Raw genomic sequence first — 110753 nt, 5'->3', positions numbered from 1 at the left:
GTTGCCAAGGCGCTTGAAAGCCGGCCCGATGTGCGGGTGGTCTTCATGTCGGGCTATACCGAAGGCGCGTTTGGCGATGCTGGGCCGGAGATCAGACATTCGACCTTCCTGCCCAAGCCTTTTTCACTGACACAATTGACCGAGGCGGTGTTTCAGTACCTCAACTAACGCGCCTGCTGATGCAGACGAAACTCGGCGGCATGAGCCTTGCGGAATGTATCCAAGGTCTGGTCAGACAGTATCAGTTCCCGCTTGGGCGATACATTTTCGCGGGTCAGATCGATCCGGGCGTTCAGTCGATCTTGAAGGAAGTCCAGAATCTCGTCCTGGTGTTCGTAGCGAAAGATATGCGAAGCACCGGCGCCATTGCTGCGGGTCCGGAAGAATTCAGTTTGGCTGCCGACATCGGCGAACGCGGGACGGGGCGATTGCATATAGGCTTGGACAAACTTGTCGAAAGACATGCCGTCGGTCGAATGCGGGTGGCCCGTCAATTCGGTGCGCGTCCTGTACTGGTACCAGCTGCCCAGCCAATCGACGGGTTCGCGCACGATGGCCATGATTTCCATTTCAGTGTCGTACATCTTGCGGAAAATGTTCTGGAAGAAACGGTCATAGCGACGCACCGGCGCATGTTTTAGATCCGGTGGACCCGACACCACGATATCCGCCCGGTCCCGCAACGCGACCTGATAGGCGGTGCTTCCGGTTTTGGGCAGGGACAAAAGCGCAAGGCGTTCCTTGAAGAAGATCAGCATTTCATGTCTTTCCTGCGCCGAAGGCTGTCGTGCCACATGATTGTCCGCCCCGGCAGCCAAGGTCAATTGCTTCCGCACAAAATCGCCAGCCTGCGCAAGCAAAGTTTCATTGAAAAGACAGAGCCTTGGGCATGATTGAGAAGTTTCTAGGTCTGAGTAAACGACTTTTTAACCTCTTCATCGAATGGTAAGGAATGAAAGTTTTTGTTGAAATGTTCTCTTTTTGATCTCATAAGGAACAAGAGGCGAACAAAGCAGCGATTGCCGCCCGGTGATGGGTGTGACAAAAGGGAAGGCGACAGGACAATGGCGGATCTTCTGACAATGAACGACAAGAAAAACCCCGACAAGCAAAAGGCGCTGGACAGCGCGTTGGCGCAGATCGAGCGGCAGTTCGGCAAGGGCTCGATCATGAAACTGGGCGATGGTGCCCGGCAGGAGATCGAAGCCAGTTCGACCGGGTCACTTGGGCTGGATATCGCTCTTGGCATCGGCGGACTTCCGATGGGTCGGATTGTCGAAATCTACGGCCCGGAAAGCTCGGGCAAGACGACCCTGACCCTGCATTGTATCGCAGAGCAGCAGAAACGCGGCGGCGTCTGTGCATTCGTCGATGCGGAACATGCGCTGGACCCGCAATACGCCCGCAAGCTGGGGGTGGATCTGGATGAACTGCTGATCTCGCAGCCCGACACGGGTGAGCAGGCGCTGGAAATCACCGATACGCTGGTGCGTTCCGGGGCGGTCAACATGGTCGTGGTGGACTCGGTGGCGGCGCTGACGCCGAAATCCGAGCTGGAAGGCGACATGGGCGACAGCAACGTGGGTGTGCAGGCCCGGCTGATGAGCCAGGCGATGCGCAAACTGACAGGGTCGATCGCCCGCAGCAACTGCATGGTGATTTTCATCAACCAGATCCGCATGAAGATCGGCGTCATGTTTGGAAGCCCGGAAACTACGACCGGGGGCAACGCCCTGAAATTCTACAGCTCGGTCCGTCTGGACATCCGCCGGATCGGCGCGATCAAAGACCGCGATGAGGTGGTCGGCAACCAGACCCGCGTGAAGGTGGTCAAGAACAAAGTGGCCCCGCCGTTCAAGCAGGTGGAATTCGACATCATGTATGGTGAGGGCATCAGCAAGATGGGCGAACTGCTGGATCTTGGCGTCAAAGCCGGAGTGGTCGAAAAGTCCGGCTCGTGGTTCAGCTATGGGGATGAGCGGATCGGGCAGGGGCGTGAAAACGCCAAGCAATACCTGCGGGACAACAGTCGGGTTGCGCTGGAAATCGAGGATAAGATCCGTGCCGCGCACGGGCTTGATTTCGACATGCCGCCTGCGGCGGATGAGGATGATATCCTCGAAGCCTGATCGGAAGATCAGAGAGAACACTGGCAAGGTGAGCCCTCGGGTTCACCTTGTTTCGTTTGCACTGCAGCAATCCTGTGGACTATCGGCGGGCAGGGGGCTAAACCGTCGCGATAGATCATGAATGCGCGCTGAGAGAGCCCAATGCCCACGCTGAACGATATCCGCTCAACCTTTCTGAACTACTTTGCCAAACAAGGGCACGAAGTGGTCGCGTCGAGCCCGCTTGTGCCGCGCAACGACCCGACGCTGATGTTCGTTAACTCGGGCATGGTGCAGTTCAAGAACCTGTTCACCGGCCTTGAGACACGCGACTACACACGTGCCACCACGGCGCAGAAATGCGTGCGCGCCGGCGGCAAGCACAACGACCTGGACAATGTCGGTTACACGGCCCGCCACCACACGTTCTTCGAGATGCTGGGCAACTTCTCGTTCGGAGACTATTTCAAATCGGAAGCGATTCCGTTCGCTTGGGAGTTGATCACCAAGGAGTTCGGGATCGACAAGAATCGTCTGCTGACGACCGTCTATCATACCGATGACGAGGCGTTCGAGATATGGAAGAAAGTCGGCGTTCCCGAAGACCGGATCATCCGCATCGCCACCAGCGACAATTTCTGGCAGATGGGCCCGACCGGCCCCTGCGGCCCCTGTACCGAGATCTTCTATGATCACGGCGACCACATCTGGGGCGGACCTCCGGGATCGGCCGAGGAAGACGGTGACCGGTTCATCGAGATCTGGAATATCGTTTTCATGCAGAACGAGCAGTTCGAAGACGGCTCGATGCGTGAACTGGACATGCAGTCGATCGATACCGGCATGGGTCTGGAACGGATCGGCGCGTTGCTGCAGGGCAGCCATGACAACTATGACACCGACCTTTTCAAGACACTGATCGAGGCCTCGGCCGAAGTCACGCATGTGGGCCCCTATGGCGATCAGAATGTGCACCATCGGGTAATTGCCGACCACTTGCGGTCGACCTCTTTCCTGATTGCTGACGGGGTCATGCCCTCGAATGATGGTCGCGGATATGTCCTGCGCCGGATCATGCGCCGGGCCATGCGCCATGCGCATCTTCTGGGCGCCAAGGATCCGGTCATGCACAAGCTTGTTCCGACACTGGTTCAATTGATGGGCGCGCAGTATTCCGAGCTGGGTCGTGCTCAGGCTCTGATCGAAGAGACGTTGTTGTTGGAGGAAACCCGGTTCAAGCAGACGCTGGACCGCGGCCTCAAACTGCTGGATGACGAAGTGGCGGGCCTGCCGGACGGGGCGCCACTGCCCGGGGATGCCGCCTTCAAGCTGTATGACACCTATGGGTTCCCGCTTGACCTGACCCAGGATGCCCTGCGCGAAAAAGGTCGGACGGTTGATACCGACGGATTCGACACCGCCATGGCCGAGCAGAAGGCGAAGGCGCGCGCCGCCTGGGCTGGTTCGGGTGAGGCTGCAGATCAGGCAGTCTGGTTCGACATACTGGACGCAAGCGGTGCGACCGATTTCCTGGGCTACGAAACAGAAGTGGCTGAGGGTCAGGTTGTGGCCCTGGTGGTCGACGGTGACCTTGTAGACCGTATCGAGCAGGGCGGATCCGGCTGGGTGGTCGTAAATCAGACACCCTTTTACGGCGAGGCGGGTGGCCAAGTTGGCGATTCCGGCAGCATCCGCCGTCTTGAAGATCGCACCCAGAGCGCGACGGTCGAAGACACCCGGAAGTTCGCGGATGGCAAGGTCTATGCACACAAGATCGTCGTGGACAGCGGTGCGATCGCCAAAGGTGATGCCGTCGAGCTCGAAGTCGATCACGCCCGGCGCTCGGCCATCCGAGCGAACCACTCGGCGACCCACCTACTGCACGAAGCGCTGCGAGAAACGCTTGGCGATCATGTTGCACAGCGCGGATCGTTGAATGCTGCCGACCGTCTGCGGTTTGATTTCAGCCACGCCAAAGCGCTGACACAGGCTGAGTTGCAGACCGTGGAACGCGAGGTGAATGAGTTCATTCGTCAGAACTCGACGGTCGAAACCCGTATCATGACCCCGGACGATGCCCGCGCCTTGGGGGCACAGGCGTTGTTCGGTGAGAAATACGGCGACGAAGTCCGGGTCGTCTCGATGGGCAAGGCCCAGACCGGCAAGGGCCACGACGGCCAAACCTGGTCGATCGAACTGTGTGGCGGTACGCATGTGCGCCAGACAGGAGATATCGGGACCTTTGTCATTCTGGGTGACAGTGCAAGCAGCGCGGGCGTGCGGCGGATCGAGGCTCTGACCGGGGACTCTGCATTGCGGTACTTGACCGAGCAGGATCGGCGGCTTGGCCAGATTGCTGCCGAGTTGAAGGCGCAGCCGGATGATGTCGTCGATCGCATCAAAGCTCTGCTGGACGAGCGCAAGTCGTTGCAGAACGAAGTGGCGCAACTGCGCCGCGATCTGGCGATGGCCGGTGGAGCCGGTCAAGGCGGCGGCGCGGAAGCCAAAGAGATCAACGGCGTCAAGTTCCTGGCACAGGCTCTGAATGGTGTGTCGGGCAAGGATCTGCCGGCCCTCATTGATGAGCACAAAGCGCGGCTGGGATCGGGCGCCGTTCTTCTGATCGCCGACACGGGCGGCAAGGCTGCAGTTGCTGCCGGTGTCACAAGCGACCTGACGCAGTCGATATCGGCCGTCGATCTGGTCAAGGCCGCCGTGCAGGAACTGGGCGGCAAGGGCGGCGGCGGGCGTCCCGACATGGCGCAGGGCGGTGGTCGCGATGCCGCCAACGCCGCGGCGGCCATCAAGGCCGCGGAAGAGGTTTTGGGAGGATAACATGCCAGCACTCTGGATTGCACATGTCACGGTTACTGATGCCGAAGCTTATGGCAAATACGCCGAGCTTGCCGGCCCGGCCATTTCCAAACATGGGGGCACGTTCATTGCCCGTGCAGGACGCTATGTCCAACTGGAAGGCAAAGAGCGGCCCCGCAATGTCGTGGCGAAGTTCCCGTCGGTTGAAGCCGCCGTCGCCTGTTACAACTCGGCTGAATACCAAGAAGCCCTGAGCCACGCCCGGGGCGCAAGCGAGCGCGAATTGCTGGTCGTCGAAACGACCGAGTGAGAATCAACCGGATCCGGTCTTGGATTGGCTCCGGAACCCGCTTTGGGTGACGCAACGTCAGCCAAAGTTGCGACGCCGATCCTGTAATTGGGCCGATAGTGTTCCGGTGATCACGTCCCGCAACAAAATTTCCCTCATACTTTCAATGGGTTGAGCTTTTTTGTGGCGGCGAAACTATGACGTTCTACCTCTAATTGTGTCAGGCTTCGCCATTTTCTTGCGCGGAAAAGGTCATATTGAGTTACGAATTTCCGCCGTTTTTTGCCGACAACCTGACCGAGGATTGCCAGAGCCAGTCTGTTAACGGATAGTTTCCAAAAGCAGAATATGGTCCTCAGAAGCGGCAGTCAGTCGAACGTATGGGATCGAGGGACAGGCATGAAACGGGTTTTGGACAGGCTCAACACAGTGGCAAGTCGCGCGGCCAGCAAGGCCACATTGGCTCTGGGTGTGTTGGGAGTGATCGGCGGTGCCGTTCTTGCGACAGGACAAGCCAGCGCTTCAGAGACAGCTTTCATTTCGGGGTTTTCGGCTTCGCCACCGCCGTCGGGCGCACGGACCTTGTGCCGCCAGTATGCTTGGGCTTGTGCGAACAAGAAGTCGGTTTCGCTGCCCAGCCATCAGGAATTGCGACTGGTCAAGCAAATCAATGCCCAGGTCAATGCGACAACGCGTGAGGTCACGGACCAAGTGCAGTACAAGACGCGGGAGCGTTGGGCCCTGCCAACATCGCGCGGCGGTGATTGCGAGGATTTTGCGCTGCTGAAAAAGCGTGACCTGATCAAGGCTGGAATTGATCCCAACAAGCTTTTGCTGGCGACCGTTTTGGACACCCGCCGCGGCCCTCACGCGGTTCTGGTTTACCGCTCCAATCAAGGTGATCTCGTGCTGGACAACCTGACCAATCGGATCAAACCCTGGTCGGCCACACGCTATTTGTTCCTGCGGATGCAGGACCCGAAACAGCCCCAGCGTTGGGTTGGGATCTACGGGCGAAGCTAAGAAGCAACAGCGAATTTGAGTTTCTTGAAGGCTCCAGCAAAAAAGGGCGATGAATTCATCGCCCTTTGTCATTTGTATGCCAGACTGCCACTCAAACGTGGCATCACGACCAAAGGCGGTTAGTCCTCGTCGTTGTTGGCGTTGTTGCCCTGACCAGGGCTTGCGCCTTCCGATCCATTTCCACCGCCATTATTGCCGTTAACGCCGCCGCCGTTACCGTTGCCGCCGCCGTTACCGTTGCCGCCGCCGTTACCGTTGCCGCCGCCGTTACCGTTGCCGCCGCTTGAGCTGCCACCGTCGCCGCCGCCCGAGCCGCCATCACCCGAGCCGCCGCCGTCACCGCCGTCGCCACCGCCCGAGCCGCCATCACCCGAGCCGCCGCCGTCACCGCCGTCGCCACCGCCCGAGCCGCCATCGCCGGAGCCGCCGCCGTCACCGCCGTCGCCACCGCCCGAGCCGCCATCGCCGGAGCCGCCGCTGGAGCTACCGCCGCTTGAGCTGCCACCACCATCGCCGGACCCACCGCTGGAGCTACCGCCGCTTGAGCTGCCACCGCCATCGCCGGACCCGCCGCTGGAGCTGCCTCCGCTGGAGCTTCCACCATCGCCAGAACCGCCGCTGGAGCTGCCTCCGCTGGAGCTTCCACCATCGCCAGAACCGCCGCTGGAGCTGCCTCCGCTGGAGCTTCCACCATCGCCAGAACCGCCGCTGGAGCTGCCGCCGCTGGAGCTGCCACCGCCGTCGCCGGACCCACCACTGGAGCTGCCGCCGCTTGAGCTACCACCGCTGGCGCTACCACCGCTGGAGCTGCCACCACTGGAGCTACCGCCTGAACCTCCCGGAGGTGCCGCCGGTGGAGGATTGCCACCACTGGAACCGCCTCCACTGGAGCTGCCACCGCTGGAGCTACCGCCGCTGGAGCTACCACCGCCTGAGCTCCCGCTCTGTTCCGAAGGGCCGTCGCCGGATCTTTGATCAACCGTACCAATCGACGCGGTCGGGAAATCCGTCAGTACGGCCGCAAAGGCAGGACAGGTCTGCAAAGTGCGGGCAAGAATGTCTTCGAAATCGGCACGACGCTGGATGTAACGCAGCATCCGTGCATCCACGACCGTACAGGCACACAGGGTTTCTGTGGAAACCGACTGCCGGGCTGTCTGGATCGTACACTTGTCCGCGGCGACAACAGGTCCACCGGACATCAGAGGCAATGAAGCTGAAGCAAATACTATTGTCAGTAGACGGGATTTGATGCGCATATCGCGCCTCCTTAAACTCGTTAAACTCATCACCGAACAACCTGGCGATGACACACTTTGAACACAAATACACCCCTATCACGTCGCATTTTCAAGGGCAACACCGCGATAGCGATGCGGAATTAACTCATCTTATGGACGAAATTGCAGGTAAAACAAAAGGGAAGCCATGAACCATTCATGGCTTCCCTGAGAAAACACCGTTTCAGATGGACGCAAAAATGTCACATTCGCGCCATTGTTTCCGACCCGTTCAAAATCGAACGGACCGAAGTCAGGCTGACTTGGCCATGCGCTTGCGTTCGTGCGGGTCAAGGAACCGCTTTCGCAGTCGGATCGCGTTCGGAGTTACTTCGACCAGCTCATCGTCGTCGATGTAGGCGATGGCCTCCTCCAGCGAGAACTGGACATGCGGTGTCAGGCGAACGGCATCGTCCGAGCCGCTGGCCCGCACGTTGGTCAGCTTCTTGCCCTTCAGCGGGTTCACCTCAAGGTCATTGTCCCGCGAATGTTCGCCGATAATCATGCCCTGATACACATCGGTCTGGGGGCCGACGAACATCCGCCCACGCTCTTCTAGGTTCCACAGCGCGTATGCGACGGCCTGGCCGTTCTCCATCGAGATCAGAACGCCGGCGCGCCGCCCGGGGATCGGGCCCTTGTGCGGTGCCCAGCCGTGGAACACGCGGTTCAGAACGCCGGTGCCGCGGGTGTCTGTCAGGAATTCACCGTGATAGCCGATCAGGCCACGCGACGGGACATGCGCAATGATGCGGGTTTTGCCAACACCGGCGGGGCGCATCTCAACCAACTCGCCCTTGCGCGCGCCTGTCACCTTTTCGATGACTGCGCCCGAGAATTCGTCATCCACGTCGATGGTGACTTCCTCGATGGGCTCCAGGCGTTGGCCGTCTTCCTCGCGGAACAGAACCTGCGGGCGCGAGATGCTGAGCTCGAACCCTTCGCGACGCATGTTCTCGATCAGAACGCCCATCTGCAATTCACCGCGGCCCGCAACCTCGAAGGCTTCGCCACCGGGGGTGTCCGTGATCTGGATCGCCACGTTCGATTCGGCCTCTTTCATCAGGCGGTCACGAATGACGCGCGACTGGACCTTCTTGCCGTCACGCCCCGCCAGCGGCGAGTCGTTGATACCGAAGGTGACGGTGATAGTCGGCGGGTCGATCGGCTGGGCGGGCAGGGCCTCATCCACCTGGGGCGCCACCAGAGAATCCGCAACGGTGGCCTTGCTCATGCCTGCGATGGTTACGATGTCGCCCGCTTCGGCAACGTCGATCGGTTGCTGGCTGAGACCACGGAAGGCCAGGATCTTGGTGGCCCGGAAATTCTCGATCAGCTTGCCGTCACGGCTGAGCGCTTTGAGGCTGTCACCCGCTTTGAGCGTGCCGCTTTCGACGCGGCCGGTCAGGATGCGACCGATGAACGGGTCGCTGCCCAGAGTGGTCGCCAACATGCGGAAGGGTTCATCCTTGCGCTCAGCTTGTTTGGGGGCGGGAACGTGGTCGACTACTAGATCGAACAGGGCGGACAGGTCCTTGCGTGGGCCGTCCAGTTCCATATCGGCCCAGCCGGACCGCCCCGAGGCGTACATGGCAGGGAAATCCAGCTGGTCGTCGTCGGCGCCGAGGTTGGCGAACAGGTCAAAGCATTCGTCCAGCGCGCGGTCGGGCTCGGCATCGGGCTTGTCGACCTTGTTCAGCACCACGATTGGACGCAGACCCAGTGCCAGCGCCTTCGATGTCACGAATTTCGTCTGGGGCATCGGGCCTTCGGCGGCATCGACCAGAAGCACAACACCGTCGACCATGCTGAGGATACGCTCGACCTCGCCGCCGAAATCGGCGTGGCCGGGGGTGTCAACGATGTTGATGCGCGTGCCTTTCCACTCGACACTGGTGGCCTTGGCCAGAATGGTGATGCCGCGTTCACGTTCGAGATCGTTGCTGTCCATGGCACGCTCGGCCACGGCCTGGTTTTCCCGGAATGCACCGGATTGTTTCAGAAGCTCGTCCACCAGGGTCGTTTTACCGTGGTCCACGTGAGCGATGATTGCGATGTTGCGCATGTCCATGAGGTCAGCCTTTGAACGGGAAGTTGCCGCGCGCATAACGCGGCGCGGCACAAGTTACCAGCCCTAACGCGCGATCAGTGGCCCGCAGTTTGCGAAAAGAGGTGGATGACCAGAATGCCGCCCAGAATCATCGCAAGGCCCAGAACCGCGGGCCAGTCCAGCCGTTGGCCGAAAACCACAAAGCCGATCAGCGCAATCAGAGCGATGCCAAGCCCGGACCAGATCGCATAAACGATGCCGACGGGCATTACCTTCAGCGTCAGCGCCATCAGGTAGAAGGCAAAGCCATAGCCCACCACCACCAGCACCGAGGGCCAGAACCGGGTAAATTGCTGGCTGGCCTGCAATGCGGTCGTTCCGATTGTCTCGGCAATAACGGCGAGAAGGAGGATCAGGTAGGCGTGGGGCATGGTTCTTCAACCCTTGATGCATCTGCTGGGACGTTGAGCACAGAATTCAGAAACGGCGCAAGGAAATTCAGGCAGCCGCCCCTTTCGTTGGTTCACCTAGGGTCAGGTAAACCCGACTATGGCAAGGCCGGAAAGCGTGTAAACTACTCCACGTTTTCGATTACTTTTTTAACGAGTGTGTTTCATGACGACATTTGCAAAAACGGTCGTGTTTGCTTCGGCAATAATCGTGGCGATTGGGTGGCTTGCTGACGGGGGGTCCGTCGATACTGACGCAGCCAAATTGGTTGATAGGTCAAGCGCAACAACAGTTTGAACGCTACGAATGAAACGAAAAAGGAGCCCGCGGGCTCCTTTTTTGTGCGCCTATTGCTTTTCGATCGCCTTCACCTTGGATCGGTGATCCGACAGCCTCTTGATCAGGAATTGCCGCGCCTTGCGCTCGGCCAACCGGACGCGGATTTCGGTGAGGAAGGCCTCCTCAAGCGATTGGGAGGCTGCGCCAAGCACGTCACCTACTTCGACGTAGAACCGATCTTGGCCGGTTTCGTCCATGACCTTCATCGTATCCTCGGCCAGTTTCGCCGCGAGAATGGTGATGGTGTCGGACATCAGCGCGTGTTCTCGGTCAGGCGGCGTTTGACGTAGTCGGTCACGTTGGTCATCAGCGTATCCATGTGCTCACCCTGGAAGAAGTGGTCGGCTCCTTCAACCTCGGTATGGGTGATGGTGATACCCTTCTGTTCGTGCAGCTTTCCGACCAGTGCGGTGGTGTCCGCCGGCGGTGCCACCCGGTCAGCCGTTCCGTTGATGATCAGCCCGGACGAGGGGCAGGGGGCAAGGAACGAAAAATCATACATGTTCGCGGGCGGCGACACGCTGATGAAGCCGGTGATCTCGGGGCGACGCATCAGCAACTGCATGCCGATCCAGGCTCCGAACGAAAAGCCTGCGACCCAGCAGTGTTTCGAGTTGTTGTTCATCGACTGCAGATAGTCCAGCGCCGATGCCGCGTCGCTAAGCTCTCCGACGCCCTGGTCATACTCGCCCTGACTACGGCCGACGCCCCGGAAATTGAAGCGCAGGACCGTAAAGCCCATGTTGTAGAACGCGTAGTGCAGGTTGTAGACGACCTTGTTGTTCATGGTCCCGCCGAACTGGGGGTGCGGGTGCAGCACGATGGCGATCGGTGCGTCTTTTTCCTTTTGGGGGTGGTAACGGCCTTCCAGTCGGCCTTCAGGTCCGGGAAAAATCACCTCGGGCATGTGTGCGGTTGTCCTGTCTTTTTCTCGCGGGCGCCGGGATATACTTGACGGTTATCGTCAGGCACCTTAGAACGGTTCTAATTGAGTATCGCAGCGTGAACACGCTGTCAGTCGGAGATACGCACTGACCGCGGCGACGTCAATGTTTTCACGCGGTTCAAGCCACGAGGATCGAAGAATGAAGCTGTCAACCAAGGGCCGTTACGCGATGGTGGCGTTGGCGGACATCGCGCTTCAACCCGCCGACACGCTGGTGACCCTGGGAGAGATTTCCGAGCGTCAGGACATTTCGCTGCCCTATCTGGAGCAGCTGTTCGTCAAGCTGCGCCGTGCCGATCTGGTTGCATCCGTGCGCGGGCCGGGCGGCGGCTATCGTTTGGCGCGGCCGGCGTCGGAGATCCGCGTGGTCGAGATTCTGTCAGCCGTGGATGAAACAGTTGATGCCATGCACAAGGGGGCCGGGGCGTCGGGGGGATCCTCGGGCAGCCGGGCGCAGTCGCTGACCAACCGCCTGTGGGAAAGTCTCAGCGCGCATGTCTACGTATTCCTGCACCAGACACGCTTGTCCGATGTGATCCAGAACGACCTTGCGCCGTGTCCGGCGGTGCCGGGGCTGTTCTCGGTCGTGGATGATTGACCGGTGAGTGGATTGGGAATCTCGAGGGGCGTGGCCGTGGATGAAAAGGTGAGTCCATGAGACGTGTTTACCTGGATCACAACGCCACGACCCGGCTGCGCCCCGAGGCGCGCGACGCGATGATCGCGGCGATGGAGGTCTGCGGGAACCCCTCCTCGGTCCATGCTGAGGGGCGAGCGGCCAAGGCTGTCATCGAAAAGGCGCGTGCGCAGATGGCCGCGGCCTTTGGGGCGGATGGGGCCGATATCGTGTTCACATCCGGGTCGACCGAAGGCGCGGCGCTGGCCTTGGAAGGGCGCGACCTGCATGGCGCGGCGATCGAACATGATGCCGTAAGGGCCTGGACTGTCGAGGATTTGCCGGTTTCCAGCCAAGGCGTTGTTACGGTTGCCGATCCGGCTCGGTCCACGTTGCAGCTCGCCAATTCTGAGACCGGACTCATTCAGGCCTTGCCCAAGGGTCTGGCCGTCACCGATGCCACGCAAGCGTTCGGGAAATTGCCGATCGCCTTCAACTGGTTGGACGTGCAGATGGCGTTGGTCTCGGCGCACAAGCTGGGCGGGCCAAAGGGTGCGGGCGCCGTGGTGATGAAACGCGGCACCGATCTGGAGGCCCGGATTAAGGGCGGTGGCCAGGAAATGGGGCGCCGGTCGGGAACGGAAAATGTCATTGGAATAGCGGGGTTCGGCGCTGCGGCTGAAGCAGCGGCGCGGGATCTAGCAAACGGAGTTTGGGAAAAGGTTGCAGAACTTAGAAATATTCTAGAAAAGGCCCTTGAGGCTGGTTCTAAATCTACTATTTTTGTCGGGAAAGATCAGGATCGGTTGCCCAACACCCTGTGCTTTGCGACGCCCGGCTGGAAGGGCGAAACGCAGGTGATGCAGATGGATCTGTCGGGCTTTGCGATCAGCGCCGGTTCGGCCTGCTCCAGCGGCAAGGTGAGGGCAAGCGCGGTACTGACCGCGATGGGATATGACGAGGCCACGGCGGCCAGCGCGGTACGCGTTTCGCTGGGCCCCGAGACGAGTGAAGAAGACGTGCTGCGTTTCGCCGAGACGTGGCTGGAAAAAGAGAAAAAGCATCGCGCGCGGGCCGCGTGATCTGACGGAGGGTGGAACATGGCCGCTTTGGACCAGACCCAGGTAAAAGAAGGTGTCGATCAGGAAACCGTTGACGCGGTGCGCGAGGTCGGAACCTACAAATACGGGTGGGATACCGATATCGAGATGGAGTACGCGCCCAAGGGCGTGAACCCCGATATCGTCAAGCTGATATCGGAAAAGAACGAAGAGCCCGAGTGGATGACCGAATGGCGCCTGAAGGCCTTTGAGCGTTGGACCCAGATGGAAGAGCCAAAATGGGCCATGGTCCACTATCCTGAAATTGATTTTCAGGACCAGTATTACTATGCCCGGCCCAAGTCGATGGAGACCAAGCCCAAGTCGCTGGACGAGGTCGATCCGAAACTGCTGGCCACTTACGAGAAGCTCGGTATCCCGCTGAAAGAACAGATGATTCTGGCCGGCGTGGAAGGTGCCGAGGATGCCCCGGCCGAGGGCCGCAAGGTCGCGGTGGATGCGGTGTTCGACTCGGTTTCGGTTGGCACGACCTTCCAAGCCGAGCTGAAGAAGGCCGGCGTCATCTTCTGCTCGATCTCCGAGGCGATCAAGGAACACCCTGAACTGGTCAAGAAATACCTGGGCTCGGTGGTGCCGGTGTCGGACAATTTCTACGCCACGCTGAACTCGGCCGTATTCTCGGACGGCTCGTTCGTCTATGTGCCGCCCGGCGTACGCTGCCCAATGGAGCTGAGCACCTATTTCCGCATCAACGCTGAAAACACCGGCCAGTTCGAACGCACTCTGATCATCGCCGACAAGGGCTCGTACGTGTCCTATCTGGAAGGCTGCACCGCGCCGCAGCGTGATACCGCGCAGCTGCACGCCGCAGTGGTCGAGATCATCGTCGAAGAAGACGCCGAGGTGAAATACTCGACCGTCCAGAACTGGTTCCCGGGTGACGAGAACGGCAAGGGCGGCATCTACAACTTCGTGACCAAGCGTGCCGATTGTCGGGGTGACCGGTCCAAGGTGATGTGGACGCAGGTCGAGACCGGCAGTGCCGTAACGTGGAAATACCCGTCCTGCATCCTGCGGGGTGATGACAGCCAAGGTGAGTTTTACTCGATCGCTATTACTAACAACATGCAGCAGGCCGATACCGGCACCAAGATGATACATTTGGGCAAGAACACCAAGTCGCGCATCGTGTCCAAGGGCATCAGCGCGGGCAAGGCCCAGAACACCTATCGCGGGCTGGTGTCGATGCACCCCAAGGCCAAGAACAGCCGCAACTATACCCAGTGCGACAGCCTGCTGATCGGCGACAAATGCGGGGCGCATACCGTTCCGTATATCGAGGTCAAGAACAACAGCAGCCGGGTCGAGCACGAGGCCACCACCTCGAAGGTCGATGACGATCAGCTGTTCTATTGCCGCCAGCGCGGCATGGACGAGGAAGAAGCCGTGGCGCTGGTGGTCAACGGTTTCTGCAAGGACGTGCTGCAGGCGCTGCCGATGGAGTTCGCCATGGAAGCCCAACAGCTGGTCGCGATCTCGCTGGAAGGCTCGGTCGGCTGATGGCCCGCTCGCCGCGCTTCCGCAGGGATGATGTCCTGACCGCTGCGTCTTATGCGCTGCCGGTGCTGGGCGGCCTGCTGGGCGTGGCCTATGTCAACGTCAACTACACCGATTTCATTAACCCGGTCTGGGCAATCGGCGGCGGGGCGGTCCTGGGATGGATCGCGGCGCGGCTGCTGCGCAGGATGCTGGGATAGGAACAGACCGGGGCCGGCGCGTCCCGAAGATACGCAAAAGGACAAAACATGCTGGAAATCAATAACCTGCACGTCAAACTTGAGGAAGAGGAAAAGCAGATCCTCAAGGGCGTGGACCTGACGGTCGAGGCCGGCAAGGTACACGCGATCATGGGGCCGAACGGCTCGGGCAAATCGACGCTCAGCTATGTGCTGTCGGGCCGTGACGGATACGAGGTCACCGAGGGTTCGGCGACTCTGGATGGCGCCGACCTGTTGGAGATGGAGCCGGAAGAGCGTGCCGCCGCCGGCGTGTTCCTCGCGTTCCAATACCCGGTCGAGATCCCGGGCGTGGGCAACATGACGTTCCTGCGCACTGCCGTGAACGCCCAGCGCAAGGCGCGCGGCGAGGAAGAACTCTCGGCTGCGGATTTCCTTAAACTGGTGCGCGAAAAGGCCAAGTCGCTAAAGATTGACGCCGACATGCTGAAACGCCCCGTGAACGTTGGTTTCTCGGGCGGTGAGAAGAAGCGCAACGAAATCCTGCAGATGGCCATGCTCGAGCCCAAGATGTGCATCCTGGACGAGACCGACTCGGGCCTGGACGTGGATGCGATGAAGCTGGTGGCCGAGGGCGTGAACGCGCTGCGCGACGAAGGCCGCGGGTTTCTGGTGATCACCCACTATCAGCGCCTGCTGGACCACATCAAACCCGACGTGGTGCACATCATGGCCGATGGCCGGATCGTCAAGACCGGCGGGCCTGAGCTTGCGCTGGAGGTCGAAAACAACGGTTACGCCGACATTCTTGCCGAGGTGAACTGATGGCCTTGCCCGATGTGAAACAATCCGCGACCGAGGCGCGGCTGGCCACGCTGCGCATGCCCGAAGCCGGCTGCACCCGCGAAGCGCGTGAGGCGGCCCTGGCCCGGCTGCGCGCTATGGGTCTGCCCGGGCGGCGCGACGAGTATTGGAAATACACGCGACCCGATACGCTGATCTCGCCCGAGGTTGCGGTGGCCGAGGTATTCCACACCGACGAGCCGATGGTCTTTGACGGGTTTGACCGCTTGAAGATCGTCTTCGTCGATGGCGTATTCAGCCCCGAGGACAGCGATGATCTGACGCTGGAAGGCGTGAGCATCGACCGGCTTGAGGATATCTGCTGCAAGGACATCCACTGGGCCAAGCAACTGTATGGCGTGCTGGAAGAAAGGGGCCAGACCCCGGTTCAGCGCCCGCTCGCGGCCTTGAACACCGCCTTTGCGCAGGACGGCGTGGCGATCCATGTGACCGGCAAACCGTCCAAGCCGATCAGCCTGATCTATCGCCACGACTCCGAGACCTCGGACGCGATCCTGCACCACGTGATCCGCGTGGAAAGTGGCGCCGAGGTGACAATTCTCGAGAATGGTCCGGCGGCCTCGCGGTTCAACAAATGCATCGAGATCGACATCGCCGATGGCGGCACGCTGCACCATGTCCGGGCGCAGGGCAGGGACCATCAGCGCCGCGCCGCGACGCATATGTTCACCCGGTTGGGCAAGGAATCCGTTTATAAATCCTTTACCCTGACCGTGAATGGTGTGCTGACGCGCAATGAACAGGTGGTCGAGCTGACCGGCGACGATGCGGTGGCGCATGTGGCCGGCGCTTGTGTGGGCGATGGCGACTTCCACCATGACGACACGGTGTTCATCACCCATGACGCGGTGAACTGCGAAAGCCGTCAGGTGTTCAAGAAGGTTCTGCGCAACGGCGCGACCGGCGTGTTCCAGGGCAAGATCCTGGTCAAGGAGGGCGCCCAGAAGACCGACGGTTACCAGATCAGCCAGTCTTTGCTGTTGGATGACGACAGTCAGTTTCTGGCCAAGCCCGAGCTTGAGATCTATGCCGATGACGTGGCCTGTTCGCACGGGTCGACCTCGGGTGCGATCGACGAGACCGCGATGTTCTATCTGCGTTCGCGCGGGGTTCCGGCCAAGGACGCGACCAACATGCTGACGCTGGCCTTTTTGGCAGAAGCCGTGGAAGAGATCGAAGACGAAGCGCTGGCCGAGGACATCGTCTCGCGGCTGGAAGGCTGGTTGGCGCGGCACAGCTGATGCCGGTGACCACCGATATCGTCGCCTCGTATCGCGGGCCCGGTCGGGTGGTGCGTCGGCTGCTGGACATGGGCCCGCGCGAAGACCGTGCGCTGGCCTTTGTCATGGCGTTCTGTGTGATTGGCTTTATCGCGCAGTTGCCGGGGCTATCGCGTCGGGCCCATCTTGAGGGGCTGGACCTGAACATGCTGATGGGTGGGGCTCTGCTGGGGTCGGTCTTCATTCTGCCGTTGCTGCTCTACGTCCTTGCCTGGGGAACTTATCTGATTGCTCGTATGTTCGGCGGTGCAACCACGTCCTATCAGGCGCGGCTTGCGCTGTTCTGGGCTCTCCTCGCCTCATCACCGCTGGTGTTGTTGAACGGGCTGGTGGCGGGTTTCATCGGTCCGGGTCCTGTCCAGACGCTGACCGGGGCCCTGTGGGTTGCGGTATTCGTCTGGTTCTGGTTTTCCGGGTTTTCTCAAACACGAAGGGCGCCGGCATGAACGCCGCATTTCTGGCACATCTGGCCGTTCTGACATTGGCAAATCCGGCCGAGGCGGCAAGGCGTCTGTTGGCCGGAGTACCCGGTCGGGATGTGCTTTGGACAGCGCTGGCACTGGTCGTTGTCCTGAACGCTTTGTCTCAATCACTGTCGACCCTTGTGTTTCCGGCGCTTGATCCATCTCTGGATATGGCGTTTGAACCGGTCGTGCAGTCGTTGGCGACTTCGGCCGGGGCCGTTCTCTTGGGCATCTTCGCGTTTCATTTTGTCGGCAGGATGCTTGGCGGCACCGGTAGCCTGGACGGCATGATGCTGCTGATGGTCTGGCTGCAATTCCTGCAGATTCTGGGCCAATTGATCATCTTCGTCATGGTGATGGTTGCGCCGACGATGTTCCTGATCCTCGTACTGGGGATGAGCCTGTACAGCCTCTACATCAGCCTGCATTTCATCAATCAGGCGCATCACTTCGACTCGCTGGGCAAATCCTTCGTGGTCATCCTCATCTCGGGATTGCTGGCGATACCTTTCGTCCTGTTGATGACTCCAAGTGGACCTGTTTAGGGAATTCGTTCATGTATGACGTCCAGAAAATCCGCGCCGATTTCCCGATCCTCTCGCGTGAGGTGAACGGGAAACCGTTGACGTATCTCGACAATGGGGCCTCGGCGCAGAAACCTCAGGTGGTGATAGATGCAGTCACCAATGCCTATGCGCACGAGTATTCGAACGTGCATCGCGGATTGCACTACCTGTCCAACCTGGCGACCGAAAAGTACGAATCCGTGCGCGGGACCGTCGCCCGGTTTTTGAATGTCGCGAATGAGGATGAGATCGTCCTGAATTCCGGGACGACCGAGGGGATCAACCTTGTCGCCTATGGGTGGGCCATGCCGCGGATGCACGCCGGTGACGAAATTGTTCTGAGCGTCATGGAGCATCATGCCAACATCGTACCCTGGCATTTTCTACGCGAACGCCAGGGCGTCGTTCTGAAATGGGTGGACGTGGATGCAAGTGGTGCGCTGGATCCGCAGGCCGTGATCGACGCCATCGGGCCCAAGACCAAACTGGTGGCGGTGACCCAGTGTTCCAACGTTCTGGGTACCGTGGTTGACGTGAAGGCGATCACCGAAGGCGCCCATGCCAAAGGCGTGCCTGTGCTGGTCGACGGAAGCCAGGGCGCGGTTCACATGCCGGTGGATCTGCAGGATATCGGGTGTGATTTCTATGCTATTACCGGACACAAGCTGTACGGCCCGTCGGGATCCGGCGCGATCTTTATCAAATCGGAACGCATGGCCGAGATGCGCCCCTTCATCGGAGGAGGCGATATGATCAAGGAAGTGTCGAAAGACAGGGTGATCTACAACGATCCGCCGATGAAATTCGAAGCCGGCACTCCGGGTATCGTCCAGACAATCGGCATGGGCGTTGCGCTGGACTACATGATGAGTTTGGGGATGGACAACATCGCGGCCCATGAGGCGGGCTTGCGCGACTATGCAATGCAGCGCCTGACCGGGCTGAACTGGCTGCAGGTTCAGGGGACGACGCCCGACAAGGCCGCTATCTTCAGCTTTACGCTGGACGGTGCGGGCCACGCACACGATGTATCCACCATTCTCGACAAGAAGGGCGTCGCCGTTCGGGCGGGGCACCATTGCGCCGGACCGTTGATGGATTATCTCGGGGTTACGGCCACCTGCCGCGCGAGTTTTGGTCTGTACAACACCACCGATGAGGTCGACACGCTGATCGATGCGCTGGAACTGGCGCACGAATTGTTTGCCTGATTGTTCGTCGCTAAACCGCGTTCCGACATGCAAAATCCAGTTGCACCCGGATCGGAACAAGGTTAGCTAACGGCCAACGCACCTGTAGCTCAGCTGGATAGAGCGCTGCCCTCCGAAGGCAGAGGCCAGAGGTTCGAATCCTCTCAGGTGCGCCACTTTCTGCCAGAGTTTCAAGGCGTAGCGCTTCTGTGCCTGTGTCCGTTATTGCCAGATGGGCGCTTCGCAGCAAAAAGCCCCGGGCAGTGATGCGCCGGGGCTTTTTGCGGGGTTGGTGAGTGGTAGTGTATTAGCCGCGCCAGGAGCGAACGTCGCCGCAGTCCATGTGCACGAAATTTGATCCATAGTATTGGCCGACACCGCCGGCACGGCACGAAATGGCTGCCTTGGCCATCTGTGAGACCGAGCGGGAGGCAAGCCGCAGATCCGCAGCCTGGCCTTTTACATGGAGAGAGTTCTTGGCGACACCGCGCGACCGGCGGCGCAGCATGGCGTTGGTCTGCGGAGAGCGGTAGCCCGACAACAGCATGTAGGGCTCGTTCACATCCAGAAGCTTGTGGGCCGCGGCCATGATGTCGATCGTGCGCAGATCCATGTCCTTTGACTGATCGGTGCGCCAATCACGCATGAAGTGGTTGATTTCCTTGACCGCGTCTTTGACGTATTTGCCATCGACCCAGTAGATCATATCCAAACGCTCGCCCGTACGACCCGAGTACATACGGATCCTGCGGATGTCTCCGCCCCCGCGAAGGAAGCCTGCTGCGTTTGAGTAGGTTGGTGCTGCAACAACTGCCGTTGCCGCGAATGCGCCCAATAGGGCACGCCGGGTCATCCCCGAGGTACTGCTCTTGGTCATAGCGTGTTTCGTCCCGTACAGTTCCTGCCTGCACACGATGTTACGTGCGCTTTCTTAATTCTTTCCCATCCCAGATGCGGATTTTATGCCACAGAGGGATTCTTGCGCCAAGTGATCTTTTGGTCTTGTGCTTTCTTACGGGGAATTTTCGGCGAAAATCTGCGCAAGTGACAAAAAATGTGGCGGACAGGCCTGAATCCCTTTCGTTTTTTTCCAGACGATGCAAACGCGCATCAGGGGGCCAGCGGTGTGATGTGCTGTTGGAAATGTGAGTGGACAATCCCCCGAGGCGTGAAACATAATTGTCGGGCGCCAAAACTAGTGTTCCAAGTTATTGAAAACCAAGGCTATCCCATGAATTCTGTCCGTCGGACCTGTACGATTTTTCTGTTTGCCGCAAGCATCGCCGTGTCGGCCACATCCGTTCAGGCGGCTCCGACCCAGGCTGAGAGTTTCGCGTTTCGGATGGCTGTCGCGGAAAGCGCAGGGACAACCCCGGAAATCGCGTCCTTTTACCGAGAGCAGGAGTTCGCGCCGATTTGGGTCGGTGCTACCTCTGGTCACGCGGCACGCCGATCGGCACTTATCAAAGCATTGTCCCATGCCCAGATGCATGGGCTTCCGGCCGAACGATATGACGTTGATGGCCTGATGGCGAAGATGCAGAGCGCTCGGTCAAACCGCGATCTCGGAGCGCTTGAGGCGGCGCTGAGCGAGGCGTTTGTCCGCTATGCGCAGGATATTCAGTCCGGGCTGCTGCGCCCGGCTCAGATCGACGCCGGCCTCGTGCGTGCGGTCGAACGGAAGCCGGCCTCGGAACATCTTGCGGCGATGATGAATTCCACCGACGGCTCTTATCTCGCGCAGCTTCCGCCGCAGTCCAGTCAGTACCGGGCGCTGCTCAAGCAGAAGATGGCGCTGCAGTCACTGAACGAACATGGTGAATGGGGGCCGACCGTTCCAACCGGAAAATACGAACGCGGCGATACAGGGCCGAGTGTACTAAAGCTGCGTAATCGTCTGGTTGCGATGGGGTTCCTCAAGCCCACGGCCAGCCCGGAATATGACGACTCTATGGTGGCCGCGGTGCAAGCCTTCCAACGCGCCCATGGACTTGAACCAGATGGTGTCGCCGGCCAGGGAACGATTGCCGAAATCAACCGTTCACCTTCTGATCGGCTCAAGGCGGTGATGGTTGCGATGGAACGTGAACGCTGGCTCCCTCGCGAGAGGGGTGCACGGCATGTACTGGTCAATCAGGCCGACTTTTCCGCGAAAATCGTCGACGATGGTCGGGTGACATTTGAAACCCGTGCGGTGATCGGCAAAAACACCAGCGATCGTCAAAGCCCCGAGTTTTCGGACGTGATGGAACACATGGTGATCAATCCCAGCTGGCATGTGCCGCGCTCGATCATCACCAAGGAATACCTGCCGAAGTTGCGAGCCAACCCCAATGCCGTACGGCATCTAGAGATCACCGATCGGCGTGGGCGACAGGTGAACCGCAATGCTGTGGACTTCAACCAGTTCACGGCTCGCAGCTTCCCGTTTGCGATGCGCCAGCCTCCGGGGCAGAGCAACGCTTTGGGGCTGGTCAAGTTCATGTTCCCCAACAAGTACAACATCTATCTGCACGACACCCCGCAGAAGAGCCTGTTCGCACGCGAAGTGCGCGCCTTCTCTCACGGGTGCATTCGTTTGGCGCAACCCTTTGATTTCGCATATGCTTTGCTGGCAAAACAGGAAGAGGACCCCAAGGCCTTTTTCCACAGGGTTCTGGGCACCGGGCGTGAAACCAAGGTTGACCTCAAGCAGCCGGTCCCGGTTCATCTGATTTACCGCACCGCATTCGTCGGGCCGAAGGGCGACGTGCAGTATCGGCGCGATGTCTATGGGCGGGATCAGAAGATTTGGGATGCCCTGCAAAAAGCAGGGGTGGCCCTGCCGAACGTTCAGGGGTAAGCACGGGGCGCAAATCCTGCGACAAGGAAGCCCGCGATGCAGTTCACCTTACAGCAAATCGCCGATGCTCTGGGGGCGCCGGCCGAGGGAAACACCAGCCTGACGATTCTGAGGGCGGCCGAGCCCAAGGATGCCGGTCCGACCGATTTGGCTATGGCGATGGCTCCGAAATACGCCGAGGCGCTGGCTGAGGGTCAGGCGCGTTGTGCTGTTCTGTGGGAAGGTGCCGACTGGCGCGCACTGGGTCTGGAGGGCGCCGTGTTTGTCGGCCGCCCCCGTATGGCAATGGCCGGAATTACCACGATGCTGGACCGGGGGCAGGGCGTCGCACCCGGGATCCATCCTTCGGCGGTCGTGGACCCGACGGCCGAGATCGCCGGAGATGTGTCCATCGGGCCTCTGGCCGTTGTCGGCCCCCGGACCCGCATCGGGTCCGGAACGGTGATCGGCGCCCAGTGCCACGTGGGTATGGATGTCGTGCTGGGCGAGAACTGCCTGTTGCGCGAAATGGTCAGCATCGGTGCGCGCGCCATGATTGGCGATCGCTTTATTGCGCAGCCCGGAGCGAGGATCGGCGGGGATGGGTTCAGCTTTGTCACGCCCGAGGTGTCCGGGGTGGAAAACGTGCGCAAGACCATGGGCGACGCCGGAGACGCCAAGGCGCAGAGCTGGTTGCGCATCCATTCGCTCGGTGCGGTCCAGATCGGCAATAATGTCGAGGTCGGCGCGAACTGCACCATCGACAACGGTACGATCCGCAACACCGTCATCGGAGACGGCTCCAAGTTGGACAATCTTGTTCATGTCGGGCACAACACCCAGGTCGGCAGAGACTGTCTACTGTGCGGCCAAACCGGAGTGTCCGGTTCGGTCGAGATCGGCAACAACGTGGTTTTGGGTGGCCAGACCGGAGTCGTCGACAATATTTTCATCGGTGACGGCGTGATCGCGGGCGGTGGAACCAAGATACTTTCGAATGTCCCGGCAGGTCGTGTGATCATGGGCTATCCGGGCGTGAAAATGGAAACGCACACCGAAATCTACAAGGCGCAGCGTCGGCTTCCACGCATGGCCCGTGACGTAGAGGCGCTTAAAAAGACGGTTTTCAAACCCTCGTCGAGCGACTAAATCAACCGCAACGCGACAATCAGGGGAACGACATGAGCATCAGCGACCGCGTCATCGCAATCATTGCAGAGCAGGCCGTGCTGGAGCCGTCCGACGTGACGCCCGAAAGCTCTCTTGAAGATCTCGGGATCGATAGCATGGGCCTCGTTGAAAGCATCTTTGCCATCGAGGAAGAATTCGACATCTCGATCCCCTTCAACGCCAACGAACCGACGGCAAGTGATTTCGACATTTCGAATGTTGCGGCGATCATTGCCGGGATCGAAAAGCTGGTCGCGGAAAAGGTTTGATCCGCGGTCATGAAACGGGTTGTCATCACCGGCGCTGGCACGATCAATTCGCTGGGCCATTCCGTGCCCGACACCCTTGAAGCGATGCGCGAAGGCCGTTGCGGCATTTCCGAGCTTGAATTTCGTGACGTCGACCGACTGAGCATCAAAATTGGTGGCCAGGTTCGCGGGTTCGAGGCAGAGGGCCGGTTCAATCGCCAGCAGATGGCGCTGTATGACCGTTTCACGCAATTCACTCTGACTGCGGCCAAAGAGGCGATCGACCAGTCGGGGCTGGAGTTCCACGGCGAATTGTCCGTTCGGTCGGGGGTCGTTCTGGGAACGGCCGGCGGTGGTGTTTCGACCTGGGATGACAACTACCGCTCGGTCTACGAAGACGGGAAGAACCGGGTCCATCCATTCGTCGTGCCGAAGCTGATGAACAACGCGGCGGCAAGCCACATTTCGATGGAGCACAACCTCAAAGGCCCCAGCTTCACCGTTTCGACGGCCTGTGCATCGTCCAACCACGCGATGGCGCTGGCGTTCCAGATGGTGCGCAGTGGCGCCGCCCCGGCGATGATTACCGGTGGGTCGGAATCCATGTTGTGTTTTGGCGGGGTCAAGGCCTGGGAAGGCCTTCGGGTTATGTCGAAGGACGCCTGCCGGCCGTTCAGCGCAAATCGCAATGGCATGGTTCAGGGCGAGGGCGCCGGTGTGTTCGTATTCGAGGAATACGAACATGCGCGTGCTCGCGGCGCTGAAATTCTGTGTGAGGTTGCGGGCTATGCGATGTCATCGGACGCGACGGATATCGTAATGCCCAGCAAGCAGGGCGCGGCCCGCGCCATGGCCGGGGCCTTGAAGGACGCCGGGCTGAACGCAAGTGACGTGGGCTATATCAACGCCCACGGCACCGGAACCGCCGCCAATGACAAGACCGAATGCGCAGCAGTCGCGGATGTGTTCGGACGCCATGCCGACGATCTGATGATCTCGTCGACCAAATCCATGCACGGCCACCTTATCGGCGGAACCGGCGCGGTTGAACTGTTGGCCTGTATCATGGCCGTCCGTGACGGCGTGATAGCGCCGACCATAGGGTACGAAGAACCCGACCCGGAATGCGCTTTGGACGTCGTACCAAACGAGGCGCGCGAGGCCGAGGTGAATGTGGCATTGAGCAACGCCTTTGCGTTTGGCGGTCTGAATGCGGTGCTGGCCCTCAAGAAGGTATGAAAAAAGCCGCCATCGGGGGATGGCGGCTTTGGTCATTCATCTTGGCGTGATCAGTTGGTGTTGACCTCCAGGCCGTCAAAGGCAGCGGTAAATCCGCTCAGCGACAGATCCATGTTGATAACCTGATCGGGCGCGCGTGCGGGCACCAGTGAAATGGTAGCCTTCGTTCCCGCTTTCATCGCGTCAATGTCGCCCTGCGTCAGACCCAGCTGCGCAACACAACCGACCGGAACACAGTGATGATAGTTGTACAGCTTGCGAGGTGCGCCATCGATCGAGATGGCCAGTTGTGCTTGCAGCAGAGTTTCCAGAGGAACAATGACGTTCGCCCAGGCCGCGGCGGCACCACCGGCGGGCAGCTTGCCAACGGTGATCTCGGCCAGAGGTTCATTCTGCGCACCGTTGAGAATCTGAACCATCGCACAGGGGTCATCGCCGGATTGCGCCTTGATGCAGGAGATCTCCCAGTCGCCTGACTTCTCGCGGACATATTGCTCGCCGACACGCGGGCCGCTTTGACCCAGATCCAGGTCGGAGCCGGTATCCGTGGTCTGACCGGCTTGGCTCTGCTCTTGAGTTTCAGTCGTGGCTTCCTGGGCGAACGCGCCTGAGCCCAGCAATGCAGCCGTTACCAGGGTGGCTGGAACAAGTTTGGTGATCATCAGTGCCTCATTGTGCTGATACAGCTTTTTCAAACGTCTCTAGCATTCCTGCTCGGCCATGTCAGTTGCAAAGCGCGCGCTGCACGCGGGATTGGACGGATTTTCGCCGACCCATCGGAGGCCACCTGAAGTGACGCCGAGAAGCCTTTGAGTACAAACGACAAAGGGAGCCGTACGTACGGCTCCCTTCAATCAATGTATCTCCCCGTCGGACTGGCCGACTTAGTTATGCCCGAACGTTACGAGAGGCGAACCCAGTGGTCAACTGCTAACAGCGAAATTTAATGTTTCCACAAGCAGAAACTTGGCAATTTCAAAAAAAGGGCTGTGCCCGAAAGCACAGCCAGTCGACAGGGAGGAAGTTTGCCCACCACACGAGGGAATTGCGAGGCGGGCAAAATCACTATCGCAGTCAAAGGTTAAGTTTGTATGGTGGTGCCGGGACGCTAAGTTTTGGGACGTATCAATATGACGGAAAACGTTTTTGTCGGCGGTGGCGGTGTTGAATACAAGCAGCCGCAGGGTTTGACGCTGAAATATGCAAACCGGCACGGTCTGATTGCCGGTGCAACGGGGACGGGCAAGACCGTGACCCTGCAAATCCTGGCAGAAGGGTTCTCGCAGCAGGGCGTTCCTGTTTTCCTGTCTGACGTCAAAGGTGACCTGTCCGGACTGGCGCGTCCCGGTAGCCCCGATCACAAGTTGCACCAGGCCTTCATGGACCGCGCCCAGCGCATCGGGTTTGCCGACTATTCCTATGCCGCGTGCCCAGTCACGTTCTGGGATCTGTTCGGTGAGCAGGGCCACCCTGTCCGGACAACGGTTACCGAGATGGGGCCGCTGTTGTTTTCCCGGCTTCTGGACCTGAGCGAAGCGCAGGAAGGTGTGCTGAACATCGCCTTCCGGGTTGCGGATGAAGAAGGGATGCCGCTGCTAGATCTCAAGGACCTGCAGGCTCTTCTGGTCTGGATTGGTGAAAACCGGTCGCAGCTGTCCTTGCGTTATGGAAATGTCTCGACCGCTTCGATCGGTGCCATACAGCGACGATTGCTGGTGTTGGAAAACCAAGGCGGCGCACGGCTGTTTGGTGAGCCCGCGCTCGAACTGTCGGATTTGATGCGCCTGGATGAAAACGGCCAAGGGATGGTCAACATCCTGGCTTCTGACAAGCTGATGGGCGCGCCCGGGCTGTATGCCACGTTCCTTTTGTGGCTGCTGAGCGAACTGTTTGAGGAACTTCCCGAAGTCGGCGATCCCGACAAGCCCAAGCTGGTCTTTTTCTTCGACGAAGCCCATCTGCTGTTCGACGATGCGCCCAAGGTTCTGGTGGACAAGGTCGAGCAGGTCGCGCGATTGATCCGATCCAAAGGCGTTGGGGTTTACTTCATTACTCAGAACCCGGCCGACATTCCCGAAGATATCCTCGGGCAGTTGGGCAATCGCGTCCAACATGCTTTGCGCGCCTTCACCGCGCGGGATCGCAAGAATTTGCGGCTGGCCGCGGAAACCTATCGGGAAAACCCGGCCTTCGACACGGAAACCGCGATCCGGGAGGTCGGAGTGGGCGAGGCGTTGGCCTCGATGCTCGAACGAAAGGGCGCCCCCGGTATGGTCGAGCGAACATTGATACGTCCGCCGGGTTCACAACTGGGCCCGATTACCGACGCCGAGCGCAAGGCTGTGATGGCGGCGTCTCCGATGGCCGGAAAGTACGAAACGCTTCTAGATCGCAAATCGGCATTCGAAATCCTGCAGGCGCGCGCGGCGAAGGCCGCGGCCGAGGCCGAGGAAGCCGAACCCGAGGAGCAAGACGACACCCGGTCGGTGTCCGAGCGGGAGTATTCGGCGGCGCGCAGATACAGCGGCAGCAGGGTAGGGCGATCGTCTGCGCGATCGGTCCGAAAGCAGGACAGCTTTGCCTCTGCCATGAGCGAGGCAGTCATCAAAGAGCTGAAGGGAACCACAGGACGCCGCATCGTTCGCGGCATCCTGGGCGGGCTGTTTCGCAACCGCTGAACATCATCGCTCTGCCAACCGAACCGGCGGGGCGTGCCGCATCAGCGCTTGAGGCGCCGCTGTCCTTCCTGCTGACAATAGGCGTCAGCTTCGGGAACCGACATCTTGGTGGCCGGGAAATCAATCGCGCGATCCCAGTCAACCCGATCCTGGCGGTACAGTTGGCAGGTCACGACGCCCTTTGGCGTCTGTACCTGGACGGGTGTGGTTTCCAGTTCACGTGGGCTCGGGATGCATCCGGCCACAACAGCCAGGACCGGAGCCATAAGGGCAATTTTCTTTGTGGAAGTCTTCATGGTGCAAAAACTTTTCTTCTGGGTCAGAGTTTACTCGTTACGAACGGCGCACCAGGTGAGTGGTCTTTCGAACAATATGCGCCGGTATGGTTCATAGAGTGTGAATGCGTCTATTGATTTTTCAAGCTGCAATCAAGAAACCGCGCCATTTGCATGGCGCGGCCTGACGGTTTCGTGATGAAAGATGTCTACTTTTCGGGGATCAGGCCCCTTGGGCTGAATCTAAGAACAATCAGCAGGATAAGCCCCATCGTGAACAGGCGCATATGTGCCGTGCTTTCGATCAGGTGGGCTTTCAGCGCGCTGCCGTCCGGCATGCTGGAAGTGATCAGGTTCATAAGCCAAAGACCGATGGGTTCGACCTCGACCCAAAGGAACCAGATCAGAAAGGCCCCCAGGACCGAGCCGAAATTGTTGCCGGAACCGCCGACGATCACCATCACCCAGACAAGGAAGGTGAACCGGAGCGGTTGGTAGGCGCTGGGTGTCAGTTGGCCGTCCAGCGTGGTCATCATCGCCCCGGCAATGCCACAGATGGCCGAGCCCAGAACGAAGATCTGCAGATGACGGCGGGTGACGTCCTTGCCCATGGCTTCGGCGGCGACCTCGTTGTCGCGGATCGCGCGCATCATGCGGCCCCACGGGCTTTTGAGAGCCATCTGAGCCATCCAGAGCAGGATGAGAAGCACGATCAGAAACAGGAAGGCATAACCCAGTTTCACCCACAGGGTCGAAGCGGTCACCGGGTCCAGCCCGAATGAGGCTGCACGTTCGACGAAGGTCGGGTCGCTCTGCAGGTCAATCTCATAGCCCACAATAGGTGAGGGGCGGGGGATGCCGTAGACGTTCTTTACCCCTCGAGCCAACCAGTCCTCGTTTTTCATGATCGCAATGATGATCTCGGCGATGCCCAGCGTGGCAATCGCAAGGTAGTCCGAGCGCAGACCCAAGGCCGTCTTGCCAATCAGCCAGGCAGCGCCCGCGGCCAACAGCCCACCCGCCGGCCACGCAAGCAGCACCGGAAGATTCAGCCCGCCGATATTTCCGGCAATGGCTGGGTCGATGGCTTCGACGGCAGCGATGCTCGGGTCGAACACCGCGCGATAGACGAAGAACCCGACGACGAGGATTGCGATGATCGCCAGCGTTCGTGCCCGGCCCTTGGGCATTTTTTGCGCGGCCATCACGGCTGCGACAACGGTCGCCGCCCCCAGCAGAAGCGCCAGCACGATCCCGTACCCGCCCGCGGACCAGGCTCCGGGTGTCGGAGGGGTAGAGACCAGCACAACCGCAAGTCCACCCAGCGCGACAAAACCCATGACGCCGACATTGAACAATCCGGCAAAGCCCCATTGCAGGTTCACACCGATCGCCATGATCGCGGAAATCAGACCCATGTTCAGGATCAAGATCGCCGTGTTCCAGCTTTGAACGAAACCGGTCAACAGGATCAGCCCGCCGACAATCACGAAAAGCAGGGTGTTTTTGACTGCTTCGTTCATACCGCTTTCCCCTTGAACAGACCCGTTGGCTTGAACAGAAGCACGATCAGCAGAATGACGAAGCTGACGGCGAATTTGTAATCGGTGGACAGGAACTGCACGAGGCCCGAAGGTTCGAGGCTTTCCGGAGCAAGGTAGGTCAGCACCTTCTTCCAGGCATAAGTGATCGTGACTTCGGAAAAGGCGATGATGAATCCGCCTGCGATCGCCCCAATCGGGTTGCCCAATCCGCCCACGATGGCAGAGGCAAAGATCGGCAGAAGCAGCTGGAAATAGACGAATGGCTTGAAGCTCTTGTCCAGCCCGTAGAGAACCCCGGCCGTCGTGGCTAGTGCCGCAACGATGATCCAGGTGATCATCACCACACGTTCCGGGTTGATGCCGGACAACAAGGCCAGATCCTCGTTGTCGGAATAAGCGCGCATCGACTTGCCGGTGCGGGTCTTGTTGAGGAACCAGAACAGCAAGGCTACGGCAACGACGGCGACGATCACGGTGATGCCCTGCGAGGTCTTGATCGCAAGCCCCTCATCCAGCCCGGTCATCTTTTTGAAATCCCGCGCAGAAATCAGGAACCGAGCCCCATCCGAGAACCGTTGGTCATCGGGGCCGATGATGAAACGCACCAGCCCATTCATGATGAACATCACACCCATGGATACGATCACCAGGATCACAGGTTTGGCTTTTTGCTCGCGATAGAAACGATAGACCAGCCTGTCGGTGATCAGCACCAGAAGGATGCACCCGAGGATCGCAAACGGAAGCGCTAGAAGCGCCGTCGGCAAGGGCCCGAACCCGATCCCTGCGGCCTGAAGACCCCAGGTGACCAGCACGGCGATCATTGCGCCGAAGGCCATCGTATCCCCGTGGGCAAAGTTGGAAAACCGCAGGATGCCGTAGATCAGGGTGACCCCCAGCGCCCCAAGTGCCAACTGGCTGCCATAGGCAACCGCGGGCACGATCACAAAGTTCGCAAGCGCAACAAGCGCATTCAGTAGGTCCATTATGTTCTTCTCACTGTCCGGGTGCGGCTTTATGGCATGACGCCGACGAAAGACACAACAATTTGGAGCATGATTTTTGCGGCTTTGTGCATGTTTTTATGCGGTTTGGCGGACATTGATCACACGCGCTCCAACCGTCTGCTGATCCCCGAAAGAAAAAGACCGCGTCACCATGTGGGACGCGGCCTGAAATCGCAGATGATTGCGGGGCTAGGCACCGGTTTCCGTGCATTGGCCGCGGTCATTCTGAAGGACCGGACGGCGAATGGACAGGTTGTAGGACAGATCCGGGCTTTTGACGAAGAAGGTCATGACATGCTGTTCGGTCGCCAGGATGAACGTCATGTTGTTCAGGCCAGGAAACACCTGAGCATCCCCGGTCGTGTCACCGAATTTGACCGATCCCTTTTGCTTGCCTTCAAGCCGCGTCAGCCGGTACTCGGTTCCATCAATATCCGATATGCACACAAATTCGCGTTGCTGAGCCACAGCGCCAGTTGCCAAGTGTGCGACCAGTGCGGCGATCATCCATTTCTTCATTTTGACTTCCAATTTCTGTGCCCCCAACTGGGGCGCGTTTCGGGGATTGGTGTGGTGGTTCGGGCGCAGCGATATTTTTGAAATTTGACCTGATTAAAGCAGCAGATTGGCATTCTGGGAAATTCCACAGGCTTTTTGAACCGGTGCGCTGCCAGGAAATAATTTATATTTTTCAGATGCCTAATAAGGGTTCTCAGGAAGAAGGGCATAGCTGAAAACACCGATTGCCATCTTCTGGCCTTCAATTTTGCGCAAAGCGATCAAGCAAAAGGGCCAGTCGAGAATCCCGACCGGCCCCATGAAAAAACCGATTTCTGAAAAGCGTCGGTTAGCCGCCCAAAAACGACTTGCGCACTTCCTCGTCCGCCAGCAGTTCCTTGCCGGTACCAGTGTATGCGTTTCGCCCCTGGACCAGCACATAACCCTTGTCCGCGATCTCAAGCGCCTGGCGGGCGTTCTGTTCCACCATCAGGATCGGAAGGCCGGTGCGCGACACTTCGATGATGCGGTCGAACAGCTCGTCCATCACGATCGGCGAAACGCCCGCGGTCGGTTCGTCCAGCATCAACACCTTCGGCTTGGTCATAAGCGCGCGGCCGACGGCCACTTGCTGGCGCTGTCCGCCCGAGAGCTCGCCCGCCGCCTGGTTGCGTTTGTCTCTCAGGATCGGGAACAGCTCGAACACCTGTTCCATCGTGTCCGAGAAATCATCCGTGCGAATGAACGCGCCCATTTCCAGATTTTCTTGAACCGTCATCGAGGTGAAAATGTTCTGCGTTTGGGGCACAAAGCCCATGCCCTTGATAACTCGGTCCTGTGGGCTGAGGTTGGTGATGTCCTCTCCATCCAACCGCACCGATCCGGCGCGCACGTCCAGCATGCCGAAAACGGCCTTCATCGCGGTGGATTTGCCAGCGCCGTTGGGGCCGACGATCACGGCGATTTCGCCCTTGTCCACGGCGATCGTGCAATCGTGCAGAATGTCGGGGCCTTTGCCGTACCCGCCGGTCATGGTGTCACCGATCAGGAATGGACCGCCCTCTACCCGGTGGGTCTTGCCGCTGACCCGATGGGCCGGCGTCATCGTGCCGATGCCATGCGTGTTGGTGATCGAGGCGTCCTTGTTGCCCTTGTCGTCCTGATAGGGGTTGTCGCTCATGCCCCGGCCTCCAACTGGTCTTTGTTCTTGAGCCCAGTGCCCAGATAGGCCTCGATGACATGCTCGTTGGCCTTGATCTCGTCCAGTGTGCCTTGCGCCAGAACCTTGCCCTCGGCCATGCAGATCACCGGATCGCAGATCTTGCCGATGAAATCCATGTCGTGTTCGATCACGACGAAGGTGTAGCCGCGTTCCTTGTTCAGACGCAGGATCGTATCGGCGATGGTCATGAGCAGGGTGCGATTCACGCCTGCGCCGACCTCGTCCAGGAACACGATCTTGGCGTCCACCATCATCGTGCGACCCAGTTCCAGCAGCTTTTTCTGGCCGCCCGAGACCTGACCCGCCTTGTGGTCGGCCAAATGTTCGATGGTCAGGAACTCCAGCACCTCGTCGGCCTTGGCGCGCAGCGCGCGCTCTTCATCCGCAATCCGCTTGCGGCCGAACCATGTGTTCCACAGCGATTCACCGGATTGGCCGCCGGGGACCATCATCAGGTTTTCGCGGCATGTCATCGACGAGAACTCGTGCGCAATCTGGAACGTGCGCAACAGCCCCTTGTGAAACAGATCATGGGGCGGCAGGCCGGTGATGTCTTCGCCGTCCATCCAGACCTTGCCGCTGGTCGGAGGCAGAACACCCGCGATCACATTGAAAAGAGTGGTTTTTCCGGCCCCGTTTGGACCGATCAGGCCGGTAATCGAGCCCTTTTCGATCTCCAGCGATGCCCCGTCCACCGCATGGAAACCGCCGAAATGCTTGTGCACGTCCTCGACGACGATCATGTGTTCCCCTGTCCGCGGCTTTCGCGGTTCTTCGTGTTGCCCCATCCCCAAGATAAGGTGGCGCCTTTTGTCATTGAAACAGCCCAGGCACAAGGCCCGGGCTGCTTGGTATCATGCGGTCAGCTGACGGATCAACGGAACTTGACGGTCTCGTTCTTGCCGTCTTTCACTTCGATCTCGCGGTAGGACCCAGCGCTTTCGCCCGGACCGATCAGTTCGACACCCGAAGCGCCGACATAGTCGATGTCCTGACCCGCGGCCAGCAGTTCCAGACCCTTGGCCAGTTCACCCGGATAGATCTTCTCGCCGGGGGCGTTGGCCACATCCAGGATCTTGCCACCGTACTGGGCCGGATCGGCCGACCCTGCGGCCTGCATGGCCAGCATGAACAGCGCGGCTGCGTCATAGCTTTCAGGCGAGTAGGGCGACGAGCCGTCAAAGCCCGCGGCTTCGGCCATGGCAAAATACTTTTCAGCGCCTTCACCGCCCGAACCGGCGATCTGACCAAACGAGCCGTCCAGATCGGGGCCGACATTCGCAGGCAGCGAGTCACCGATCATGCCGCCCGGCAGACCGAACGTGTCGAAAGCGCCGCTGTCCAGAGCGGACTGGATGATGCCCAGACCACCCTGATCCAGGTAACCGGCAACCACGAGGATGTCCCCACCCGCCGAGGCCAGTGCGCCGACTTCGGCCGAATAGTCCGCTTTGCCGTCTTCATGTGCTGCAACGATGGTCACTTCACCGCCCACGGCCTCGAACGACGACTGGATCGCGTCGGCCAGACCTTTGCCGTAGTCGTTGTTGGTATAGGTCAGAGCGATCGAGTTGATGCCGCGGTCTTTCAGAATGTCGGCCATAACCTGACCTTCGCGCGCATCCGACGGGGCGGTGCGGAAGAACAGCCCGTTGTCTTCCATCGTCGACAGACCGGGTGAGGTCGCTGACGGCGAGATCATGACCATGCCATTCGGAATAGCGACGTTCTGCAGGATTGCGCCAGTTACACCCGAGCAGTCGCCGCCGATGATGCCGGCGACGCCATCGGCGATCATGCGTTCGCCGTTCGAGGTGGCCAGGCCGTTGTCGATGCAGCCGGTATCGGCGCGCGACGGGGTGACGGTGGCGCCGCCCAGCAGCTTGCCGGATTCGGTCACTTCGGCCATCGCCAGTTCAGCGCCCGAACCCATTGCCGGGGCCAGTGATTCAATCGGCCCGGTAAATCCGAACAGAACGCCCAGTTTGACGTCTTCGGCCATTGCGGCACCGGCCAGCAATGCGGTTGCTGCAGTCGCAGTAAGCAGCTTTTTCATTAGGTTACTCCCTTGTTGGAACGTATTCGTTCTGAGCAAGACCCTAGGCAAGCTGTTCAGAAAAGAAAAGTCCAAACAGGAATGTGTCTTTTGGCTGAACAACTCTATTTGTTTTCTAGGGTTTGGTTCCCGGGCGGCTCATTCTGACCGGGATTGGAGCGATAGATATGATCAGGGTTTTCACGATTCTCATTCTGATGATTTGCGGCAGCGTCGCGTCGGGCGAGTCATTGAAGACATCCGCAGGCGAGGTCTCGGTCATGACCATGCTTGCCGGCCTCGATACGCCCTGGGCGATCGGCCTGCTGCCCGATGGCAGTTTTTTGGTTACCGAGCGCGACGGCCAGTTGCTTTTGGCACGTGACGGCAAGGCCACCAAGGTCCGGGGCGTTCCGAAAGTCGCGGCGCAGGGGCAGGGCGGTCTGCTGGACGTAACCATAGCCCGCGATTTTGACCGCACCAGAGAGGTGTTTCTCACATTCTCGAAGCCGCAGAGCGGCGGGGCCGGTACGGCGGTTGCCGTGGCGCGCCTGTCCGAGAACGGCAAGCGGCTGACCAACTTTAAGGTGATATTCGAAGCGGTTCCCGGCGGCTCGGGTGGCCGGCATTTCGGATCGCGCGTGGTCGAGGCGCAGGACGGGACGCTGTTCATCACTTTGGGGGATCGTGGCGACAGGCCGACCGCACAGGACCGCTCGAACCACATGGGGACGGTTATTCGGATCAACCGCGATGGCTCGATCCCGGCGGATAATCCGTTTGTCGCGCAAGAAGGCATCCGCCCCGAGATCTGGTCCTTTGGTCATCGCAATCCGCAAGGCGCTGATATTGATACGAGTGGCCGGTTGTGGGTCTCGGAACATGGCGCCAAGGGCGGGGACGAGGTGAACCTTGTGAAACCCGGCGCCAACTACGGTTGGCCGGTCATTTCCTACGGGACGCATTATTCCGGAGAGAAGATTGGCGAAGGCACCAGCAAAGACGGAATGGAACAGCCGCGCTTGTACTGGGACCCCTCCATCGCGCCGTCGGGCTTGATGGTCTATTCCGGCGGGATGTTTCCCGAATGGCGGGGTGACATCTTCGTGGGTTCGCTGAAATTCGACTATATCGCACGGCTGTCCGGCAACCCGTTGCGCGAGGTCGAGCAGATCAAAGGCCCCGAGACCGAACGGGTCCGTGACATCGTGCAGGCCCCAGACGGTGCGATCTGGTTCATCTCGGTCGGGCAGGGTGCGGTTTACAGGATTTCCCGTTCGTCCTAGGAGTGCAGCGATACACTTCTAAGAGGATTGACATGTTCCGCATTCTCGCAGCGATATTTTTGTCCCTTTCGACACTTCCCGCCGCGGCCGACGCGGTCTTTGCGACCTATGCCGATTACGAAGCCTTCGTCGACACCAAGATCAAGAACCGCGAGTTCTCGAACGTCATCAACCGGTTGAGCGGCGCCGACGAATACACGCCGCAGCAGATGCAAGTCCTGCAAGGGCAGCTGCGTGACCTTGTCCCGTACTACCTGACCAATGCCGACGTTGCCAAACGGGTCGAGCTTGAGAACGGGTTCGCGCAGGAAATGCGGATCTACTGGAACGACAAGAACAGCTATCTCTACTATTACGCTCTTTTGCATAAACGCCACGACGGCGTGCTAGTTCTGCAGTTCAGCATCAACACACGCGCCGAGCCCATTCTGGGCATGTTCTAGGCGTCAGACCGACAGCCGCCCGCTCTGGGTGCCACGCTCGCGATAGGGCGTGGTGTTGTAATGCGCGCGGTAGCATTTCGAGAAATGGCTGGGGCTGGCAAAGCCGCAAGCCAAGGCCACGTTGATCACGCTCATGTCGGTCTGCATCAGCAGGTTGCGCGCCTTGTGCAGCCGCAGTTCCATGTAATAGCGCTTGGGCGAACGGCTCAGATACCGACGGAACAGCCGCTCGAGCTGGCGGGTCGACATGCCAACATCCTTGGCCAGGATCGAGGGCGAAATCGGCTCCTCGATGTTCTTCTCCATCATCAGGATGACCTGGCTCAGCTTGGGGTGGCGCACACCGATCCGCGTGGGCGTCGACAGGCGCTGGGTGTCCTGATCGGTGCGGATAGAGGAATAGATCATCTGGTCGGCCACGGCGTTGGCCAACTCCTCACCGTAGTCATCGGCAATCAGCTTCAGCATCAGGTCGATTGACGAGGTGCCACCAGCCGTTGTCATCCGGTTGCCGTCGATCAGAAAGACGGATTTCGTCAGTTCGACATTTTCGAACTCTTCCGCAAAGCTGTCGGCGTTTTCCCAGTGGATGGTGGCGCGTTTGCCGTCCAGCAGGCCGGCCTTGGCAAGGGTATAGGCCGCCGTGCACAAGCCACCGATCTTCAGACCTTTGCGGGCCTCGCGGCGCAGCCAGTTCAGAACCTTTTTGGTGGTCGCCGCCTGAACATCGACGCCGCCACATACAAGGATCACCTCGTCCCGCTGCAGTTCGTCCAGATCGCGGTCAAGCTCGAACGTCGTCCCGGCCGAGCAGCTGACCACCTCTCCGCCTTCACCGGCCAGCGACCAGGTATAGATCTGCTGATCCGCCATCCGATTGGCAATCCGAAGGCTGTCCAGTGCCGAGGCAAAGGACAGCAACGAAAACTTGTCGAGCAACACGAATACGAAATTGAGCGGCTTGGCCGCGCGCTTGTCCACAGTGACAACTTGGCGTTGCTCTTGCATGGCGAACTGTCCTTGATTCGGCGGGCCGAGGCCCAAGGCCTGCGGCGAATTTGACCGACACCATGCTCAAAGCTTGTTTCCGACGTCAAGAGGCGCAAATCGGATATGGTCTCTGGTCTATGGATTTTGTATAGAGACCACCTGAATTACCTCAGCGGAGATCAAAGCTATGACCGAGTGGCAAAAAACGAACTGGCGCAGCAAGCCGCGGGTTCAGATGCCAGACTATACCGACGCGGCCGCGCTGGCCAAAGTCGAGGCCAAGCTTTCGCAGTATCCCCCGCTGGTTTTTGCGGGCGAGGCCCGGCGTCTGAAACAGCACTTGGGCGCGGCCGGCCGTGGCGAGGCCTTCCTGCTGCAGGGTGGGGACTGCGCCGAAAGCTTCGACCAGTTCAGCGCCGATGCGATCCGCGACACCTTCAAGGTGATGCTGCAGATGGCGATGGTTCTGACCTATGGTGCCAAGGTTCCGGTGGTCAAGGTGGGCCGTATGGCTGGCCAGTTCGCCAAGCCGCGCAGCGCGCCGACCGAAGTGATCGATGGTGTGGAACTGCCCAGCTACCGTGGTGACATCATCAACGAACTGGCCTTCACGCCCGAAGCACGTATCCCGAACCCGGAAAAGATGCTGCAGGCCTATACCCAGGCTGCAGCCACTCTGAACCTGCTGCGCGCGTTCTCGACCGGCGGTTTCGCGGACATGAGCCGTGTGCATTCCTGGACCTTGGGCTTTACCAACGAACAGGACGTGCAGAAATACTCCGAGATCGCCGACCGCATTCAGGACACGATCGACTTCATGGAGGCCGCCGGTATCACCGCGGATACCACCCATGAATTCTCGACCGTCGAGTTCTACACCAGCCACGAAGGACTGCTGTTGGAGTACGAAGAAGCGCTGACGCGACTGGATTCGACTTCGGGCAAATGGCTGGCCGGCTCGGGCCACATGATCTGGATCGGCGACCGCACCCGTCAGCCCGACGGCGCGCATGTCGAATTCTGCCGCGGCGTGCTGAACCCGATCGGTCTGAAATGCGGACCGACCACCACGGCCGAGGACCTCAAGGTTCTGATGTCCAAGCTGAACCCGGACAACGAAGAAGGCCGTCTGACCCTGATCGCGCGCTTCGGCGCGGGCAAGGCGGGCGAGCACCTGCCGCGCCTGATCAAGGCCGTCAAGGAAGAGGGTGCCAAGGTGACCTGGGTCTGCGACCCGATGCACGGCAACACGATCAAGTCGGCCACCGGCTACAAGACCCGGCCGTTCGAATCGGTCCTGCGCGAGGTGCGGGATTTCTTCGGCGTGCATCAGGCCGAGGGCACGATCCCCGGCGGCGTGCATTTCGAGATGACCGGTCTGGACGTGACCGAATGCACCGGCGGCGTCCGCGCGGTCAGCGAAGAGGACCTGTCGGACCGCTACCACACCGCCTGCGATCCGCGTTTGAACGCATCGCAGTCGCTGGAGCTGGCGTTCCTGGTGGCTGAAGAGCTGACCAACCTGCGCCGCGACCGAAAGGACCGCGCAGCAAGCTGAGGCATGTCGGATTGAAACGCAAACGGCGGGCCCTCGGGTCCGCCGTTCTGCTTTTTACTCGTCGCGAGAGAAGACCAGCCGCAGGTGTTTCGCCGGTCTCTGGAAATCGGCCTGATCCTCGGCAAAGCCCGCCTCGAAAAGCCGGCTGTTGTGGGCCTGATCCTGAATGTTCACCAGTGTGCGGATCCGAGTGTCCTCGATTCCGAACCGTCGCGGCGTAGCGCCTATCGTGCCATCGCTGACCATCACACCCAGCACCCGGCTGACATCCCCCAGATCGCTTCTGAGGGGCAACAGGATCATGTGGGCCTGCAGCCGCGTCCGGCCGAGCTTGCCTTTTGAAACAAGGCTGAACTCACCGATCGCCGGAGCGGCGAACACCTCTTCCAGGGCCTCTGACACCTGATCACGGGCGCTGGGATCAAAGAAGGCGGTCAGAGGCATTCCGCGCACCTCCATCCCCGCGATCTTGTTCAGATGGCTTCCCGCCAGTCGAAACCGAGCGAGGCCGGGCGCGATGCGTTCCAGAATGAATGTGTATTCCAGAATGTTTTCGAGGCCGCGTGGGTCGATCTGGGAACGCTTGGGAACGCCGTCGCCGCTCAGCAGCGCGGTCCAATACGCCTCGGCCTGACGGATGGGGGACAGACTGCGCCCACTGTCAAAGCGATCCATTGCGATGATCTTTCCAGCTTTCGACCCGGAACCATTCCAGAAGAAGGTTTTCATTACCATGCACCTCGTGTCGATTGGCGGCCATCCGGTCCGTGCGCCATGCAAAGCGATAGCGGCCGACCCATCCTTCGACTGACAGATTGACACGGGTTTATTCAATTTTGGACCAAATCTTTAAGGAATGGTTAACTTCTTGCGATGAATTGCACATCCGGCAAGGTCTTGCCCTATGGGGTACGATAGCTTTAGGTGCAGCAGAACAAGGCTGCGCAGCAGTGGGAAAGGGCAGGCATGATCAAATCCATGACCGGTTTTGCATCCGGAAAGGGCGCATTGGGGCCGCACAGCTGGAGCTGGGAACTGCGCAGTGTCAACGGCAAGGGTCTGGACATGCGGTTGCGGGTGCCGGACTGGCTGACGGGACTTGAGGCTGCGCTGCGCGCGGATATGTCCAAACAGATCAGCCGGGGCAACGTGACGCTGAGCCTGCGCGTCGCCCGCGAAGAAACCGCCGCCGAACTGAAGCTGAACGAAGGCGCAATGAGCGCCGCGCTGGATGCGTTGGCGCAGGCCGAGGAATTGGCGGTCACCAAGGGCGTCGCGCTTGCACCGTCAAAGGCCAGCGATCTGCTGATGCTCAAGGGTATGCTGGACGCGGCAGCCGAAGACGACGATCCCGCGCCGCTGGTCGAGGCGTTGAAATCCGAATTTGGCAGTCTGCTGGCCGAGTTTGTGACAATGCGCCGGGATGAGGGGCAAGCCCTGGCTTCCGTCCTGTCTGCCCAGTTGGATCAGATCCAGACCCTGACCGAGCAGGCCACCGAGCTGGCCGAGCGGCGCAAGGAAGCCATGGCCGACACTCTGCGCCAAAACCTTACGCGGGTCATCGAAAACAGCCAGGGCGCCGATCCCGACCGGGTGGCGCAGGAGTTGGCCCTGATCGCGGTCAAGGCGGACATCACCGAAGAACTGGACCGCCTGGCCGCGCATGTCGTAGCCGCGCGCACTCTGCTGGAGCAGGAGGCCCCGGTCGGCCGCAAGCTGGATTTCCTGATGCAGGAGTTCAACCGCGAGGCCAACACGCTGTGCTCCAAATCCCAGAATTCGGACCTGACAACGATCGGCCTGGAGTTGAAGGCGGTGATCGATCAGTTGAGAGAGCAGGTTCAAAATGTTGAATAAGCAAGGAAAAGTGTAATGGCGGATCGCCGCGGTCTACTCATCATCCTTTCGTCGCCCTCGGGTGCCGGAAAATCCACTTTGGCCCGTCGCCTGATGGAGTGGGACACCGATCTCGAGTTTTCGATCTCGGCCACTACCCGCGCCCCACGCCCGGGCGAGGAACATGGACGCGAATACTATTTTCTCAGCGAAGATGATTTCCGCCAGCAGGTGTCAAATGGGCAGATGCTGGAACATGCCCATGTGTTCGGCAATTTCTACGGCTCACCAGCTGGTCCAGTTCGCGAAGCGATCCAGAGCGGGCGGGACGTGCTGTTTGACGTGGACTGGCAGGGTGAAGTGCAGATCCGGAATTCCGAGCTGGGCAAACATGCTTTGTCCATTTTCATTCTACCGCCATCGATCAAAGAGCTGCGCCGCCGGCTTGAAACCCGTGGTCAGGACAGCGCCGACGTTATTTCCAAGCGCATGATGAAAAGCTGGGACGAAATCAGCCATTGGGGCTACTACGACTATGTGTTGATCAATGACGATCTGGCCGCAACCGAGGAAAAGCTGAAGACGATCGTCAGCGCCGAGCGGATGCGCCGTATTCAGCAGCCCCGGTTGCAGGATCAAGTCCGCGCCCTTCAATACGAATTCGAGAGCATGTCATGACCATTTACGCATTGGGACAGGACGTCCCGCAGATCCACGAAGACAGCTGGGTTGCACCGGACGCGAACCTGATCGGCAAAGTCGTCCTGGAGCGAGGTGCATCCGTCTGGTTCGGGTGCACCGTCCGTGCCGATCACGAAGAAATCCGCGTTGGCGAGGGCAGCAACGTGCAGGAGAACTGCGTGATGCATATCGACGCTGGTTTTCCTCTGACGATCGGAAAGAACTGCACCATCGGCCACAAAGTAATGCTGCATGGCTGCACCGTCGGTGACAACAGCCTGATTGGTATGGGAGCCATCGTCCTGAACGGCGCGAAGATCGGCCGGAACTGCCTGATCGGGGCAGGGGCCCTGATCACGGAAGGCAAGGAGATCCCCGACAACTCGCTGGTGATGGGAGCCCCTGGCAAGGTGGTCCGGCAACTGGACGAAGCGGCGGCCCGGCGGATCACGTTCAGCGCGCTCCACTATCAAGAGAACATGCGCAAGTTCCGGGAAACGCTGACGCCCGTTTCGCCCGTCGCATAGGTCCTGTGAACCGGTCATGAGCAACGAACTGCTTGCCGAAGTCGTCTCTGCTTTGCCGATGCCCGCATTGATGGTCGATCAGACCGAGCGGATCATCGCCTCGAACGCGGATGCGCGTGCGCTGTTGGGCCGAAACATCGACGGTCGCCATTTTGCGACGATCCTGCGACAGCCGCAGGTCATCGAAGCGATGGAGAAAAGCTTGCGGAGCAAGGGGCCGGCCAACAGCCGGCATCTGGCGAACGACGGCGCACAGGACACTGCGTTTCAGGTCCACTGTCGGTACATGCAGGGCGTTGGCGCGGTTTCCGGTGGCGCGGTTCTGGCAACGTTCATGGATGTGACCCACCTTGAACAGGCCAGCCAGATGCGCCGTGACTTCGTTGCCAATGTCAGCCACGAACTTCGTACCCCACTGACCGCTCTGATGGGCTTCATCGAGACTTTGCAAGGACCGGCGAAGGATGACGCGGCGGCCCGGGACAGATTCCTGAAGATCATGACAGCCGAGGCCAACCGGATGAACCGTCTGGTCGGTGACCTGCTGTCGTTGAATCGGGTCGAGAGCGAAGAGCGCGTTCGGCCAAGGCAGCAGATTGAACTGATCGAGCTGCTGCGCGTGACGCTCGAGACGTTGCGCCCCTTGGCGGATGACGCGGGCGTTTGCCTGTCTCTGAGCGCCCCGGATAACCCCGTTCGCCTTCCGGGCGACAATGACCAGCTGCGGCAGGTCTTCACCAACCTGATTGAAAACGCGATCAAATATGGCGGCAGCGGTGGCGGTGTCGATGTGCAAGTGACGGTTTCAGATCAGGATACCGCGATCCGGGGACCGGCCGCCCGGGTGAGGGTCATCGACAAGGGCCCTGGCATCGATCCGGTTCATCTGCCTCGACTTACCGAACGGTTTTACCGCGCCGACAGCCACCGCTCGCGCGAGTTGGGGGGGACGGGGCTGGGCCTGGCTATCGTCAAGCACATCATCAACCGCCACCGCGGTCGGTTGCGGGTGGAAAGTGATTTGGGAAAGGGCGCGGTGTTCACCGTCATTTTGCCCATGTAAGACTGGCGCGTGATAGGCTAGGAACGGTCAAGCCGAGTACTCGGACCAAAAAACGAAGGACCCGCCACCCGTGGATAGCGCATTGGAAACCGAAACCCTCAAGGTCTCAGCCAGGAACGTGAACGTGTTCTATGGTGACACGCACGCCATCAAGGACGTGAATGTAGAAATCCAGGACAAGACCGTTACGGCGTTCATCGGGCCCTCGGGGTGCGGCAAGTCTACCTTTTTGCGGTGTCTGAACCGGATGAACGACACCATCGACATCTGTCGGGTCGAGGGTGAAATCCGCCTGGATGGGGAAGACATCTATGACAAGCGGATCGACCCCGTGCAACTGCGCGCCAAGGTCGGCATGGTGTTTCAGAAACCCAACCCTTTTCCAAAGTCGATCTATGACAACATCGCATACGGCCCGCGCATTCATGGTCTGGCCAAGACCAAGGCCGAACTTGACGAGATCGTCGAGAAATCCCTACGCCGCGGCGCCATCTGGGACGAGGTGAAGGATCGCCTGGATGCCCCTGGTACTGGTTTGTCAGGAGGGCAACAACAGCGCCTGTGTATCGCACGCGCCATCGCCACGGCACCCGAAGTTCTGTTGATGGACGAGCCCTGTTCGGCACTGGACCCGATTGCCACCGCCCAGGTCGAAGAGCTGATCGATGAACTGCGTGAGAGGTTTTCGGTCGTGATCGTCACCCATTCGATGCAACAGGCCGCGCGCGTCAGCCAGAAAACGGCGTTTTTTCACTTGGGCAATCTTGTCGAGTTCGGTGATACCGCCCAAATCTTCACCAACCCCGAAGACCCGCGTACCGAAAGCTACATCACCGGCCGCATCGGCTGAGAACAGGTAAAAGACCATGAGCGAACAACATATTGCATCTGCCTTCGACCGCGATCTTGAGGCGGTTCAGGCCCACATCATGAAAATGGGTGGTCTGGTCGAAGCCGCGATTACAGGTGCGGCCCGTTCGCTGGAAACGCGGGACGAGGAGCTTGCGCAGCAGGTGCGGCAGGGCGACAAGGCGATTGATGCGCTTGAGGACCTGATCAATGAGGAAACCGCCCGGGTGATCGCTCTGCGGGCGCCCACCGCCGGCGACCTACGGTTGGTGCTGTCCGTTCTCAAGGTTTCGGCCAACCTGGAACGCATCGGCGATTACGCAAAGAACATCGCCAAGCGCACCACCATTTTGGTCGAGGCCAACCAGATCGGCGGCAGCACCGCCGCACTGCGCCGCATGGCGCGTGAGGTTGAGCGGATGCTGCGTGACGCATTGGACGCCTATATTCAAAGGGATGCTGAGCTGGCCCGTGACGTTATCGATCGGGACCAGGAGGTGGACCAGATGTACAACGGCCTGTTCCGCGAGTTGCTGACCTTCATGGCTGAAGACCCGCGCAACATCACGGCCTGCATGCATCTGCATTTCATCGCCAAGAACATCGAGCGGATGGGCGACCACGTCACTGCCATCGCCGAACAGGTGATCTATCTGGTGACCGGCGAACGGCCGACCGAAGCCCGCCCGAAAGCAGACAACACCTCGCAATCTCTGTAGGGGGTGGCCGGCATGCCAACGGGCCAGCCGACTATCCTGATTGTCGATGATGAGCCCGCACTGCGCGAGGTGCTGGCGTACAACATGCAGTCCGCCGGGTACGAAGTGGTTCAGGCGGCAAGCGGCGAAGAAGCCCTGGTGCTAGTTCAAGAGGTGGCGCCTGATCTGATTGTTCTTGACTGGATGATGCCCAATCTCAGCGGGATTGAGCTGTGTCGTCAGCTAAAGGCACGCCCGCAGACCCGCGCGATTCCGATTATCATGCTGTCGGCGCGGTCCGATGAGGTGGACAAGGTGCGCGGTTTGGAGACGGGGGCCGATGACTATGTGGCCAAACCATATTCGATGGCGGAGTTGATGGCGCGAATCCGAGCTCAACTGCGTCGGGTACGCCCGGCGGCGGCTGCGGAAACCCTGGAATATCACGACATCGTCGTGGACCTCGAAAGCCACAAGGCCAGTCGGGCGGGCAAGCCGCTCCGGATGGGGCCAACCGAATTCCGGCTGCTGTGCACCTTCATGGAGAAGCCGGGGCGCGTGTTCAGTCGCGATCAGCTATTGGACCGTGCCTGGGGGCGCGACGTCTATGTCGATTCCCGCACCGTGGATGTCCATATTGGTCGACTGCGCAAGGCGTTGACGGCGTTTGGCGGAGCCGACCCCCTTCGAACGGTTCGAGGTGCTGGATACGCGCTGGATTAGCCTATCTGGGCAGAGTTTCGTCGTTTTGGGCCTGCGACGCCAACCAGTGACGGAAGTGCCGAAGTGTCGGATCTTCGGACTTTGAGCTTGGCCAGACCAGATAATAGGCCCCCATGGTTTCAACCGGATCCTTGCAGGCTGCAACAAGTCTGCCGGTCGCCAGGTCTTGCTCGATCAGGTAGTTGGGCAGCAGGGCGACGCCCAGCCCATGCAGGGCGGCTTGATTGATGGTCGTGAATTGATCGTGCACCGTACCGGGCAGGGCGCCTGAATGCGGAACGCCCATTTGTTTGAACCAGTCTTGCCAAGCGCGCGGGCGGGTCTGGATGTGAAGCAGGGGCAGTTTCAGCAATTCGCGCGGATCGTCCGGCGCGCCTCCTGGCAGCAGCGAGGGGGCACATACCGGCAGAACCCTTTCCACTTTGAGCAGCAGGCGCTCGGTGCCGGGCCAATCCGGTTCCCCGAAATGTAACGCGGCATCAAAGGGTTCTGATGAGAAGTTGAACGGCCTCAGGCGCGTGGACATGTTGATCGTGATGTCAGGATGCAAACGGGCGAAATCCGGCAGCCGTGGAACCAGCCAACGCATTCCGAATGTCGGCAGGATTGCCAGATTTAGCGTTCCACCCACTGGCGCGACGTGCAGTTTCAGGGAGGCCTGCGCAATTTGGTTCAGACCTTGTCGTATTTCCGCGACATAGTCCTGCGCCACCGGCGTCAACGCCAATCGCTTCTTGTCACGCAGAATGAGCTGCACGCCCAGTTGGGTCTCGAGCGTCTGCAGTTGCCGGCTGACGGCGCTCTGGGTCAGCGCAAGCTCTTCCGCGGCGGCCGAGGCGGACCCCAGCCTGTCCAATGCTTCGAGCGCGCGAAGCGAAGAAATTGACGGAAAAAGTCGACGAGGCGTATCCATCTATGCGTTTTACTCATGAAAACTTGCAAATGTCTCGCTGTTTTTTGCGTAAATTGCAGGGTAGGGTGCGTATGAACTTCAGTTTGGAGCCAGAAGATGAACGCCCCCGACACCAAACCTGCATTGCGCGCAAAGGATGCGCCCGATCTTGGCCGCTTTACCTGGGACGATCCGTTCCGCCTGTCTGATCAACTGACCGAGGATGAACGCCTGATCGCCGACAGCGCTCGTGCGTATGCGCAGGAAAAGCTGCAACCTCGGGTAACTCAGGCGTTTCAGAACGAGGAAACCGATCCTGAAATCTTCCGCGAGATGGGCGAAATGGGCCTGCTGGGCACCACCATTCCCGAGGAATACGGCGGGATTGGAGCCGGTTACGTAACCTACGGTCTTGTCGCGCGCGAGGTCGAACGTGTGGATTCCGGCTATCGCTCGATGATGTCGGTGCAAAGCTCGCTGGTGATGTATCCGATCTATGCCTATGGCAGTGAAGAGCAGCGCCGGAAATACCTGCCGAAACTGGCCAGTGGTGAATGGATCGGTTGCTTTGGCCTGACCGAACCGGATGCGGGATCTGACCCGGCTGGTATGAAAACCCGGGCAGAAAAGATCGACGGCGGCTACCGTCTGACCGGCAGCAAGATGTGGATTTCAAACGCGCCAATCGCCGATGTGTTTGTTGTCTGGGCCAAGTCCGATGCGCATGACGGAAAGATCCGCGGCTTCGTACTTGAAAAAGGCGCCAAGGGTCTGAGCGCGCCCAAGATCCAAAACAAGCTTAGCCTGCGCGCGTCAATCACCGGCGAAATCGTGATGGATGGCGTGGAGGTCGACGACAGTGCGTTGTTGCCGCACGTCCAGGGCCTGAAGGGGCCGTTCGGATGCTTGAACCGAGCACGCTATGGCATCAGTTGGGGTGTCATGGGGGCCGCAGAATGCTGCTGGCACGCGGCGCGTCAGTATGGATTGGATCGCAAGCAGTTCAATCGTCCTTTGGCGCAGACACAGCTATTCCAGAAGAAGCTGGCGGACATGCAGACTGAAGTCGCCTTGGGTTTGCAGGCCAGCCTGACGGTCGGACGGCTGATGGACAAAGCCGAAGCCGCGCCTGAGATGATCTCAATCATCAAGCGGAACAATTGCGGCAAGGCGTTGGATATCGCGCGGATGGCGCGGGACATGCATGGTGGCAACGGGATCTCGTTGGAGTTCCAAGTCATTCGTCACATGGTCAACCTTGAGACCGTTAATACCTACGAGGGCACGCATGATGTTCATGCGTTGATCCTGGGGCGGGCGCAGACCGGGTTGCAAGCATTCTACTGATCCGCAACCCAAAGTGCGCGTAATCGGTATTATGTAATTAAAGTGCAAGACCTGGCACCGCTACGTTCGCGTTGGCGGTGCTATTTCAACCTGTTACGGTCCTGTGTGAAACCAAGACAGGATGCGCTGATGGACCTTCAAGGCAAAATCGTAGTTGTTACCGGTGCAGCCCACGGCATCGGCAAAGGTATGGCGACGCGCTTCGCTGCGGATGGCGCGCGTGTGATCTGTGCGGATATCGATGAAACCGGCGCCGAAGCCGTCGCCCAAGACATTGGCGGGCATTCGTTCAAATGCGATGTGGCCGACGAACACGAAATCCAGGCAATGATCGAAAGCGTTGAATCCAGCATCGGCCCCATTGATCTGTTCTGCGCCAACGCCGGCATCCTGACGCTTGGCGGTCTCGATGTTCCCGATGCGCATTGGGACAGGATCTGGAAGATCAACGTCATGTCTCATGTGTGGACGGCACGCCATCTGGTGCCGCGGATGATTGCGCGCGGCGGCGGCTACATATTGATCACGGCTTCCGCTGCGGGGCTGCTCAACCAGCCCGGAGCCGCGCCATACGGAGTCACCAAACATGCGGCGGTTGGTTTCGCGGAATGGCTGGCTTTGACCTATGCCGACAAAGGCATCCGGGTCTCGGTCTTGTGTCCTCAGGCCGTCCGATCGGAAATGACGAAAGGGTTTGAAGACTCAGTTGCCGCGATTGATGGCATGCTTGAACCCGAGGACGTGGCACAGGCTTGTGTCGAGGCCATTGGCGCCGAGACCTTTCTGGTTCTGCCGCATCCGCAGGTTCTGGACTACATGCGCTTGAAAACCGCCGATTACGACCGTTGGATTTCAGGAATGAATAAGTTGAATCAGCAGTTTGCAGGCGATACCTAGACTTTCTTTCGGGCGCGGCGCAGAAGGCCTTCCTGCGCGACGGAGGCGACCAAGGTACCGTCCTGCGCATAGATTGACCCGCGGTTGAAGCTGCGTCCCTGCCCCGTCCATGGCGACTCCATGGAATAGAGATGCCAATTCTGGAATTGAACCGGCGCATGAAACCAGATCGCGTGATCCAGGCTCGCGCCATTGATTTCGCCCGTGAACCAGCTCAACCCGTGCGGCCGCATGCCGGAACTCAGTAGCGCCATGTCCGAGGCATAGGCCAGCAACAGGTGTTGGGTCACGTGATCAGCCTGTTCCGCTGCTCCCATGCGGAACCACAGATGGTTTCGGTCGTCGCTTTTCTCGGGCTGGAATATGTCCAGGGGATCAATCTCGCGCACCTCGATCGGACGTTCGCGCAGCAATTCGGCGTGCAGCCTTTCGGGAACGCGGTTCAGATATTTCTGCCGCAATTCATCGCGGGACGGTTGCGTTTCGGGCGATGGGACATCAGGCATCGCGTGCTGATGGTCCCAGCCTTCATCCTGAATGTGGAACGAGGCCGACATGTTGAGGATCTGCTTGCCGTGCTGGATTGCCACCACGCGCCGTGTGGTGAACGATCCGCCATCCCGCGCGCGATCTACCTGATAGATAACCGGAATTTCCGGATCACCCGGACGGATGAAATAGGCATGCAGTGAATGGCAAAGGCGGTCTTCGACCGTTCGGTACGCGGCCGCCAGAGCCTGCGCAATGACCTGACCACCGAAGATCCGCGTGGGCGTTTCACCGCCGGACCCGGTGCCTCGGAACAAGTCTACCTCAAGGCGTTCAATGTCCAGCAAATCCAACAGGATGCGTTCGGCTTCGGTCATTCGACTCTCTCTGGTTCTGTTCGTGATCGGCCTAGCAGGCCCGCGCGGGTCATTCAATGAGGGCGGCGTGAACCAGGGCTTTGAGTTCCGAGCGTGACGGGTAAGAGCTGGAGGGCGATAGCTGCGTAAAGAAAACAGCCGACAGGTCGTTCTTTTGGTCGACCCAGAAAAAGGTCGACGCCATTCCGCCCCAACTGAAATCTCCAACCGATCCAGGGGTACGAGCACGGCCCGGGTCCAAAACCACAGCGCCGCCAAGCCCGAACCCCATGCCGTCCATCGGCTGTTCCGCAAAGCTTTGAGGACCCATGGACGCGATGTCGCCCGGCAAGTGGTTGCGCATCATGAAGTCCACCGTGCTCGGGCCCAGCAGTCGTTGATCACCCACTTTCCCTTTTGCGCGCAGCATCTCGGCGAAACGGGCAAAATCGTCGATCGTGCTGACCAGCCCTCCACCGCCGGAAAACAGCGTGGCCGCTTCGAATGGCGAGTTTCCGGCCTGATCCACCAATCGCAACGTTTCGCCGCCGGACCTGGCCGCGTTCAGGGCCATCGCGTCTCCCTCGAACGGTGTGTAGAGCGAGGCGAACCGGTCCCCTGCCCCTTTGGGAACCGAAAACCCGGTTTCGGCCATCCCAAGCGGCCCAAAGATCTCATCGGCAAAGAATTGGTCCAAACTCCTGCCGGACACGACTTCGACTACCCGTCCGATAACGTCGATGCCGACCGAATACTCCCAGCGGCTGCCGGGTTGAAATGCCAGCGGCAATGCAGCCACGGCCCGAACCTGATCGGCCAGTGGACCCTGGTCCGGTTTGAACATCAGGTCCTGAGCATCCATTGCGGCAGGCAGAACGCCCGGATTGAACGGATAGCTTAGCCCGCTGGTGTGGGTCAGCAATTGATGTAGGGTCGGCGGCGTCGAGTCTTCTGTTTGTTCAATGGATTGCGCGTCTTTCCGCAACACCTTCATTTCGGAGAATTCCGGCAGAAACTCGGATACCGGCGCCTCAAGGTGCATCAGACCTTGTTCTACCAAGATCATCAGCGCTGTCGTGGTCACCGGCTTGGTCATCGAGTAGATGCGAACCAAGGTCTCGCGGTCGAACGGCAAATCACTCTCGAGACTGCGCAATCCGCAATCGTGAAAGAAAACTTCGCGCCCGTGCTGCTTCAACAGAAAGGCGCACCCGGGGTATTTTCGTTCGTCCACATACCTTTGCATCCATGTCTGAATGCGGTTCAGCCTCGTCCGATCAAACTGCATTGGCCGAAATTTCCCCGTTTTTTCTTTCACCTGCGCGCAATCCTGCCGTCCTGTGGCAAAGAAAAACAGCCCTAAAAACACAGCCGGCGCAAACTGCCGGGCGGGCGATCTGCAAGTCTGCTCTCGGCCACGACCCGCGACACTGCTAGACTGACGGCGTTCTGGATTCGTGATTTGCAGCCGTTACCCCTGAATTCGCCACCGGCCGGAGGTGCCAGATGACGCAGAACGTGGAATTCGTATACGACTTTTGCAGCCCGAACGCTTACCTCGCTCATAAGGTTTTGCCAGATCTCGCCGCGCGCCACGGGGCCGAGATTCGCTTTGTGCCCGTTCTTCTGAGCACAGTTTTCAAGGCTACCAACAACCAGAGCCCATTTCGGGCGTTCTCGGAAAATCGGAAGAAATCGGCGTATCTGACCCATGACCTGCACCGCTTTGCGCGGCGGCGAGGCCTGAACTTTCATATGAGCCCCTATTTTCCGCTGAACACGAAATTCGCCATGCGTGGGGCGGTCGCAGCGATGGGAAAATCATGGGAAGACAGATATGTAGACGCCGTTTTTGATGCAATATGGGTGCACGGGCAGAAGATTGACGACCTGAATGTGTTGACCGACATCATTCAAGAACGTGACCTGCCCGTACGAAAAATCCGTGAGGCGATCACCGGCGATCTGGCAAAGCAGACTCTGAAAGATCAGACAAAAGCGGCCGTTCGCCGCGGAGTTTTCGGGGTGCCCTGCCTGTTTGTCGGGTCTGAGATGTTTTTTGGTAAGAACAGCCTGGCCAACGTAGAACTTGAACTCGAGGCGTTGCGCTGAGGTTTCATGGACGCATTCCCAATTTCCGGGCGGCATCTATCAGCTTGTGCGCGTGGTCTCTTTCAAGCTCTTCCGGGGTCACATAAAAGCTGGGCCCGCCGATATTCAATCCAAATACCCGCCCGTCGCTGGCGGTGGACACCGGAACGGAAATGGCATGGACGTCGTCCCGCCACAGAGAATATCCGGTACAATAACCTTGTGTATCGTATTCATCCAATGCGGTTTTTATCGAGTCGCGCAGGTGATTTTCGGGCAGGTTCAGATCGCGTCGAGCAGCGTCAATCGCCGTTTCCCTTTGGTCCTCGGTCATGCCAACCAGAATGGCCCGCCCCATGGCCGAGGAAAATAACGGCAGCCGGGATCCGACATGCATGGTAAGCGCCACGTTCTGCGTCGACCTGCTGACCGCGACATATACAACCTCGGCCCGATGCGCTTCGCCCAGGGCGGCCGTCAGGTACGGATTGGCTCCATCGCGCAATTCCCGCAGCACCTCGACGGCACGCTCGCATATGTCAGCCGCACCCAGAACTCCGAATCCCAGCCGCAGCACTCCGACACCAAGCCGATAAGAACCGCCTGCGTGATCCTGAACAAGGTAACCCAGTTGGCACAGCGTATGGGTCAACCGCGAGATCGTTGGCTTGGGCAGACCCGTGCGTTCCGCAAAATCCGTGTTGGTCAGGGCGGTTTCGCCGTGGCGAAAACACCGCAGCAGTTCAAGCCCCCGCGCCAGTGCAGTGACGAAGTTCCGATCCTTGCCAGTGTCGGCGCTTGATGATGTCTCGGATACCACGCCTGCCCCTCTATCCCAGCGCTGCAAGGCCATGTTTGGCGAACATGGGCACATAGGCTCCGAATGCGCGCGCCCGGGCCGGATCGGATGCATTTCCGTCCAAGGCGCGTTTGTAGACGCCTTGGAGAATTCCGGCCATGCGGAAAAAGTTGAACGCGAGATAGAAGCCGAAATTGTCGATGCCCGGTAGTCCGCGCCGCTGACAATATGAGGCGATGAACTGCTGATCGCTGGGCAGCCCAAGGCTGCTTCGGTCAACACCAGCCAGCCCCCGCCCCTCTTTGCCCGGCGGCATCTGCCATTGCATGATGACGGCCGCCAGATCGGCATAAGGATGGCCGATGGTGGACAGCTCCCAATCCAGGACCCCGATGCAGCGGGTTCCGTCCCGCTCGAACATCAGATTGTCGATGCGATAGTCGCCATGAACCAGCGTTCGTTGGCCATCATCCGCCGGGATCGAGCTTTCCAGCGCGTCGATCAGCGCATCCATGTCGGCAACCGTTTCGGTTTCCGAGGCGCGATACTGTTTGGTCCAGCGCGCGATCTGGCGTTCAAAGTAGTTGCCGGTCGGTCCGTAGTCGGACAGGCCCACGGCGTCGATGTCGACCATGTGCAATTCGGCCAGAACCCGGTTCATCTCATCCAGAACAGCGCTGCGGGTTTCGTTGGTTTCGCCCTTCATAGTCGGTTCCAGAAAATTCCGACCGTCCAGACGCTCCATGACATAGAAGGCAGAGCCGATAATGCTGTCATCCTCGCACAGCACGTACATGCGCGGCACCGGCACTTTGCTGTGCGCCAACGCGGTCTGAACACGGAATTCGCGGTCGACTGCGTGGGCAGATTTCAGCAGAACTCCGGGCGGTTTGCGCCGCAGAACATAGGATTTGCCAGGCGTGCGCAGTTCGTAGGTCGGGTTGGACTGACCCACCGTGAACTTCGTCGCCTCAAGCGGACCGGCATAGCCTTGCAGGTTGGCGCGCAGATAGGCATCTACGGCGACAAGGTCGAGGGTGTTCGGGTTATCGCTCATGCGATCGACCTCGCTTGATACTGGACCGGGTTTCACAGGGCATCGGCAAAGATGTTTCCTCCGGTCAGAACGTTGATACCACCCGAGACCGGGATCACGGCGCCGGTCACGTAACTGCCGCCGCGTCCGCTGAGGAACAGCATACAGCCCGCGATGTCCTCGTCGCGCCCGACACGGCCAAGCGGGACCGACTTGCCCACTTTCTCGCGTTTTTCCTCGTCAGCCGTGGCAAAGGCGGTCATGCGCGAAACGAACGGTCCCGGTGCCAGAGCATTCACAGTCACGCGGTAGGGCGACAGCTCCTTTGCCATGATCTTGGTCAGATGAATGACGGCCGCCTTGGACGCGGAATAGCTGTAGGCGCCATCACCCATCGGAACTTCTCCCATCACCGATGCGACGTTGATTACCCGTGCAGGATCATCGTCCGAGCCCGATTGCATCAGCAGAGGAAGCAGCTTCTGGGTCAGATGAAAGATGCCGGCGACATTCACGGACATGACTTTGTCCCAGGCGTCATAGGGAAACTGTCCCATAGGAGCGCCCCACGAAACGCCGGCATTGTTCATAAGAATATCAAGCCTTTGGGTGCGGTTGCTCACCTCTTCGACCAGTGCGTCAATGCCGTCCTCGCTGCTGACGTCACCGGCAAACCCTTCGGCGGTTCCGGACGCATCCAGCGCGTTCAGTTCGGCGGCCACAGCTTCGCAGGCTTCGCCCTTGCGCGAGGCGATCAGCACCCGCGCACCCGCGCGCAGCAGAGCCTCGGCTGCCATCCGACCAATCCCGGTCGCGCCGCCCGTGACCAGAGCAGTCTTGCCCGCTAGCGAAAATAAGTTCTCCGGTGTCATCAGCCTCTCCCCATAATTCGTTTTTATTGCGTCCTGAGTTCTAATTCAGGTCGGGTCAGTTTCACTGTGCAGAATTGCATTTCACATCTGCCTTGACAACATGGTGTCAGGACCCGACCTTCGGGCCAACAAATGGCGAGGATCGGAAAACGAAATGCAAGCATTACTCAGCGTCGCCCCGGGTGGTCCGGAAACACTGGCACTGACCACCCTGCCCGATCCAACGCCCAAAAAGGGTCAGGTGCTGATCCGGGTACGTGCGGCAGGCGTGAATTTTCCGGACACGCTGATCATCCGCGACTTGTACCAGATGAAGCCGCCGCGCCCCTTCGCGCCCGGAGGGGAAGTGTCAGGCGATGTGATCGCCGTTGGAGATGGTGTTTCCGATCTGAAGATCGGTGACCGCGTTCTGGCCCTGACAGGCCACGGAGGTTTCGCCGAACAGCTGTGCATTCCGGCCGCCAGCGCCGTTCCCATCCCGGAGTCCATGCCGTACGAGGATGCGGCTTGTTTCATCTTCACCTACGGAACGTCCTACCATGCGCTGAAAGATCGCGCCGGACTCAAGGCCAGTGAGACTCTGTTGGTGCTTGGGGCCGCTGGCGGTGTCGGCTCGGCCGCGGTTGAGTTGGGCAAAGCGATGGGCGCGCGTGTAATTGCCGCGGTGTCCACGGAAGACAAAGCTCAGTTCTGCAGGGATTTGGGCGCTGATGAAACGATCGTCTACTCCAAGGAGATGACGCGAGAGGCGCAAAAAGCGTTCTCGGCCGAAATCAAGAAGCTGGCGGGCGGTGATGGCGTTGACGTGGTCTATGATGCGGTTGGCGGCGACTACGCCGAGCCGGCATTGCGTGCGATGGCCTGGAAGGGGCGGTTTCTGGTCGTTGGATTTGCGGCCGGTATCCCCAACATCCCGTTGAATCTGCCTTTGCTCAAAGGCTGTGAGATCGTCGGCGTGTTCTGGGGCGCGTCCGTATTCCGCGATCCGGCCGGACATGCCGAAAACTTGCGGGAACTGTTTGCCATGTATCATGGCGGCAAGATCAAGCCGCGTATCAGCGCCCGCTTCTCCTTGCCCCGCGCCGCCGAAGCTTTGGAGATGTTGGGCGACCGGTCGGTTCTCGGCAAAGTTGTCGTGTCCATCGACTAGGAACGACCTTCACGGTCGTTTCACCGCCTGTCCCCAAGACCGGACCTGCGCCCGCTCGCCTCATGAGAGCAAAGCCGGTAGACGCGTTTTCAATTCGCGGCTATGAAACAGGTATGGGGACAGAAAAATAATGCGTAGTATTCTTGTATTGAACGGACCGAACCTGAACCTGTTGGGCACACGGCAGCCCGAGGTTTACGGTCATACCACCTTGAAGATGATCGAAGACTTGTGCGTTTCGCATGGCGCATCGATCGGGTTGCGTGTCGAGTGCGCTCAATCAAACCATGAAGGTGTGTTGATCGATGCCATCCACGCCGCGCGCGGGACCCATGACGGGATCGTTCTGAATGCCGGCGCGTATACCCACACGTCAATAGCATTGATGGATGCCATTTCGTCAGCTCAATTGCCGGTGGTCGAGGTTCACCTGTCCAATATCCACGCCCGCGAGGCATTTCGGCACAAGTCCTACATCTCGGCCGTCGCCATCGGGCAGATCTGCGGCTTTGGCGCTCAAAGCTATGTTCTGGCGCTGGAAGCGCTGGCCGCGCATCTTCAGGAGGGTGGCGGCGCATGATGACGCTCAAGGAATACCTCAACTTTCTGAGCTATGTGAAAACCCTCGAGGAGCTTTGGGCCGCGCACACCGAACAGATGGCCAAGTATGGTTTTGACCGCCTATTGTACGGACACACACAATACCGCACCCAAACGTCTTTGGGCGACCCTGAAGACTTCGTGATCCTGACCAATCACTGCAAGGAATACATGGATGGTTTCCTTCGGGATGGTCTGTATTTCCACGCGCCCATGCTGAAATGGGCGCTGGACCACGAAGGGGCCGCAAGCTGGAGCATGATCCGCGAGATGATGTCCAGCGGCACGATGACCAACGAAGAACGCAAGGTGTACGAGTTCAACCGCTCGAAAGGGATCACCGTCGGCTACACGATCAGTTTCACTTCGGTGTCCATGCGGTCCAAGGGGGCAATTTCGCTGGCCGCTCTGAACCGCAGCCAGGACGAGATGGACGAGATGTGGGCTGAGCATGGCGATGATATCCTGCTGATGAACAACATCGCCCATCTCAAGATCCTGACCCTGCCCTACAATCCCCCGAACCGCGCCTTGACCAAGCGGCAGCGCGAGGCTCTGGAATGGGTGGGTGACGGAAAAACGACCCAGGACATTGCCCTGCTGATGGGACTGACTTCGGCGACTGTTGAAAAACACCTCAGGCTGGCGCGCGAGGCTCTCTCTGTCGAGACGACTGCACAGGCGGTTTTGAAGGCTTCGCTGCAGAATCAGATGTTCGTCATGGAGGTCTGAATCCGCTGTCGCGCGACAGTTGACCTTAGGTAAGGAATACATGACTTCCTAAAACTGCGCAGAAATTGCACATTGACCCTGTTCCGTGAGTGGTGGCTTTAGCCAAGGAACATTTGGACGGATCTTTGTATTGCCAAGGCTCTCCGTTCGCTCTGACAAAGGGCGCTTATTCGTCCGCGTGCCGATGTCGGAAATTTTGGGGGGCCTCGACCATCCCCATCTTGCGGGGCCCTCCAATTACTCCTCTGATCAATCGGAAATTCGCCAAAAAAAACCGGTCGCGCGTCGCGCAACCGGTTTCGGGTGTTTTTGGATCAGCCCGGAAAACCCGGGCCGAACAGACGTCAGCCCTGAGCCGCTTTGGCGACTTCGGCAGCAAAGTCTTCTTTTTCGACCACGATGCCTTCGCCAACTTCCAGGCGAACAAAACCGGTGATGGTTGCGCCGGCTTCCTTGGCCGCTGCTTCCACGGTCAGGTCGGGGTTCACAACGAACTGCTGGCTCAGCAGGGTCGATTCCGCGACGAATTTCTTCATGCGGCCCTCGATCATCTTTTCGATGACCTGCTCGGGCTTGCCGGACTCGCGCGCGATGTCCATCTGGACCTGCTTTTCTTTTTCGACAACGGCCGGATCCAGGTCGGCTTCGGACAGAGCGGCCGGGTTCACGGCTGCGATGTGCATCGCGACTTGCTTGCCGATGGCTTCATCGCCGCCCGACAGAGCAACCAGAACACCGATCTTGCCCATGCCGTTGGTTGCGGCGTTGTGGACATACGAGACCACGGTGTCGCCCGACAGTTTCGCCATGCGGCGGACCGACATGTTTTCGCCGATGGTGGCGATCTTGTCGGTCAGCGTGTCGGCAACCGATTTGCCGCCCAGATCAGCAGCCAGCAGTTCCTCAACTGAGTCAACGCCCTGGGCTGCGTAGGTGATCTTGCCGACCATTTCCTGGAACTCGGCGTTCTTCGCGACAAAGTCGGTTTCCGAGTTCACTTCGACAGCAACACCGTTGCCACCTTCGACGTGAACGGCAACCAGGCCTTCTGCTGCGGTACGGCCGGATTTCTTTGCGGCCTTCGCCAGACCTTTGGTGCGCAGCCAGTCAACGGCCTCGTCCATGTTGCCGCCGGTTTCGGTCAGCGCTTTTTTCGCGTCCATCATGCCTGCGCCGGTCGAGTCGCGCAGTTCTTTCACCATTGCTGCAGTGATTGCCATCTCTTGGCTCTCCTCAATTCAAACGGAATTGGGGCAGGTCTACCCTGCCCCATATGTCATTTACGTGACGGGCAGCTTACGCTTCGGTCGACGCTTCGGCTTCTTCTGCAACGGCTTCTTCAACCGGTGCTTCTTCGAACTCGCCCAGGTCGACGCCGGCGGCGCCCAGCTGAGCCGTCATGCCGTCCAGTGCAGCGCGTGCGGCCAGGTCGCAATACAGTGCGATTGCACGGGCAGCATCGTCGTTGCCGGGGATGATGTAGTCCACACCATCCGGCGAGCAGTTGGTGTCGACGACGGCCACAACCGGGATACCCAGTTTGTTGGCTTCTGCGATGGCCAGTGCTTCTTTCTTGACGTCGATGACGAACAGCAGGTCAGGGACGCCGCCCATCTCGCGGATGCCGCCCAGCGAAGCCTGCAGCTTGGCCTGGTCACGCTCCATGCCCAGACGCTCTTTCTTGGTCAGGCCTTCAGCGCCCGATTCCATGGCTTCGTCGATCTGGTTCAGACGGTTGATCGACTGGGAAACGGTTTTCCAGTTGGTCAGCGTGCCGCCCAGCCAGCGGTGGTTCATGTAATACTGAGCCGATTTTTCAGCGGCTTCGGCGATTGGCTGTGCAGCCTGACGCTTGGTACCGACAAACAGAACGCGGCCACCTTTGGCGACGGTGTCACGTACCGCCTGCAGCGCCTGGTCTAGCATCGGAACGGTCTGGGTCAGGTCCATGATGTGGATGCCGTTGCGTGCGCCATAGATGAAAGGCGCCATGCGGGGGTTCCAACGCTGTGTCTGGTGACCAAAGTGAACGCCAGCTTCCAGCAGCTGACGCATGGTGAACTCGGGAAGAGCCATGCTATGTTTTCCTTTTCCGGTTTTCGCCTTGGCGGGGGTGAAAGAAGCGTTTGCTCCAACCGGCGGCCTTGATGAGGATGTCTCCCTCAAAACGACCAAACCCCGCCTGCGGATTTGAATGCCGCGCGTATACGGCAGGTTGACTGACGGTGCAAGGGGCTTTTGCCCCTATTTTTCTGGCCGCGCCAAGGCATGCCCGTGGCGAACGGCCTGCTCGCAATGCGCGGCCAAAGCCTTGCGGTTATCGAAGTCGCTGACCCGCGCCGGAGAATGATAGATCAATTCGACCCGCCCCTGCCGCCGCGCGCCCAGCGTCTTCAGAAGATGCGGGGCAAAATCCATGTCCCCCCACCAGCCATAGAACCGGTCCGGCTGCCCATCGGGCGCGTGGTAGACCACCGAGACCGGCTGAACATACATGAAATCACGCAGTTCATCTGCAAAGAATGCCGCAAAAAGCGTTGTTTTGAATGGCAAAACCCGTAGGCCGTCCGTCGATGTGCCCTCTGGGAAAAACAACAGCTTGTGCCCGGCCTTCAGACGGTCTTCGAACAATCTGGTCTGCTCGCGCGCTTGCTTGGGATTGCGTTCGATGAACACGGTTCCGGTGGCACGGGCCAGCCAACCGATGCCGGGCCAATTCGCCACCTCGGCCTTGGACACGAAGTATACACGCTTGCGGGCGTTGAGCGCGAAGATGTCCAGCCAAGACGTGTGGTTGGCCACGACGGCTCCGCGCTGCTGCATCAGCTCACCCGAGCTTGAAAATCCGATCCCAAGAATTCGAAACGCATTGCGACACACGAATTGGGCAATGAAGGGCGTTACTGGTCGAAGCAGGCCAAAGATGGGTCTTTCGACCAGGCGCACAAGCAACAGAACGATCAGACCACCGAACACCAGCACAGCCAGAGGAAGCCCCCGCAGGATCACCAAAATCCAACCCCACACGCCCAACTCAACCGGGTCCGGGTCGTCCGAGCTGTGCCAGACAGCACCGTTTGGCACGTCACGCTCCGCCATAGATGCGTCTCTGTCTTTCGTTCATCCGAGTGGTGTCGAGGATCAGGCAAACGTCGGTGGTGTTGAAGGCATGGTCGATGAATGCCCCCTCGCCCACAAACCCGCCCAATCGAAGATAGGCCTTGATCAAGGCCGGAACTTGCAACATCGCACTCCGTCGATCCAGCGCATCTTTCGGAACCAGGTTCATGTTCTGATAAACATCCGGCTGCGCACGCACCCGCAGTTCGGGTGGAGCCAGGTGGTTGTGATGCAGCATCGACATAGGCTGGGCAAGGTGCTTGACGTCAGTGCCGTGAAAACTGGCAACGCCGAACAGAACCTCGATCTCCCGTTCGGACACATATTTCGCGAGGCCATTCCACAAATGATACATTGCGGTTCCGCCGCGATAGTCCGGATGCAGGCAGGACCGGCCGAGTTCCAGCAATTTGCGGCCGCTGTTTTTCAGAACGGTAAGGTCGTATTCATCCTCAGAGTAGAACCGTCCGACTTCAGCTACGCGGTCACCCGGCAACAGGCGGTAGACTCCGACCACTTCTCCGGTGACGTCGTCATAGGCCAGCATGTGATCAAAATACGGGTCGAACTGGTCGCGTTCCAGGCCCTCTGCATGATCGACCATCTCTCCGCCACCGCCCAATTCACGCACGAAGACGTCATAACGCAGCCGCTGCGCCGCGCGCAGTTCCTCGTCGGTTTCGGCAAGTTTGACAGTGAATGAAGGGCCCGTATCCGGCATGTGGAATGGTCGTCGTCTTGTTGCGATCCCAGCGCTGATACCGCAGCTGCGCGGCGAATGGCAACACGAACCGGGTGGCGAGCCCCGTTAACCTTTCCTAAACCAGTTTCATGGATCAAGAACCGGCATCAAGGCGATGCGTGTTCCGTCAATCACCACTTTGCCCTGGTCGCGAAAGTTCACGGTGATCTTGCCCCCAATATTGGACTGGACCTGTCCAACGCCCCAGTCGGGGAAATCTGGGTGGCGGACAAACATGCCCGGTGCAAGAATGGCATTCAGATCTGTCATGCGGCGGCTCCGGGTCGGGCATGGGGGATACCACAGGAGGTACGCATGAGCGACACCAACGTCAACCTAGCCGAGTTGATCGGCTCTCGGATCTGCCACGATCTGATCAGCCCGATCGGCGCGATCACGAACGGTCTGGAACTGTTGGAGATGGTTGGCGGCACCCAGGGCCCCGAGATGGAACTGATCACCGGCAGCGTTGGCAGCGCCGGGGCGCGGATCCGGTTCTTTCGCGTGGCCTTTGGCGGGGCCAGCGATCAGCCGCAGGGCCGCAGCGAAGTGACGGACCTGCTGCGCGATGTCGAGCGTGCGGGCCGAGTCCGGGTGCATTGGAACGTCACCGAGGCGATGCCGCGCAATCAGATCAAACTGGCCTTTCTGGCCATCATGTGCTGCGAAAGCGCCATGCCCATGGGCGGCGAGGTCAAGATCGACAGCGTGGGCGACAAATGGACGGTCACGGGTACGGCCGACCGCATGAATGTCGATCCCGACCTGTGGAAAGGTCTCCCGACCGGCACATTCGCCAACAAGGTCACGCCGGCGCAGGTGCAATTCGCCCTGCTGCCGCAGACGGCGGCCGCTCAGGGCCGCCGGGTGTCGGCCGAGACGGGCGCGACCCGCGTGGTGCTGCGGTTTTGACGCAGCGCCTCAGGCGCGCGTCGTGCCGTTGCCGCGCACCAGGTATTTGAAGCTGGTCAGCTGCGCCGCCCCCACCGGGCCGCGCGCGTGCATCTTGCCCGTGGCGATCCCGATTTCGGCGCCCATTCCGAACTCACCTCCGTCGGCAAACTGGGTCGAGGCGTTGTGCATCAGGATCGCACTGTCGAGCCGTTCAAAGAAGCGGTCGGCGGCGGACTGATCCTCGGTCATGATGCAATCGGTGTGGTTCGATCCGTATTGCCGGATATGCGCGATTGCATCGTCGATATCGGCCACCGGTTTTGCGGCGATGATGCTGTCCAAAAACTCCTTGCCCCAATCGTCATCGCTGGCCGGTAAGGTGCCGTCGATGGCCAGCGCACCTGCGGCATGGACCTCGACGCCCGCGGCCAGCAGCGCGGCGATCACGTCGTGCCCCAGCGTTTCCGCGATATCCTGATGCACCAGCAGGCATTCGGCCGCCCCGCAGATGCCAGTGCGGCGGGTCTTGGCGTTCAGCACCACGTCCAGCGTTTTCTGCGGATCCGCAGCCTTGTCGATGTAGATGTGCACGATCCCTTCAAGATGAGCAAAGACCGGCACCCGCGCCTCGCGCTGGACCAGCCCGACCAGCCCCTTGCCGCCGCGCGGCACGATGACGTCGACATAGTCGGTCATAGTCAGCAATTCCTGCACCGCCGCCCGGTCACGGGTCGGGACCAACTGGATCGCATCCTCGGGCAGGTTTGCGGCCTTCAGCCCCTCGACCAGGCAGGCGTGGATCGCGGTCGAAGAATGAAAGCTTTCGGAACCGCCGCGCAGGATCACGGCATTGCCCGACTTGAGGCACAGCGCCCCGGCATCCGCGGTCACGTTCGGGCGGCTTTCATAGATCACGCCGATCACGCCCAGCGGGGTGCGTACGCGGCGGATGTTCAGCCCCGAGGGCATATCCCATTCGGCCAGAACCTCACCCATTGGATCGGTCTGTTCGGCCACGGTGCGCAACCCGTCGACCATGCCCTGAATGCGCGTCTCGTCCAGCATCAGACGGTCCATCATAGCCGGGCTCAGACCCTTTTCGTGGCCGTAGTCCAGGTCTTTCCTGTTGGCCTCGATGATCTGCGCAAGGTTCCTCCACACAGCGTCGGCGGCGGCGATCAACGCGGCGTGTTTGCGCTCGGCCGAGGCAAAGGCCAGATCCCGAGACGCATCCTTGGCGCGCTTGCCAAGATCGGCCATCAGGGCGGGAATGCTATCAAAGTCCTTCATGTCATCTGCCTTTCCGGTCGTCGGACCAGCCAAATCTATCAGTTTTCGCGGCTACAAAGCCAGATCGTCACGGTGGATCATCACCGCACGGCCGGGATAGCCGAGTGCGTCCTCGATCTCGGAGGATTTGCGCCCCTTGATGGTGTCGGCCTCGTGCGCGGTATAGCGGCTGAGGCCCAATCCCAAACGCCGGCCTTCGTGATCCTTGATGGCCACCGGGTCGCCCCGTCCGAAATCGCCCGTCACTTCGACGATGCCGGCCGGCAACAGGCTTTTGCCATTCTCCAGCGCTTGCGCTGCCCCTGCATCGACCGTGATCTCGCCCCGCGGCTTCATCGCCGAGATCCAGCGTTTGCGCGCCGCATGCGGGTCCAGCTTGGCCTTGAACCAGGTGCTGTTCGCGCCATTGTTCAGCAGTTTCAGCGGGTTCAAAGGCGATCCTTCCGTAATCGCCATGTCACAGCCCGCCGCCGTCGCCATCTGCGCGGCCATCAGCTTGGTCTTCATGCCGCCCTTGGACAGCCCCGAACCGGCGTCACCGGCCATCGCCTCGATCTCGGGCGTGATCGCGTCGATCACGTCAAACCGGGTGGCGGATGGGTCTTCGGCTGGATTGCCGGTGTAGAACCCATCGACATCGGACAGCAGGATCAACTGATCCGCACCGACGGTCACGGCGATCTGCGCGGCCAGTCGATCATTGTCGCCGTATCGGATTTCATCCGTGGCCACCGTGTCATTTTCGTTCACGATGGGCACGACACCCAGCCCCAGCAAAGTTTCCAGCGTCGCGCGTGAATTCAGGTACCGGCGGCGGTTCTCGCTGTCTTCAAGCGTCACCAGAACCTGCGCCGTGGTGATGTCGTGCGGGGCCAACGCCTCTTCATAGGCTCGGGCCAACCTGATCTGCCCGACGGCGGCGGCGGCCTGGGACTGCTCTAGCGAGAGCGCGGTTGCGGGCAGGCCAAGAACACCGCGCCCCAGCGCGATCGAACCGGACGAGACCAGAACCACATCGGCCCCCTGCCCCTTGAGCCACGCCACGTCCTGCGCCAGCGAATGCAACCAGTCCGAACGCAGCTTGCCGGTCGCACGATCGACCAGCAACGCCGAGCCGATCTTGACCACCAGGCGCTTTGCGTCGGTCAGGGCTGCCACGTCTCGCGCTCCTCGGTGGGTTTCTGGCGCAGGCGGTTTTCGTCGATCCGGGCGCGCAGGGCCCGCAGAACCTCGGTCACGCCTTGCCGTGCGACGCCCGACATGGTCATGACAGGGCCGCCCACGGCCTCTTCCAATTCGGCCTTGGCAAGCTCGAGCTGTTCTTCGTCCAACGCGTCAATCTTGTTCAGCACGGTGATCCGGGGCTTGTCAGCCAGCGCGCCGCCATAGGCCTCAAGCTCGTGGATGATGGTGTGATAATCCTGCGCGATGGTCTCGGACGTGCCGTCGACCAGATGCAGCAACACCGCGCAGCGTTCGACATGGCCCAGAAAACGGTCGCCGATGCCGCGGCCTTCATGAGCGCCTTCGATCAGGCCGGGAATGTCGGCCACCACGAATTCCACGTTGTCCACGCCGACGACGCCCAGATTGGGATGCAGCGTGGTAAACGGATAATCGGCGATCTTGGGCCGAGCGTTCGATGTTGCGGCCAGAAAGGTCGATTTGCCCGCATTCGGCAGGCCCAGCAGACCCACGTCGGCGATCAACTTCAGACGCAGCCAGATCGTGCGGTCCACGCCCGGCTGCCCCGGATTGGCCCGGCGCGGCGCCTGATTGGTGGCCGATTTGAAATGCAGGTTGCCGAAACCGCCATTGCCGCCCCGCGCCAGAAGGACACGTTGCCCCACCTCGGTCAGGTCGGCGATCACCGTCTCCTGATCCTCGTCCAGGATCTCGGTTCCGACGGGCACGCGCAGAATGATGTCGTCGCCATCCTTGCCGGTGCGCTGCTGGCCTCGGCCGGGCTGTCCGTTCTTGGCAAAGAAATGCTGCTGATAGCGGAAGTCGATCAGGGTGTTCAGCCCGTCCACGACCTCGGCCCAGACGGACCCGCCTTTGCCGCCGTCCCCGCCATCGGGGCCGCCGTATTCGATGTACTTTTCGCGTCGGAAGCTGACGCACCCGCTACCGCCGGCCCCGGACCGGATGTAGACCTTTGCAAGATCGAGAAATTTCATGTCAGTCCCCTACTGCAAAGGCCCCATCGGCCACAAGTCAGAGTTTTTTGCTGTACGTCCAGGTGGGCACATTTGCGTCGCGCGCCACCGAGAAGCTTTCGGCATCGCCAAGATACTGGAACCCGCAATGGGTCAGGACCCGCGCCGAGGCGGGATTGTCCTGAAACACGCTGGCAAACATCGTGGCGTTTTCCAACGGATTCGCCTGAACCAGCGTTTCCACCGCCAGCGAGGCGATGCCCGTGTTCCAATACAAGGGCGCGACCCAATAGCCCACTTCGGACTGATTGCGATCCAGCCGCTTGAGCGAGATCACCCCGATCAACTCGGGCCCGCCATCCTTGGTGGCGTCCATCGCCCAGACGTCCTCGTCCCGGTCCTCGGCCATGGCGCGGGTAACGAAAGCCTCGATCGAACCGGGCGGCAAAGGGTGTGGAATCGACGTGGTCATGCGCGCCACGCGCTCGTCCCCGGCGTAGTGCTCGATCAGGCCCATGTCCGACCGGCGCAGCGGGCGCAGGTCGAACCGCTCGGTTTCAATGACCGGCTGATTTATGATTGCCTCAAGTTTCATTGGTGTGTTCCTCCTCCGAACAACACGAAAAGTACGGATGCAACAGTCAGACCCGCGAGAGTCCACATCAGATATTTTTCCGCCGGCCGTCCCGCAACCACGCGGGCAATTCTATCGCCCGCAAAGGTCCAGATCGGGTGCAGGACCAACTGGCAGGTCAACAAAACGAGCGCGATCGTGAGCGTCGCACTCAGCACCGACGTCCCCGCCGCGACGAACCCTGTGAATCCCGCGATGATCATCGCCCACGCCTTGGGGTTTAGCGGATGTACCACCAACCCAGCCCAGAAACCCGGAACCGACTCGCCCGCGTCCTGATGGGACAGGCGCAGGTTGGCGATTTTCCACGCAAGCCAGCAAATATAGGCCGCGGAAGCATATTTCAGAACCGCAAACGCGGTGGGGGCCTGTTCCGCCAGTTGCAGAAGGCCAAAGCCCAACGGCCAGATGATCAGCTGCTTGCCCAGAATCACGCCTGCCACGAAGGGCAGTGCCGCGCGGAACCCATAGCGCGCACCCGTTCCCAACAGGACCATGTTAGCCGGTCCCGGCGTGCCGACCTGGCTGGCGGCAAAGATCAGGAAACTGGTGGTTGCAACGGGCATCGGGGCTTTCGATCAAATCTGCGTCAAAACGAGAAAGGGGACCGGCACTTTGTGCCGGTCCCCCATGAATTTTTCTTAAACCTTCTGGGTTTCGGCTTACTCTGCGGCCTCCGCCACTGGCAGGACCGAAATGAAGGTGCGGTTTTTCAGTCCCTTGTGGAACTTCACGGCGCCATCGACAGTTGCAAAGATGGTGTGATCCTTGCCCATGCCCACGCCTTCGCCCGGCCAGAACTTGGTGCCGCGCTGACGCACGATGATGTTGCCTGCAACGGCGGCTTGGCCACCATACAGTTTCACGCCAAGGCGACGACCCGCTGAGTCGCGGCCGTTACGGGAGGAACCGCCAGCTTTTTTATGTGCCATTCTCTCTCTCCTTAGCCTTTGGCCAGATCTTTGGCCTGCTCAACCCATTCGGGTTTCACTTTGACCGTCTCGATAGCAGCAATCTGCTCGTCCGACAAGGCGGCCAGAGCGGCAAAGCTTTCGATACCGGCTTCGGCCAGTTTCTTGGCGGCTGCGGGACCAACACCGGTGATCTTGGTCAGATCGTCAGCGGCAGCAGCAGCGGCCGGGGCTTCTGCCTTGGCAGCGGCTTTCTTGGCGGGTTTCGCTGCTTTCGCAACTTCACCTGCCGGAGCCGAACCGGTTGCGGCCTTGACGCCCGACTTGTCCGCGCCCGAGGGCAGGATGTCGGTGATCTTGACCAGGGTCAGCTTCTGACGGTGGCCAACGGTGCGCTTCGAGCTGTGCTTGCGGCGGCGCTTGACGAATTTGATGACCTTGTCACCTTTGATCTGTTCGATCACTTCCGCCTGAACGGCCGCACCATCGATGAACGGCGCGCCGACCACCGGGGCGTCGCCACCCAGCATCAGAACGTCGTTGAATTGGACTTTTTCACCTGCGTCGGCAGCTAGTTTTTCAACGCGGAGCACGTCGCCCGCCTGAACCTTGTACTGCTTGCCGCCAGTCTTGAGGACTGCAAACATGCGTCTTTCCTTTTTCTACCGCGTTCTGTGGTCCCCGTCAGACGGGTGTTGCGGCCAAGGCCACCTCGAACAGCGCGCCCTTTTAGGGCGGATGAACGACCGTCAGGGCGCACCCGTCAGGCCAACAATAACGATACCCGGCGCGGAGGTTCCGGCCGGGATGCGCGCTTATCTAAGGTTCACAGGGCAAAGTCAACAGCAAACCGGCCTAAAGATCCGACGCTTGCAGAACCTGCGCCACCGTCACGCCCAGCTGGTATGACAACTCGTTGAACATAGTGTCCAGACCAGCGAACAAGGCGTTGTTCAAGGCCTGCCCTGCCTCGGTACGTGAAAAGGCGATATTCTCGCGCAGCTGGGCCTCGCTGAGAGGTTGGTACGCAAACAGGAGGAACGAGTACAGCCACTCGCGGGTTTGTTGCTCGGACTGCGCACCCTGCGCCAGCAATTGGGCCAACATCTCCCCGTCGTCGCCCGTGATGCCCTGCCCATCCGCCAACCCACGGAAGAAATTGTAATCGGCCTGCAACGCTCCACGCACGTTCCGATCAACAAGGTCGTTGATCTCGACATACTCATCGATCAGGCGAAAATAGGCCGCATCACGATCGGCCTCCCGATAGGCGGTCATGGCCATCTCTTCGATGGCTTCGTCGGAAAACGTTCGGCGGGCCGAGTTTTCCAAAGACACAACGGCGCGGCCAAGGTCGCTTTCGAAAAACAGCGCGGCCTGCTCCAATTGCCCTTCGGACATACCGCCAGCCAGCGCATCATGAATCTTGGCCTGCATCCAGGCCTTGTCGTACAAATCTTCAACCTGGGCCTCGAAAAACGATCCGCCCTCACCGTCCAGCAGGCTTTTGTCCAGTTCGCGCCCCTGCGCGACACCCTCATCACGCAGAATCTGCATCACGTCGGACAAATGCATTGCCTTGGTCAGGCGGTCGACCTGATCGGCCGTGACCGCACTGGCCCAACCGGCCAAAACCAGCCACAGAGCCAGAAACAACTGCATCAGATGTCCTGAGCCGGACGCAGTTCGGCCATGCGCGCCGCCAGCACTTCAAACCGCATGGCCATGATTTCGTACTGGATGGCGTTCAACAGCTCGTAGACTTCCTGCATCAGCGGCTGTTCCAGCGCTTTGGTATAGGCGTCGACATCCGCGTCAGAGAAATCCTGATAGGTGTAGGCCGCGTTGGCCAAGGCGGACAGTTGCAATGACTGCCGCATCTCGGGTTCGTTCAGCTTCATCATCTGGCGCAGCCCGTCCGCGTCCAATTGCAGGTCGATCACTCCGGCGGCGCTGGCGGCCAGCAGGAACCGAAGCTGGATCTCCTGCAATGCCCGCAACGAGGTTTCGCTGGCATCGATGGCACTGTTCATTCGCTTCAGGCTTTCGATGCGGCTCGAACCGGACTTGACCAGATCGGATATGATCTCCTGCCCCTCAAGTTGCTTGGCTTCGTCATCCTCGACAAGGTGCGAGGCATTTTCCGCCTCGACAAGCCGTTGCCCCAGATCCGAAGCATAAAACTCGACCGCGTGGTTCAGGGCCTCGTCGCTCAGCGTCTGTTCGAGAATCGCAACCGCTGTTTCATGCATGTCATCGGTGTCGAACACCTCTTCCGTCAGACGCGTCCATTGCGAGCCAAAACCCTCGGGGTCGATCCCCAGCATCTGAGGCGCCGAGGCCGAGGCCAGTGCGATGCTTTCCAGCGCCACGTCAAAACCCGTCGTCGTCAGAAAAGCCTCGATCCGATCCCGACTGGCGGACAAGGCGGTCTGAGCCGTCAGAGCGAACGCGAACACGGGCAGGATGAGCAGAAGCGAAATGCGGTGCAGAAGATGTCTCATACATATCAGCCTAGGAGATTTCGTCGGACTGGCAATGGAAAATCCTCGGTTTGGCGAATTCGGGAATTTTCTGCTTGCACCCCTCGGCGATCACAACTAAATCCCCCCCTCACAGACCCCCGCGGAGAGGTGCCGGAGTGGTCGAACGGGGCGGTCTCGAAAACCGTTGTGGGTGCAAGCCCACCCAGGGTTCGAATCCCTGTCTCTCCGCCATAACTTCCCATTGACGCCCCCTTTCTTGTTCGCCTGATGGTTGCAACCGTGTATTTTCGCCGGTGGCGTGTTGTCGCCGCCGATAGTCTGATTGATCAGCGCCGAGTGGCCCAAACCCCGAACATGCGCCGAATTTTTGGGATTTCCCCTTTGATCTCAGGTAGTTTCTCCCCACATCAGCGGCACACATCCGAAAAGGAGACCCCAATGTCCCGCATTATCATCCTGATTATCATCGCCGGATTGGGTGCCGGCGCGTATTTCTACCTGAATCAGCCCGAGCCCACCCCGGCCGAGAAACTGCAATCTGCCGCCAAAGAAGCCGGCGAGGCCGTCGGCGAGGCCGCAACCGCAGCCCAGGAAGCCGCCAGCGAGGCGTTGTCGACGGCGACGCAACAAGCGGGTGACGCAGCCTCGGCCGCCGTCGAACAGGCCGGTGAAGCAGCTGAGCAAGCTGGTCAGACAGCCACGGATCTGGCTAACCAGGCCGGCGATGCTGCGACGGATCTGGCCAACGAGGCAGGCGATCAGGTTGCAGCCCTCACTGCCCAAGGGCAGGAGTTGCTGAATACCTGGGTTGACGAAGGCATGCTGTCGGCCGAGCAGTTCGACTATGACGCGATGGTTGAATCCGTGAAAAACAGCCAGCTGAGCCAGGAAATCCAGGACCAGGTGATCAAGATCCTCGATGGCATCAAGGAAGCGCCGGAAACGGCTGCGCTCAAGATCCAGGAACTGCGCAACCTGTTGACGCAATAAAATCATTCGACAAGGCCGGCAATTGTCCGGCCTTGTCACACCTGCACCGGCTTCCCAATTCCCCAACGTTAACCCTGTGGTCGATTGACGTGCCCGGTGCCATTTGTTTGGCTTGGCTCAACCAGTCGCATCAAGTCGGGACGACCTATTGTCGGCATCGGTGCGCCCTGCCCCGGGGCGCGCACTCGGATCGACCCGTTTGCTTGAAAATGTCGGAAACAAAGGAAAAAGAATGACTGACCTCCCCAAATCCATGTTTGCCGTGATCCAGAAATTTGACGGATACTCGGGTACCGCCACGGGCCCGGCGATCGAGGACGCCGCCGACTGGGTTGAGAATGCCGAGATCCCGGTGCCCACGCCTGGCCCTGGCCAGGTGCTGATCAAATTGCGCACCGCATCGGTGAACCCCTCAGACCTCCATTTCATCAAAGGTGAGTACGGTCAGCCGCGGGTCAAGGGTGCCCCGGCCGGTTTCGAAGGGTGCGGAGACGTCGTGGCCACCGGCGCGGGCGCGGAAGCGCTGAAGGGGCAAAGGGTCGCCTTCGTCGCCTCCGGGTCCGGCGCATGGGCCGAGTATGCCCTGACACAGGCGCAGATGTGCATTCCTTTGCGGCCCGAGATCTCGGACGATGACGGTGCTGCACAGATCGTCAATCCGCTGACCGCAATGGCAATGGTTGAGATCGCGCGGTCCGAAGGTGAGGCCTTTGTCGTTTCCGCGGCCACCAGCCAGTTGGGCAAGCTGATGTGCGGGCTGGGCCGAGACCTTGGCCTGAAGCCGATTGCGATGGTGCGGCGCCCTGAAACGGTCGAACTGCTCAAAAGCCACGGAGCGGCCGAGGTCATCGTAACCACCGAAGATGATGCCGTCTCCAAGTTTGCTTCCATCAGCGCGCAACTCAAGCCGCGGGTTTTTCTGGATGCGGTCTCGGATCAGCTGTCCGAGCAAGTATTCTACGCCATGCCCAACGGCGCGCGCTGGGTGTCTTATGGCAAACTCAGCAGCGAGCCTCCGAAGCTGACCCAGATGGGCCAGCTGATCTTTATGAGCAAACGGATCGAAGGCTTCTGGCTGACCAAATGGATGATGTCCACTCCGCCCGAAGAGCAGATGCGCGCGGTTGCCGAGGTGCAAGCCCGCTTTGCGGACGGACGGTGGAAAACGGATGTCTCGGCGCATGTCCCGCTGAACAAAATCGTTTCCGATCTGGCAGTTGCACTGAAAAAGAGTGACGGTAAGGTAATAATCACGCCATAGTAGAACAGGCGCCCCGGTGATTGGAGGAGATCCGGGGCGTCAGGACGCCGGGCAAACCGGCATGGGGAGGAGAATTTGGACAACGCACAGCTGCTGATCAGCGGGCTGGCGAATGGCTGTGTCTACGGCCTGATCGCGCTTGGCTTCGTTCTGATCTACAAGGCGACGGAGGCCGTGAACTTCGCCCAGGGCGATTTCATGATGCTGGGCGCCTTCGTCACCATCGGGCTGACCAACACCGAATACATGGGCCTGCCCTTCTGGCTGGCCCTGCCGATCTCGCTGGGGATCATGGGCGCGCTGGGGTATCTGCTGGACCGGCTGATCATCCGCCGCCTGTTCGGGGAAAGCCAGACCGCCGTGGTCATCCTGACCATCGCCCTGGGATTCGTGATCCGCTTTGTTGCCGGGCTGATCTGGGGCCATGAGCCGCAGACGCTGGAAAACCCGCTGGCCGGTAAGGAGGTCCGCTTTGGCGGGCTGGTTCTGGGGATGGAGGACGTGGCGGTCATCGTCGTGACCGTGCTGCTGACCTGGGGGCTCTATGTGTTCTTCAGCAAGACCAAGCTGGGGCTGGCGATGCAGGGCGCCTCGCAGAACCAGTTGGCGGCCTATTACATGGGGGTGCCGGTCAAGCGTGTTCAGGGTTTCATCTGGGGTCTGGCCGGCGTCGTGGCCGGGATCGCGGGCATCCTGTTCGCCGCCAAGGGTTCGGTCGATCCGACCACCGGGCTGCTGGGAATCAAGGCGTTTGCGGCCGCGGTCATCGGCGGGTTTGGCAGCCTGCCCGGAGCCTTGGCGGGCGGTCTGATCGTCGGCGTGATCGAACCCTTCGCCAGCCGCTACATCGCTGCGGGCTACAGCCAGATCGCGCCCTATGCGCTGTTGCTGGCGGTGCTGATCTTCCGTCCGCACGGCCTGTTCAGCCAGGTCCGGGTCAAGAAGGTCTGAGCGCATGAGGATCGTTTTCAAAACCGACTACATGCAGGACATCCGCCCGTGGAAGGACGGATACCAGTTGTCACTCTACCTGATCCTGGTGACGGTGGTCTTTGCCGCGCCGTGGTGGCTGGACGCGTTCTATCTGGGAGAGCTGACGAACGTTCTGATCTGGGCCATCGCCGGGCTGGGTCTGATGATCCTGACCGGGCATACCGGCCAGGCCAGCCTGGGCCACGCGGCGTTTCTGGCCTTTGGCTGCTATGCCAACGTGATCCTGATCGAGTCAGGCGTGCCGTTTCTGGTGGCCTTTCCGCTGGCCGGCATCCTGACCGGTATCGCCGGGGTCACGGTCGCCATCCCTGCCCTGCGGCTACACGGAATCTATCTGGCGATCTTCACCCTGGCCCTGTCGATCCTGATGGACGACCTCATCGTTCTTGCCGAACCAATCACCGGCGGCGTGGCGGGCAAATACATGGGCGGGGTCGAGATATTCGGCCATCTGGTCGATCGCTGGGGCACGCCCGAGCAGTTCTACTGGCTGGTTCTGGCCGTCACGGTTCTGGTCACGCTGGGCTATATCAACCTTCTGCGTACGCCGCTGGGGCGCAGCTTCATCGCGGTGCGCGACTCGGAAGTGTCCGCGCAGGCGATGGGCATCGACATCGCGCGCACCAAGACCGTGTCTTTCGCATTGTCCTGCGCCGTGACTGGATGGGCGGGGGCGCTGATGGGCCTGTATGCCGGGGCCTTCAACAACGAAACCTTCAGCGTTGTGATCTCGATCCAGCTGCTGATGATGATCGTGATCGGCGGACTGGGCTCGATCCACGGCGCGTTTCTGGGCGCCATCGTCATCGGGTTTCTGCCGCAGTTCCTGTCGATCGCCAAGGAATACGCAGCCGCCCTGTTCGGTGGCGGAACCGTCGCCATTCCGGGGCTTGAATTCGGCATCTTCGGCATGATCCTGATCGGGTTCATCCTGTTCGAGCCGATGGGCATCTACGGCCGATGGCTGAAAATCCGCACCTGGTTCGAGCTGTTCCCCTTCTACCGCAAGGACATGTTCAAGCGGCAGAAATCCTATCTCAAGACGGAGCGCCTGAGATGAGCCTGCTGGAATTCGAGAACGTCACCCTGAAATTCGGTGGCCTGACGGCGGTGAACGATCTGTCCTTTTCGGTCGAAGAAGGCGAGGTCTTTGCCATCGTCGGCCCGAACGGGGCGGGCAAATCCACGGTGTTCAACCTGATCTCGCGTTTCTACGACCCATACGCGGGCCAGATCCGGTTCGACGGGCACGATCTGCTTCAGGTCAAGCCCTCGGGTGTGGCCGCCTATGGAGTTGCGCGGACCTTCCAGAACATCGAGCTGTTCGAACATGCAACCGTGTTGCAGAACCTGCTGGTCGGGCGGCACCGCCACCGGCGGACCAATCTGCTGTCCGAGGTGTTCTTTACCCCCTCGGCCCGCCGGCAAGAGCTGGAGAACCGCGAGAAGGTCGAAGAGATCATCGATTTCCTCGATCTGCAGGCCTATCGAGACAAGATGATCGCCGGGCTTCCCTACGGCGTGCGCAAGGTTGTCGAGGTCGCGCGTGCGCTGGCCACCGACCCCAAGCTGCTGCTGCTGGATGAACCGGCCTCGGGGCTGTCGGTCGAGGAAACAACCGACATGCGCTGGTGGATCGACGACATCCGGCGGCAGATGGGGATCACGGTGCTGATGGTTGAACATGACATGGGGCTGGTCTCGGGCGTGTCCGACCGGGTGCTGGCTATGGCCGATGGGGCGAAACTGGCCCTTGGGACACCGGCGCAGGTGCAATCGCACCCCGCCGTCGTCGAAGCCTATCTGGGGAAAGCTTCATGAGCGCACCGATCCTGAGCATCCGCAACATCGAAAGCTTCTATGGCCCGATCATGGCGATCCGCGGCGTGTCGCTGGACGTGCGCCCGGGCCAGATCGTCTCGATCCTGGGCGCCAACGGGGCGGGCAAGACGACGCTGATGAAGACCGTTTCGGGTGTGATGGACCCGGAAAAGGGCACGATCACCTTCGACGGCGAGGAAATCCAGGGGCTGGAGCCGCACAAGATCGTCCAAAAGGGCATCGTGCATGTGCCCGAGGGGCGCGAGGTGTTCCCGCTGTTGACGGTGAACGAGAACCTCAGTCTGGGGGCCTATACCCTGCATGACAAGGCCCAGATCGAGCGCGACCGCGAGTTGGTGTTTTCCTACTTCCCGGTTCTGAAGGAACGCCGAAATCAAGAGGCCGGCACCCTGTCGGGCGGGCAGCAGCAGATGCTGGCCATCGGCCGCGGCCTGATGGCCAACCCGCGCATCATGCTGCTGGATGAACCCTCGCTGGGCCTGTCGCCGCTGCTGGTCCAAGAGATCTTCGGCATCCTCAAACGCCTGAATGACGAGCAGAACATGACCATGATGCTGGTCGAGCAGAACGCCAACGCCGCGCTGGAACTGGCCGATCATGGCTATGTCATGGAGGTCGGGCGTATCGTGATGGACGGCCCCGCCGACGTGTTGATGCGGTCCGAGGACATCCAGAACTTCTATCTGGGCGTGCAGGAGGAAGGCGCGCGGGAAAACCGCCGCTGGAAACGCAAGAAGACGTGGAGGTGAGCCGGATGAACATGACCACCCTGCCCCCGCAGACCACCATCAACGGCGTTCAGTTCAACGCCACCCCCGGCCAGCGCCCCGTGCGGGTCGATGGCTGCGTCACCATCCCCGAGCTGTTCCAGAAACGCTGCGCCGCCCTGAGCGACCGCACCGCGCATCGGGAAAAAGATCTGGGCATCTGGAAATCCTACTCCTGGGCCGACTACTGGCAGCACGCCAAGTGGATCGGGCTGGCGCTGCGCAAGCTGGGGCTGCAACGCGGCGAGGTCGTCTCGATCCTGTCCGAGGACCGCAAGGAATGGGCGTGGTTCGATCTGGGCATCCAATGCGTCGGCGGCATCGCCTCGGGCGTCTACACCACCGATTCCGCCAGCCAGTTGAAATATCTGGTCAATGACAGCGACAGCCGCTTTCTGATCGTCGAAGACGAAGAGCAGCTGGACAAATTCCTGGACATCGAAGACGAGGTGCCCGGCCTGTTGAAGGTCATCATCCTCGAGGACGAAGGCCTGCACGACCTGACCCATCCCCGCTGCATGATGATCGAAGATCTTTACGCCCTCGGCCGGGAGGCCGAGCGCGAAGAACCGGGCCGGTTCGAGGCGGAAATCGCGCTGGCCACGCCGCAGGACACGGCGCTGCTGATCTATACCTCGGGCACCACCGGCATGCCCAAAGGCGCGATGCTGAGCAACGAAAACATAATGGCCGCGATCGAATGCGGCGCACGCTGCCTGCCCGCGCTGGAAACCGACGAACAGCTTTGCTTTTTGCCGCTGTGCCATATCCTTGAACGCGACGTTTCGATCTATTTCCCGTTGGCTTCGAAATGCACGGTGAACTTCGCCGAAAGCCCCGAGACGGTCTTTGCCAACCTGCAGGAAGTGTCGCCCTCGACCTTCACCGCCGTTCCGCGCGTGTGGGAGAAGATCTATTCGCAGGTGCTGATCATGGCGCAAGAGGCCACCCCGGCCGGGCGTGCCGCCTTCGGCATGGCGCTGAAGGCCGGAATGAAACGGGCCGAATACATCTTGCAGGGCAAACCGGTGCCGCCGGCGGTGGCCGCGAATTTCTGGCTGTGGGACCGGCTGGTGCTGCGCAACCTGCGCCGGATGCTGGGCATGGACCGGCTGCGGCGCGGCGGGTCGGGCGCGGCCCCGATCTCGCCCGAGCTGCTGAAATGGTACTGGGCCATCGGCGTGCCGCTGGTCGAGGGCTTCGGCATGACCGAGACCTCGGGCATCGCCACGCTGAACACGCCCGAGGCCAACCACATCGGTACCATCGGCAAGCCCGCACCGGGGATCGACCTGCGCATCTCGGACGAGGGCGAAATCCAGATCCGCGGCCTGAACGTGTTCCAGGGCTATTGGCGCAACAATGCCAAAACCGCCGAGACCTTTACCGCCGACGGCTGGCTGCGCACCGGCGATATGGGGCACGTGGACGCGGACGGCTATGTCACCATCACCGGCCGCCTCAAGGACATCATCATCACCGCCGGCGGAAAGAACATCACCCCGGCCGAGATCGAAAGCCGGTTGAAGTTCTCGCATTACATCTCGGACGCGGTGATCATCGGCGACCGCCGCAAGTACCTGACGGCGCTGGTGATGATAGATCAGGAAAACGTCGAGAAGTTCGCGCAGGACCGCAAGGTGCCGTTCTCGAACTTCGCCTCGCTCTGCGCTGCAGCCGAGGTGCGCGAACTGATCGGTACCGAGGTTGCGGCCGTGAACAAGGAATTCGCGCGGGTCGAGCAGATCAAGGATTTCCGTCTGATCGACGTGCTTTTGACCGCCGAAGACGACGAACTGACCGCGACGATGAAACTGAAACGCAGCCTGGTGGAAAAGAAACACGCGCATCTCATTGAAGACATGTACAAATAGAACAGGGATCAATCCCAAGGGAGGAAGACACATGACCAAAGCAATCAGACGGCTGGCGGCGGCAACCGCCCTGTCCGCCCTGGCCTCGATGGGCTGGGCCGAAACGCAAGGCGTGACCGACGACGAAATCGTCATCGGCTCGGTCAACGACCTCAGCGGCATTTTCGCCGCCGTCGGGGTTCCGGCCACCAAGGGCGCGAACGTAGTGTTCGACCGGGTCAACGCCAATGGCGGCGTCCATGGCCGCAAGATCCGCTATGTGGTCGAGGACAATGGTTACCAGATGCCGCGCGCGATGCAGGGCTACAACAAGCTGCTGAACCGCGACAAGGTGTTTGCGATGCTGCAATCGCTGGGCACGCCGATGAACCTGGCCGGGTTCAAGCTGCTGGACCCCAAAGGCATCCCCAACGTCGCCCCCCTGTCGGCCGCGCGGCAGATGCTGCAGGAGCCGATGAAGAACAAGTTCACCTCGTTCTCCAGCTATTACGACCAGGCGCGCGTGGGCGTGAAATATCTGGCCCAGGAATTCGGTGGCGACAAGGTCTGCACGATGTATCTGCCCACCGATTTCGGCAAGGAAATCCTGGAAGGCAGCCAGGAAGGCGCCAAGGAAGCCGGCATTACCTTTGCCGCGGAAACCACTCACAAACCTGATGAAACAGATTTCGTGGGCTCGCTCAGCAAGCTGAAGGAAGAAGGCTGCGACATCGTCACCATCGCCCTCGGCGTGCGGCAGGCCATCACCGTGGTCGGCACCGCCAAGAAGATGGGCCTGACCGACATGAAGTTCCTGGGCACTTCGGCCAGCTTCCTGACCGTGGTGGCACAGGTACCGGGTGGCGTGACCGACGGCTTCTACGCCGCCGCCTCGTGGCAGGACCTGTGGGCCCGCGCGGATGAACCGGCCCCCAAGGCCTTCATCGAGGAATACAAGGCCGCCACCGGCGAAGACCCGGTGGGCTTTTCGATGCTGGGCTATGCCGCGGCCGAAATGATGGTCAAGGCGCTGGAGGCCGCCGGCCCCGACCTGACCCATGAAGGCTTCATCGCCGCGATGGAGACGCTGGACTATCAGGATGAACTGGTCGGCAACCACATGACCTTTGGCCCCGATGACCATCAGGGCGCCGATACGGTCTACGTCAACGTGGTGGAAAACGGCGCGTGGAAAATGGTCTACGAAGAGTAAGGCCTCTACCTATAGCTCAACGGAAAGGGGCCGCAGCCCCTTTCCGGTTTCAAGACTTGAATATCTTTTTCAACTTGTTCCTGAACGAACGCCTCTTTGGAAGACCGTAGATTTCTCTCGGTTCCAAACCCGCGTATTCGCCATGATCAACCACGCGAAAGCCGGTTGCAGTGTTGACGATCATGAACTGATCAAACGGCAAAGTGTAAATCGGCAAATCATGCGCCTCGCAAAAATAGATGGCGTATGGGAACACTTCGCTGGGGCTGAATTCTTCGGAGTGTTGCCAGATCGACTTGGTAAAATCGTCTCCACCGATGAAACCTCCCGGTCTTATTTTGGGCAGCATCGAACAAAGGTCGATGGTTATCCCGCGCAGCGTATGATCGCCGTCAATATAGGCCATATCCAGGGAGCCATTAGGTATTCGTGATTGAGCGTTTTTCGTCGTATCTCGGATCTCGACCACTTTGGTCTTGAAAGGTGCGACGCGGGTCAGCGCTTCGTTCCGTATGCCTTCGAACTCAATGCTCGACTTGTTCGCAGGCTTGTTCCAATCGGGGAGGTTGCGCCAAGGATCGACCAGGGTGTAGCTCTCGATTGATGGGACGCCGTTCAGCAATATTTCGGCAAATCGCCCTTTCCAGACACCTACTTCACAAATCGTTCGACACTCCAGTCCCGCGACCAGATTGACCCAAAGCTCTTGTCTATTCGAACTCACAAGGATCGAGTTTTCGACAATTTGGTCAATCGATTTATCGTCCATTGCTGTCCCGGAGTCTGCTGTTTCTTGTTGACGTGCCGGCAAACGATCCGCTGTCGTGAAATCGATGCAGCCACCGGGAGATGTTCTTACACCGAAGCTGCTTGGCCAAATGCATTGTACCCGAAGGCAAATTTCTTTTGTGGCTTGTTGCATAATGCACATGCAAAAGGGCGCCCGCTTGCGCAGGCGCCCAGATACTTGATTCTCGAGACGCGAGTAGATTAACGCTTCGAGAACTGGAACGAACGGCGGGCTTTACGCTTGCCGTATTTCTTCCGTTCCACGACGCGGCTGTCGCGGGTCAGGAAGCCGGCTGCCTTCAGCGCGCCGCGCAGGCTGGGATCGTACAGCTGCAGCGCTTTCGAGATGCCGTGCTTGACCGCACCGGCCTGACCGGTCAGGCCACCGCCCTTGACGGTTGCCACAACGTCGAATTCACCTTCGACACCAGCAACCTGGAACGGCTGGCGCAGGATCAGCTGCAGAACGGGCCGTGCGAAATACACGTCCTGGTCTTTGCCGTTCACGGTGACCTTGCCGGAGCCCGGCTTGATCCAAACGCGGGCAACAGCGTCTTTACGCTTGCCGGTTGCATAGGAACGACCCAGTTCGTCACGCACGGACTCGCGCACAACAACTTCTTCGGCCACGGTTTCAACGCCTGCGACGGCGCTCAGCTCTTCGAGAGTATTGATCTGATCAGCCATCGGTCATTAGCTCCGGGTGTTTTTCTTGTTCATGGATTTGACATCCAGAACTTCGGGGGCCTGGGCTTCGTGCGGGTGCTCGGCACCGGCATAGATGCGCAGATTGGTCATCTGCTGACGCGACAGACGGTTGCCCGGCAGCATGCGCTTGACGGCCTGAAAGACCACACGCTCGGGGTGCGCGCCTTCCAGGATCTGTTGCTTGGTGCGCGACTTGATGCCGCCCGGGTGGCCAGTGTGCCAGTAGAAGTGCTCGTCGCGCTTCTTGCCGGTCATCTGGATCTTGTCGGCGTTGATGACGATGACGTTGTCGCCCATGTCCATGTTCGGGGTGAACGACGGCTTGTGCTTGCCACGCAGGCGCATGGCGACGATCGAGGCAAGACGGCCCAGAACAACGCCCTCGGCGTCGATCAGGATCCACTTCTTGTCGATGTCTGCAGGAGTTGCAGAGAAGGTTTTCATGTCAGGACAATCCTGTTTGATGTGAAAGGCCGCCCCAAAGGTGGACCGGCCCGAATTCGATGGATGGGTATTTAGACGGCCCGTAAGTGCACGTCAAGAATGGTAGCGTCCAATTAATTATTATAAAACATTAGCTTATAAAATAGGTATCTATTTACCCCAAATCAAACGCTGATTTGTTCGGGCGGATTGTCCAGTAAGGCGCGCAGACGCAGCATGGCGGATTCGAACTGCTTCAGCGAGACATGCCCGTTCATGGCAATGCGCACGGCATTTGGCGCTCGTCCATCCCTCAGCGCGAATTCATCTGCCGATCGGAGTTGAATGCCCTCCCGCTCGGCGGCTCTGCTGAAGGCTGCAGCACGCCAGCCGGAGGGCAGGCTTAGCCAGACAAAGGGAATGTCGGCGTCCCAGTTCAGATTGAAGCCACCCAGTGCATTGACGGCCACCCGTACATACTCACCCATCTTCGCGCGAACATCCCGCGCCATTTGCCGGGATTGAGGGTGACTGAGGAGCAAGCGGGTCAGTTCGGCCAATGGCTGCGCCAACCCGAAGTACCCGTATTCCGCCGATCGGCGCAGGTCTCCGCTGCGTTCCCGCGGAGCGATGGCGAACCCCACGCGCAACGCCGGCGTAAGGGTCTTGGAAATCGACGACACGTGCCAGCCCCGTTCAGGCGCAAGAGCCCTGTAACTGGGTGCGCGCGCCTCGCCCATACGATAGCAATCGTCCTCGATGATTTGCAGATCGTGGCGGCGGGCGATCTCGATCACCTCGTTGCGGCGTTCAAGAGGAGAATGGCCACCGGTCGGATTCTGAACTTCGGGCGACACGCAGATCGCCTGCGCACGAGTTTGACGAAGGATGTGGTCCAGCGCATCCGGGCTGATACCCCATTTGTCCATTTTCACACCGACAACTTCGGCGCGCATCAACTCACCGGCGCGACGGAACCCCGCATAAGAAAGGTCTTCGACCAGAACAACGGGTTTCGGATCGCGCAGAACGGTCTGAAACACGACGCACAGTCCGCTTTGTCCGCCATGCGTAAGGACGATGTCATCGGCGTTCAAAGCACCCAGCGGCAAGTCGGAGAGCCAATCAACAACAGCCTGGCGCACCGGCAGGTAAGCGTCACGGGTGGGATAGTTCATGAACATCTTCGGATCCCCCTGCGCCACCTTGGCAAGGCATGACCGTATCAGGGACACCTGCCCGACATCTGGCAGTCGCGGGCTGAACAGGCTGACATTGGCGTCATACTTGTCGTCCCGAAGATGAAGCTGCCGTGACCAGACATCGTCCAGCAATGGCATTTTCGGTGGTGCCACGAATGTACCACGCCCCACCTCGGCCTGCAGCAACCCCTCCTCGGTCAGAATGGAATAGGCCCGGGCGACCGTTCCCGGTGTGATTTGCAATCGATACGCCAGTTCCCGCACCGGAGGAAGCTTCACCCCGACTTCCAGCTGCTTGTTTTCGATGGCTTTTCGAATTGTATCTGCGACCAGTGTGTACTTTGGCCCCTTGGATTTTGGCAGATCTGTCGGCCAAATTGTATCCATTACAATTCTTCCTTTGCGTTCAACACAATCGTGAATGTATCACAACAATGTACCGAACATTTATGCTTTGTGTCAATACAATTTGAAAGGATACTTACCATGACACGCGCAATGCACACCCCCGCCCTCTTGCTGCTGAACGACAGCCCCCGGCTGCCTCTGATCGCTGCGCTGGCCGTGCGTTTTGCGGCGACTGTCACCCAATGGGAACGCCGGCGCCGCAGTCGCGTCAACCTGAGCAGGCTGGACGACCGTCTGCTGAAGGATGTCGGACTGACGCGCTTTGAGGCTGACCGCGAAGCACGCCGCCAATTCTGGCTTGGCTAGAATATCCCCAGTCCCAATTACGGGACCTCTTCCTGTGCCGGGGCTTGTCCCCGGCATTTTTTTATCCGAACGCAGCTGCGGCGGACCCGGCAGGTGGCAGCGAGTAGGTCATGCTGGCGCGCGCCACCGGCGCCTCCTGCCCTTCCGAGTACATCAGGACGTCACCAACAGCCAGCGTACGCCCCAGTTTCAGCAACCTGCACTCGGCAATCATGTCGGCCCCACCGGCAGGTTTGCGCAGAAAATCCATGGAGCTGTTGGTGGTCACCGCCAGCGATTGCCGGCCCTTCCGCGCCAGAACCATCGAATAGACGCAGACATCGGCCAGGGCGAACATCGAAGGCCCGGACACGGTTCCGCCCGGACGCAGATGCCGATCTTCGACAACGAGGCGCATGCGGATCGAGTCGTCGGTCAGATCCATGACGACGAAATCCTTGTGCACCTGCGGGAAGACCTGCGCCAGATATTCCGTCAGCTCTTCCTTGTTCATTGCCAATGACATGCTTCCCCTCCTCGATTTGCCGACCTAAAGTTGGCCCCACAGCCGGCAGGAGGGCAAGATGGCAATTTTGGAACGTAACGACACGGGCGCGATCGCTCATCTGAAAATGAATACGCCCGAGCGGCTGAATGCGCTGAGCGACGAAATGCTGGAGGCACTGCAATCTGAATTGGGTACGCTGCGCGATGATCGCACGATCCGCGCTGTGATACTGTCAGGGGCAGGCAAGGCGTTTTGTGCCGGTCATGACCTCAAGCAGATGACCGCGGGCCGGCAGGCTGAAGATGGAGGCAAGGCCTACTTCACCGAACTGTTCAATCGCTGCGCCCGAATGATGATGTCGATCCAATCCCTGCCCCAACCGGTGATCGCGCAGGTCCATGGTATTGCAACGGCCGCCGGCTGCCAATTGGTGGCGACCTGCGATCTGGCCGTGGCGGCCGAAGGAACGCGATTCGGCGTCAATGGCGTGAACATCGGTCTCTTCTGCTCGACACCGATGGTGGCGCTGAGCCGCAACATTCCGCGCAAACTGGCGTTTGAGATGCTGACCACCGGTGATTTCATACCAGCGGAGCGGGCCGCCGAGCTGGGCCTGGTCAATCGTGTCGTTCCGGAAACGCTGCTGGAGCATGAAACCCTGTCGTTGGCCGAGCAGTTGGCGTCCAAACTGGGCGCGGCGGTAAAGATCGGGAAACAGGCGTTTTATCAGCAGCTTCAGATGCCTTTGGATCAGGCATATGCCTATACCGGCGGCGTAATGGCCGAAAATATGCTGCACCGGGATACCGAGGAAGGTATTTCCGCATTTATCGAAAAACGTTCACCAAATTGGACCCAATGACGCAATTGTTATGGCTAAAATTATCGACTGTTCGCATTTTTGCACTTTTCAAAAGGGCATCTGTGTGGCAAAGCTGAGACAGGGCTGAGGCCCTCACTATCTTTTGGGTCGCCGTGGGCGGAAGGTCCCTCCAAGCTGGTTTCTCTCACCGGCGCAGACATTCCCGCAGCGGCGACCCCAAGACTTCCCAATAAAATCATAGCGTTGCTGCCTTGTCGGCGGCAGTTTTCGTTGGCCGTTGCACGCGCGGGCCACCTGCCCTATTTGGACGCACATGACACAGAAATTGCATATCGTTGGCGGCGGAATGGCCGGATCCGAGGCCGCATGGCAGGCTGCCGAAATGGGCGTGGACGTCGTGATTCACGAAATGCGCCCCAAAGTGGGCACTTTTGCGCATCAAACCGGCAACCTTGGCGAGATGGTCTGCTCCAACTCGTTCCGGTCTGATGATGACGAGCAGAACGCCGTTGGTTTGCTGCACTGGGAAATGCGCGCGGCCAATGGGTTGATCATGACCACGGCAGACGCCCACCGACTTCCTGCGGGCGGTGCTCTTGCCGTAGACCGTGAACCCTTTGCCGAAACGGTGACCGCCAAGCTGAAGGCGCACCCACGCGTCACCGTCACCGGTGAGGAGGTCACTACGCTTCCGGACGATGGGCATTGGATATTTGCCACCGGTCCGCTGACCTCGCCAGCGTTGGGCGCAGCGATCCAGCGCGAGACCGGAGCCGAAGCGCTGGCCTTTTTCGACGCGATTGCCCCGATCGTCTACGCTGACACGATCGATATGAGCAAGGCGTGGATGCAGTCGCGCTATGACAAGGGTGAGACCGAGGAAGAGCGTACTGCCTATCTGAACTGCCCGATGGACCGTGACCAGTACGAGGCCTTCGTCGACGCTTTGCTGGCCGCGGACAAGACCGAGTTCCACGAAGGTGAAACAGCTGGTTATTTTGATGGCTGCCTGCCGATTGAGGTGATGGCCGAGCGTGGGCGCGAGACCCTCCGCCACGGGCCGATGAAACCGGTGGGCCTGACCAATCCGCATCAGCCAGACGTAAAGCCTCATGCCGTGGTTCAACTGCGTCGCGACAACGCTTTGGGCACGCTGTTCAACATCGTTGGGTTTCAGACCAAGATGAAATACGGCGCCCAGACCGAGGTGTTCCGGATGATTCCGGGGCTCGAGAACGCCAGTTTTGCCCGTCTGGGCGGCATCCATCGCAACACCTTCATCAACTCGCCCACCTTGCTGGATGCGCAGATGCGCCTGAAATCCAAGCCAAACATCCGATTTGCCGGGCAGATCACCGGGGTTGAAGGATATGTCGAGAGCGCCGCGATGGGCCTGCTGGCAGGTCGTCTCGCGGCGGCAGAGATCCTTGGCCACTCCCTGCCCCCGGTTCCACAGGACAGCGCCATGGGCGCGCTGATTCATCACATCACCGGCGGCGCAGAGGCCAAAACCTTTCAGCCCATGAATGTGAATTTTGGTCTGTTCCGACCGGTCGACGGGTTGAAAGGCGGGCGCCGTGGTCGTAAGGATCGCTACAAAGCCTATACCGATCGCGCCAAGGAGGCATGGCAGCAGTGGCTGACGCAAAGCTGACTGGACGCAGACCGGGCCACGCGCCTAAACTGACGGCATGAGCGAGAAGTTCCTCAAAAACACATATGATCTGAACACGCCGCAGGAAACCCAGGCGCATTACCAGAAATGGGCGGCCTCTTACGAAGATGAGGTGGCCGAGCACGGGTATGCCACGCCCGGCCGCGTTGCCGAGGCGTTGTGGTCCAAGTTGCCACAACCGGACACACCTATCCTTGATTATGGCTGCGGGACCGGGTTGTCCGGTGTCGCTTTGCACAAGGTCGGATACCGGGCAATCGACGGCGTCGATCCGACGCCCGAGATGCTGAAAGGTGCTGCTGCCAAGGGCGTCTACCGCAACCTTGCTGCCATCGACATCACCGATCCCAACCCGTTGGAGACGGGGGCATACGAGGCAATCGCCGCGATCGGAGTGATCGGCGCCGGCGCCGCGCCGCCCCAGACATTCGACATGCTGATGAAAGTCTTGCCCAAGGGTGGCCTGCTGGCGTTTTCGTTCAACGACCATACATTGGACGACCCCGGCTATACCGGGCGCCTGAACGAATGGCTGGACATGGGAGCGGCGCGCCTTCTTTTTCGCGAAAACGGACCGCACCTGCCAGGGCTAGACTTGAAATCCGACGTATATATCGTTGAAAAGACGTGAAATTCACCACAAGATTTGCCCCATCTCCAACCGGGCCATTGCATCTTGGTCATGCGTATTCGGCTTTGCTGGCGTATGACCTTGCTGTCCGAAACTCCGGCACGTTCCTACTGCGGATCGAGGATATCGATCAGTCCCGTTCGCGTCAGCATTGGGAGGATCAGATCTATGACGATCTGACGTGGTTGGGTTTGACGTGGCCTCGCCCTGTGTTGCGGCAATCCGATCGAATCCCGCTCTACCGGCAGGCCTTGAACCGGCTGTGGTCCCAAGGACTGCTATATCCGTGCACCTGCAATCGCAAGGATATCGCGGCCGCCGCCAGTGCGCCGCAGGAAGGGTATCCTCTGCACGGACCTGACGGCGTCATATATCCCGGAACATGCCGTAAACAGTGGACGCAGCAGGTGCAGTCCGCGATCCCGGAGGATGTGGCCCTACGTCTCAATATGTCCGAAGCGCTGCGCCGGATCGCGAAGGACGCCACCGGGTTGCGGTTTCACGAAACCGGGTCCGGACCGGATGGCGCGACTGGCTGGATCGATTTATCGGACGAACAGATGCTGCACGGCGTCGGCGATGTCGTCCTCGCCAGACGGGGTATGGGCACGTCTTATCACCTGTCAGTCGTACTGGATGATGCGACCCAGAACATCTCACAGGTGGTTCGCGGTCAGGATCTGTTTGACGCAACCGGGATTCACGTGGTGCTTCAGCGCTTGTTGGGGTTGGAGACGCCCACTTATCACCATCACCGACTGATCCGGGACGACACCGGCAAACGGCTGGCCAAGCGAGACGACGCCAGGGCGATTGCGAAATACCGGGCCGAAGGAGCGACGCCCGAAGACGTCCGTGCAATGGTCGGTATTTAGGCCCGCTAGGCGCCCTCAGGCCATCGGCGACATCAATTCGACCTCTTCCCCGTCCCGGACGGCGGTGTAGAAGCAGCTTCGGCGGTTTGTGTGGCAAGCGGGGCCGCTTTGTCGCACCAGAACCAACAGGCAATCCCGATCACAATCGACGCGAAAATCCACCAACTCTTGTACGTGACCCGAGCTTTCTCCCTTGACCCAGAAGGACCGGCGCGAGCGCGACCAATAGGTGACGCGCCCAGTTTCCAGCGTCTTTCGGATCGCCTCGGCGTTCATCCAAGCCATCATGAGAACCTCGCCGGTGCTCTCCTCTTGCGCGATGGCCGGGACCAACCCAGCCTCATTGAATTTGAGCGTCGACGGGTCGAACGTAGCAGAGCGCGACATCGCAAAAACCTTTTGCATCCCAGAACATGGCCACTATGTATGGGGAACATCCACCGAGGGAAACCCATGTCCGGCGAAACCGACCTGATCAAGCTCTACTCCGGGCGCATTCTGGCGCTGGCGGCAGACATTCCGCACCTGCAGCGGTTGGAAGATCCGGATGCGACCGTCAAGAAACGGTCGCCCTTGTGCGGCTCGACGGTTGCCGTGGACATCAAAGTGCGGGACGGAAGGATCACCGAGTTTGGCCAGGACGTGAAAGCCTGCGCACTGGGTCAGGCCGCAGCGGCAGTGGTCGGTGCATCGGTCATCGGGGCAACCCGCCCCCAAATCGAAACCGCGCGCGACCAGCTGGCGGCCATGCTCAAGAGTGACGGCCCCACCCCGGACGCGCCGTTTGACGAACTGGAAGTTCTGCGGCCCGCCCGCGATTACAAGAACCGGCACGCGTCGATCATGCTTGCGCTGGACGCGATCGCCGAGGCTTTCGAGAAGGCCGAACAAGCCAACTGCGCCTGAACATGGTCTTTTGAATCGAAGGCGGCTAACCTCCTGACCAATTTGACGGAGAAGCCAATTGAACAACCTTCTGGAACATTTTGTAACCTTGTGGGTCGTCATCGACCCGATCGGAACCATCCCGGTTTTCATTGCCGTCACCGCGGGTATCGAAGCCGCCGCGCGTCGGCGCACTGCCCTGCTGGCCGCACTGATCAGCGCCGGCATCCTTCTGTTCTTTCTGGTCTTTGGACAATTGCTGATCGAGGCGCTGGACATCGGCCTCAACTCGTTTCAGGTCGCCGGCGGGATCATCCTGTTCCTGTTCGCGCTGACGATGATTTTTGGTGAGAGCAAACAGGAAATCGAACAGCGCCAGGCCGAAGAAGACATGGAAGACAAGCTGCACAGGCACAACCCGGCGATCTTCCCCTTGGCGGTCCCGTCATTGGCCTCACCCGGTGCTATGCTGGCCATCGTCATTCTGACGGACAACCACCGCTACAGCGTGGCGGATCAGGGCATTACTGCGCTGGTCATGCTGTCCGTGCTGGCCTGCGCCTTTGTGTTGATGTTGCTGGCCGAGCCAATCATCCGGCTGATCGGTCATTCGGGGGCGGCAATCATCAGCCGGGTCATGGGAATGATCCTGGCCTCGGTGGCCGTCAACTCGGTCCTGTCAGCCCTGCTTGAGATCTTCAAAACCGGTCAACTGTAAAAAAAACCGCCGCTCCTTCCGGGCGGAAAGGGCGGCGGCAGTCAATGCGTTTCTCGCGTGGGGTCCGGATTACCGCGTGGGGCCGAGGCACGGCCCCTTCAAGGGGTTTGGGACAGGCAGGTCACCCTTGACTGAAATGGGGATGACATACGCGGGTTGATCGGCACGAGATCGCAGGCAGAAAGGCTTAGAACCCGACGGGCACGTGAAGCGCCACCATCAGCATGACAACCAGCGAAGCTACGCCGGCTGCATCCTGCAAAAGCGTGGCTTGCGAACGGCTGAAAGCGCTTTTGATCTGGGTCAGCATGTTTCACCTCCGGTCGGGAATTAATCCTTTGTTGACCTTTTGTTCTCATATTTCCGGGGATCAGTAAAGAACTTTATGAGAACATTTGTGAACTTTTTGCGCGCAACCCGCTAACCCACTGAAATCAAACGGATGGCCTGATCCTGTTTCATCAACCAAAGAAGAACACGCGCGGCCTGACCTCGTTCCGAGGTCAATTTCGGGTCCGAAGCCAGCAGTGCACGCGCGTCAGATTGGGCAACAGCCATAAGTCCAGCCTGCCGTTCCGGGTCGGCAATCTGGAACCGGGGAAGACCAGATTGAGCGGTCCCGATCAAGTCACCTGCCCCGCGCATCTCGAGGTCCGTTTCGGCAATTCTGAATCCATCTTCGGTTTCTCGCAGAACTTCCAGCCGTCTTCGGCCTCCTTCGCTGAGCGGCGCTTGATACATCAACAGACAGGTTGACGCGTCATGCCCGCGTCCGACCCGGCCGCGTAACTGGTGCAACTGGGCCAGCCCGAAGATTTCCGCCCGCTCAATGACCATGATCGTGGCGTTGGGGACGTTGACCCCCACCTCAATGACCGTCGTTGCAACCAAAACCTTGGTCCGCCCGTCCTGAAAAGCGGCCATTGCCGCATCTTTCTCGGCCGGGGGCATCTGTCCGTGCACAAGACCGACGATTCCGTCACCCAACTGGGCCCGCAAGTGTTTGAACCGTTCCTCGGCTGCGGTCAGGTCGGAGACCTCGGATTCGTCGACCAGCGGACAAACCCAATAACATTGCTTGCCGTCGTCGATCGCGCGGCGCAGATGATCTACCACCTCCTCCATGCGCGAAGTGCTGACAATCGCAGTTTTGACCGGTTTGCGTCCCGGCGGTTTCTCATCCAGGACCGAGACGTCCATATCCCCATATTGTGCAAGCGCAAGGCTGCGTGGGATCGGTGTGGCCGTCATGACCAGAACATCGGCCCCCTGCCCCTTCTCAGAGAGTTCCATCCGCTGACGGACGCCGAACCTGTGCTGCTCGTCGACTATGGCCAGACGCAAGTCATGAAAGGCCACATCGTTCTGGAAAACCGCGTGAGTACCCACCAGAATTTGGATGTCACCCGCCTTGAGCGCGGCCAGCTTCGCCTTGCGCTCGGACCCCTTGTCCCGCCCCGTCAGGATTTCGAGAACAATGCCGGCGTCTTCGGCCAGGGGGCGAAGGCCCTCCAGATGCTGGCGCGCGAGGATCTCGGTCGGAGCCATCATGACACCCTGAGCACCGGCCTCTACCGCAACCAGAAGCGCCATGAACGCAACCAGTGTCTTGCCGGATCCGACGTCCCCCTGCAGCAGGCGGTTCATTCGGGTCGGAGCACCCATGTCCTCGGTTATCTCGCGTATGGCACGCAACTGCGCCCCAGTGGGTTTGTACGGAAGCGCATCCAGTACACGGGTCTGCAACGCCCCGGTCGCGACACTTACGGTTCCACGAGTTTTGCGTTCTCGCAGTCGGGCCAGAGCCAGAGTCAGTTGATGGGCGAACAGTTCGTCATAGGCCAGACGTTCGCGCGCGGGAGCAAACGCTGCCACGTCATCGGCACCTTGCGGTGTGTGAGCCGCCCGGACGGCATCGGCCCAGGTCGGCCAGTTCTGGCGGGAAACCAGTGCAGGATCCGCCCATTCCGCTAAAACTGGCAGGCGTGCCAGCGCGCTTTGCGCCGCCTTGTAGGCCGTCTTTTGGGTGACACCTTGGGTAAGGTGATAGACCGGTTCAAACTCGGGGATGCTGTTCGCCTGTTCGACCGGCAGAATGTGGTCCGGGTGAACCATTTGCGCTGTACCGTCAAACAGTTCGAGCTTGCCGGACACCACCCGTCTCGCCCCCTCAGGCAGGACCTTTTTCAGGTAGTCGGCCCGGGCGTGAAAGAAGACCAGCTGGAAATCGGTCTGACTGTCCTGCACGAAAATCCGATAGGCTCCGCCCCTGTTGTGCGGCGGGCGGTGGGCGCCGACGGTGACTTCCACCGTGAGTGTTTTGGGCAGATCGACGCCCCGGATCGTATCACGCCGCCGCCGGTCAACCACTGAATATGGCAATGCAAACAGCAGATCGCGTGGCGTTTCCAGCCCGGTCTGCGCCAGCAGGCGTGCGGTCTTGGGACCGATTCCCTCCAGCGTCTCGAGCCCTGCAAAAAGCGGGAACAGTTGCTCTGGACGGCCGCTCATGCGTCCCCGATCAACTGCAGCCAGCTGTCTTCATCCAAGGTTTCGATCCCCAGCTCTGCCGCCTTCTTGGCCTTGGAACCTGCGCCGGGGCCGGCCACCAGATAGTCCGTTTTTGCGCTGACTGAGCCAGCCACTTTGGCCCCCAAGGCTTCCGCGCGGGCCTTTGCTTCGGCCCGGGTCATTTTTTCGAGCGTACCCGTAAAGACAACCGTTTTTCCCGCGACTGGGCTGCCCGATGTATCCGGCCGTTTGGCCTCTTGTACGTTCAGTTGGGCGACCAGCGCATCGATGCTTTGGCGCTCTGCGTCCTGACCAAATGTCGAAACCAGGGTCCGGGCCATGACTTCACCGACGCCGTCGATATTCAGCAGTTCATCCCATTCGGGTCCGCTGAATTGGCTGGCAGCCGTGACAGCCTGCTCGAACGCGTCCCACGTGCCGTAGTGATTGGCGATCAGGTTCGAGGCGGCTTCACCAAGGTGTCGAATACCCAGCGCAAACAGAAGGCGGCCCAGCGGAATTGTCCGCTTTTCCTCGATCGCGGCAAAGAGTTTTGCGGCGCTCTGACTGCCCCAGCCTTTTCGGTTGGCCAGCTTGTTCAGATTTGCAGCGTCCCGCTTTTGCAATGTGAAAATGTCTGCCGGCGTACGGATCGGCAGGTCCGGGTCGTTGTAGAACATTTCGATCTGCTTGGCCCCCAACCCATCGATGTCAAACGCCTTGCGGGAAACGAAGTGCTTCAGTTTCTCGACCGCTTGCGCCGGGCAGATCACCCCTCCGGTACAGCGGCGCACCGAGTCGCCTTCCTCGCGGATCGCGTCGCTGCCGCATTCCGGACATTTCGTCGGAAACTCAAACGGGACAGCTTGTTCCGGCCTTTTGCTCAGGTCGACGTCGGCTATTTTTGGGATCACATCGCCGGCGCGGTACACCTGCACCCAATCGCCAACACGTATATCTTTGCCGTCGCGGATCTGTTCGCCTTTCGAATCCCGACCGGCGATGTAGTCTTCGTTGTGCAAGGTTGCATTGGACACGACCACACCGCCAACCGTCACCGGGTGCAGCCGCGCAACCGGGCTAAGCGCGCCGGTGCGGCCAACTTGAATGTCAATCGCCTCAAGCCGGGTCCAGGCGAGTTCGGCAGGAAATTTGTGAGCGATCGCCCATCTTGGTGTGGTCGAGCGAAACCCAAGACGGGCCTGCAACGACAAATCGTTCACTTTGTAGACGACGCCGTCGATGTCATAGCCAAGCGTAGAGCGCTGCTCTTCGATTGCGCGGTAGTGCTCCAGCATTTGCGCGGTCGAGCTGCAAACGGCAGTCAGGTCGTTGGTGGAAAAGCCAAAGGACTTCAATCGATCCAACGCAGATGACTGGGTGGTTCCCAACGGCTCGGACAGTTCGCCCCAGGCATAGGCGAAGAACCGCAGGGGCCTTGCGCGCGTAACTTCTGGGTCAAGCTGGCGTAGCGAACCGGCGGCCGCATTTCTCGGATTCGCAAACAACTTCGCGCCCGCCTCTGCCTGCTTGGCATTCAGCTTCTCGAAATCGTCATGAGACATATAGACTTCGCCGCGAACCTCCAGGATCCCGGGTGCGTCGGCGATCTGTTGAGGGATATCTGAAACGGTCAACGCATTGGCCGTGACGTTTTCGCCAACTTCCCCATCGCCCCGAGTTGCCGCCTGCACCAGTTCGCCATCCACGTAGCGCAGAGACAGCGACAAACCGTCGATCTTTGGTTCGGCGGTGAATTCGAGGGACGCCTCTTTGCTCAGCCCAAGATAGTTTCGAACGGACCGAACGAAGTCTGCTACATCCTCATCGTCAAATGCGTTTCCAAGCGACATCATGCGGACCGCATGGGTCACTTTGCCGAAACCGTCCACCGGCCGCGCACCAACCTGATCGCTGGGGCTGTCGGTGCGCTTTAGCTGCGGAAACCGCGACTCGATTTCGAGATTCCGTAGTTTCAGGGCATCGTATTCGGCATCCGATATCTCGGGCTCGTCCTGACCGTGATACAGGTCGTTGGCCCGCTGCAAGAGTTCCGCAAGACGTGCCAACTCCTCTCGAGCCTGGTCCTCGGTCAGATCTTCTACTGCAATCGAATTGCTCATGGCCTCGCCCTGTCACATCGTCTTGGACCCCAGTGATAGGGCGAGGTCATGGTCAGGTCCAGATGTGCTGAGCCGTGAGTGCGAGTGCCACCCCGGACCGCGGTGGCAGATGGGTCAGATTTTCAGGCGCCGACGGCCAAGCGAGTGTTTTCCACCGTGTCCGTCTGCGGATCGCGCAATACATATCCTCGGCCCCACACCGTTTCGATGTAGTTCTCGCCGCCCGTGGCATTGCTGAGCTTTTTGCGCAGCTTGCAGATGAAAACGTCGATGATCTTGAGTTCCGGCTCGTCCATGCCGCCGTAAAGGTGGTTCAGGAACATCTCCTTGGTCAGAGTCGTGCCCTTGCGCAGGCTCAGAAGCTCCAGCATCTGGTATTCCTTTCCGGTCAGATGCACCGCCTGATTGTCGACCTCGACCGTCTTGGCATCCAGATTGACCGCGATTCGTCCGGTTCGGATAATCGATTGCGAATGACCTTTGGATCGGCGGATGATCGCATGAATCCGCGCCACCAACTCCTCGCGGTGGAACGGTTTGGTCAGGTAGTCGTCGGCCCCGAAACCGAAGCCCTTGATCTTGCTTTCGGTGTCGTCGGCTCCGGACAGGATCAGGATCGGCGTTTCAACCCTTGCAATGCGCAACTGACGCAGGACTTCATGTCCGTTCATATCCGGCAGGTTCAGGTCAAGCAGGATCAGATCGTAGTCATACAGCTTGGCCAGATCTATGCCTTCTTCGCCCAGGTCCGTCGCATACACGTTCAGGTTGGCATGCGTCAGCATCAGCTCGATGCTTTTTGACGTGGTCGGATCATCCTCGACAAGAAGAATTCGCATTGCACTGCTCCAATTCAGGTCAACTATTCCAGTTCGGGTTAACCCTGATCACAAATGGTTAATCTGACGTTACCGTTGAATCATTTATTCGCTTTCGCCTTTAGGTTGTCTATATTTTTTTAGCGCCGTCACTTTCAAGGCCTCGATTCCGTGTTCGGCGACTGCAGACACCCATGTGTTGAACTCTTCGTCACTCAGGCCGTATCGTTTCTTGGCGTCCGACAAGGAGATCAATCCATAAAGCACGCCTCGAACGACAATGGCCTTTCTTGATGCGACCCAGCGTTTCGTATCCGCAGGCGGCAAATCCGCTCGGGACAAAACAGACCCATCCGGCAGGGTAACTGACCTTGGTCCCTCAACTTTGTGCAAATACATCTTTCGACCCTTTTTCTGGTGCCACAAAGCTGACGGCAGTCTACTTAATGCGCGGTGAAACCGCCCCTTGAGAGTGCGTAGAATTTTCCTATATTCTGCCGGTCTTTCTTAACCCGGACTGGAACAGCCCATGGCCCTCGACACCGAGACCCCTCTGAACTCGCTTGGCTTTGCCAAACCCCCGTCGGAAACGCGGGTGGTCGTCGCCATGTCGGGCGGTGTCGACAGCTCAGTCGTGGCGGCGTATCTGGCGGATCAGGGTTATGACGTTGTTGGCGTAACCCTGCAGTTGTATGACCACGGGGCGGCGCTGGCCAAGAAGGGTGCGTGCTGTGCCGGGATCGACATCCACGACGCCCGTCGCGTGGCCGAGGAGCGCGGTTTTCCACACTACGTTCTGGATTATGAAAACATCTTCAAAGACGCCGTGATCAACGAGTTCGCCGACAGCTATCTGGCCGGCGCGACTCCGGTGCCTTGCATCCGCTGCAACGAGCGCGTCAAGTTCAAGGACCTGTTGGAAACCGCCAAGGATCTCGAGGCCGACTGCATGGCGACCGGCCATTACATCCAGCGCAAAATGGGTCCCAATGGCCCCGAATTGCACTGCGCCGAGGATGCCAACCGCGACCAGTCCTATTTCCTGTTCTCAACCACGCCCGAGCAGTTGGAGTTCCTGCGCTTCCCGCTGGGGCATTTGCCGTCCAAGGACGCGACCCGCGAGATGGCCGCGCAATACGGGCTGAGCGTAGCCGATAAGCCCGACAGCCAGGACATCTGCTTCGTGCCCAACGGCAACTATGCCAGCGTGATCGAGAAACTGCGCCCCGGCGCGGCCGAACCGGGCGAGATCGTTCACGCCGACGGTCGCGTTCTGGGCCAGCACGACGGCGTAATCCACTACACGATCGGCCAGCGACGCGGTCTTGGCATCGGCGGGCTCAGTGAGCCGCTCTATGTCGTCAAGCTGGACGTGGATCGCAAACAGGTCGTCGTCGGCCCAAAGGAACTGCTGGCCACCCGCACCATTCCCGTGCGCGAGATCAACTGGCTGGGCGATGAGCCCTTCACCTCGCAGAAAGAATGGCATGTTTCGGTCAAGGTCCGCTCGACCCGCCCCCCGCGCGAGGCAATCATCCGCCCGCTGACCGACACCACCGCCGAGGTCGAATTGCTGACGCCCGAAGAAGGCGTCTCGCCCGGTCAGGCCTGCGTGTTCTATGAAACCGGTGGCAGCCGGATCTTTGGCGGCGGCTGGATCTGGCGCGGTTACTGAACCGCGTCGGTCCATGAATTGCTGAGGATATAAAGCCCGGCGCAGACCATGACATAAGGCACGAGGTACTCCAGCCGTTGCGCCAGGCGCCCCGTCATGATCTGGGCGCGCCCGCCGATCAGCCCCACGATCGCAAGGGAGAGCGCTGCTAGTCCTGCCCCAAGCACACCTGCCAGCCGGAAATCGGGGGTCGAGTCCGCCAGCAAGGGGGCGAGGACCGCAAACGTGTCCATCGAAAGGCTTGTGAACAACAACATTGTCACAAGCGCCGAGGCGCTGCCCGGCACTGCGGGCGCGTCCTGCGCATTTGTTCCGCGAAGCTGTCGAGCGGCCCCGAAAAGCCCCAAGGCCAGAGGGATGGCGCCGAGGTAGCCCGCCCAGTGCGGCACAACATCTTCGACCCCCAGCGCCAGCAGGAAAGCCGCGCCGATCACCAGCCCCTGTGCCAGCAGAAACCCGAGAACCGCGCGTTGCGGGCCGGTGACGATCATCAGGGCGACCAGCGCCATGAGGTTGTCGAGATTGGTCAGCACCTGCGCCATGAAGGCCGAGGCCGCAAAGACCACATAGTCCAGCATCACGGCGTCATCCGCTCCAACACCGCGCGCGCGGCCCGAAGACCGGGCGCTTCGCCACCGCGGCCGAGACGCTCCATCGTGACGGCCATGGCCTGTTCCTGCGCGTCCGGCGCGGCCGACACGGAAGCAAGCGCGGCAGAAATGGCTTCAGGCGTGCAGTCATCCAGCAGGCATTCCGGCACTGTCCGGGTTTCGGACACCAGGTTGACCAGCGTGACCGTATCCAGCTTGACCATGCGCTCGGCGATCTTCTGGGTCAGCCAGGTCAGCTTGTAGGCAATCACCATCGGCGTGGACTGGGCCGCCAGCTCCAATGAGACCGTGCCGGACGCGGCCAGGGCGATCTCGGCGGCGGCAAAGGCCGCACGCTTGCTGGCAACCGCGTGATCCGTATCGATGTTGCGCGGGTCCACCACGACCGGCTGACCCGGCCAGGTTCGGACATGGGCGGCCACGGTTTCGGCAACATGCGCGACCGCCGGAACCACCACCCGCATGTCGGGGCGGTCTTTCAGATACAGGTCAAGCGCCGCGCCGAATACGGGTGCCAGCCGATCGACCTCGCCCCGGCGCGAGCCGGGCAAGGCCAGCACGATCGGCGCGTCGCCCAGCCCGTGATCGGCGCGGAACTGCGCGATCTGCGCGTCGGTTGCAACCGGCTCGTTGGCCACCGGATGGCCGACGAAATCGCACTCCATTCCGGCGTTTTCCATATAGGGCGGCTCGAACGGCAGCAGGGCCAGAACATGGTCGATGACCTTGGCCATCTTGTCGGCCCGTCCCGGCCGCCAGGCCCAGACGCTGGGCGCCACATAGTGCACCGTCCGTATATTGCTGCGCGTCTTGACCTGCTTGGCCACGCGCAGCGAAAAGTCGGGGCTGTCGATGGTGATCAGAACGTCCGGCTGGGTGTCCAGAACGGCCTGAGCGGTTTCGGCGATGCGGCGCTTGAGGTGAAAGAACTTGGGCAGAACCTCGACCAGGCCCATCACACTGAGCTCGGACATCGGGAAGCGGCTAACCAAACCCTGGGCCTGCATCAGCGGCCCGCCGACCCCGTCGAATTCGATCTCCGGAACAAGGGTCTTCAACCCCTCCATCAGCGCACCGCCCAGACGGTCGCCCGACGGTTCACCGGCGACCAGAAATACGCGCATCAGACGGCCCGCTCGTGCACATGCAGGAACAGGCCCAGGCGGTCGCATTCCGCGATCACTTGGGGCCGGTCCAGCACGATCACCCCACCCTTTTCGATGACGATGCCGGACAATCCGGCGGCAACGGCGCTGGATACGGTGTCGGGGCCGATGGCAGGTAGATCGGCACGTCGATCTTGGCCCGGCTTGGGGCCCTTGAACAGAATACCGCCGCCCGCATCCGGGCGCGCGGCCAGCGATTGCAGCATCCAGGCCGTACCGAAGGCTCCTTCGACTACCAGAACCTGGCCCTTGTGAACCACGCAGGCCTGTCCGATATCCGCAGCCCCCATGGCCCGCAGGACACCCACGGCTCGGTTTGCATCGCCCAGCTCCGCCTCGGTCGGCTGGGCCTGGGTCAGACACCCGAGCGGAGGCAACAGGTCCGGAGCAATCTCGTGCGCGGCCCGCACGCGCAGACCGGCGCCCTCCAAAATGCCGATCACCGCCCGCAAGGCTCCGTCGTCACCCGACACCAGCGCCTGCTGGATGATCGGAACCAAGGGCATGGTCTGCGCGTCAATCCGGGCGGGGTTTATGTCTGGCCTGCGGACCGCACCTGCGAGGCATACATCTGTGACGCCGCGCGCTTTGAGCTCGGCGACAAAACTGCCCAACTGCTCCAGCGGGAAGGTCACGTCTGGCGTCAGAGTGTCGGGCTGAAATCCCTCCATCGCGCAAACCAAGGGGCGTTCCGGCAGGTGCGCAACCAGTTCGTCCGGCAAAACCCCTGTTCCCGCGATCAGAGCCAGCATGATCCTATTTCCTTGGTGTCAGGAACGAACGATCGCTTTCGCCCGTCACGAATTCCACGATCTGACGCACATAGTCGCTGTCTGTGCTGTCGCCCAGACGCTTGGCGCGGTCCATAAAGGTGCCCTCGCCTTCGGACAGCTCGCGAAAGGCCGCACGCAGCGCCGAAATGTCCGCGCGGGAAACGCCGCGGCGTTTCAGGCCAACAAGGTTCAGCCCCTCCAATTCGCCGCGCGAGGCCTGAACCAGGCCGTAAGGGATGACATCGTTGGGCACCATGGTCAGCGCACCGATGATGGCGCCGCGGCCCACGCGCACCCATTGGTGCAATCCGGAAATGCCGCCGATGATCACGTCATCCTCGATAATGCAGTGGCCGGCGGCGCCGGAATGGTTCACCATGATCACCCGGTTGCCGATCTGCACGTCATGGGCCACATGGACCCCGGCCATCAGTAGGCAGTCATCGCCGATGCGAGTGACGCCGCCGCCACCCTCGGTGCCGGTATTGACCGTAACGTGTTCCCTGATGCGGTTTCGCTTGCCAATTTCCAGCCGCGTGTTTTCGCCCCCGAACTTGAGGTCCTGCGGGATTTCTCCAATCACCGAAAAGTTGAAGATGACGCAGTCGTCACCGATCGAGGTCTCCCCTGTGACAACCACATGCGACTTCAATTCGACGCGGTCGCCCAAACGCACCTGTGGCCCCACATGGCAGAACGGGCCGATTACGCAGTCCTGGCCGATCTGAGCGCCGTCTTCGATGATCGCGCTGGGATGAATTCGGCTCATGCTGTTTTTTCCATATCCCAATCGACATAGGCCGAGAACTCGGCCTCGGCCGCCACTTCACCGTCCACGGTCGCACGGCCGCTGAACTTGAAGATCTTGCCGCCCTTCTTGCCGCGCACGGTTTCGACATGCATTTTCAGCACGTCACCCGGCACCACTTTGCGGCGGAATTTGCACTTGTCGATATTCATGAAATAGATCAGCAGCTCGCTGTCGATGACATCCATGCCGACGCCCAGCATAACACCTGCGGTTTGCGCCATCGCTTCGACGATGGTCACGCCGGGCATTATCGGCGTTCCGGGGAAATGGCCCTGGAAATGTGGCTCGTTCATCGTGACGTTCTTGATACCAACCGCCGACTGATAGCCGTCAATCTCTTCCACCTTGTCAACCAGCAGGAACGGATAGCGATGCGGCAGGATCCGCTGGATCAGCTGAATGTCGGCGCTCTTGGTTTCCGTGGTCATTTTCAGGATGTCCTGTTCTCGAGGTCTCGTTCACGCGTGGTTAGCAATACCCGTACCCAAGGGCAAGCCACGCTATGGCTTGTCACCCTCTTCCAGCTGCGATCCGTCGCTGATGGCAGCGTCGATCCTGCGGATGGCGATGGCCGTAACATCCGAGGCGTCCGAGCTGAGAAATACGTTGGATCGTTCGATGATCAGCGACGCGCCTGTTTCACGCAGAAGGTCGATGAGCACAGGCTGGGCCAGCTCAAAGAACTGATTGCGCGCCTCGTCACTGCGGCGGGCCAGAGCATCCAGTTTCGCGCGTTGCCCCTCGCGGTGAGACTGGACCTTTCGGTCGAAGGCTTCTGCAAGCGGGCGGAACTCCTCGGGGCTCAGGACTTCGCGCTTTTTCGTCAGCTCTTTTTCCTCGCGGCTCAGCTCGGCAACGATGCGTTCATTTTCTGCGGCCAGCGCAGCACTTTCTGCTTCGATCTCATCAAAAATCCGGCGCCCGAATGCGGACTCGGTGAAGATCCGGTCGCTGGAGATGGTCAGCACGCCGGATTGCGGCACACCCAACTGCTGGGCGGCCATTGGGAGCGACACTACCAAGAAGATCAAAACACACAGGGCCCGTGAAGGGCCCTGTACAAACTTCGATATCGCTTTGAGCATGGACGTCAGAACCGTGCCTGAATGGTAAAGTCGAAGTTCTGCTCTTTGTCGAAGTCTTCCTTCTTCACGGCCTGCGAGAAGTTGAACCGCAGCGGACCGAACGGCGTATCCCATAGCAGCGAGACGCCGATAACCTGACGGATCGAGCCATCCGCGCCGACGATATTGGCACCTGTCGTATCAACATTGTTGATGTTGTACAGGTTGCCGATGTCATAGAAGACACCGCCGCGCAGCCCAAGTTCCTCGGGCAGACCCAACGGGAAGTCCGACTCAAACCGGGCGACCCAGTAATAGTTGCCGCCGATCGCATCATCCTGACCTTTCGACAGGTCACGAGGGCCGAGACCGGCCGGCTCGAAGCCACGGAACGTTGACGGCCCCAGAACATAACGGTCAATTGCCCGGCTGAAGTCGTCACCTTGCCAATGGAGCGCGCCGGCCTCAAATGACGCCCGCAGCGTCATCTCCTCGTTCAGAACCTTTGTCTGGGCAATCGCCCGGGTCGAGGTCTTGAAGTACTTGTTGTCTCCACCAAGGCCAGCCGCGTCCACGCCGACCTCGAACAGAACACCTGCATTCGGGTTCAGGCCGCCCAGTCGGCTGTCATAGACATAGGCCAACCCCAGCGAGCTTGTCGAACGCTTGCCTTGCGCGATTTCCGACGCGATGACTGCCCCGTTGACCTCGTCGTCCTGTTGCGACATTTCGGACTTGTTCCAGTTGTACCGCAGCCGCAACGAGGACAGTTCGCCAATTGCGTAACTGATCTGCGGATTGAAGAACACACTCTTGGTGTCATAGCTGGCAAAGCTGGAATTGGTTCTCGAAAGACCAAAGCCCAGATCGAAACGCAGTTTACGGCCCAACAGATACGGTTCGGCAAAGTTGATGACGTACTGCTCTGAGTCTTGCGCTGTCGACAGCGTTAGGCCAAATTCCTGTCCGCGCCCGAGGAAGTTCCGTTCCTCAAGCCGGATGGCGATCCCGAAACCGTCGGAAACCGAGTAGCTGCCGCCCAACGCCAATGAACCGGTCGGCTGTTCCTGGACATCCACGTCCACGATCACCTGGCTGGGGCTGGACCCTTCGCGGGTTTCCACATCCGCGACCGAGAAGAAACCCAAGGCCCGGATACGTTCGGCGCTCTGCCGGATTTCGCGCGGGTTGAAGGGGTCACCCTCGACCGTGTCGAACTGGCGCCGGATGACCCGGTCCAGAGTGGTCGTGTTACCCTCGATGTCGATCCGTTCGACAAAGATGCGCGGGCCTCTGGTCAGCACGAACTGAACATCCAGCGTCAGGTCACGGTCGTTGCGGGTCACGCGCGGCTCAACGCGCAGGAAGTCGACGCCCTGCTTCAGGCCAAGACGTTCCTGCCGAGCGATCGAATTCTCAATCAGAGTTGGCGAATACGTGACACCAGGTTTGATCTTGAGGGCCTTCTGATACTCGGCCGCATCAACGCCCGGGATTTCGCTGACCGTCGAGATGTTGCCGAACGAGAATTTCTGACCTTCGGTGATGTTCATCACCAAATAGAAGGCGTCGCGCTCACGCGTGAACTCGACATTGGCGCTGTTGATCCGAAAATCGACATAGCCGCGCGACAGGTAGAAATCACGCAGAACCTGTTTGTCGAATTCGATGCGGTCGGCAATGAACGTGTCACCGCGCAGGAAGGTGCGCAGGATGTTGGCTTGCTTGGATTCAAGGACACGGCGCAGACGACGGTCGGAATAGGCGCGGTTTCCAACAAAGCTGACGCGCTCGATCTCAATCGTGGTGCCTTCCGCCACTTCAAAAACCAGGTCCACCCGGTTGTCGCTGCGGCGGATGATCCGCGGAATGACAGTGGCCGATACGCGGCCTTGCGCCGAGTAGATTTCGGCGATCTTGTCAGCGTCGGACTCTGCGACCTGCGGCGTGAACACCCGGCGCGGCTGCGACGAGATTGCCTGGATCAACACGTCATCCTTTACGCGGCGATTGCCCTCGATGCTGATCTTGTTGATCGTCGGATACTCGGCGACCTCGATCACCAGAGTGTTCCCGCGCGGGGTCAATTCGACTGTCTCAAAAACACCACTGTCAAGCAAACGCTGGTAGGCGTCATTCAACTGGCCCGCAGTGACTGTCTGACCGGGTGTGATTCCTGTCCGGGCGATGATGGTGGACGTCTCAATGCGACGGTTGCCCTGAACATCGAACGACGAAATCGTGTAGGTCTGGGCCTGGGCGGCTTGCGGTACCGCCGTAAAACTCATTGCCGCAAAGAGGAAAAAAATCGTTAGTGCCCGCCACAAAATATTGTCGTGCGGTTGCGCAGTACCGCAGGATGTGCCCGCGCCTCTCCTGTAAGCCATTTTTGTCTCTACCTAGAATTTCGTACTTTAGAAGTTGAGTAGCCGCTCTGGTGGGCCTTGTCAAAAGCACAAACGAAAAACGCGACCGGATCGGTCGCGCTCGGGTCGTTCAGCTGGGTATGGGGAATCACATACCGGCCAGATATGCGGCGCCTGCCAGTGCCAAAGCGGTCAGCCCAAAGCTCAGCAACGCGTCCCAGTTCAATACAAACAGGAAGCTGAAGCCCCGATAGGAATTTCGCAATGCCTTGGTCATTGGTTACAGCCCGCTTGATTGCACGTCTCGGCAAAATTACACCAAACAAACTAGGTTTGAATTGAGGCAATTTTGCGACCGTAACGCGTCAATGCCGCCACAATCAGCAGAACAGGTCGTTGCTTACCGAGAAGATCATGAGGCTGAGAATTAACGTGATGCCCACCGCCATCAACAGTTGCAAAGCTCGATCGCTGGGCGGTTTCCCCGCGACTGCTTCATAGGCATAGAAAACAAGGTGGCCCCCGTCCAATGCCGGGATTGGGAACAGGTTCAGCAAGCCTACAGCAGTGGACAGAACCGCGATGAAGAAGATGAAGCTCTGCGCCCCTTGGCTCGCCATCGCGCCCGAGGTTTCCGCGATACCAATGGGTCCGGACATGTTGCAGGTGCTGATCGCACCGGTGACCATGTGCCATATGCCGGACAGCGACCCCTCGATGATGCGGCCGGTCTGGATGACACCGCCATGCAACGAGTCGACTAGACCCGCAGGTTCGGTCGCCGGGACCAGCATCATGCCGCCGACGATTCCAATCCGCCATTCGGTTTTGAAGCCGCCGTCCGCCTGTGGTTCATCCGTGCGACGCGGCGCCAGTGCAAATTCCAACTCGGCGCCGTCGCGCCAGACGTCCAGCAGAAGCACCTTTCCGTCCGAGCTTTCGACCTTTTCCTTGAGCTGTTCGAAGGCAAAAATCGGGTCGCCATCAACCGAGGTGATGACGTCGCCCGCCTGCAACTGGATATCCATCGCAGCACTGCGCGGGGCGACCTGCTGGATCAAGGGCGGGAACAGCCACGGAGCCGACACGTCGAGGGTCTGGCCGTCGCGGATGACAGTGTATTCGAGAACCGGCTGCACCGGCAGCGCTTCGGTAAACTCGGTCCAGGCCCCCTCCTGATCGAAATCAGGCGTGGGGATGCCAGCGATCGCAACGATTTCGTCCCCCTCCTGAAGCTCCTGCACGGTGCCCGGCAGAGGTTTCAGCGATCCGACCGTCAGTGGCTCGCGGGTCACGCCTTGCGACCAGAAGATCAAACCGAAGACAAGGATCGACAGAACGAAATTGAAGACCGGCCCGGCTGCAACCGTGGCAGTCCGCGCCCAAAGCGGTGCGCCATGCATCGTCCGACGCAATTCCTCGGGGCTTTGCGTGGTGATTTCGGCCATCGTCTCGGCGTCCTTGCCCGAGGCCGCATTGGCATCGCCCAGGAATTTCACGTAACCGCCAAAAGGCAGCAGAGCGATCTGCCATTTGGTGCCGCGTTTGTCCATTCGGCTCCAAAGCACCGGACCAAAACCCAACGAGAACACCTCGGCATGGATCCCCGACCAGCGGCCAACGATGTAATGCCCGTATTCATGCACCGCCACGATGACGGACAGCGCCACGACGAATGCGGCAATCGTATAGACCAGCCCACCAAATTGCGGGATCAGCGAGAGTATGTCCAAAATTCTATCCTGCTCTTCGTAGTACGGCGTCATCCACCCATTGACGTGCCAGATGGTCCGTTTTCAGGACGTTATCAAGGGTCAAAGGGGCATCAATAAGGCCGCCTGCATCGTCGAAACGGCCCAGAACGGCGGCCACGGCGTCGGTCATGTCCAGAAAGCCGATGCGTTGACCGATGAAATGATCCAACGCACGCTCCTTGGCGGCGTTGAAGATCGCGCCTGACAGGCCACCGCGCTGCATGACCTCGCGGGCCAGCCGCAGGGCCGGGTAACGCGCCGGGTCCGGATCACGAAAACGCAGCTGGCCCAACTTGGCCAGGTCCAGGCGCGGCACCGGCAGGTCGCGCCTTTCGGGCCAATGCAGCGCATAGCCGATCGCATGCCGCATATCAGGCGCTCCCAAATGCGCCATCACTGCGCCATCGCGAAATCCGACCAGAGCATGCACGATGGATTCGGGGTGAACCACAACCTCGATCCGGTTAGGGTGAATCCCGAAAAACTCTTTGGTCTCTATCACTTCCAACGCCTTGTTGAACATCGAGGCGCTGTCGATCGTTATCCGCTGGCCCATGTCCCAATTTGGGTGGCTCGAAGCTTGCTCGACCGTGGCGCCGGCCAGCTTTTCGACCGGCCAGTCGCGAAAGGCGCCGCCGCTGGCAGTGATGATGATGCGTTCGACCGCATCCATGTCTTCACCCACAAGCGCCTGAAAGACCGCGGAATGCTCGCTGTCTACAGGAAGCAGACGCGCGCCATGGCGTTCCGCGGTTTCCAGAACAAGCGGGCCGGCACACACAAGCGTTTCCTTGTTCGCCAAGGCCAGGGTCGCGCCCTGCTTCAAAGCCTCAAGCCCCGGCGCCAAACCGGCCGAGCCAACAATGGCGGACATGACCCAGTCCGCCGGGCGAGCAGCCGCTTCGATCAGCGCGGTTGAGCCGGCGGCGGCTTCGATCCCGGTGCCGGACAAAGCATCGCGCAGATCGTCCAGATTCTGGTCAAAGGCGGTTACCGCCACTTCAGCGCCTAGCCGGCGGGCGTCCTGCGCCAGTTGCCGGACATTCGCCCCGCCGGTGACGGCGACAACCTTGTAATCCTCCGGGGCCCGCGCAATCAGATCGATCGTATTCTGGCCGATCGATCCGGTCGCGCCGAATATCGAAACCTTTCGCATCAGATTTCCCCGGGCGAATAGACCAGTGACGCGATCAGAACCATCAGCGATGCACCCATCATGCCGTCAAATCGATCCAGAAAACCGCCGTGCCCCGGCACCAGGTTCGAGCTGTCCTTGACCCCAAACCGCCGCTTGACAGCGCTTTCCACGATATCACCGGCTTGGCTGGCCATCGAGGCCAGGACCGAAACCAAAACAAACCGGTAGCCAAACCCGGCATACGCGGCAACGGCTGCGCCCACCAGCGCGGCCGCCACCCAGCCGCCCGCCGTGCCCGACCAGGTTTTCTTGGGGCTGACGCGCGGCCAGAACTTCGGGCCTCCGAACGTCTTTCCCACGAAGTACCCAGCTACGTCCGTGGCAACGACGACCAGGATCAACCAGACCATCCAGCCAAACCCCATCGTCTCGCGGATCTGGATGAACCCGTAACCCGCACAGGCAATCCACATGGCAAACAGCACGTAGATCCCGCGCGAGTGCGAGACCTGCCCTGCCCCGACCAGTGCGGGTGCGATCAGAAAGGGCAGTTTGTAGAGCGGTGGCACATGATAGCTAAGCATGACGGCAACGCCGGTCAGGATTCCCAACTGAACCGCGACGCCCATCCGATCGGAATCGATCATGCGAACCAGTTCCCAGGTCATCAGACCGCACGCGGCGGCAACAAATGTCTCGAACCATAGTCCGCCTAGCCAAACCTCGACCGCTCCAATAGCGACCAGTACCAGGGCAGACAACACCCGGGTGGTGAGGTCGGACCATCGGCCGTCCGTCATGCCGGAACTGCTCCGAACCGGCGTTCGCGCGACCCGAAGCTCTTGCACAGCCGTTCCAGCTCGGCCGCGGTGAAGTCGGGCCAGAGCGTGTCGATGAATTCGTATTCCGAGTAAGCGGATTGCCAGAGAAGGAAATTCGATATCCGCGCCTCGCCGCTGGTGCGAATGACCAAATCGGGGTCAGGAAGGACGCGCGTGTCCAGATATCTGGGCAGCGTTTCCTCGTCGACATCTTCTGGCCGCAGGTTGCCTGCGGCAACGTCCCGCGCCAGCCGCTTAGTTGCCCGGGCCACTTCGTCCCGACCACCATAATTGAGAGCGACGGTCAGGTGGACAAGGTCATTGTTGGCCGTCTCGCGCTCCAACGTGTCCATCAACTCGATCAGTTTGGCATCCAGCCGCACCCTGTCGCCGATGAATCGGACACGGATACCGTTTTGGGCCAGTGTTCGGGTTTCCTTGATGATGTAGCGCTTGAACAGGCTCATCAAACCGGCAACCTCGACCTGGGTCCGTTTCCAGTTTTCCGTCGAGAAGGCAAAAATCGTCAGGTACTTGATCCCCAGCCCCGGGCAGGCTTCGACCACTTCGCGCACCCGACGGGCACCGGCGTGATGCCCGTACAGCCGTGGCCGGCCGCGCGCCTGGGCCCACCTACCGTTGCCATCCATGATGATGGCCACGTGACGCGGTCCACAGGGGGGCTCGTTTTGGGGATCAGCGGGCATGGCTTGCGCTCAAACCTGCATGATTTCGGCCTGCTTGGCCTCAAGGGCCGCATCTACGGCCTTGATCATCTGGTCGGTCAGTTCCTGAACCTCGGTTTCCCAGAACTTCTGATCGTCTTCCGACAGGCCGTCGGCCTTGGCTTTCTTGATCTGATCCATCCCATCGCGGCGCACGTTGCGAACGGCAACGCGGGCGTGTTCGGCGTATTGCCCGGCCACTTTGCCCAGCTCGCGGCGGCGCTCTTCGTTCAGCTCGGGGATCGGCAGCATGATGATCGTGCCATTCAGCTGCGGGTTGATGCCCAGCCCGCTTTCCCGGATCGCCTTTTCAACCTTGCCGACCAAAGCCTTGTCCCAAACATTCACGGTGACCATACGCGGCTCGGGAACGTTTACAGTGCCGACCTGGTTGATCGGTGTCATCGACCCATACGCATCCACCATAACCGGCTCGAGCATCGAAGCCGACGCACGTCCGGTGCGCAGCGACGCGAATTCGGTTCTGAGGTTGGCCATCGCGCCATCCATGCGGCGTTTCAGATCATCGGTGTCCAGTTCAAAATCGTCAGACATGCTGCTCACTCCCCGTCTTCAGGTGATGTTGGAATGGCTCTTACGCCATCGCACCTGGGATGTATAGCAATCATGATCAGGAAATGTGGCAATGACCAGAGTTGTTTCCGCGAAAAAACCGATCCCCCGGACAAAAAAGACCGGCCCTGTGGCGGGCCGGTCTGGCACAGAAAAAACCAAGCCTCAGGCGTTCAGGTCAACGACCACGCGCCCCTTGACCTGACCGTTGAGGATGTCGGCACCCAACTTCGGAAGATCATTCAGAGTGGCGGGTTGGATCATCGCTTCCAGCTTGTCCATCGGCAGATCCGAAGCCACCCGCTGCCAGGCCCGCAGTCGGTTGTCGAACGGCTGCATCACGCTGTCGATTCCCAACAGGTTGACGCCGCGCAGCAGGAACGGAATGACGGTCGCCGGCAGGCCCGCGCCACCGGCCAGACCGACCGCTGCCACCGAGGCGCCATACTTCATCTGGCCCAATACGCGCGCCAGCATTGCGCCCCCGACGGCATCAACGCAGCCAGCCCAGGTTTCGCTTTCCAGCGGACGTTTGGTGGTTTCGTTCAACTCGTCACGGGGCACGATCGACGTGGCGCCAAGCGCCTTCAGATAGCCTTCGGTTTCAGGCCGCCCGGTCACAGCCGCAACTTCATATCCCAGATTGGCCAGAATCGCAGTGGCAACCGAGCCGACGCCCCCGGCTGCACCGGTTACCAGAACCGGCCCGCGGTCAGGCGTCAAACCGTGATCTTCGAGCGCCATCACCGCCAGCATCGCGGTAAAACCAGCAGTTCCCACGGCCATGGCCCGGCGCGTGCTCAACCCCTCGGGCAGTGGGACGAGCCAGTCGGCCAGCGCGCTGGCCTTCTGGGCGTATCCGCCCCAATGCGCCTCACCCACGCGCCAACCGGTCAGCACGACCTTGTCGCCGGGTTTGTACCGGTCGTCCGAGGATTCTTCGACAGTTCCAGCATAGTCGATCCCGGGCACATGCGGATAATTTCGGACCAGACCGCCGCCCTTGGGCGACATGCACAAACCATCCTTGTAGTTGACGGTCGAGAACTCGACGGCCACACGTACTTCACCATGCGGCAAGTCATCTTCCGAGATTTGCTTGATCACCGGGCTGGCCAGTCCGCTTTCCTCGTCCTTTTCCATCACCAAAGCGTTGAACATATTCCAATTCCTTTCATTGACCGTGGCCCGAGCGATTTCTCATCTGGCCCAAATACTTCCCGGGCGCGTCCCGCGCGCCCTTCCCGGCTCAAATCCAGAACTTGTCCTGCACGATTGCAGTCCGCATTCCAGACGGCGTTTCGACTTCAACCTGCGTTCCCGGATCCCAATGGCTCAGCCGCAGCATACCGATCGACACGTTGGTTTGAAAATCCGGCGACCAGGTGGCCGAGGTCACCTGGCCCACACGCTTGCCGCCGCCATAGACCGGCCACGGCCGATCGCAGGGGGGCACCGCGTCGCCCTCGATCGCGATCGGACGGATTTGCTGAACCGGCCCCTCTTTGGCCACCCGCAACAGCGCATCCCGCCCGATGCAGCCAATGGCCGTATGCGTGTTGCAGAACTTGCCCAACCCGCATTCATGGGGCGTGTTGTCATCGGTCATGTCATTGCCGTAAGACAGCAACCCGCCCTCGATCCGCTCGATCAGGTTGGGGCAGCCCGCCCGAACCTGCAGGTCCTCTCCGGCGGCAAAAAGCGCATTCCACAAGGGCATGCCGACGTCGCCGCCTTCGACATAGATCTCGAACCCGCCCTGTTTGGAATAGCCCGACCGCGCAATCGCCAGATCACGCCCCTCGAACTGGAACATGTCGAACTTGAAGAAGCGGATATCACGCACCCGGTCGCCAAAGACCCGCGCCATCAGGTCATCCGAGTTGGGTCCCTGCACCGCCAAGGGCGACACGTCTGGTTCATCCACCAGAACATCCAGCCGATATCCGTTGGCCAAGCCTTTGACCCACAACAGCAAATCGCTGTCTGCGATCGAAATCCACCAGCGGTCATCCGCCAGTTTCACCGCCACGGGATCGTTCAGCATTCCCCCGGTTTCGTCCACGATCGGCACATAGTAGCACTGGCCCGGCAGCATGCCGCGCAGGTCGCGCGGGGTCAGCATCTGCATCAGCCGCACCGCATCGGGACCGCGCAGTTCGACCTGCCGCTCACAAGACACGTCCCAGACCTGAACATGGGTCTTGAGATGCCGATAGTCGGCCTCGACGCTTTCAAAAACCGTCGGCAGCAACATCCGGTTGTACACGGTATAGCCTTTGACACCGGCCGCCTCGACCCCGTCGGAGAACGGCGTGCGCCGCAGCCGGCGCGACAAAGAAATCTGTGGCACTTAGACCTCCTCGGGCAAGAAAACGAGATCACTGACCGGGGCCCCAGACCCGGCCTCGGTCAGCATTTTGTGGATTTGTCCCCGGTGATGCGTTTGATGATTGAAAAAATGCATCACACACACGGCGTAAGGTAATGTAATGTTTTCTTCTTTTGCGGCGGAATACCATGTGAACGGGCCCGAGATTGGCTCGTCGCCCAGAGTATCAACCCAAGCATCGATCCGGGCATCGATGGTCTCGCGCAGTGGAAGCCAGTGCGCCAGATCCGGGCACAGGTGGACGCTTTCGTGAATACCGCCGCCCTTGCGGTGCGGATTGCTTTCAGGCCCCGGACCTTTGTCGAACCGGGACATCCAGATCCAGTCGCCCCACAGCAGATGGTTGGCAGTCCCCAAGATCGACCCGAAAAACGCGCCGCGTTCCCGGGTCAACTCCTCGGGAGAAAGCTCTTGAAGAAAACCCGCCAACTGGCTGTTCTGCCAGCGGTTATAGCGGGCCATCTGCCGAGCATAGGCGCCGGTGATCATCACTTGGGTCCGTGCCAGTCGATCGGGCAGATTTCGGCAGATTTGCCGCCGAAATCCCAGACACGACCATAGTCGCGCACCTTCGACTTGGTGCCACGCGCCACGATGATGTCCGGACCCATCCAATACTTGGAATTGGACACCATGACCGGATGCTCTGGATCTTTGCCTGCCAGCATCTCGATCTCACCCTGGATCTTGCGGCCGATGACGATGCGGCGTTTGTTGCCGTCGCGCTCGATCTGCACCGGAGCACGCTCGGCCCCGATGATTTCACTCACCAGCATCGTGAACAGCCCAGTGGTGCCACCGGCCTGCCCGCTGAAAATCTGCAACAGGCCGTTGTACGCCTTGCCACTTGCGCGCTCATCCACGTACGCGGCGACCTTCCACTGGCCTTCGCCCATCCGGCCGGGAATATCTACCAGCAGACCAACGTTCAGACCCGACAGGTCCTCACCTTCATAGTGTCCCTCGTCGATGATCACACCCATCCACGCATGACAATGCCCTTCGGTCGGAGGGTGCGCCCCCAGCGAAACCACGCAGGGGCAGAACACGTCGCAGGAGCAGTTCAGGATAAGCTCACCCTTGATGGCCCAGTCCGTCGGGCTCATCTCGCGGCGCTTGGGATTGGGCATCCGGCTGTCAATTCGCTGACTGACCGGCAGCTTGTCGGCATCGGGTTTTCTGTTTTTTGCCATCGGCTTATCCTCCGTATGCAATTGGGTAGATCAGCAGCCCAAGGCCACCTGCAATCAAAGCGAAACCCAGCGGCCGTGTCAGAACATGACCGATCTGGGGCAATTTCTCCAACACCATGAACAGGGTCGCCAAACCCATCCACAGCAGGCTCATCACGCCTCCGACAAAGCCAAGCGCCATGAACCCCCAGCAGCAGCCGACACAAAAGGCGCCCAGCCCCAGCCCCATGCGCAGACCGCCAGAGAAGCCGGTGCGCCAGTGTCCAAGGAAATAGGTCATGGGTGCATGACACACCCCGTGGCACACCTCCTTGGCGCGCGTGAATTGAAAGGCACCGACGGCAATCAGAAGACCGGCAGCAAAGAGCGGAGACTTGGCAATGCCAAGCATGTCGATCACGCCCCCGAACAGCAAAGCCAGCTGAACACCTGTGATCAACGCGGCGAACCCGGCCCAGACTACGAAATAGCCCAACAGTACGCCGACCCACCCAAGCCTTGTTCCATTGGCGCTCTGGATCAAATCCTCATAGCTTCTCAGTGTTGGAACCAACGTCGGAAGCATCATCGCGGCCATCATGATCGCCCACATCACGAACAGCGGGCCGAACTCGGCCATCGGCATGTACATGTCCATGCGGGGATCCATCGCACGCATCGCCTCGGCCATTGGCCCGGGTCGGCCAATCCAATCGACGCCCATGTCGCGGCTCATGGTGTACATCACCCACCAGGCCGACAGGATCAGGACGAAAAATCCCAGCCACAAACCGCTGCGTAGAAGTGCCCGACTCATGTTCCCTCCCGACTCGGTGCTTGCTTTTCAAATGTCAGACTTTTAAATGTCAGACAAATAAATTTTTCACGGCGGCCTGCAGAAGATGAAAATCGATCCCCAGAAAAGCACCGACCTGTCCGCACAGATCGCCCAGGCCATCCGTGATGCCATCGTATCAGGAGAGCTGATCGTGGACGAGCGCCTGCCCTCGGAATCCGAGCTTGCGGACCAGTTCCAGGTGTCGCGCCCCACCGTGCGCGAGGCGCTGAAACGGCTGGCGGCGCAATCGCTGATCCGTACCCAGCGCGGCGCGACGGGGGGTGCCTTCGTCAACCGGCTGAGTTTCCAGGACGCCTATTCTCAGCAGATCACGACTTCGACGCTGTTGCTGTCGATGAACGAGGTCAGCTTCGACACCGCTTGCGAGGCCCGCTATGCGTTGGAACGTGCCTGCGCGCGCCTGTCGGCCCAGCGGCGCACCGCCGATCAATTGGCCACCATGCGCGCGGAAATCTTCCGTCAGGCGCAGCCCGGTCTGACGGATGAGGCCTTCTGCGCCTCGGACGTGGCTTTTCACCGGGCACTGGTCGATGGCGCGGGCAACCCTGTCCTGTCCTATCAACTGGCCGGAGCCGTCGAGGCGATGCA

119 protein-coding genes and 2 tRNA genes (2 of these 121 running past the window's edge) are annotated in these 110753 nt (G+C 60.0%); 56 read left to right on the top strand and 65 right to left on the bottom strand.

Going from position 1 to position 110753, the window contains the following annotated elements; translation table 11 throughout:
* Window positions 1–168, top strand: partial view of an ATP-binding protein gene (locus ACR0JC_RS02780; RefSeq protein ID WP_170339095.1) — the 3' portion only. Its footprint begins 2124 nt before the window's first position; the window shows 168 of its 2292 coding nt (coding positions 2125–2292); the start codon falls outside the window, past its left edge; the stop codon is at window positions 166–168.
* On the opposite strand, the gene ACR0JC_RS02775 is transcribed toward ACR0JC_RS02780, so the two are convergent.
* Window positions 165–758: a gamma-glutamyl kinase gene (locus tag ACR0JC_RS02775; protein WP_170339097.1), complete on the bottom strand. Its 594-nt coding sequence runs from the start codon at window positions 756–758 to the stop codon at window positions 165–167. The two genes, ACR0JC_RS02780 and ACR0JC_RS02775, sit on opposite strands and share 4 nt — an antisense overlap.
* A gap of 306 nt (window positions 759–1064) precedes the next feature.
* On the opposite strand from ACR0JC_RS02775, the gene recA reads away from it, so the two are divergent.
* The 4 genes from recA to ACR0JC_RS02755 all read left to right on the top strand — a co-directional run bounded on the left by recA (window position 1065) and on the right by ACR0JC_RS02755 (window position 6234).
* On the top strand, window positions 1065–2129 hold the full coding sequence (recA, locus tag ACR0JC_RS02770; protein ID WP_170339099.1) for a recombinase RecA: 1065 nt from the start codon (window positions 1065–1067) through the stop codon (window positions 2127–2129).
* Window positions 2130–2270: 141 nt separating this feature from the next.
* A complete protein-coding gene (gene alaS / locus ACR0JC_RS02765; protein ID WP_170339101.1) occupies window positions 2271–4943 on the top strand; it encodes an alanine--tRNA ligase in 2673 nt (890 codons plus the stop codon).
* A gap of 1 nt (window position 4944) precedes the next feature.
* Window positions 4945–5232, top strand: coding sequence for a DUF1330 domain-containing protein (locus ACR0JC_RS02760; protein ID WP_093962104.1), 288 nt, complete (start codon window positions 4945–4947; stop codon window positions 5230–5232).
* Window positions 5233–5610: 378 nt separating this feature from the next.
* Window positions 5611–6234 (top strand): transglutaminase-like cysteine peptidase, encoded by a 624-nt coding sequence (locus ACR0JC_RS02755; protein WP_170339104.1) that lies wholly within the window; start codon window positions 5611–5613, stop codon window positions 6232–6234.
* 119 nt (window positions 6235–6353) lie between these two features.
* On the opposite strand, the gene ACR0JC_RS02750 is transcribed toward ACR0JC_RS02755, so the two are convergent.
* The 5 genes from ACR0JC_RS02750 to ACR0JC_RS02730 all read right to left on the bottom strand — a co-directional run bounded on the left by ACR0JC_RS02750 (window position 6354) and on the right by ACR0JC_RS02730 (window position 11260).
* Complete coding sequence (locus tag ACR0JC_RS02750; protein WP_480763153.1) at window positions 6354–7436, bottom strand: hypothetical protein; 1083 nt, start codon at window positions 7434–7436, stop codon at window positions 6354–6356.
* A gap of 331 nt (window positions 7437–7767) precedes the next feature.
* On the bottom strand, window positions 7768–9585 hold the full coding sequence (gene typA, locus ACR0JC_RS02745; RefSeq protein WP_170339107.1) for a translational GTPase TypA: 1818 nt from the start codon (window positions 9583–9585) through the stop codon (window positions 7768–7770).
* A gap of 74 nt (window positions 9586–9659) precedes the next feature.
* Window positions 9660–9995: a DMT family transporter gene (locus tag ACR0JC_RS02740; RefSeq protein WP_170339109.1), complete on the bottom strand. Its 336-nt coding sequence runs from the start codon at window positions 9993–9995 to the stop codon at window positions 9660–9662.
* Between the two features lie 366 nt (window positions 9996–10361).
* Window positions 10362–10607 (bottom strand): hypothetical protein, encoded by a 246-nt coding sequence (locus ACR0JC_RS02735; protein ID WP_093962100.1) that lies wholly within the window; start codon window positions 10605–10607, stop codon window positions 10362–10364.
* Window positions 10607–11260, bottom strand: a complete 654-nt coding sequence (locus ACR0JC_RS02730; protein WP_093962099.1) for an alpha/beta hydrolase — start codon at window positions 11258–11260, stop codon at window positions 10607–10609. The genes ACR0JC_RS02735 and ACR0JC_RS02730 overlap by 1 nt, the downstream gene beginning before the upstream one ends.
* Before the next feature lie 178 nt (window positions 11261–11438).
* On the opposite strand from ACR0JC_RS02730, the gene iscR reads away from it, so the two are divergent.
* The 10 genes from iscR to ACR0JC_RS02680 all read left to right on the top strand — a co-directional run bounded on the left by iscR (window position 11439) and on the right by ACR0JC_RS02680 (window position 19252).
* The gene (gene iscR, locus ACR0JC_RS02725; protein WP_093962098.1) at window positions 11439–11897 is read left to right on the top strand and encodes a Fe-S cluster assembly transcriptional regulator IscR; all 459 of its coding nucleotides are present in this window, start codon (window positions 11439–11441) and stop codon (window positions 11895–11897) included.
* A 56-nt stretch (window positions 11898–11953) separates the two neighbouring features.
* Window positions 11954–12997: a cysteine desulfurase family protein gene (locus ACR0JC_RS02720; protein ID WP_170339111.1), complete on the top strand. Its 1044-nt coding sequence runs from the start codon at window positions 11954–11956 to the stop codon at window positions 12995–12997.
* 18 nt (window positions 12998–13015) lie between these two features.
* Window positions 13016–14536, top strand: a complete 1521-nt coding sequence (gene sufB, locus ACR0JC_RS02715) for a Fe-S cluster assembly protein SufB (protein ID WP_170339113.1) — start codon at window positions 13016–13018, stop codon at window positions 14534–14536.
* The gene (locus ACR0JC_RS02710) at window positions 14536–14733 is read left to right on the top strand and encodes a hypothetical protein (RefSeq protein WP_170339115.1); all 198 of its coding nucleotides are present in this window, start codon (window positions 14536–14538) and stop codon (window positions 14731–14733) included. Before sufB ends, ACR0JC_RS02710 begins: the two co-directional genes overlap by 1 nt.
* A gap of 48 nt (window positions 14734–14781) precedes the next feature.
* Window positions 14782–15537 carry a Fe-S cluster assembly ATPase SufC gene (gene sufC, locus ACR0JC_RS02705; protein WP_170339117.1) on the top strand — a complete coding sequence of 252 codons (756 nt, stop codon included), beginning with the start codon at window positions 14782–14784 and terminating at the stop codon, window positions 15535–15537.
* Window positions 15537–16817 (top strand): Fe-S cluster assembly protein SufD, encoded by a 1281-nt coding sequence (sufD, locus tag ACR0JC_RS02700; protein ID WP_170339119.1) that lies wholly within the window; start codon window positions 15537–15539, stop codon window positions 16815–16817. The genes sufC and sufD overlap by 1 nt, the downstream gene beginning before the upstream one ends.
* Entirely contained in the window at window positions 16817–17302 is a 486-nt protein-coding gene (locus tag ACR0JC_RS02695) for a YIP1 family protein (protein WP_170339121.1), read from the top strand. The genes sufD and ACR0JC_RS02695 overlap by 1 nt, the downstream gene beginning before the upstream one ends.
* The gene (locus tag ACR0JC_RS02690; RefSeq protein ID WP_170339124.1) at window positions 17299–17865 is read left to right on the top strand and encodes a Yip1 family protein; all 567 of its coding nucleotides are present in this window, start codon (window positions 17299–17301) and stop codon (window positions 17863–17865) included. Before ACR0JC_RS02695 ends, ACR0JC_RS02690 begins: the two co-directional genes overlap by 4 nt.
* A gap of 11 nt (window positions 17866–17876) precedes the next feature.
* The gene (locus ACR0JC_RS02685; protein ID WP_170339126.1) at window positions 17877–19097 is read left to right on the top strand and encodes a cysteine desulfurase; all 1221 of its coding nucleotides are present in this window, start codon (window positions 17877–17879) and stop codon (window positions 19095–19097) included.
* A gap of 78 nt (window positions 19098–19175) precedes the next feature.
* A tRNA-Arg gene (locus ACR0JC_RS02680) sits at window positions 19176–19252 on the top strand.
* A gap of 131 nt (window positions 19253–19383) precedes the next feature.
* Here ACR0JC_RS02680 and mepK read toward each other — a convergent pair.
* On the bottom strand, window positions 19384–19953 hold the full coding sequence (gene mepK / locus ACR0JC_RS02675) for a peptidoglycan L,D-endopeptidase MepK (RefSeq protein WP_170339128.1): 570 nt from the start codon (window positions 19951–19953) through the stop codon (window positions 19384–19386).
* 354 nt (window positions 19954–20307) lie between these two features.
* On the opposite strand from mepK, the gene ACR0JC_RS02670 reads away from it, so the two are divergent.
* From ACR0JC_RS02670 to ACR0JC_RS02655, 4 genes are read left to right on the top strand one after another with little or no spacing between them, the layout of a single operon-like run.
* The gene (locus ACR0JC_RS02670; RefSeq protein ID WP_170339130.1) at window positions 20308–21918 is read left to right on the top strand and encodes a L,D-transpeptidase family protein; all 1611 of its coding nucleotides are present in this window, start codon (window positions 20308–20310) and stop codon (window positions 21916–21918) included.
* A 36-nt stretch (window positions 21919–21954) separates the two neighbouring features.
* Entirely contained in the window at window positions 21955–23046 is a 1092-nt protein-coding gene (lpxD, locus tag ACR0JC_RS02665; protein WP_170339132.1) for a UDP-3-O-(3-hydroxymyristoyl)glucosamine N-acyltransferase, read from the top strand.
* Between the two features lie 32 nt (window positions 23047–23078).
* On the top strand, window positions 23079–23336 hold the full coding sequence (locus tag ACR0JC_RS02660; protein ID WP_093962086.1) for an acyl carrier protein: 258 nt from the start codon (window positions 23079–23081) through the stop codon (window positions 23334–23336).
* 9 nt (window positions 23337–23345) lie between these two features.
* Entirely contained in the window at window positions 23346–24554 is a 1209-nt protein-coding gene (locus ACR0JC_RS02655) for a beta-ketoacyl-[acyl-carrier-protein] synthase family protein (protein WP_170339135.1), read from the top strand.
* A gap of 50 nt (window positions 24555–24604) precedes the next feature.
* On the opposite strand, the gene ACR0JC_RS02650 is transcribed toward ACR0JC_RS02655, so the two are convergent.
* Window positions 24605–25216 carry an invasion associated locus B family protein gene (locus ACR0JC_RS02650; RefSeq protein ID WP_170339137.1) on the bottom strand — a complete coding sequence of 204 codons (612 nt, stop codon included), beginning with the start codon at window positions 25214–25216 and terminating at the stop codon, window positions 24605–24607.
* Between the two features lie 468 nt (window positions 25217–25684).
* On the opposite strand from ACR0JC_RS02650, the gene ACR0JC_RS02645 reads away from it, so the two are divergent.
* Complete coding sequence (locus tag ACR0JC_RS02645) at window positions 25685–27232, top strand: helicase HerA-like domain-containing protein (protein ID WP_170339139.1); 1548 nt, start codon at window positions 25685–25687, stop codon at window positions 27230–27232.
* 41 nt (window positions 27233–27273) lie between these two features.
* Here the strand turns inward: ACR0JC_RS02645 and ACR0JC_RS02640 are convergent, their stop codons facing one another.
* The 3 genes from ACR0JC_RS02640 to ACR0JC_RS02630 all read right to left on the bottom strand — a co-directional run bounded on the left by ACR0JC_RS02640 (window position 27274) and on the right by ACR0JC_RS02630 (window position 30037).
* On the bottom strand, window positions 27274–27528 hold the full coding sequence (locus tag ACR0JC_RS02640) for a hypothetical protein (protein ID WP_170339141.1): 255 nt from the start codon (window positions 27526–27528) through the stop codon (window positions 27274–27276).
* Window positions 27529–27716: 188 nt separating this feature from the next.
* Window positions 27717–29030 (bottom strand): branched-chain amino acid ABC transporter permease, encoded by a 1314-nt coding sequence (locus ACR0JC_RS02635; protein ID WP_170338584.1) that lies wholly within the window; start codon window positions 29028–29030, stop codon window positions 27717–27719.
* Complete coding sequence (locus tag ACR0JC_RS02630; RefSeq protein ID WP_093962081.1) at window positions 29027–30037, bottom strand: branched-chain amino acid ABC transporter permease; 1011 nt, start codon at window positions 30035–30037, stop codon at window positions 29027–29029. Before ACR0JC_RS02630 ends, ACR0JC_RS02635 begins: the two co-directional genes overlap by 4 nt.
* Window positions 30038–30073: 36 nt before the next feature.
* Between ACR0JC_RS02630 and ACR0JC_RS02625 the strand changes: the two genes are divergently transcribed.
* On the top strand, window positions 30074–30658 hold the full coding sequence (locus tag ACR0JC_RS02625) for a hypothetical protein (RefSeq protein WP_170339143.1): 585 nt from the start codon (window positions 30074–30076) through the stop codon (window positions 30656–30658).
* Between the two features lie 247 nt (window positions 30659–30905).
* Here ACR0JC_RS02625 and ACR0JC_RS02620 read toward each other — a convergent pair whose 3' ends face one another.
* From ACR0JC_RS02620 to ACR0JC_RS02610, 3 genes are all read right to left on the bottom strand, one after another.
* The gene (locus ACR0JC_RS02620) at window positions 30906–31736 is read right to left on the bottom strand and encodes an ABC transporter ATP-binding protein (protein ID WP_170338588.1); all 831 of its coding nucleotides are present in this window, start codon (window positions 31734–31736) and stop codon (window positions 30906–30908) included.
* The gene (locus ACR0JC_RS02615; protein WP_093962961.1) at window positions 31733–32521 is read right to left on the bottom strand and encodes an ABC transporter ATP-binding protein; all 789 of its coding nucleotides are present in this window, start codon (window positions 32519–32521) and stop codon (window positions 31733–31735) included. The genes ACR0JC_RS02620 and ACR0JC_RS02615 overlap by 4 nt, the downstream gene beginning before the upstream one ends.
* Window positions 32522–32652: 131 nt before the next feature.
* Window positions 32653–33834 carry an ABC transporter substrate-binding protein gene (locus ACR0JC_RS02610; RefSeq protein WP_170338589.1) on the bottom strand — a complete coding sequence of 394 codons (1182 nt, stop codon included), beginning with the start codon at window positions 33832–33834 and terminating at the stop codon, window positions 32653–32655.
* 167 nt (window positions 33835–34001) lie between these two features.
* On the opposite strand from ACR0JC_RS02610, the gene ACR0JC_RS02605 reads away from it, so the two are divergent.
* Complete coding sequence (locus tag ACR0JC_RS02605; protein WP_170339146.1) at window positions 34002–35099, top strand: PQQ-dependent sugar dehydrogenase; 1098 nt, start codon at window positions 34002–34004, stop codon at window positions 35097–35099.
* Window positions 35100–35131: 32 nt separating this feature from the next.
* The gene (locus ACR0JC_RS02600) at window positions 35132–35542 is read left to right on the top strand and encodes a hypothetical protein (protein ID WP_170339148.1); all 411 of its coding nucleotides are present in this window, start codon (window positions 35132–35134) and stop codon (window positions 35540–35542) included.
* Window positions 35543–35545: 3 nt separating this feature from the next.
* Here the strand turns inward: ACR0JC_RS02600 and ACR0JC_RS02595 are convergent, their stop codons facing one another.
* Window positions 35546–36550: a GlxA family transcriptional regulator gene (locus ACR0JC_RS02595; protein WP_170338595.1), complete on the bottom strand. Its 1005-nt coding sequence runs from the start codon at window positions 36548–36550 to the stop codon at window positions 35546–35548.
* A 169-nt stretch (window positions 36551–36719) separates the two neighbouring features.
* Here ACR0JC_RS02595 and ACR0JC_RS02590 point away from each other — a divergent pair, with 169 nt between their 5' ends.
* On the top strand, window positions 36720–38090 hold the full coding sequence (locus tag ACR0JC_RS02590; protein WP_170339151.1) for a class II 3-deoxy-7-phosphoheptulonate synthase: 1371 nt from the start codon (window positions 36720–36722) through the stop codon (window positions 38088–38090).
* A gap of 54 nt (window positions 38091–38144) precedes the next feature.
* Here the strand turns inward: ACR0JC_RS02590 and ACR0JC_RS02585 are convergent, their stop codons facing one another.
* Window positions 38145–38819, bottom strand: a complete 675-nt coding sequence (locus tag ACR0JC_RS02585; RefSeq protein ID WP_170339153.1) for a PAS domain-containing protein — start codon at window positions 38817–38819, stop codon at window positions 38145–38147.
* A 237-nt stretch (window positions 38820–39056) separates the two neighbouring features.
* On the opposite strand from ACR0JC_RS02585, the gene ACR0JC_RS02580 reads away from it, so the two are divergent.
* From ACR0JC_RS02580 to phoB, 7 genes are all read left to right on the top strand, one after another.
* Window positions 39057–39947, top strand: a complete 891-nt coding sequence (locus ACR0JC_RS02580; protein ID WP_170340052.1) for a YicC/YloC family endoribonuclease — start codon at window positions 39057–39059, stop codon at window positions 39945–39947.
* Window positions 39948–39962: 15 nt separating this feature from the next.
* Window positions 39963–40604, top strand: coding sequence for a guanylate kinase (gene gmk, locus ACR0JC_RS02575; protein ID WP_480763134.1), 642 nt, complete (start codon window positions 39963–39965; stop codon window positions 40602–40604).
* Window positions 40601–41134, top strand: coding sequence for a gamma carbonic anhydrase family protein (locus tag ACR0JC_RS02570; protein WP_170339158.1), 534 nt, complete (start codon window positions 40601–40603; stop codon window positions 41132–41134). The genes gmk and ACR0JC_RS02570 overlap by 4 nt, the downstream gene beginning before the upstream one ends.
* 16 nt (window positions 41135–41150) lie before the next feature.
* The gene (locus ACR0JC_RS02565; RefSeq protein ID WP_170339160.1) at window positions 41151–42197 is read left to right on the top strand and encodes a sensor histidine kinase; all 1047 of its coding nucleotides are present in this window, start codon (window positions 41151–41153) and stop codon (window positions 42195–42197) included.
* Between the two features lie 70 nt (window positions 42198–42267).
* Window positions 42268–43047: a phosphate ABC transporter ATP-binding protein PstB gene (gene pstB, locus ACR0JC_RS02560; protein ID WP_260066122.1), complete on the top strand. Its 780-nt coding sequence runs from the start codon at window positions 42268–42270 to the stop codon at window positions 43045–43047.
* A 16-nt stretch (window positions 43048–43063) separates the two neighbouring features.
* Window positions 43064–43765, top strand: coding sequence for a phosphate signaling complex protein PhoU (gene phoU / locus ACR0JC_RS02555; RefSeq protein WP_093962068.1), 702 nt, complete (start codon window positions 43064–43066; stop codon window positions 43763–43765).
* A 12-nt stretch (window positions 43766–43777) separates the two neighbouring features.
* Window positions 43778–44467, top strand: coding sequence for a phosphate regulon transcriptional regulator PhoB (phoB, locus tag ACR0JC_RS02550; RefSeq protein WP_170339162.1), 690 nt, complete (start codon window positions 43778–43780; stop codon window positions 44465–44467).
* Window position 44468: 1 nt separating this feature from the next.
* Here phoB and ACR0JC_RS02545 read toward each other — a convergent pair whose 3' ends face one another.
* Window positions 44469–45380 (bottom strand): LysR family transcriptional regulator, encoded by a 912-nt coding sequence (locus tag ACR0JC_RS02545; protein WP_170339164.1) that lies wholly within the window; start codon window positions 45378–45380, stop codon window positions 44469–44471.
* 96 nt (window positions 45381–45476) lie between these two features.
* Between ACR0JC_RS02545 and ACR0JC_RS02540 the strand changes: the two genes are divergently transcribed.
* A complete protein-coding gene (locus tag ACR0JC_RS02540; RefSeq protein WP_093962065.1) occupies window positions 45477–46706 on the top strand; it encodes an acyl-CoA dehydrogenase in 1230 nt (409 codons plus the stop codon).
* A 129-nt stretch (window positions 46707–46835) separates the two neighbouring features.
* Window positions 46836–47603, top strand: coding sequence for an SDR family oxidoreductase (locus ACR0JC_RS02535; protein WP_170339167.1), 768 nt, complete (start codon window positions 46836–46838; stop codon window positions 47601–47603).
* Here the strand turns inward: ACR0JC_RS02535 and ACR0JC_RS02530 are convergent.
* Both ACR0JC_RS02530 and ACR0JC_RS02525 read right to left on the bottom strand, forming a co-directional pair.
* Window positions 47600–48469, bottom strand: coding sequence for an acyl-CoA thioesterase (locus tag ACR0JC_RS02530; RefSeq protein ID WP_170339169.1), 870 nt, complete (start codon window positions 48467–48469; stop codon window positions 47600–47602). The genes ACR0JC_RS02535 and ACR0JC_RS02530 overlap by 4 nt on opposite strands.
* 49 nt (window positions 48470–48518) lie before the next feature.
* Window positions 48519–49736 (bottom strand): serine hydrolase domain-containing protein, encoded by a 1218-nt coding sequence (locus ACR0JC_RS02525; RefSeq protein WP_170339171.1) that lies wholly within the window; start codon window positions 49734–49736, stop codon window positions 48519–48521.
* Between the two features lie 218 nt (window positions 49737–49954).
* Between ACR0JC_RS02525 and ACR0JC_RS02520 the strand changes: the two genes are divergently transcribed.
* On the top strand, window positions 49955–50560 hold the full coding sequence (locus ACR0JC_RS02520; RefSeq protein ID WP_170339173.1) for a 2-hydroxychromene-2-carboxylate isomerase: 606 nt from the start codon (window positions 49955–49957) through the stop codon (window positions 50558–50560).
* Window positions 50561–50564: 4 nt separating this feature from the next.
* On the opposite strand, the gene ACR0JC_RS02515 is transcribed toward ACR0JC_RS02520, so the two are convergent.
* From ACR0JC_RS02515 to ACR0JC_RS02505, 3 genes are read right to left on the bottom strand one after another with little or no spacing between them, the layout of a single operon-like run.
* Window positions 50565–51359 (bottom strand): IclR family transcriptional regulator, encoded by a 795-nt coding sequence (locus tag ACR0JC_RS02515; RefSeq protein WP_367647283.1) that lies wholly within the window; start codon window positions 51357–51359, stop codon window positions 50565–50567.
* Between the two features lie 10 nt (window positions 51360–51369).
* On the bottom strand, window positions 51370–52395 hold the full coding sequence (locus ACR0JC_RS02510; RefSeq protein WP_170339178.1) for a phosphotransferase: 1026 nt from the start codon (window positions 52393–52395) through the stop codon (window positions 51370–51372).
* 32 nt (window positions 52396–52427) lie between these two features.
* Window positions 52428–53246, bottom strand: coding sequence for an SDR family NAD(P)-dependent oxidoreductase (locus tag ACR0JC_RS02505; RefSeq protein WP_170339179.1), 819 nt, complete (start codon window positions 53244–53246; stop codon window positions 52428–52430).
* 154 nt (window positions 53247–53400) lie between these two features.
* Here ACR0JC_RS02505 and ACR0JC_RS02500 point away from each other — a divergent pair, with 154 nt between their 5' ends.
* The 3 genes from ACR0JC_RS02500 to ACR0JC_RS02490 all read left to right on the top strand — a co-directional run bounded on the left by ACR0JC_RS02500 (window position 53401) and on the right by ACR0JC_RS02490 (window position 55728).
* Window positions 53401–54396 carry an NADPH:quinone oxidoreductase family protein gene (locus ACR0JC_RS02500; protein ID WP_170339181.1) on the top strand — a complete coding sequence of 332 codons (996 nt, stop codon included), beginning with the start codon at window positions 53401–53403 and terminating at the stop codon, window positions 54394–54396.
* A 130-nt stretch (window positions 54397–54526) separates the two neighbouring features.
* The gene (gene aroQ / locus ACR0JC_RS02495) at window positions 54527–54976 is read left to right on the top strand and encodes a type II 3-dehydroquinate dehydratase (protein ID WP_170339183.1); all 450 of its coding nucleotides are present in this window, start codon (window positions 54527–54529) and stop codon (window positions 54974–54976) included.
* On the top strand, window positions 54976–55728 hold the full coding sequence (locus tag ACR0JC_RS02490) for a LuxR family transcriptional regulator (protein ID WP_093962957.1): 753 nt from the start codon (window positions 54976–54978) through the stop codon (window positions 55726–55728). Before aroQ ends, ACR0JC_RS02490 begins: the two co-directional genes overlap by 1 nt.
* A 344-nt stretch (window positions 55729–56072) precedes the next feature.
* Here the strand turns inward: ACR0JC_RS02490 and tsf are convergent, their stop codons facing one another.
* The 5 genes from tsf to ACR0JC_RS02465 form a co-directional block, all read right to left on the bottom strand.
* Window positions 56073–56948: a translation elongation factor Ts gene (gene tsf, locus ACR0JC_RS02485; RefSeq protein WP_093962057.1), complete on the bottom strand. Its 876-nt coding sequence runs from the start codon at window positions 56946–56948 to the stop codon at window positions 56073–56075.
* Window positions 56949–57024: 76 nt separating this feature from the next.
* The gene (rpsB, locus tag ACR0JC_RS02480; RefSeq protein WP_170339186.1) at window positions 57025–57804 is read right to left on the bottom strand and encodes a 30S ribosomal protein S2; all 780 of its coding nucleotides are present in this window, start codon (window positions 57802–57804) and stop codon (window positions 57025–57027) included.
* 168 nt (window positions 57805–57972) lie between these two features.
* Entirely contained in the window at window positions 57973–58827 is an 855-nt protein-coding gene (gene olsA, locus ACR0JC_RS02475) for a lyso-ornithine lipid O-acyltransferase (RefSeq protein ID WP_170339188.1), read from the bottom strand.
* Entirely contained in the window at window positions 58814–59569 is a 756-nt protein-coding gene (gene olsB / locus ACR0JC_RS02470; protein WP_170339190.1) for an L-ornithine N(alpha)-acyltransferase, read from the bottom strand. Before olsB ends, olsA begins: the two co-directional genes overlap by 14 nt.
* Before the next feature lie 108 nt (window positions 59570–59677).
* On the bottom strand, window positions 59678–59860 hold the full coding sequence (locus tag ACR0JC_RS02465; RefSeq protein ID WP_170339192.1) for a DUF3553 domain-containing protein: 183 nt from the start codon (window positions 59858–59860) through the stop codon (window positions 59678–59680).
* A gap of 45 nt (window positions 59861–59905) precedes the next feature.
* On the opposite strand from ACR0JC_RS02465, the gene ACR0JC_RS02460 reads away from it, so the two are divergent.
* On the top strand, window positions 59906–60502 hold the full coding sequence (locus ACR0JC_RS02460; RefSeq protein ID WP_170339195.1) for a histidine phosphotransferase family protein: 597 nt from the start codon (window positions 59906–59908) through the stop codon (window positions 60500–60502).
* A gap of 9 nt (window positions 60503–60511) precedes the next feature.
* Here the strand turns inward: ACR0JC_RS02460 and ACR0JC_RS02455 are convergent, their stop codons facing one another.
* From ACR0JC_RS02455 to ACR0JC_RS02415, 9 genes are all read right to left on the bottom strand, one after another.
* Window positions 60512–61774, bottom strand: coding sequence for a glutamate-5-semialdehyde dehydrogenase (locus ACR0JC_RS02455; RefSeq protein ID WP_170339197.1), 1263 nt, complete (start codon window positions 61772–61774; stop codon window positions 60512–60514).
* A 51-nt stretch (window positions 61775–61825) separates the two neighbouring features.
* Complete coding sequence (proB, locus tag ACR0JC_RS02450; RefSeq protein ID WP_170339200.1) at window positions 61826–62932, bottom strand: glutamate 5-kinase; 1107 nt, start codon at window positions 62930–62932, stop codon at window positions 61826–61828.
* Window positions 62920–63954 (bottom strand): GTPase ObgE, encoded by a 1035-nt coding sequence (gene obgE, locus ACR0JC_RS02445; protein ID WP_170339201.1) that lies wholly within the window; start codon window positions 63952–63954, stop codon window positions 62920–62922. The genes proB and obgE overlap by 13 nt, the downstream gene beginning before the upstream one ends.
* 37 nt (window positions 63955–63991) lie before the next feature.
* A complete protein-coding gene (locus ACR0JC_RS02440) occupies window positions 63992–64528 on the bottom strand; it encodes a GNAT family N-acetyltransferase (RefSeq protein WP_170339204.1) in 537 nt (178 codons plus the stop codon).
* On the bottom strand, window positions 64525–65133 hold the full coding sequence (locus ACR0JC_RS02435) for a LysE family translocator (protein WP_149777268.1): 609 nt from the start codon (window positions 65131–65133) through the stop codon (window positions 64525–64527). The genes ACR0JC_RS02440 and ACR0JC_RS02435 overlap by 4 nt, the downstream gene beginning before the upstream one ends.
* Before the next feature lie 96 nt (window positions 65134–65229).
* The gene (gene rpmA / locus ACR0JC_RS02430) at window positions 65230–65499 is read right to left on the bottom strand and encodes a 50S ribosomal protein L27 (RefSeq protein WP_005983052.1); all 270 of its coding nucleotides are present in this window, start codon (window positions 65497–65499) and stop codon (window positions 65230–65232) included.
* A gap of 11 nt (window positions 65500–65510) precedes the next feature.
* Window positions 65511–66125 carry a 50S ribosomal protein L21 gene (locus ACR0JC_RS02425; protein ID WP_170339207.1) on the bottom strand — a complete coding sequence of 205 codons (615 nt, stop codon included), beginning with the start codon at window positions 66123–66125 and terminating at the stop codon, window positions 65511–65513.
* A 208-nt stretch (window positions 66126–66333) separates the two neighbouring features.
* Window positions 66334–67140 (bottom strand): DUF2059 domain-containing protein, encoded by an 807-nt coding sequence (locus ACR0JC_RS02420; protein WP_170339209.1) that lies wholly within the window; start codon window positions 67138–67140, stop codon window positions 66334–66336.
* Window positions 67140–67982 (bottom strand): DUF2059 domain-containing protein, encoded by an 843-nt coding sequence (locus ACR0JC_RS02415; RefSeq protein WP_170338641.1) that lies wholly within the window; start codon window positions 67980–67982, stop codon window positions 67140–67142. The genes ACR0JC_RS02420 and ACR0JC_RS02415 overlap by 1 nt, the downstream gene beginning before the upstream one ends.
* A gap of 123 nt (window positions 67983–68105) precedes the next feature.
* Here ACR0JC_RS02415 and ACR0JC_RS02410 point away from each other — a divergent pair.
* From ACR0JC_RS02410 to ACR0JC_RS02370, 9 genes are all read left to right on the top strand, one after another.
* A tRNA-Ser gene (locus tag ACR0JC_RS02410) sits at window positions 68106–68195 on the top strand.
* A 207-nt stretch (window positions 68196–68402) separates the two neighbouring features.
* Window positions 68403–68954: a hypothetical protein gene (locus ACR0JC_RS02405; RefSeq protein ID WP_170339211.1), complete on the top strand. Its 552-nt coding sequence runs from the start codon at window positions 68403–68405 to the stop codon at window positions 68952–68954.
* Between the two features lie 232 nt (window positions 68955–69186).
* Window positions 69187–70215, top strand: a complete 1029-nt coding sequence (locus ACR0JC_RS02400) for a zinc-binding dehydrogenase (RefSeq protein WP_170339213.1) — start codon at window positions 69187–69189, stop codon at window positions 70213–70215.
* 75 nt (window positions 70216–70290) lie between these two features.
* Entirely contained in the window at window positions 70291–71166 is an 876-nt protein-coding gene (locus tag ACR0JC_RS02395) for a branched-chain amino acid ABC transporter permease (protein ID WP_005983028.1), read from the top strand.
* 4 nt (window positions 71167–71170) lie between these two features.
* On the top strand, window positions 71171–72268 hold the full coding sequence (locus tag ACR0JC_RS02390) for a branched-chain amino acid ABC transporter permease (protein WP_170339215.1): 1098 nt from the start codon (window positions 71171–71173) through the stop codon (window positions 72266–72268).
* Window positions 72265–73029 carry an ABC transporter ATP-binding protein gene (locus tag ACR0JC_RS02385; protein ID WP_149775121.1) on the top strand — a complete coding sequence of 255 codons (765 nt, stop codon included), beginning with the start codon at window positions 72265–72267 and terminating at the stop codon, window positions 73027–73029. Before ACR0JC_RS02390 ends, ACR0JC_RS02385 begins: the two co-directional genes overlap by 4 nt.
* Window positions 73026–73799: an ABC transporter ATP-binding protein gene (locus tag ACR0JC_RS02380; RefSeq protein ID WP_170339217.1), complete on the top strand. Its 774-nt coding sequence runs from the start codon at window positions 73026–73028 to the stop codon at window positions 73797–73799. Before ACR0JC_RS02385 ends, ACR0JC_RS02380 begins: the two co-directional genes overlap by 4 nt.
* 5 nt (window positions 73800–73804) lie before the next feature.
* Window positions 73805–75691, top strand: a complete 1887-nt coding sequence (locus ACR0JC_RS02375; RefSeq protein ID WP_170339218.1) for an AMP-dependent synthetase/ligase — start codon at window positions 73805–73807, stop codon at window positions 75689–75691.
* A 31-nt stretch (window positions 75692–75722) separates the two neighbouring features.
* Window positions 75723–76883, top strand: coding sequence for an ABC transporter substrate-binding protein (locus ACR0JC_RS02370; RefSeq protein ID WP_170339220.1), 1161 nt, complete (start codon window positions 75723–75725; stop codon window positions 76881–76883).
* A 49-nt stretch (window positions 76884–76932) separates the two neighbouring features.
* Here ACR0JC_RS02370 and ACR0JC_RS02365 read toward each other — a convergent pair whose 3' ends face one another.
* From ACR0JC_RS02365 to ACR0JC_RS02350, 4 genes are all read right to left on the bottom strand, one after another.
* A complete protein-coding gene (locus ACR0JC_RS02365; protein ID WP_480763113.1) occupies window positions 76933–77805 on the bottom strand; it encodes a class I SAM-dependent methyltransferase in 873 nt (290 codons plus the stop codon).
* 68 nt (window positions 77806–77873) lie between these two features.
* Complete coding sequence (rpsI, locus tag ACR0JC_RS02360; RefSeq protein ID WP_170339223.1) at window positions 77874–78359, bottom strand: 30S ribosomal protein S9; 486 nt, start codon at window positions 78357–78359, stop codon at window positions 77874–77876.
* Between the two features lie 6 nt (window positions 78360–78365).
* On the bottom strand, window positions 78366–78824 hold the full coding sequence (gene rplM / locus ACR0JC_RS02355) for a 50S ribosomal protein L13 (RefSeq protein WP_170339225.1): 459 nt from the start codon (window positions 78822–78824) through the stop codon (window positions 78366–78368).
* A gap of 164 nt (window positions 78825–78988) precedes the next feature.
* A complete protein-coding gene (locus ACR0JC_RS02350) occupies window positions 78989–80392 on the bottom strand; it encodes an aminotransferase-like domain-containing protein (RefSeq protein ID WP_170339228.1) in 1404 nt (467 codons plus the stop codon).
* Between the two features lie 99 nt (window positions 80393–80491).
* Between ACR0JC_RS02350 and ACR0JC_RS02345 the strand changes: the two genes are divergently transcribed.
* On the top strand, window positions 80492–80719 hold the full coding sequence (locus ACR0JC_RS02345) for a DUF1127 domain-containing protein (RefSeq protein ID WP_093962029.1): 228 nt from the start codon (window positions 80492–80494) through the stop codon (window positions 80717–80719).
* 61 nt (window positions 80720–80780) lie between these two features.
* Here the strand turns inward: ACR0JC_RS02345 and ACR0JC_RS02340 are convergent, their stop codons facing one another.
* A complete protein-coding gene (locus ACR0JC_RS02340; protein ID WP_170339229.1) occupies window positions 80781–81224 on the bottom strand; it encodes a PaaI family thioesterase in 444 nt (147 codons plus the stop codon).
* A gap of 58 nt (window positions 81225–81282) precedes the next feature.
* On the opposite strand from ACR0JC_RS02340, the gene ACR0JC_RS02335 reads away from it, so the two are divergent.
* The 4 genes from ACR0JC_RS02335 to gluQRS all read left to right on the top strand — a co-directional run bounded on the left by ACR0JC_RS02335 (window position 81283) and on the right by gluQRS (window position 85210).
* Entirely contained in the window at window positions 81283–82068 is a 786-nt protein-coding gene (locus tag ACR0JC_RS02335; protein ID WP_170339232.1) for an enoyl-CoA hydratase, read from the top strand.
* Window positions 82069–82342: 274 nt separating this feature from the next.
* Window positions 82343–83683, top strand: a complete 1341-nt coding sequence (gene trmFO / locus ACR0JC_RS02330; RefSeq protein ID WP_170339234.1) for a methylenetetrahydrofolate--tRNA-(uracil(54)-C(5))-methyltransferase (FADH(2)-oxidizing) TrmFO — start codon at window positions 82343–82345, stop codon at window positions 83681–83683.
* Window positions 83684–83720: 37 nt separating this feature from the next.
* Entirely contained in the window at window positions 83721–84335 is a 615-nt protein-coding gene (locus tag ACR0JC_RS02325; RefSeq protein ID WP_170339236.1) for a class I SAM-dependent DNA methyltransferase, read from the top strand.
* Window positions 84332–85210: a tRNA glutamyl-Q(34) synthetase GluQRS gene (gluQRS, locus tag ACR0JC_RS02320; protein WP_170339238.1), complete on the top strand. Its 879-nt coding sequence runs from the start codon at window positions 84332–84334 to the stop codon at window positions 85208–85210. The genes ACR0JC_RS02325 and gluQRS overlap by 4 nt, the downstream gene beginning before the upstream one ends.
* 15 nt (window positions 85211–85225) lie before the next feature.
* On the opposite strand, the gene hisI is transcribed toward gluQRS, so the two are convergent.
* Window positions 85226–85615 carry a phosphoribosyl-AMP cyclohydrolase gene (gene hisI, locus ACR0JC_RS02315; RefSeq protein WP_170339240.1) on the bottom strand — a complete coding sequence of 130 codons (390 nt, stop codon included), beginning with the start codon at window positions 85613–85615 and terminating at the stop codon, window positions 85226–85228.
* Between the two features lie 48 nt (window positions 85616–85663).
* Here hisI and ACR0JC_RS02310 point away from each other — a divergent pair, with 48 nt between their 5' ends.
* Window positions 85664–86116 carry an iron-sulfur cluster assembly scaffold protein gene (locus ACR0JC_RS02310; protein WP_170339242.1) on the top strand — a complete coding sequence of 151 codons (453 nt, stop codon included), beginning with the start codon at window positions 85664–85666 and terminating at the stop codon, window positions 86114–86116.
* 58 nt (window positions 86117–86174) lie between these two features.
* A complete protein-coding gene (locus ACR0JC_RS02305; protein WP_093962021.1) occupies window positions 86175–86813 on the top strand; it encodes a MarC family protein in 639 nt (212 codons plus the stop codon).
* A 187-nt stretch (window positions 86814–87000) separates the two neighbouring features.
* Here ACR0JC_RS02305 and ACR0JC_RS02300 read toward each other — a convergent pair whose 3' ends face one another.
* From ACR0JC_RS02300 to sciP, 5 genes are all read right to left on the bottom strand, one after another.
* A complete protein-coding gene (locus ACR0JC_RS02300; protein WP_261391793.1) occupies window positions 87001–87123 on the bottom strand; it encodes a hypothetical protein in 123 nt (40 codons plus the stop codon).
* Window positions 87124–87233: 110 nt separating this feature from the next.
* Window positions 87234–89324 carry an ATP-dependent DNA helicase RecG gene (recG, locus tag ACR0JC_RS02295; RefSeq protein ID WP_170339246.1) on the bottom strand — a complete coding sequence of 697 codons (2091 nt, stop codon included), beginning with the start codon at window positions 89322–89324 and terminating at the stop codon, window positions 87234–87236.
* Entirely contained in the window at window positions 89321–91447 is a 2127-nt protein-coding gene (gene ligA, locus ACR0JC_RS02290) for an NAD-dependent DNA ligase LigA (RefSeq protein WP_170339248.1), read from the bottom strand. The genes recG and ligA overlap by 4 nt, the downstream gene beginning before the upstream one ends.
* Before the next feature lie 122 nt (window positions 91448–91569).
* Window positions 91570–92286, bottom strand: coding sequence for a response regulator transcription factor CtrA (ctrA, locus tag ACR0JC_RS02285; RefSeq protein WP_170339250.1), 717 nt, complete (start codon window positions 92284–92286; stop codon window positions 91570–91572).
* A gap of 84 nt (window positions 92287–92370) precedes the next feature.
* Entirely contained in the window at window positions 92371–92664 is a 294-nt protein-coding gene (gene sciP / locus ACR0JC_RS02280) for a CtrA inhibitor SciP (protein ID WP_170338674.1), read from the bottom strand.
* A 130-nt stretch (window positions 92665–92794) separates the two neighbouring features.
* On the opposite strand from sciP, the gene mnmA reads away from it, so the two are divergent.
* Entirely contained in the window at window positions 92795–93940 is a 1146-nt protein-coding gene (gene mnmA, locus ACR0JC_RS02275; RefSeq protein WP_170339253.1) for a tRNA 2-thiouridine(34) synthase MnmA, read from the top strand.
* On the opposite strand, the gene ACR0JC_RS02270 is transcribed toward mnmA, so the two are convergent.
* The 18 genes from ACR0JC_RS02270 to ACR0JC_RS02185 all read right to left on the bottom strand — a co-directional run bounded on the left by ACR0JC_RS02270 (window position 93934) and on the right by ACR0JC_RS02185 (window position 110123).
* Window positions 93934–94518, bottom strand: a complete 585-nt coding sequence (locus ACR0JC_RS02270; RefSeq protein ID WP_174820234.1) for a hypothetical protein — start codon at window positions 94516–94518, stop codon at window positions 93934–93936. The two genes, mnmA and ACR0JC_RS02270, sit on opposite strands and share 7 nt — an antisense overlap.
* Complete coding sequence (lpxB, locus tag ACR0JC_RS02265) at window positions 94518–95675, bottom strand: lipid-A-disaccharide synthase (protein WP_170339256.1); 1158 nt, start codon at window positions 95673–95675, stop codon at window positions 94518–94520. The genes ACR0JC_RS02270 and lpxB overlap by 1 nt, the downstream gene beginning before the upstream one ends.
* Window positions 95675–96469, bottom strand: coding sequence for an LpxI family protein (locus ACR0JC_RS02260; RefSeq protein WP_170339259.1), 795 nt, complete (start codon window positions 96467–96469; stop codon window positions 95675–95677). Before ACR0JC_RS02260 ends, lpxB begins: the two co-directional genes overlap by 1 nt.
* A 4-nt stretch (window positions 96470–96473) precedes the next feature.
* Entirely contained in the window at window positions 96474–97259 is a 786-nt protein-coding gene (gene lpxA / locus ACR0JC_RS02255; protein ID WP_170339261.1) for an acyl-ACP--UDP-N-acetylglucosamine O-acyltransferase, read from the bottom strand.
* Window positions 97256–97729 (bottom strand): 3-hydroxyacyl-ACP dehydratase FabZ, encoded by a 474-nt coding sequence (fabZ, locus tag ACR0JC_RS02250; protein WP_170339263.1) that lies wholly within the window; start codon window positions 97727–97729, stop codon window positions 97256–97258. Before fabZ ends, lpxA begins: the two co-directional genes overlap by 4 nt.
* Window positions 97730–97801: 72 nt before the next feature.
* Window positions 97802–98305, bottom strand: a complete 504-nt coding sequence (locus ACR0JC_RS02245; protein ID WP_254430707.1) for an OmpH/Skp family outer membrane protein — start codon at window positions 98303–98305, stop codon at window positions 97802–97804.
* 86 nt (window positions 98306–98391) lie between these two features.
* Window positions 98392–100752, bottom strand: coding sequence for an outer membrane protein assembly factor BamA (bamA, locus tag ACR0JC_RS02240; protein WP_170339268.1), 2361 nt, complete (start codon window positions 100750–100752; stop codon window positions 98392–98394).
* A 127-nt stretch (window positions 100753–100879) separates the two neighbouring features.
* Window positions 100880–101008 carry a hypothetical protein gene (locus tag ACR0JC_RS02235; protein ID WP_254920122.1) on the bottom strand — a complete coding sequence of 43 codons (129 nt, stop codon included), beginning with the start codon at window positions 101006–101008 and terminating at the stop codon, window positions 100880–100882.
* A 103-nt stretch (window positions 101009–101111) separates the two neighbouring features.
* Window positions 101112–102464 carry an RIP metalloprotease RseP gene (gene rseP, locus ACR0JC_RS02230; protein WP_170340055.1) on the bottom strand — a complete coding sequence of 451 codons (1353 nt, stop codon included), beginning with the start codon at window positions 102462–102464 and terminating at the stop codon, window positions 101112–101114.
* 4 nt (window positions 102465–102468) lie between these two features.
* Complete coding sequence (dxr, locus tag ACR0JC_RS02225) at window positions 102469–103641, bottom strand: 1-deoxy-D-xylulose-5-phosphate reductoisomerase (protein WP_170339270.1); 1173 nt, start codon at window positions 103639–103641, stop codon at window positions 102469–102471.
* The gene (locus tag ACR0JC_RS02220) at window positions 103641–104423 is read right to left on the bottom strand and encodes a phosphatidate cytidylyltransferase (RefSeq protein WP_170338692.1); all 783 of its coding nucleotides are present in this window, start codon (window positions 104421–104423) and stop codon (window positions 103641–103643) included. Before ACR0JC_RS02220 ends, dxr begins: the two co-directional genes overlap by 1 nt.
* Window positions 104420–105151, bottom strand: a complete 732-nt coding sequence (gene uppS / locus ACR0JC_RS02215) for a polyprenyl diphosphate synthase (RefSeq protein WP_170339273.1) — start codon at window positions 105149–105151, stop codon at window positions 104420–104422. Before uppS ends, ACR0JC_RS02220 begins: the two co-directional genes overlap by 4 nt.
* A 9-nt stretch (window positions 105152–105160) precedes the next feature.
* The gene (gene frr / locus ACR0JC_RS02210; protein ID WP_170339275.1) at window positions 105161–105724 is read right to left on the bottom strand and encodes a ribosome recycling factor; all 564 of its coding nucleotides are present in this window, start codon (window positions 105722–105724) and stop codon (window positions 105161–105163) included.
* Between the two features lie 183 nt (window positions 105725–105907).
* The gene (gene acuI / locus ACR0JC_RS02205) at window positions 105908–106903 is read right to left on the bottom strand and encodes an acryloyl-CoA reductase (RefSeq protein ID WP_170339277.1); all 996 of its coding nucleotides are present in this window, start codon (window positions 106901–106903) and stop codon (window positions 105908–105910) included.
* 88 nt (window positions 106904–106991) lie between these two features.
* Window positions 106992–108095, bottom strand: coding sequence for a dimethylsulfoniopropionate demethylase (locus ACR0JC_RS02200; RefSeq protein WP_170339279.1), 1104 nt, complete (start codon window positions 108093–108095; stop codon window positions 106992–106994).
* The gene (locus ACR0JC_RS02195) at window positions 108096–108623 is read right to left on the bottom strand and encodes a DinB family protein (protein WP_170339281.1); all 528 of its coding nucleotides are present in this window, start codon (window positions 108621–108623) and stop codon (window positions 108096–108098) included.
* On the bottom strand, window positions 108623–109327 hold the full coding sequence (locus tag ACR0JC_RS02190) for a DUF1326 domain-containing protein (protein ID WP_093962001.1): 705 nt from the start codon (window positions 109325–109327) through the stop codon (window positions 108623–108625). Before ACR0JC_RS02190 ends, ACR0JC_RS02195 begins: the two co-directional genes overlap by 1 nt.
* 4 nt (window positions 109328–109331) lie before the next feature.
* Window positions 109332–110123 carry a DUF2182 domain-containing protein gene (locus tag ACR0JC_RS02185; protein WP_170339283.1) on the bottom strand — a complete coding sequence of 264 codons (792 nt, stop codon included), beginning with the start codon at window positions 110121–110123 and terminating at the stop codon, window positions 109332–109334.
* Window positions 110124–110208: 85 nt separating this feature from the next.
* Between ACR0JC_RS02185 and ACR0JC_RS02180 the strand changes: the two genes are divergently transcribed.
* Window positions 110209–110753 carry the 5' portion of a FadR/GntR family transcriptional regulator gene (locus tag ACR0JC_RS02180; protein WP_170339285.1) on the top strand. The gene runs 187 nt beyond the window's last position, so the window shows 545 of its 732 coding nt (coding positions 1–545); its start codon is at window positions 110209–110211; its stop codon lies beyond the right edge, outside the window.

The sequence above is a fragment of the Ruegeria sp. CH5 genome, from assembly GCF_056537025.1.
The sequence above is the reverse complement of the archived record's forward strand: the minus strand, read 5'-3'. Positions and strand labels throughout refer to the sequence as shown.

Excerpts from the sequence above, each read along its gene's own strand:
- ACR0JC_RS02775 (WP_170339097.1), bottom strand. The coding sequence starts at position 758 with ATGCTGATCTTCTTCAAGGAACGCCTTGCGCTTTTGTCCCTGCCCAAA.
- recA (WP_170339099.1), top strand. The coding sequence starts at position 1,065 with ATGGCGGATCTTCTGACAATGAACGACAAGAAAAACCCCGACAAGCAA.
- alaS (WP_170339101.1), top strand. The coding sequence starts at position 2,271 with ATGCCCACGCTGAACGATATCCGCTCAACCTTTCTGAACTACTTTGCC.
- ACR0JC_RS02760 (WP_093962104.1), top strand. The coding sequence starts at position 4,945 with ATGCCAGCACTCTGGATTGCACATGTCACGGTTACTGATGCCGAAGCT.
- ACR0JC_RS02755 (WP_170339104.1), top strand. The coding sequence starts at position 5,611 with ATGAAACGGGTTTTGGACAGGCTCAACACAGTGGCAAGTCGCGCGGCC.
- ACR0JC_RS02750 (WP_480763153.1), bottom strand. The coding sequence starts at position 7,436 with ATGTCCGGTGGACCTGTTGTCGCCGCGGACAAGTGTACGATCCAGACA.
- typA (WP_170339107.1), bottom strand. The coding sequence starts at position 9,585 with ATGGACATGCGCAACATCGCAATCATCGCTCACGTGGACCACGGTAAA.
- ACR0JC_RS02740 (WP_170339109.1), bottom strand. The coding sequence starts at position 9,995 with ATGCCCCACGCCTACCTGATCCTCCTTCTCGCCGTTATTGCCGAGACA.
- ACR0JC_RS02735 (WP_093962100.1), bottom strand. The coding sequence starts at position 10,607 with ATGTCCGACACCATCACCATTCTCGCGGCGAAACTGGCCGAGGATACG.
- ACR0JC_RS02730 (WP_093962099.1), bottom strand. The coding sequence starts at position 11,260 with ATGCCCGAGGTGATTTTTCCCGGACCTGAAGGCCGACTGGAAGGCCGT.
- iscR (WP_093962098.1), top strand. The coding sequence starts at position 11,439 with ATGAAGCTGTCAACCAAGGGCCGTTACGCGATGGTGGCGTTGGCGGAC.
- ACR0JC_RS02720 (WP_170339111.1), top strand. The coding sequence starts at position 11,954 with ATGAGACGTGTTTACCTGGATCACAACGCCACGACCCGGCTGCGCCCC.
- sufB (WP_170339113.1), top strand. The coding sequence starts at position 13,016 with ATGGCCGCTTTGGACCAGACCCAGGTAAAAGAAGGTGTCGATCAGGAA.
- ACR0JC_RS02710 (WP_170339115.1), top strand. The coding sequence starts at position 14,536 with ATGGCCCGCTCGCCGCGCTTCCGCAGGGATGATGTCCTGACCGCTGCG.
- sufC (WP_170339117.1), top strand. The coding sequence starts at position 14,782 with ATGCTGGAAATCAATAACCTGCACGTCAAACTTGAGGAAGAGGAAAAG.
- sufD (WP_170339119.1), top strand. The coding sequence starts at position 15,537 with ATGGCCTTGCCCGATGTGAAACAATCCGCGACCGAGGCGCGGCTGGCC.
- ACR0JC_RS02695 (WP_170339121.1), top strand. The coding sequence starts at position 16,817 with ATGCCGGTGACCACCGATATCGTCGCCTCGTATCGCGGGCCCGGTCGG.
- ACR0JC_RS02690 (WP_170339124.1), top strand. The coding sequence starts at position 17,299 with ATGAACGCCGCATTTCTGGCACATCTGGCCGTTCTGACATTGGCAAAT.
- ACR0JC_RS02685 (WP_170339126.1), top strand. The coding sequence starts at position 17,877 with ATGTATGACGTCCAGAAAATCCGCGCCGATTTCCCGATCCTCTCGCGT.
- mepK (WP_170339128.1), bottom strand. The coding sequence starts at position 19,953 with ATGACCAAGAGCAGTACCTCGGGGATGACCCGGCGTGCCCTATTGGGC.
- ACR0JC_RS02670 (WP_170339130.1), top strand. The coding sequence starts at position 20,308 with ATGAATTCTGTCCGTCGGACCTGTACGATTTTTCTGTTTGCCGCAAGC.
- lpxD (WP_170339132.1), top strand. The coding sequence starts at position 21,955 with ATGCAGTTCACCTTACAGCAAATCGCCGATGCTCTGGGGGCGCCGGCC.
- ACR0JC_RS02660 (WP_093962086.1), top strand. The coding sequence starts at position 23,079 with ATGAGCATCAGCGACCGCGTCATCGCAATCATTGCAGAGCAGGCCGTG.
- ACR0JC_RS02655 (WP_170339135.1), top strand. The coding sequence starts at position 23,346 with ATGAAACGGGTTGTCATCACCGGCGCTGGCACGATCAATTCGCTGGGC.
- ACR0JC_RS02650 (WP_170339137.1), bottom strand. The coding sequence starts at position 25,216 with ATGATCACCAAACTTGTTCCAGCCACCCTGGTAACGGCTGCATTGCTG.
- ACR0JC_RS02645 (WP_170339139.1), top strand. The coding sequence starts at position 25,685 with ATGACGGAAAACGTTTTTGTCGGCGGTGGCGGTGTTGAATACAAGCAG.
- ACR0JC_RS02640 (WP_170339141.1), bottom strand. The coding sequence starts at position 27,528 with ATGAAGACTTCCACAAAGAAAATTGCCCTTATGGCTCCGGTCCTGGCT.
- ACR0JC_RS02635 (WP_170338584.1), bottom strand. The coding sequence starts at position 29,030 with ATGAACGAAGCAGTCAAAAACACCCTGCTTTTCGTGATTGTCGGCGGG.
- ACR0JC_RS02630 (WP_093962081.1), bottom strand. The coding sequence starts at position 30,037 with ATGGACCTACTGAATGCGCTTGTTGCGCTTGCGAACTTTGTGATCGTG.
- ACR0JC_RS02625 (WP_170339143.1), top strand. The coding sequence starts at position 30,074 with ATGACGCCGACGAAAGACACAACAATTTGGAGCATGATTTTTGCGGCT.
- ACR0JC_RS02620 (WP_170338588.1), bottom strand. The coding sequence starts at position 31,736 with ATGAGCGACAACCCCTATCAGGACGACAAGGGCAACAAGGACGCCTCG.
- ACR0JC_RS02615 (WP_093962961.1), bottom strand. The coding sequence starts at position 32,521 with ATGATCGTCGTCGAGGACGTGCACAAGCATTTCGGCGGTTTCCATGCG.
- ACR0JC_RS02610 (WP_170338589.1), bottom strand. The coding sequence starts at position 33,834 with ATGAAAAAGCTGCTTACTGCGACTGCAGCAACCGCATTGCTGGCCGGT.
- ACR0JC_RS02605 (WP_170339146.1), top strand. The coding sequence starts at position 34,002 with ATGATCAGGGTTTTCACGATTCTCATTCTGATGATTTGCGGCAGCGTC.
- ACR0JC_RS02600 (WP_170339148.1), top strand. The coding sequence starts at position 35,132 with ATGTTCCGCATTCTCGCAGCGATATTTTTGTCCCTTTCGACACTTCCC.
- ACR0JC_RS02595 (WP_170338595.1), bottom strand. The coding sequence starts at position 36,550 with ATGCAAGAGCAACGCCAAGTTGTCACTGTGGACAAGCGCGCGGCCAAG.
- ACR0JC_RS02590 (WP_170339151.1), top strand. The coding sequence starts at position 36,720 with ATGACCGAGTGGCAAAAAACGAACTGGCGCAGCAAGCCGCGGGTTCAG.
- ACR0JC_RS02585 (WP_170339153.1), bottom strand. The coding sequence starts at position 38,819 with ATGAAAACCTTCTTCTGGAATGGTTCCGGGTCGAAAGCTGGAAAGATC.
- ACR0JC_RS02580 (WP_170340052.1), top strand. The coding sequence starts at position 39,057 with ATGATCAAATCCATGACCGGTTTTGCATCCGGAAAGGGCGCATTGGGG.
- gmk (WP_480763134.1), top strand. The coding sequence starts at position 39,963 with ATGGCGGATCGCCGCGGTCTACTCATCATCCTTTCGTCGCCCTCGGGT.
- ACR0JC_RS02570 (WP_170339158.1), top strand. The coding sequence starts at position 40,601 with ATGACCATTTACGCATTGGGACAGGACGTCCCGCAGATCCACGAAGAC.
- ACR0JC_RS02565 (WP_170339160.1), top strand. The coding sequence starts at position 41,151 with ATGAGCAACGAACTGCTTGCCGAAGTCGTCTCTGCTTTGCCGATGCCC.
- phoU (WP_093962068.1), top strand. The coding sequence starts at position 43,064 with ATGAGCGAACAACATATTGCATCTGCCTTCGACCGCGATCTTGAGGCG.
- phoB (WP_170339162.1), top strand. The coding sequence starts at position 43,778 with ATGCCAACGGGCCAGCCGACTATCCTGATTGTCGATGATGAGCCCGCA.
- ACR0JC_RS02545 (WP_170339164.1), bottom strand. The coding sequence starts at position 45,380 with ATGGATACGCCTCGTCGACTTTTTCCGTCAATTTCTTCGCTTCGCGCG.
- ACR0JC_RS02540 (WP_093962065.1), top strand. The coding sequence starts at position 45,477 with ATGAACGCCCCCGACACCAAACCTGCATTGCGCGCAAAGGATGCGCCC.
- ACR0JC_RS02535 (WP_170339167.1), top strand. The coding sequence starts at position 46,836 with ATGGACCTTCAAGGCAAAATCGTAGTTGTTACCGGTGCAGCCCACGGC.
- ACR0JC_RS02530 (WP_170339169.1), bottom strand. The coding sequence starts at position 48,469 with ATGACCGAAGCCGAACGCATCCTGTTGGATTTGCTGGACATTGAACGC.
- ACR0JC_RS02525 (WP_170339171.1), bottom strand. The coding sequence starts at position 49,736 with ATGCAGTTTGATCGGACGAGGCTGAACCGCATTCAGACATGGATGCAA.
- ACR0JC_RS02520 (WP_170339173.1), top strand. The coding sequence starts at position 49,955 with ATGACGCAGAACGTGGAATTCGTATACGACTTTTGCAGCCCGAACGCT.
- ACR0JC_RS02510 (WP_170339178.1), bottom strand. The coding sequence starts at position 52,395 with ATGAGCGATAACCCGAACACCCTCGACCTTGTCGCCGTAGATGCCTAT.
- ACR0JC_RS02505 (WP_170339179.1), bottom strand. The coding sequence starts at position 53,246 with ATGACACCGGAGAACTTATTTTCGCTAGCGGGCAAGACTGCTCTGGTC.
- ACR0JC_RS02500 (WP_170339181.1), top strand. The coding sequence starts at position 53,401 with ATGCAAGCATTACTCAGCGTCGCCCCGGGTGGTCCGGAAACACTGGCA.
- aroQ (WP_170339183.1), top strand. The coding sequence starts at position 54,527 with ATGCGTAGTATTCTTGTATTGAACGGACCGAACCTGAACCTGTTGGGC.
- ACR0JC_RS02490 (WP_093962957.1), top strand. The coding sequence starts at position 54,976 with ATGACGCTCAAGGAATACCTCAACTTTCTGAGCTATGTGAAAACCCTC.
- tsf (WP_093962057.1), bottom strand. The coding sequence starts at position 56,948 with ATGGCAATCACTGCAGCAATGGTGAAAGAACTGCGCGACTCGACCGGC.
- rpsB (WP_170339186.1), bottom strand. The coding sequence starts at position 57,804 with ATGGCTCTTCCCGAGTTCACCATGCGTCAGCTGCTGGAAGCTGGCGTT.
- olsA (WP_170339188.1), bottom strand. The coding sequence starts at position 58,827 with ATGGCGGAGCGTGACGTGCCAAACGGTGCTGTCTGGCACAGCTCGGAC.
- olsB (WP_170339190.1), bottom strand. The coding sequence starts at position 59,569 with ATGCCGGATACGGGCCCTTCATTCACTGTCAAACTTGCCGAAACCGAC.
- ACR0JC_RS02465 (WP_170339192.1), bottom strand. The coding sequence starts at position 59,860 with ATGACAGATCTGAATGCCATTCTTGCACCGGGCATGTTTGTCCGCCAC.
- ACR0JC_RS02460 (WP_170339195.1), top strand. The coding sequence starts at position 59,906 with ATGAGCGACACCAACGTCAACCTAGCCGAGTTGATCGGCTCTCGGATC.
- ACR0JC_RS02455 (WP_170339197.1), bottom strand. The coding sequence starts at position 61,774 with ATGAAGGACTTTGATAGCATTCCCGCCCTGATGGCCGATCTTGGCAAG.
- obgE (WP_170339201.1), bottom strand. The coding sequence starts at position 63,954 with ATGAAATTTCTCGATCTTGCAAAGGTCTACATCCGGTCCGGGGCCGGC.
- ACR0JC_RS02440 (WP_170339204.1), bottom strand. The coding sequence starts at position 64,528 with ATGAAACTTGAGGCAATCATAAATCAGCCGGTCATTGAAACCGAGCGG.
- ACR0JC_RS02435 (WP_149777268.1), bottom strand. The coding sequence starts at position 65,133 with ATGCCCGTTGCAACCACCAGTTTCCTGATCTTTGCCGCCAGCCAGGTC.
- rpmA (WP_005983052.1), bottom strand. The coding sequence starts at position 65,499 with ATGGCACATAAAAAAGCTGGCGGTTCCTCCCGTAACGGCCGCGACTCA.
- ACR0JC_RS02425 (WP_170339207.1), bottom strand. The coding sequence starts at position 66,125 with ATGTTTGCAGTCCTCAAGACTGGCGGCAAGCAGTACAAGGTTCAGGCG.
- ACR0JC_RS02420 (WP_170339209.1), bottom strand. The coding sequence starts at position 67,140 with ATGCAGTTGTTTCTGGCTCTGTGGCTGGTTTTGGCCGGTTGGGCCAGT.
- ACR0JC_RS02415 (WP_170338641.1), bottom strand. The coding sequence starts at position 67,982 with ATGAGACATCTTCTGCACCGCATTTCGCTTCTGCTCATCCTGCCCGTG.
- ACR0JC_RS02405 (WP_170339211.1), top strand. The coding sequence starts at position 68,403 with ATGTCCCGCATTATCATCCTGATTATCATCGCCGGATTGGGTGCCGGC.
- ACR0JC_RS02400 (WP_170339213.1), top strand. The coding sequence starts at position 69,187 with ATGACTGACCTCCCCAAATCCATGTTTGCCGTGATCCAGAAATTTGAC.
- ACR0JC_RS02390 (WP_170339215.1), top strand. The coding sequence starts at position 71,171 with ATGAGGATCGTTTTCAAAACCGACTACATGCAGGACATCCGCCCGTGG.
- ACR0JC_RS02385 (WP_149775121.1), top strand. The coding sequence starts at position 72,265 with ATGAGCCTGCTGGAATTCGAGAACGTCACCCTGAAATTCGGTGGCCTG.
- ACR0JC_RS02380 (WP_170339217.1), top strand. The coding sequence starts at position 73,026 with ATGAGCGCACCGATCCTGAGCATCCGCAACATCGAAAGCTTCTATGGC.
- ACR0JC_RS02375 (WP_170339218.1), top strand. The coding sequence starts at position 73,805 with ATGAACATGACCACCCTGCCCCCGCAGACCACCATCAACGGCGTTCAG.
- ACR0JC_RS02370 (WP_170339220.1), top strand. The coding sequence starts at position 75,723 with ATGACCAAAGCAATCAGACGGCTGGCGGCGGCAACCGCCCTGTCCGCC.
- ACR0JC_RS02365 (WP_480763113.1), bottom strand. The coding sequence starts at position 77,805 with ATGCAACAAGCCACAAAAGAAATTTGCCTTCGGGTACAATGCATTTGG.
- rpsI (WP_170339223.1), bottom strand. The coding sequence starts at position 78,359 with ATGGCTGATCAGATCAATACTCTCGAAGAGCTGAGCGCCGTCGCAGGC.
- rplM (WP_170339225.1), bottom strand. The coding sequence starts at position 78,824 with ATGAAAACCTTCTCTGCAACTCCTGCAGACATCGACAAGAAGTGGATC.
- ACR0JC_RS02350 (WP_170339228.1), bottom strand. The coding sequence starts at position 80,392 with ATGGATACAATTTGGCCGACAGATCTGCCAAAATCCAAGGGGCCAAAG.
- ACR0JC_RS02345 (WP_093962029.1), top strand. The coding sequence starts at position 80,492 with ATGACACGCGCAATGCACACCCCCGCCCTCTTGCTGCTGAACGACAGC.
- ACR0JC_RS02340 (WP_170339229.1), bottom strand. The coding sequence starts at position 81,224 with ATGTCATTGGCAATGAACAAGGAAGAGCTGACGGAATATCTGGCGCAG.
- ACR0JC_RS02335 (WP_170339232.1), top strand. The coding sequence starts at position 81,283 with ATGGCAATTTTGGAACGTAACGACACGGGCGCGATCGCTCATCTGAAA.
- trmFO (WP_170339234.1), top strand. The coding sequence starts at position 82,343 with ATGACACAGAAATTGCATATCGTTGGCGGCGGAATGGCCGGATCCGAG.
- ACR0JC_RS02325 (WP_170339236.1), top strand. The coding sequence starts at position 83,721 with ATGAGCGAGAAGTTCCTCAAAAACACATATGATCTGAACACGCCGCAG.
- hisI (WP_170339240.1), bottom strand. The coding sequence starts at position 85,615 with ATGCAAAAGGTTTTTGCGATGTCGCGCTCTGCTACGTTCGACCCGTCG.
- ACR0JC_RS02310 (WP_170339242.1), top strand. The coding sequence starts at position 85,664 with ATGTCCGGCGAAACCGACCTGATCAAGCTCTACTCCGGGCGCATTCTG.
- ACR0JC_RS02300 (WP_261391793.1), bottom strand. The coding sequence starts at position 87,123 with ATGCTGACCCAGATCAAAAGCGCTTTCAGCCGTTCGCAAGCCACGCTT.
- recG (WP_170339246.1), bottom strand. The coding sequence starts at position 89,324 with ATGAGCGGCCGTCCAGAGCAACTGTTCCCGCTTTTTGCAGGGCTCGAG.
- ligA (WP_170339248.1), bottom strand. The coding sequence starts at position 91,447 with ATGAGCAATTCGATTGCAGTAGAAGATCTGACCGAGGACCAGGCTCGA.
- ctrA (WP_170339250.1), bottom strand. The coding sequence starts at position 92,286 with ATGCGAATTCTTCTTGTCGAGGATGATCCGACCACGTCAAAAAGCATC.
- sciP (WP_170338674.1), bottom strand. The coding sequence starts at position 92,664 with ATGTATTTGCACAAAGTTGAGGGACCAAGGTCAGTTACCCTGCCGGAT.
- mnmA (WP_170339253.1), top strand. The coding sequence starts at position 92,795 with ATGGCCCTCGACACCGAGACCCCTCTGAACTCGCTTGGCTTTGCCAAA.
- ACR0JC_RS02270 (WP_174820234.1), bottom strand. The coding sequence starts at position 94,518 with ATGCTGGACTATGTGGTCTTTGCGGCCTCGGCCTTCATGGCGCAGGTG.
- lpxB (WP_170339256.1), bottom strand. The coding sequence starts at position 95,675 with ATGCGCGTATTTCTGGTCGCCGGTGAACCGTCGGGCGACCGTCTGGGC.
- ACR0JC_RS02260 (WP_170339259.1), bottom strand. The coding sequence starts at position 96,469 with ATGCTGGCTCTGATCGCGGGAACAGGGGTTTTGCCGGACGAACTGGTT.
- lpxA (WP_170339261.1), bottom strand. The coding sequence starts at position 97,259 with ATGAGCCGAATTCATCCCAGCGCGATCATCGAAGACGGCGCTCAGATC.
- fabZ (WP_170339263.1), bottom strand. The coding sequence starts at position 97,729 with ATGACCACGGAAACCAAGAGCGCCGACATTCAGCTGATCCAGCGGATC.
- ACR0JC_RS02245 (WP_254430707.1), bottom strand. The coding sequence starts at position 98,305 with ATGGCCGCCCAGCAGTTGGGTGTGCCGCAATCCGGCGTGCTGACCATC.
- bamA (WP_170339268.1), bottom strand. The coding sequence starts at position 100,752 with ATGGCTTACAGGAGAGGCGCGGGCACATCCTGCGGTACTGCGCAACCG.
- ACR0JC_RS02235 (WP_254920122.1), bottom strand. The coding sequence starts at position 101,008 with ATGACCAAGGCATTGCGAAATTCCTATCGGGGCTTCAGCTTCCTGTTT.
- dxr (WP_170339270.1), bottom strand. The coding sequence starts at position 103,641 with ATGCGAAAGGTTTCGATATTCGGCGCGACCGGATCGATCGGCCAGAAT.
- ACR0JC_RS02220 (WP_170338692.1), bottom strand. The coding sequence starts at position 104,423 with ATGACGGACGGCCGATGGTCCGACCTCACCACCCGGGTGTTGTCTGCC.
- uppS (WP_170339273.1), bottom strand. The coding sequence starts at position 105,151 with ATGCCCGCTGATCCCCAAAACGAGCCCCCCTGTGGACCGCGTCACGTG.
- frr (WP_170339275.1), bottom strand. The coding sequence starts at position 105,724 with ATGTCTGACGATTTTGAACTGGACACCGATGATCTGAAACGCCGCATG.
- acuI (WP_170339277.1), bottom strand. The coding sequence starts at position 106,903 with ATGTTCAACGCTTTGGTGATGGAAAAGGACGAGGAAAGCGGACTGGCC.
- ACR0JC_RS02195 (WP_170339281.1), bottom strand. The coding sequence starts at position 108,623 with ATGATCACCGGCGCCTATGCTCGGCAGATGGCCCGCTATAACCGCTGG.
- ACR0JC_RS02190 (WP_093962001.1), bottom strand. The coding sequence starts at position 109,327 with ATGGCAAAAAACAGAAAACCCGATGCCGACAAGCTGCCGGTCAGTCAG.
- ACR0JC_RS02185 (WP_170339283.1), bottom strand. The coding sequence starts at position 110,123 with ATGAGTCGGGCACTTCTACGCAGCGGTTTGTGGCTGGGATTTTTCGTC.